Origin of the sequence: Skermanella mucosa, assembly GCF_016765655.2 — a bacterium.
Classification (GTDB): domain Bacteria; phylum Pseudomonadota; class Alphaproteobacteria; order Azospirillales; family Azospirillaceae; genus Skermanella; species Skermanella mucosa.
The window spans coordinates 3,437,461-3,551,531 of record NZ_CP086106.1; the positions used below are offsets into that span (position 1 = coordinate 3,437,461).

General features: G+C 65.4%; 105 protein-coding genes and 4 pseudogenes (2 of these 109 only partly in view). 59 read left to right on the forward strand and 50 right to left on the reverse strand.

Features of this window, described 5'->3' with window-relative positions:
• The 5 genes from JL100_RS15805 to JL100_RS15825 all read right to left on the reverse strand — a co-directional run.
• Positions 1-495 carry the 5' portion of a cytochrome c oxidase assembly protein gene (locus JL100_RS15805; protein WP_202681354.1) on the reverse strand. The gene continues 219 nt to the left of window position 1, outside the view, so the window shows 495 of its 714 coding nt (coding positions 1-495); the start codon lies at positions 493-495; the stop codon falls past the left edge of the window.
• On the reverse strand, positions 492-869 hold the full coding sequence (locus JL100_RS15810; RefSeq protein WP_202681353.1) for a hypothetical protein: 378 nt from the start codon (positions 867-869) through the stop codon (positions 492-494). Before JL100_RS15810 ends, JL100_RS15805 begins: the two co-directional genes overlap by 4 nt.
• Before the next feature lie 10 nt (positions 870-879).
• The gene (gene ctaD / locus JL100_RS15815; RefSeq protein WP_228420738.1) at positions 880-3,429 is read right to left on the reverse strand and encodes a cytochrome c oxidase subunit I; all 2,550 of its coding nucleotides are present in this window, start codon (positions 3,427-3,429) and stop codon (positions 880-882) included.
• A complete protein-coding gene (locus JL100_RS15820; RefSeq protein ID WP_202681352.1) occupies positions 3,426-4,394 on the reverse strand; it encodes a cytochrome c oxidase subunit II in 969 nt (322 codons plus the stop codon). The genes ctaD and JL100_RS15820 overlap by 4 nt, the downstream gene beginning before the upstream one ends.
• Positions 4,395-4,657: 263 nt before the next feature.
• Complete coding sequence (locus JL100_RS15825) at positions 4,658-4,993, reverse strand: hypothetical protein (protein WP_202681351.1); 336 nt, start codon at positions 4,991-4,993, stop codon at positions 4,658-4,660.
• A gap of 549 nt (positions 4,994-5,542) precedes the next feature.
• On the opposite strand from JL100_RS15825, the gene JL100_RS15830 reads away from it, so the two are divergent.
• The 3 genes from JL100_RS15830 to JL100_RS15840 all read left to right on the forward strand — a co-directional run bounded on the left by JL100_RS15830 (position 5,543) and on the right by JL100_RS15840 (position 10,357).
• Positions 5,543-6,580 carry a sigma-70 family RNA polymerase sigma factor gene (locus JL100_RS15830; protein WP_202681350.1) on the forward strand — a complete coding sequence of 346 codons (1,038 nt, stop codon included), beginning with the start codon at positions 5,543-5,545 and terminating at the stop codon, positions 6,578-6,580.
• Between the two features lie 272 nt (positions 6,581-6,852).
• Positions 6,853-7,467, forward strand: a complete 615-nt coding sequence (locus JL100_RS15835) for a hypothetical protein (RefSeq protein ID WP_202681348.1) — start codon at positions 6,853-6,855, stop codon at positions 7,465-7,467.
• An 85-nt stretch (positions 7,468-7,552) separates the two neighbouring features.
• Positions 7,553-10,357 (forward strand): AsmA family protein, encoded by a 2,805-nt coding sequence (locus tag JL100_RS15840; protein ID WP_202681346.1) that lies wholly within the window; start codon positions 7,553-7,555, stop codon positions 10,355-10,357.
• A gap of 63 nt (positions 10,358-10,420) precedes the next feature.
• Here the strand turns inward: JL100_RS15840 and JL100_RS15845 are convergent, their stop codons facing one another.
• Positions 10,421-10,849, reverse strand: a complete 429-nt coding sequence (locus tag JL100_RS15845; protein ID WP_202681344.1) for a hypothetical protein — start codon at positions 10,847-10,849, stop codon at positions 10,421-10,423.
• Between the two features lie 8 nt (positions 10,850-10,857).
• Positions 10,858-11,679: a TIGR02587 family membrane protein gene (locus JL100_RS15850; RefSeq protein WP_202681343.1), complete on the reverse strand. Its 822-nt coding sequence runs from the start codon at positions 11,677-11,679 to the stop codon at positions 10,858-10,860.
• A 424-nt stretch (positions 11,680-12,103) separates the two neighbouring features.
• Here JL100_RS15850 and JL100_RS15855 point away from each other — a divergent pair, with 424 nt between their 5' ends.
• Both JL100_RS15855 and JL100_RS15860 read left to right on the forward strand, forming a co-directional pair.
• Complete coding sequence (locus JL100_RS15855; RefSeq protein WP_202681342.1) at positions 12,104-14,089, forward strand: sensor histidine kinase; 1,986 nt, start codon at positions 12,104-12,106, stop codon at positions 14,087-14,089.
• Positions 14,086-14,733, forward strand: a complete 648-nt coding sequence (locus JL100_RS15860) for a response regulator (RefSeq protein ID WP_202681339.1) — start codon at positions 14,086-14,088, stop codon at positions 14,731-14,733. Before JL100_RS15855 ends, JL100_RS15860 begins: the two co-directional genes overlap by 4 nt.
• A 210-nt stretch (positions 14,734-14,943) precedes the next feature.
• Here the strand turns inward: JL100_RS15860 and JL100_RS15865 are convergent, their stop codons facing one another.
• On the reverse strand, positions 14,944-15,348 hold the full coding sequence (locus JL100_RS15865) for a four-helix bundle copper-binding protein (protein ID WP_202681338.1): 405 nt from the start codon (positions 15,346-15,348) through the stop codon (positions 14,944-14,946).
• Between the two features lie 229 nt (positions 15,349-15,577).
• Between JL100_RS15865 and JL100_RS15870 the strand changes: the two genes are divergently transcribed.
• The 9 genes from JL100_RS15870 (at position 15,578) to JL100_RS15910 (ending at position 25,272) form a co-directional block, all read left to right on the forward strand.
• A complete protein-coding gene (locus tag JL100_RS15870; RefSeq protein WP_202681336.1) occupies positions 15,578-16,207 on the forward strand; it encodes a FecR family protein in 630 nt (209 codons plus the stop codon).
• 3 nt (positions 16,208-16,210) lie between these two features.
• Entirely contained in the window at positions 16,211-18,277 is a 2,067-nt protein-coding gene (locus JL100_RS15875; protein WP_202681335.1) for a CHASE2 domain-containing protein, read from the forward strand.
• Positions 18,278-18,289: 12 nt separating this feature from the next.
• Positions 18,290-18,835 (forward strand): CinA family protein, encoded by a 546-nt coding sequence (locus JL100_RS15880; RefSeq protein ID WP_228420739.1) that lies wholly within the window; start codon positions 18,290-18,292, stop codon positions 18,833-18,835.
• Between the two features lie 183 nt (positions 18,836-19,018).
• Positions 19,019-20,329 carry an ABC transporter substrate-binding protein gene (locus tag JL100_RS15885; protein WP_202681334.1) on the forward strand — a complete coding sequence of 437 codons (1,311 nt, stop codon included), beginning with the start codon at positions 19,019-19,021 and terminating at the stop codon, positions 20,327-20,329.
• A gap of 26 nt (positions 20,330-20,355) precedes the next feature.
• The gene (locus JL100_RS15890) at positions 20,356-21,252 is read left to right on the forward strand and encodes a branched-chain amino acid ABC transporter permease (RefSeq protein ID WP_202681333.1); all 897 of its coding nucleotides are present in this window, start codon (positions 20,356-20,358) and stop codon (positions 21,250-21,252) included.
• Positions 21,253-21,285: 33 nt separating this feature from the next.
• Positions 21,286-22,284: a branched-chain amino acid ABC transporter permease gene (locus tag JL100_RS15895; RefSeq protein ID WP_202681332.1), complete on the forward strand. Its 999-nt coding sequence runs from the start codon at positions 21,286-21,288 to the stop codon at positions 22,282-22,284.
• Complete coding sequence (locus JL100_RS15900) at positions 22,281-23,033, forward strand: ABC transporter ATP-binding protein (protein ID WP_202681331.1); 753 nt, start codon at positions 22,281-22,283, stop codon at positions 23,031-23,033. The genes JL100_RS15895 and JL100_RS15900 overlap by 4 nt, the downstream gene beginning before the upstream one ends.
• On the forward strand, positions 23,030-23,701 hold the full coding sequence (locus tag JL100_RS15905) for an ABC transporter ATP-binding protein (protein ID WP_202681330.1): 672 nt from the start codon (positions 23,030-23,032) through the stop codon (positions 23,699-23,701). Before JL100_RS15900 ends, JL100_RS15905 begins: the two co-directional genes overlap by 4 nt.
• Positions 23,701-25,272: a class I adenylate-forming enzyme family protein gene (locus tag JL100_RS15910; RefSeq protein WP_202681323.1), complete on the forward strand. Its 1,572-nt coding sequence runs from the start codon at positions 23,701-23,703 to the stop codon at positions 25,270-25,272. The genes JL100_RS15905 and JL100_RS15910 overlap by 1 nt, the downstream gene beginning before the upstream one ends.
• A 181-nt stretch (positions 25,273-25,453) precedes the next feature.
• On the opposite strand, the gene JL100_RS15915 is transcribed toward JL100_RS15910, so the two are convergent.
• Positions 25,454-25,690, reverse strand: coding sequence for an antitoxin (locus JL100_RS15915; RefSeq protein ID WP_202681321.1), 237 nt, complete (start codon positions 25,688-25,690; stop codon positions 25,454-25,456).
• A 39-nt stretch (positions 25,691-25,729) separates the two neighbouring features.
• Entirely contained in the window at positions 25,730-26,497 is a 768-nt protein-coding gene (locus JL100_RS15920; RefSeq protein ID WP_202681320.1) for a 5'-methylthioadenosine/adenosylhomocysteine nucleosidase, read from the reverse strand.
• A gap of 73 nt (positions 26,498-26,570) precedes the next feature.
• Here JL100_RS15920 and JL100_RS15925 point away from each other — a divergent pair, with 73 nt between their 5' ends.
• From JL100_RS15925 to JL100_RS15940, 4 genes are all read left to right on the forward strand, one after another.
• Complete coding sequence (locus tag JL100_RS15925) at positions 26,571-29,042, forward strand: ligase-associated DNA damage response DEXH box helicase (RefSeq protein ID WP_407696859.1); 2,472 nt, start codon at positions 26,571-26,573, stop codon at positions 29,040-29,042.
• Positions 29,043-29,132: 90 nt separating this feature from the next.
• Positions 29,133-29,828, forward strand: coding sequence for a ligase-associated DNA damage response endonuclease PdeM (gene pdeM, locus JL100_RS15930; RefSeq protein ID WP_202681318.1), 696 nt, complete (start codon positions 29,133-29,135; stop codon positions 29,826-29,828).
• Between the two features lie 113 nt (positions 29,829-29,941).
• Positions 29,942-31,414: a cryptochrome/photolyase family protein gene (locus JL100_RS15935; protein WP_202681317.1), complete on the forward strand. Its 1,473-nt coding sequence runs from the start codon at positions 29,942-29,944 to the stop codon at positions 31,412-31,414.
• A gap of 228 nt (positions 31,415-31,642) precedes the next feature.
• Entirely contained in the window at positions 31,643-31,921 is a 279-nt protein-coding gene (locus JL100_RS15940; RefSeq protein WP_228420740.1) for a helix-turn-helix transcriptional regulator, read from the forward strand.
• 30 nt (positions 31,922-31,951) lie between these two features.
• On the opposite strand, the gene fghA is transcribed toward JL100_RS15940, so the two are convergent.
• The gene (fghA, locus tag JL100_RS15945; protein ID WP_323378206.1) at positions 31,952-32,794 is read right to left on the reverse strand and encodes an S-formylglutathione hydrolase; all 843 of its coding nucleotides are present in this window, start codon (positions 32,792-32,794) and stop codon (positions 31,952-31,954) included.
• A gap of 251 nt (positions 32,795-33,045) precedes the next feature.
• Between fghA and JL100_RS15950 the strand changes: the two genes are divergently transcribed.
• The 5 genes from JL100_RS15950 to JL100_RS15970 all read left to right on the forward strand — a co-directional run bounded on the left by JL100_RS15950 (position 33,046) and on the right by JL100_RS15970 (position 37,683).
• Positions 33,046-34,389 carry an ABC transporter substrate-binding protein gene (locus JL100_RS15950; protein WP_202681315.1) on the forward strand — a complete coding sequence of 448 codons (1,344 nt, stop codon included), beginning with the start codon at positions 33,046-33,048 and terminating at the stop codon, positions 34,387-34,389.
• A 3-nt stretch (positions 34,390-34,392) separates the two neighbouring features.
• Complete coding sequence (locus JL100_RS15955; protein ID WP_202681314.1) at positions 34,393-35,373, forward strand: carbohydrate ABC transporter permease; 981 nt, start codon at positions 34,393-34,395, stop codon at positions 35,371-35,373.
• 8 nt (positions 35,374-35,381) lie between these two features.
• Positions 35,382-36,248 (forward strand): carbohydrate ABC transporter permease, encoded by an 867-nt coding sequence (locus tag JL100_RS15960; RefSeq protein WP_201079813.1) that lies wholly within the window; start codon positions 35,382-35,384, stop codon positions 36,246-36,248.
• Between the two features lie 100 nt (positions 36,249-36,348).
• Positions 36,349-36,846 carry a YciE/YciF ferroxidase family protein gene (locus JL100_RS15965; RefSeq protein WP_202681313.1) on the forward strand — a complete coding sequence of 166 codons (498 nt, stop codon included), beginning with the start codon at positions 36,349-36,351 and terminating at the stop codon, positions 36,844-36,846.
• Between the two features lie 72 nt (positions 36,847-36,918).
• Positions 36,919-37,683, forward strand: a complete 765-nt coding sequence (locus tag JL100_RS15970) for an SDR family NAD(P)-dependent oxidoreductase (RefSeq protein ID WP_202681311.1) — start codon at positions 36,919-36,921, stop codon at positions 37,681-37,683.
• 30 nt (positions 37,684-37,713) lie between these two features.
• Here the strand turns inward: JL100_RS15970 and JL100_RS15975 are convergent, their stop codons facing one another.
• The 5 genes from JL100_RS15975 to JL100_RS15995 form a co-directional block, all read right to left on the reverse strand.
• Positions 37,714-38,334, reverse strand: a complete 621-nt coding sequence (locus JL100_RS15975; protein ID WP_202681310.1) for a glutathione S-transferase family protein — start codon at positions 38,332-38,334, stop codon at positions 37,714-37,716.
• A gap of 112 nt (positions 38,335-38,446) precedes the next feature.
• Complete coding sequence (hemN, locus tag JL100_RS15980) at positions 38,447-39,799, reverse strand: oxygen-independent coproporphyrinogen III oxidase (protein ID WP_202681307.1); 1,353 nt, start codon at positions 39,797-39,799, stop codon at positions 38,447-38,449.
• 92 nt (positions 39,800-39,891) lie between these two features.
• Entirely contained in the window at positions 39,892-40,761 is an 870-nt protein-coding gene (locus JL100_RS15985; RefSeq protein ID WP_202681305.1) for an RpnC/YadD family protein, read from the reverse strand.
• 112 nt (positions 40,762-40,873) lie between these two features.
• Complete coding sequence (locus JL100_RS15990; protein ID WP_202681303.1) at positions 40,874-41,272, reverse strand: DUF4112 domain-containing protein; 399 nt, start codon at positions 41,270-41,272, stop codon at positions 40,874-40,876.
• Between the two features lie 6 nt (positions 41,273-41,278).
• Positions 41,279-41,440 (reverse strand): YqaE/Pmp3 family membrane protein, encoded by a 162-nt coding sequence (locus tag JL100_RS15995; RefSeq protein WP_202681301.1) that lies wholly within the window; start codon positions 41,438-41,440, stop codon positions 41,279-41,281.
• Between the two features lie 176 nt (positions 41,441-41,616).
• Here JL100_RS15995 and JL100_RS16000 point away from each other — a divergent pair, with 176 nt between their 5' ends.
• The 3 genes from JL100_RS16000 to JL100_RS16010 all read left to right on the forward strand — a co-directional run bounded on the left by JL100_RS16000 (position 41,617) and on the right by JL100_RS16010 (position 43,781).
• On the forward strand, positions 41,617-42,360 hold the full coding sequence (locus JL100_RS16000; protein ID WP_202681299.1) for a DUF1194 domain-containing protein: 744 nt from the start codon (positions 41,617-41,619) through the stop codon (positions 42,358-42,360).
• 100 nt (positions 42,361-42,460) lie between these two features.
• A complete protein-coding gene (locus tag JL100_RS16005; RefSeq protein WP_202681297.1) occupies positions 42,461-42,868 on the forward strand; it encodes a hypothetical protein in 408 nt (135 codons plus the stop codon).
• A 94-nt stretch (positions 42,869-42,962) separates the two neighbouring features.
• Complete coding sequence (locus JL100_RS16010) at positions 42,963-43,781, forward strand: ImuA family protein (protein WP_202681296.1); 819 nt, start codon at positions 42,963-42,965, stop codon at positions 43,779-43,781.
• On the opposite strand, the gene JL100_RS16015 is transcribed toward JL100_RS16010, so the two are convergent.
• Positions 43,754-44,230, reverse strand: coding sequence for a CBS domain-containing protein (locus JL100_RS16015; RefSeq protein WP_202681294.1), 477 nt, complete (start codon positions 44,228-44,230; stop codon positions 43,754-43,756). The genes JL100_RS16010 and JL100_RS16015 overlap by 28 nt on opposite strands.
• Positions 44,231-44,602: 372 nt before the next feature.
• Between JL100_RS16015 and JL100_RS16020 the strand changes: the two genes are divergently transcribed.
• Positions 44,603-46,561, forward strand: coding sequence for a methyl-accepting chemotaxis protein (locus JL100_RS16020; RefSeq protein WP_202681293.1), 1,959 nt, complete (start codon positions 44,603-44,605; stop codon positions 46,559-46,561).
• Between the two features lie 21 nt (positions 46,562-46,582).
• On the opposite strand, the gene JL100_RS16025 is transcribed toward JL100_RS16020, so the two are convergent.
• The 3 genes from JL100_RS16025 to JL100_RS16035 form a co-directional block, all read right to left on the reverse strand.
• The gene (locus JL100_RS16025) at positions 46,583-47,560 is read right to left on the reverse strand and encodes a zinc metalloprotease HtpX (RefSeq protein WP_202681292.1); all 978 of its coding nucleotides are present in this window, start codon (positions 47,558-47,560) and stop codon (positions 46,583-46,585) included.
• A gap of 117 nt (positions 47,561-47,677) precedes the next feature.
• A complete protein-coding gene (locus JL100_RS16030; RefSeq protein WP_202681289.1) occupies positions 47,678-48,451 on the reverse strand; it encodes a M48 family metallopeptidase in 774 nt (257 codons plus the stop codon).
• Positions 48,452-49,331: 880 nt separating this feature from the next.
• The gene (locus JL100_RS16035; protein WP_202681288.1) at positions 49,332-51,011 is read right to left on the reverse strand and encodes a thiamine pyrophosphate-binding protein; all 1,680 of its coding nucleotides are present in this window, start codon (positions 51,009-51,011) and stop codon (positions 49,332-49,334) included.
• 165 nt (positions 51,012-51,176) lie between these two features.
• Between JL100_RS16035 and JL100_RS16040 the strand changes: the two genes are divergently transcribed.
• Complete coding sequence (locus tag JL100_RS16040) at positions 51,177-51,407, forward strand: SAM domain-containing protein (protein WP_202681287.1); 231 nt, start codon at positions 51,177-51,179, stop codon at positions 51,405-51,407.
• Between the two features lie 24 nt (positions 51,408-51,431).
• Here JL100_RS16040 and JL100_RS16045 read toward each other — a convergent pair whose 3' ends face one another.
• The gene (locus JL100_RS16045) at positions 51,432-51,950 is read right to left on the reverse strand and encodes an invasion associated locus B family protein (RefSeq protein WP_202681286.1); all 519 of its coding nucleotides are present in this window, start codon (positions 51,948-51,950) and stop codon (positions 51,432-51,434) included.
• A 135-nt stretch (positions 51,951-52,085) separates the two neighbouring features.
• Between JL100_RS16045 and JL100_RS16050 the strand changes: the two genes are divergently transcribed.
• The 4 genes from JL100_RS16050 (at position 52,086) to JL100_RS16065 (ending at position 57,747) form a co-directional block, all read left to right on the forward strand.
• Positions 52,086-53,780 carry a peptide ABC transporter substrate-binding protein gene (locus JL100_RS16050; protein ID WP_228420741.1) on the forward strand — a complete coding sequence of 565 codons (1,695 nt, stop codon included), beginning with the start codon at positions 52,086-52,088 and terminating at the stop codon, positions 53,778-53,780.
• Positions 53,781-53,805: 25 nt separating this feature from the next.
• A complete protein-coding gene (locus JL100_RS16055) occupies positions 53,806-54,774 on the forward strand; it encodes an ABC transporter permease (protein WP_202681285.1) in 969 nt (322 codons plus the stop codon).
• Positions 54,771-55,658 carry an ABC transporter permease gene (locus JL100_RS16060; RefSeq protein ID WP_202681284.1) on the forward strand — a complete coding sequence of 296 codons (888 nt, stop codon included), beginning with the start codon at positions 54,771-54,773 and terminating at the stop codon, positions 55,656-55,658. Before JL100_RS16055 ends, JL100_RS16060 begins: the two co-directional genes overlap by 4 nt.
• Before the next feature lie 166 nt (positions 55,659-55,824).
• On the forward strand, positions 55,825-57,747 hold the full coding sequence (locus tag JL100_RS16065; RefSeq protein ID WP_407696861.1) for a BCCT family transporter: 1,923 nt from the start codon (positions 55,825-55,827) through the stop codon (positions 57,745-57,747).
• Positions 57,748-57,886: 139 nt separating this feature from the next.
• Here the strand turns inward: JL100_RS16065 and queC are convergent, their stop codons facing one another.
• Complete coding sequence (gene queC, locus JL100_RS16070; RefSeq protein WP_202681282.1) at positions 57,887-58,594, reverse strand: 7-cyano-7-deazaguanine synthase QueC; 708 nt, start codon at positions 58,592-58,594, stop codon at positions 57,887-57,889.
• A 38-nt stretch (positions 58,595-58,632) separates the two neighbouring features.
• Positions 58,633-59,265 (reverse strand): 7-carboxy-7-deazaguanine synthase, encoded by a 633-nt coding sequence (gene queE, locus JL100_RS16075; RefSeq protein ID WP_202681279.1) that lies wholly within the window; start codon positions 59,263-59,265, stop codon positions 58,633-58,635.
• A 248-nt stretch (positions 59,266-59,513) separates the two neighbouring features.
• Here queE and iolG point away from each other — a divergent pair, with 248 nt between their 5' ends.
• From iolG to JL100_RS16100, 5 genes are read left to right on the forward strand one after another with little or no spacing between them, the layout of a single operon-like run.
• Positions 59,514-60,509, forward strand: a complete 996-nt coding sequence (gene iolG / locus JL100_RS16080) for an inositol 2-dehydrogenase (protein WP_202681278.1) — start codon at positions 59,514-59,516, stop codon at positions 60,507-60,509.
• Positions 60,510-60,541: 32 nt separating this feature from the next.
• Complete coding sequence (gene iolD, locus JL100_RS16085) at positions 60,542-62,389, forward strand: 3D-(3,5/4)-trihydroxycyclohexane-1,2-dione acylhydrolase (decyclizing) (protein WP_202681277.1); 1,848 nt, start codon at positions 60,542-60,544, stop codon at positions 62,387-62,389.
• 3 nt (positions 62,390-62,392) lie between these two features.
• Positions 62,393-63,313 (forward strand): myo-inosose-2 dehydratase, encoded by a 921-nt coding sequence (iolE, locus tag JL100_RS16090; RefSeq protein WP_228420742.1) that lies wholly within the window; start codon positions 62,393-62,395, stop codon positions 63,311-63,313.
• Between the two features lie 33 nt (positions 63,314-63,346).
• A complete protein-coding gene (locus JL100_RS16095; protein ID WP_202681276.1) occupies positions 63,347-64,219 on the forward strand; it encodes an SMP-30/gluconolactonase/LRE family protein in 873 nt (290 codons plus the stop codon).
• A gap of 10 nt (positions 64,220-64,229) precedes the next feature.
• The gene (locus tag JL100_RS16100; protein WP_202681274.1) at positions 64,230-65,216 is read left to right on the forward strand and encodes a Gfo/Idh/MocA family protein; all 987 of its coding nucleotides are present in this window, start codon (positions 64,230-64,232) and stop codon (positions 65,214-65,216) included.
• Between the two features lie 207 nt (positions 65,217-65,423).
• On the opposite strand, the gene JL100_RS16105 is transcribed toward JL100_RS16100, so the two are convergent.
• Together JL100_RS16105 and JL100_RS16110 are read right to left on the reverse strand one after the other, a co-directional pair.
• Positions 65,424-66,392: a hypothetical protein gene (locus tag JL100_RS16105; RefSeq protein ID WP_202681273.1), complete on the reverse strand. Its 969-nt coding sequence runs from the start codon at positions 66,390-66,392 to the stop codon at positions 65,424-65,426.
• Positions 66,393-66,445: 53 nt separating this feature from the next.
• Positions 66,446-66,907, reverse strand: a complete 462-nt coding sequence (locus JL100_RS16110) for a hypothetical protein (protein ID WP_202681271.1) — start codon at positions 66,905-66,907, stop codon at positions 66,446-66,448.
• A gap of 320 nt (positions 66,908-67,227) precedes the next feature.
• Here JL100_RS16110 and JL100_RS16115 point away from each other — a divergent pair, with 320 nt between their 5' ends.
• Positions 67,228-69,300, forward strand: coding sequence for a 3-hydroxybutyrate oligomer hydrolase family protein (locus JL100_RS16115; protein ID WP_202681269.1), 2,073 nt, complete (start codon positions 67,228-67,230; stop codon positions 69,298-69,300).
• An 83-nt stretch (positions 69,301-69,383) separates the two neighbouring features.
• Here the strand turns inward: JL100_RS16115 and JL100_RS16120 are convergent, their stop codons facing one another.
• A complete protein-coding gene (locus JL100_RS16120) occupies positions 69,384-70,007 on the reverse strand; it encodes an FMN-binding negative transcriptional regulator (RefSeq protein WP_202681267.1) in 624 nt (207 codons plus the stop codon).
• Positions 70,008-70,348: 341 nt separating this feature from the next.
• Here JL100_RS16120 and JL100_RS16125 point away from each other — a divergent pair, with 341 nt between their 5' ends.
• The 6 genes from JL100_RS16125 (at position 70,349) to JL100_RS16150 (ending at position 77,504) form a co-directional block, all read left to right on the forward strand.
• Complete coding sequence (locus JL100_RS16125) at positions 70,349-71,509, forward strand: tyrosine-type recombinase/integrase (RefSeq protein ID WP_202681265.1); 1,161 nt, start codon at positions 70,349-70,351, stop codon at positions 71,507-71,509.
• 58 nt (positions 71,510-71,567) lie between these two features.
• On the forward strand, positions 71,568-72,170 hold the full coding sequence (locus JL100_RS16130; RefSeq protein WP_202681262.1) for a hypothetical protein: 603 nt from the start codon (positions 71,568-71,570) through the stop codon (positions 72,168-72,170).
• A gap of 60 nt (positions 72,171-72,230) precedes the next feature.
• Positions 72,231-72,608 carry a helix-turn-helix domain-containing protein gene (locus JL100_RS16135; RefSeq protein WP_202681261.1) on the forward strand — a complete coding sequence of 126 codons (378 nt, stop codon included), beginning with the start codon at positions 72,231-72,233 and terminating at the stop codon, positions 72,606-72,608.
• Complete coding sequence (locus tag JL100_RS16140) at positions 72,608-75,250, forward strand: phage/plasmid primase, P4 family (protein ID WP_202681260.1); 2,643 nt, start codon at positions 72,608-72,610, stop codon at positions 75,248-75,250. The genes JL100_RS16135 and JL100_RS16140 overlap by 1 nt, the downstream gene beginning before the upstream one ends.
• Positions 75,251-75,764: 514 nt before the next feature.
• The gene (locus tag JL100_RS16145) at positions 75,765-76,232 is read left to right on the forward strand and encodes a DUF3102 domain-containing protein (RefSeq protein WP_202681259.1); all 468 of its coding nucleotides are present in this window, start codon (positions 75,765-75,767) and stop codon (positions 76,230-76,232) included.
• Positions 76,233-76,769: 537 nt separating this feature from the next.
• Positions 76,770-77,504, forward strand: a complete 735-nt coding sequence (locus tag JL100_RS16150; protein WP_202681258.1) for a hypothetical protein — start codon at positions 76,770-76,772, stop codon at positions 77,502-77,504.
• A gap of 263 nt (positions 77,505-77,767) precedes the next feature.
• Here JL100_RS16150 and JL100_RS16155 read toward each other — a convergent pair whose 3' ends face one another.
• From JL100_RS16155 to JL100_RS16175, 5 genes are all read right to left on the reverse strand, one after another.
• The gene (locus tag JL100_RS16155; protein WP_202681257.1) at positions 77,768-78,025 is read right to left on the reverse strand and encodes a hypothetical protein; all 258 of its coding nucleotides are present in this window, start codon (positions 78,023-78,025) and stop codon (positions 77,768-77,770) included.
• A 10-nt stretch (positions 78,026-78,035) separates the two neighbouring features.
• Positions 78,036-78,836, reverse strand: a complete 801-nt coding sequence (locus JL100_RS16160) for a DNA/RNA non-specific endonuclease (RefSeq protein ID WP_202681256.1) — start codon at positions 78,834-78,836, stop codon at positions 78,036-78,038.
• A gap of 209 nt (positions 78,837-79,045) precedes the next feature.
• Positions 79,046-81,973 (reverse strand): PAS domain-containing protein, encoded by a 2,928-nt coding sequence (locus tag JL100_RS16165; protein WP_202681255.1) that lies wholly within the window; start codon positions 81,971-81,973, stop codon positions 79,046-79,048.
• Between the two features lie 284 nt (positions 81,974-82,257).
• Complete coding sequence (locus tag JL100_RS16170; protein ID WP_202681249.1) at positions 82,258-82,854, reverse strand: recombinase family protein; 597 nt, start codon at positions 82,852-82,854, stop codon at positions 82,258-82,260.
• 62 nt (positions 82,855-82,916) lie between these two features.
• Positions 82,917-83,309, reverse strand: coding sequence for an antitoxin Xre/MbcA/ParS toxin-binding domain-containing protein (locus JL100_RS16175; RefSeq protein WP_202681248.1), 393 nt, complete (start codon positions 83,307-83,309; stop codon positions 82,917-82,919).
• A 424-nt stretch (positions 83,310-83,733) separates the two neighbouring features.
• Between JL100_RS16175 and JL100_RS16180 the strand changes: the two genes are divergently transcribed.
• Positions 83,734-84,360, forward strand: a complete 627-nt coding sequence (locus JL100_RS16180) for a PIN domain-containing protein (RefSeq protein WP_228420743.1) — start codon at positions 83,734-83,736, stop codon at positions 84,358-84,360.
• A 3-nt stretch (positions 84,361-84,363) separates the two neighbouring features.
• Here the strand turns inward: JL100_RS16180 and JL100_RS16185 are convergent, their stop codons facing one another.
• From JL100_RS16185 to JL100_RS16215, 7 genes are all read right to left on the reverse strand, one after another.
• Positions 84,364-84,891, reverse strand: coding sequence for a hypothetical protein (locus JL100_RS16185; RefSeq protein WP_202681246.1), 528 nt, complete (start codon positions 84,889-84,891; stop codon positions 84,364-84,366).
• Positions 84,888-85,886, reverse strand: a complete 999-nt coding sequence (locus JL100_RS16190; RefSeq protein WP_202681245.1) for a hypothetical protein — start codon at positions 85,884-85,886, stop codon at positions 84,888-84,890. Before JL100_RS16190 ends, JL100_RS16185 begins: the two co-directional genes overlap by 4 nt.
• Complete coding sequence (locus tag JL100_RS16195) at positions 85,868-87,157, reverse strand: phage portal family protein (RefSeq protein WP_202681244.1); 1,290 nt, start codon at positions 87,155-87,157, stop codon at positions 85,868-85,870. The genes JL100_RS16190 and JL100_RS16195 overlap by 19 nt, the downstream gene beginning before the upstream one ends.
• 31 nt (positions 87,158-87,188) lie before the next feature.
• Positions 87,189-88,073 (reverse strand): hypothetical protein, encoded by an 885-nt coding sequence (locus JL100_RS16200; RefSeq protein WP_202681242.1) that lies wholly within the window; start codon positions 88,071-88,073, stop codon positions 87,189-87,191.
• 12 nt (positions 88,074-88,085) lie between these two features.
• On the reverse strand, positions 88,086-88,757 hold the full coding sequence (locus tag JL100_RS16205; protein WP_202681240.1) for a helix-turn-helix domain-containing protein: 672 nt from the start codon (positions 88,755-88,757) through the stop codon (positions 88,086-88,088).
• Between the two features lie 2 nt (positions 88,758-88,759).
• Complete coding sequence (locus tag JL100_RS16210; RefSeq protein WP_202681238.1) at positions 88,760-89,554, reverse strand: TIGR04255 family protein; 795 nt, start codon at positions 89,552-89,554, stop codon at positions 88,760-88,762.
• Between the two features lie 338 nt (positions 89,555-89,892).
• Positions 89,893-90,989, reverse strand: a protein-coding gene (locus tag JL100_RS16215; RefSeq protein WP_202681599.1) for an IS3 family transposase whose coding sequence is annotated in 2 segments (ribosomal slippage) — positions 89,893-90,728 and positions 90,728-90,989 — 1,098 coding nt in all. Because the reading frame shifts where the segments join, the coding sequence is not laid out codon by codon here.
• Between the two features lie 259 nt (positions 90,990-91,248).
• Between JL100_RS16215 and JL100_RS16220 the strand changes: the two genes are divergently transcribed.
• A complete protein-coding gene (locus JL100_RS16220; protein WP_202681236.1) occupies positions 91,249-91,446 on the forward strand; it encodes a hypothetical protein in 198 nt (65 codons plus the stop codon).
• A 4-nt stretch (positions 91,447-91,450) separates the two neighbouring features.
• Positions 91,451-92,665, forward strand: coding sequence for an HAD-IIIA family hydrolase (locus JL100_RS16225; RefSeq protein WP_202681226.1), 1,215 nt, complete (start codon positions 91,451-91,453; stop codon positions 92,663-92,665).
• 56 nt (positions 92,666-92,721) lie between these two features.
• Here the strand turns inward: JL100_RS16225 and JL100_RS16230 are convergent, their stop codons facing one another.
• Positions 92,722-93,072 carry a transposase gene (locus JL100_RS16230; protein WP_202681223.1) on the reverse strand — a complete coding sequence of 117 codons (351 nt, stop codon included), beginning with the start codon at positions 93,070-93,072 and terminating at the stop codon, positions 92,722-92,724.
• A 17-nt stretch (positions 93,073-93,089) separates the two neighbouring features.
• Between JL100_RS16230 and JL100_RS16235 the strand changes: the two genes are divergently transcribed.
• The 5 genes from JL100_RS16235 to JL100_RS16255 all read left to right on the forward strand — a co-directional run bounded on the left by JL100_RS16235 (position 93,090) and on the right by JL100_RS16255 (position 97,341).
• A complete protein-coding gene (locus JL100_RS16235; protein ID WP_202681221.1) occupies positions 93,090-93,374 on the forward strand; it encodes a transposase in 285 nt (94 codons plus the stop codon).
• Entirely contained in the window at positions 93,371-93,766 is a 396-nt protein-coding gene (locus JL100_RS16240) for an IS3 family transposase (protein WP_202681219.1), read from the forward strand. Before JL100_RS16235 ends, JL100_RS16240 begins: the two co-directional genes overlap by 4 nt.
• Before the next feature lie 652 nt (positions 93,767-94,418).
• Positions 94,419-95,213: a reverse transcriptase domain-containing protein gene (locus JL100_RS16245; RefSeq protein WP_228420745.1), complete on the forward strand. Its 795-nt coding sequence runs from the start codon at positions 94,419-94,421 to the stop codon at positions 95,211-95,213.
• A 76-nt stretch (positions 95,214-95,289) separates the two neighbouring features.
• On the forward strand, positions 95,290-96,558 hold the full coding sequence (locus tag JL100_RS16250; protein ID WP_202685843.1) for an IS256 family transposase: 1,269 nt from the start codon (positions 95,290-95,292) through the stop codon (positions 96,556-96,558).
• A gap of 120 nt (positions 96,559-96,678) precedes the next feature.
• Positions 96,679-97,341 (forward strand): group II intron maturase-specific domain-containing protein, encoded by a 663-nt coding sequence (locus tag JL100_RS16255; protein WP_407697019.1) that lies wholly within the window; start codon positions 96,679-96,681, stop codon positions 97,339-97,341.
• An 88-nt stretch (positions 97,342-97,429) separates the two neighbouring features.
• Here JL100_RS16255 and JL100_RS16260 read toward each other — a convergent pair whose 3' ends face one another.
• The 4 genes and pseudogenes from JL100_RS16260 to JL100_RS16275 all read right to left on the reverse strand — a co-directional run bounded on the left by JL100_RS16260 (position 97,430) and on the right by JL100_RS16275 (position 100,990).
• Entirely contained in the window at positions 97,430-97,819 is a 390-nt protein-coding gene (locus JL100_RS16260; RefSeq protein ID WP_202685772.1) for a transposase, read from the reverse strand.
• A gap of 3 nt (positions 97,820-97,822) precedes the next feature.
• Positions 97,823-98,482: a hypothetical protein gene (locus JL100_RS16265; RefSeq protein WP_202685771.1), complete on the reverse strand. Its 660-nt coding sequence runs from the start codon at positions 98,480-98,482 to the stop codon at positions 97,823-97,825.
• Positions 98,483-98,915: 433 nt separating this feature from the next.
• Positions 98,916-99,602, reverse strand: a pseudogene (locus JL100_RS16270) (ISNCY family transposase); the annotation flags it as partial.
• 326 nt (positions 99,603-99,928) lie between these two features.
• The gene (locus JL100_RS16275) at positions 99,929-100,990 is read right to left on the reverse strand and encodes a transposase (protein WP_202685769.1); all 1,062 of its coding nucleotides are present in this window, start codon (positions 100,988-100,990) and stop codon (positions 99,929-99,931) included.
• Between JL100_RS16275 and JL100_RS16280 the strand changes: the two genes are divergently transcribed.
• On the forward strand, positions 100,983-102,587 hold the full coding sequence (locus tag JL100_RS16280; RefSeq protein WP_228420746.1) for an ISL3 family transposase: 1,605 nt from the start codon (positions 100,983-100,985) through the stop codon (positions 102,585-102,587). The genes JL100_RS16275 and JL100_RS16280 overlap by 8 nt on opposite strands.
• An 85-nt stretch (positions 102,588-102,672) precedes the next feature.
• Here the strand turns inward: JL100_RS16280 and JL100_RS16285 are convergent.
• Positions 102,673-103,362 (reverse strand): annotated as a pseudogene (locus JL100_RS16285) (ISL3 family transposase); the annotation flags it as partial.
• Between the two features lie 78 nt (positions 103,363-103,440).
• Between JL100_RS16285 and JL100_RS16290 the strand changes: the two are divergent.
• On the forward strand, positions 103,441-103,848 hold the full coding sequence (locus tag JL100_RS16290) for an IS66 family transposase (protein WP_202685808.1): 408 nt from the start codon (positions 103,441-103,443) through the stop codon (positions 103,846-103,848).
• Between the two features lie 92 nt (positions 103,849-103,940).
• Here the strand turns inward: JL100_RS16290 and tnpC (JL100_RS16295) are convergent, their stop codons facing one another.
• Positions 103,941-104,615, reverse strand: coding sequence for an IS66 family transposase (gene tnpC, locus JL100_RS16295; protein WP_228421364.1), 675 nt, complete (start codon positions 104,613-104,615; stop codon positions 103,941-103,943).
• An 84-nt stretch (positions 104,616-104,699) separates the two neighbouring features.
• On the opposite strand from tnpC (JL100_RS16295), the pseudogene JL100_RS16300 reads away from it, so the two are divergent.
• A pseudogene (locus JL100_RS16300) lies at positions 104,700-106,123 on the forward strand (IS3 family transposase); the annotation flags it as partial.
• 258 nt (positions 106,124-106,381) lie between these two features.
• Here the strand turns inward: JL100_RS16300 and tnpC (JL100_RS16305) are convergent.
• The 3 genes from tnpC (JL100_RS16305) to tnpA form a co-directional block, all read right to left on the reverse strand.
• Complete coding sequence (gene tnpC, locus JL100_RS16305; RefSeq protein WP_228420747.1) at positions 106,382-107,308, reverse strand: IS66 family transposase; 927 nt, start codon at positions 107,306-107,308, stop codon at positions 106,382-106,384.
• 77 nt (positions 107,309-107,385) lie between these two features.
• Positions 107,386-107,739 carry an IS66 family insertion sequence element accessory protein TnpB gene (gene tnpB, locus JL100_RS16310; RefSeq protein WP_202685524.1) on the reverse strand — a complete coding sequence of 118 codons (354 nt, stop codon included), beginning with the start codon at positions 107,737-107,739 and terminating at the stop codon, positions 107,386-107,388.
• Positions 107,736-108,101 carry an IS66 family insertion sequence element accessory protein TnpA gene (gene tnpA, locus JL100_RS16315; protein ID WP_202685525.1) on the reverse strand — a complete coding sequence of 122 codons (366 nt, stop codon included), beginning with the start codon at positions 108,099-108,101 and terminating at the stop codon, positions 107,736-107,738. The genes tnpB and tnpA overlap by 4 nt, the downstream gene beginning before the upstream one ends.
• Positions 108,102-108,191: 90 nt before the next feature.
• Between tnpA and JL100_RS16320 the strand changes: the two are divergent.
• Positions 108,192-108,500, forward strand: a pseudogene (locus JL100_RS16320) (transposase domain-containing protein); the annotation flags it as partial.
• A gap of 245 nt (positions 108,501-108,745) precedes the next feature.
• Here the strand turns inward: JL100_RS16320 and rfaE2 are convergent.
• Together rfaE2 and JL100_RS16330 are read right to left on the reverse strand one after the other, a co-directional pair.
• A complete protein-coding gene (gene rfaE2, locus JL100_RS16325) occupies positions 108,746-110,203 on the reverse strand; it encodes a D-glycero-beta-D-manno-heptose 1-phosphate adenylyltransferase (protein WP_202685527.1) in 1,458 nt (485 codons plus the stop codon).
• Between the two features lie 23 nt (positions 110,204-110,226).
• Positions 110,227-110,802 carry a D-sedoheptulose-7-phosphate isomerase gene (locus JL100_RS16330; RefSeq protein WP_202685528.1) on the reverse strand — a complete coding sequence of 192 codons (576 nt, stop codon included), beginning with the start codon at positions 110,800-110,802 and terminating at the stop codon, positions 110,227-110,229.
• Between the two features lie 227 nt (positions 110,803-111,029).
• Here JL100_RS16330 and JL100_RS16335 point away from each other — a divergent pair, with 227 nt between their 5' ends.
• The 3 genes from JL100_RS16335 to JL100_RS16345 form a co-directional block, all read left to right on the forward strand.
• Entirely contained in the window at positions 111,030-111,446 is a 417-nt protein-coding gene (locus JL100_RS16335) for a hypothetical protein (RefSeq protein WP_202685529.1), read from the forward strand.
• A 1,268-nt stretch (positions 111,447-112,714) separates the two neighbouring features.
• Positions 112,715-113,902, forward strand: coding sequence for a glycosyltransferase family 9 protein (locus JL100_RS16340; protein WP_202685530.1), 1,188 nt, complete (start codon positions 112,715-112,717; stop codon positions 113,900-113,902).
• Positions 113,899-114,071, forward strand: the 5' portion of a protein-coding gene (locus JL100_RS16345; RefSeq protein ID WP_202685531.1) for a glycoside hydrolase family 16 protein. 700 nt of this gene lie beyond the right edge of the window; only the first 173 of its 873 coding nucleotides appear in the window; its start codon is at positions 113,899-113,901; its stop codon lies off the right edge, out of view. The genes JL100_RS16340 and JL100_RS16345 overlap by 4 nt, the downstream gene beginning before the upstream one ends.

Sequence of the window (114,071 nt, forward strand, 5' to 3'; positions counted from 1 at the left end):
CATGGAGGTGATCAGCAGCGCGCAGACGCCGGCCGCCCGCGCGGCCACCCTGCCGTCGCCCGGCGCCCCGATGGCAGTCGCCCAGACCAGGACGCCGGCGGCAAGGAAGGACGCCTGTTCCAGGACGAGGAACGTGGGATCCATCCGCGCGGCGTCGTGCAACGCAGGAGCATGCCAAGTCCAGACCGCGACGAACTCCAGCGCCGAGGCCACGATCGCCAGCGCGGGCGGCAACGAGGAGACAAGGCGGGGAACCGCGCGCGCGATGCCGACGGCAAGGAGCGGCGCCGCCAAGGCGACGACGCCCATGTGCATCACCATGTGCGCCGCGAAGGAGCCCCGCGCCCGTTCGGGAAGCGGCCCGAACCACAGGAGCGCGAGCAGCAGAAGCCCGGCGGCCAGGGGCCAGAGCGCCGTCGGCCTGCACCGGACGGGTTCCGCGCGCACCGAAGCCGCGCGAACCGTTCCGGCGGGGGAGGATGCGGCATGGGTCATCGGCAATCCACGACGAGAAGCGCCGGAAGGCCGACGAACACGACGCCGATGAAGGAGAGCGCCGCGAGGAGGACGGTGGAAAACTCCAGGAAGCGCTCGCGGTCGATGTCGGTATCCTCGTTATGCCGGTAGCCGCCGCCGTGCCTGCGCCATTCGCCGAAGGACCGCCACAGCACCAGGCCGATCAGCACCAGGGCGATCGCCGTGATGACGCCGACCATGATCCGGGTCTCGACGATGGGCTGGAAGATGTCCTCGTTCGGCGCGCAGTGGATGGCCGCGACCACATAGCTTGCCAGGAAATGCAGGGCCCAGATCGTCGGCGCCGTGATCAGCGTCCACAGGTTGTCGTTGGTCTGCCTGGATCGGGCCATCAGAGCCTCCTCATGCCGCGAGCGGAGACAGCGCGATGGTCGCGACGGTGATCAGGGCGGTCCCGGCCATGAAATGCCAGTAGAGCGCCACGTTCGAGATGTCGATGTCGTAGACCGGGGTCAGCTTGCCGGCGAAGGACCGCGCCAGGCAGTAGGCCAGCATCAGCGCCCCCACGGCGACATGGGCGGCCGTCCAGATCACGATCACCCACACGGTGGCTTGGTAGACATGGACGACAGGGTCCAGGCCTGCACCGAAGGGAGCCCAGACCAGGGCAGCCCCGCCCGCGAGCGCCAGGGCCACGCCGGCCGCCATCAGCGCCCGCGCGATACCGACCGATCCCGCCCGGTTGACCCGCAGCGCGATCCCCGCCGCCGCCCAGGCCCCCAACATCAATGCCAGCGAAACCATCGGCCAGAACAGGCCCGGCCCGTCCACCCCGGCCGGCGGAAACTCCGGATGGATGGTGAAGTAGAAGAAGTACGCGAAGACGAGCGACAGGAACGCCGTCCCGTCGCCGATCATGGTGATGAACATCGCCCACCATCCGACCGATTTCGGGCCGGACATATAGAGGGGCAAGGTGAGGCCGAGGCCGACATCCTTCTCCGGCTTTTCCGGGATCATCGCCGTCCCGTGCCACAGCCAGACGATGATGGAGATCGTCGACGCGACCATGGCGACGATCGTGGCGTACCAGAAATGGAAGGTCGCCAGGATGAAGACCGCTCCCAGCAGGATCGCCGCGACCATGGTCATGAAGGTAGGGCCGGGGACACGCAGGCACTGCACCGGTTCGCCGTCGAGCACGCTGGTGACCATCGTCTCGCGCTTCATTTCCTGCGCGTCCGCAAGATAGAAGCGGCCCTCGTCGTAATCCCTCATGAAGTTCGGCTGCTCCCAGAGCGGGTAGCGCGTCTTGACGATCGGGATGGAACGCACGCCCCAGCTCTTTCCCGGCACTTCGGCAAGCCACTCCAGCGTGCCTGCCTGCCAGGTGTTGCGCTCCGCGTAGGGTTGCTTTCCCTTCGGCCGGAGTATGTCGAAGACGATGATGAGGATGCCGGTCGCGAAGATGAAAGCGCCGACGGTGGACAGCAGGTTGGGCAGGTCGAGCCCAAGCCCGGCGGGATAGGTCCAGACCCGCCTCGGCATCCCGATCAGGCCCGAGAGATGCATGGGAAAGAAGCCAAGATTGAAGCCGACGAACATCAGCCAGAAGGCGATCCGGCCGAGCCGGTCCGACAGGCGGCGGGAGCCGACCAGAGGCCAGTAGTAATAGACCCCGGCGACGAGCGGGAACAGCATGCCGCCGATCAGGACGTAATGAAGGTGGGCGACCACGAAATAGGTGTCGTGGGCCTGCCAGTCGAACGGCGCCAGCGCCACCATCACGCCTGTCAGCCCGCCGATGACGAAGACCGCCAGCGCGCCGCTCACGAACAGCATGGGCACGGAGTGGACGACCCGTCCGGTCCACAGGGTCGCGATGAACACGAAGATCTGCACGCCGGTCGGGATCGCCACCGCCTCGGAGGCGGCCGAGAAGAAGCCCAGCGAGATCGCCGGCAGGCCCGTAGCGTACATGTGGTGGGCCCACAGGCCGAACGACAGGAAACCGGTGCCGACCGCCGCCAGGACGATCCAGGAATAGCCCAGCAGGGGCCGCCGCGCGAAGGTCGGCACGATCATGGCGACAAGGGCGATCGCCGGCAGGAAGACGATGTAGACCTCGGGGTGACCGAAGATCCAGAACAGGTGCTGCCAGAGCACCGGGTCGCCGCCCCGCTCGGGATCGAAGAACGGCCAGTGGAACAGCCGTTCCAGTTCGAACAGGATGTCCCCCGCGATCAGCGGCGGGAAGGCGAACAGGATCATGCCGGCGACGACGAGGACGTACCAGGCATAGAGCGGCATCAGGTTGAGCCGCATGCCCGGCGGCCGGCATTTCAGCGTCCCCACGATCAGCTCGACCGCGGCGGCGATCGAGGCAACCTCGATGAAGGACAGCCCCAGCAGCCAGATGTCCGGTCCGTAGCCGGGCGTGAAGCGCTCCTGGGTCGTCAGCGGCGGGTACATGAACCAGCCGCCTTCCGGTGCCGCGCCGAAGAAGATCGATCCCGAGACGAAGACGCCGCCGATCAGGAAGCACCAGTAGCCGAACGCCGACAGCCTGGGGAAAGGCAGGTCGCGGGCACCCAGCATCTGCGGCAGCAGGACGATCGCCACCGCCTCGAAGATCGGCACGGCGAACAGGAACATCATCACCGTGCCGTGCAGGGTGAAGACCTGGTTATAGAAGGTCGCGGTCAGGAAATCGTTCTCGGGCACGGCGAGTTGGACGCGGACCATCAGGCCGAGGACGCCCGCGAACAGCATGAAGGCGAAGGAGGTCGCGGTGTACCAGATGCCGACTTCCGTGTTGTTGACCGCCGACCAGTAGCGCCAGCCCTTCGGCGTTTCCCAGACCTTTTCCAGACGTTCTTCCTGGCCGCGGCGCACCGCCTCGGCGTCGGGGGACCGCCCGGTATCCTCGGGCATCGGGGTTGCGTCGCTCATCGCAGTTCTCCCAGCCAACTCGCGATGGCGGCGATTTCTTCATCCGGAAGCACGCCGAACTCCGGCATCTCGACGCCGGGCTTGATGTGGTCGGTGGCGCGGATGAACGCGGCGAGGTTCTCCTCGCTGGTTTCGAGAAGGCCGGCGCCGATGGTGCGGCGGGAGGCGACATGGGTGAGGTCGGGACCGACCGAGCCGTTGGCCGGGGTTCCGCGGACGGTATGGCAGGCGCCGCAGCCGCTCGCGAGGAACGCCTCGTACCCCGGACCGGAAACGACGGAGGCGGGCTGAGCTTGGGCCTCGACATAGGCCGCGTAATCGGCTTCCGGAGCCGCGATCACCCGCAGGCCCATCTGCGCATGGGCCTCGCCGCAGAATTCGGCGCAGACCCCGTTGTAGACCCCTTCCACCGTGGGTTCGAGGATGATGCGGTTGACCCGGCCCGGGATCGCGTCCATCTTGCCGGCGAGCGCCGGAACCCAGAACGAATGGATCACGTCGGGGCTTCCAAGAAGGATCTCGGTGCGGCGGCCGACCGGGATCCAGATCTCGTTGGCGCTTTCGACACCGCCAGGGGGCAGGCTCTTCACGACCCCGGGCTCCCCCTGCAAACCATAGGCGACGCGCCACCAGAACCGTTCTCCGGACACCATGATCGTGGGGCCGTCCGCTGCCCGCCGGTAGTCCGGCATCCTCTCCAGGCCCCAGACCAGCAGGAGTGCCAGGACGACCGTCGGGAAGACGCAGCCGCCCCAGATGATGAGCTGGACTCCGCGTCGCGCGCCGTTCTTCGCGGGCGTCGCGCGCACCGCATAGAGGCTCAAGCCGATGACGCCCAGCCAGATCACGGCCGACCCGATCAGCATGACATAGAACAGGTTGGCGATGCTGTCGGCTTCGGTACCTGCCGCCCGGAACATCGATTGCGGCCCGGTGCAGGATGCCAGGACGGGAAGGATCAGCACTATGGTTGCCGTGGCTGCGCCGGAGGCACCGCCATGGCGCTGGCTGGTCGTCTTACGCCGGACCGCGTCCAACGGCGATCGTCGAATTGCCGGCCGTTGGCCCACGATGACTCTTCCTCGTTGTTGAGATAGTCCGACCGAAGGCGGATCGGCCCGCCCCCGGTCCGGACCTTCAAACACGGAGCGTTGCTGATGGTTGCCTTGCACCGAGCAAACACTTCCCTATCGAGGCATTTGACAGGACCGCCCGAGCGGGCCGGAGCCTACTTGTTCTTCTTCGCGTCTTCCGCGCCACCTTGAACGACCGGTTCGGGGGGCGTTCCGATCGCTTCCCTCCGCTTCTCGGCCAAGCTTCCATCCGGAAGATCGGCGGTGGTCGAAACCTCGCCGGTCGGTTGGTCTCCGCGCGCGCCCTTCTGCGTCACCGATTCCGGGTTCTCGCCCAAGGCGCCGCGACGCTCCTTGGCGAGGCTGTCTTTCGGAAGCTCACCCGACATGTTCGGACTCTGATCCGGCGCGTTTCCAGTGGACTGCGCGGCCACGGGAGTAAACGAGCCGAGGGCGATGGCTGCCGCGGCAAAACAGGTTGCTGCTTTCATGACTGATCTCCTTGGGCAAGGTGGGAGGCTAGGCAACTCGAAGGAACAGAGGCCTTCGGAGCGTCGCCCTATGCTGCAAACAATGCAGGCGCCCCCCGGTCCCATGGATTTACGGACATGAGCGCGGCCTTCGCCATGCGGACTCCCGACGGCTCCATGGGAATGGTCCCCGTGGGGTTTCGGGATTGGAAAACCTTGGGCGGATCGCGCGCCGGCATCGCGCTCCCCTCGGAACGGGAAAATCCCACGCCTTCGTCAGGGTTTTCCCGACAGACATGCCGAAATGCCCGACTGTCAATCAGACCCAAAGTATTCGATATAGCATGTTATCGGTGGAAGACCTTTAAGGCCGATGACTTAAAAAATCATTCCAACAGATTGAGAAGAGACGAAGGCGTATTTCATAAGAATTCTGAGATTATTGTGTGTTGTTTTCGGTTTTTTCCAACAAATTTCAATCAAGACACAAGATTATTCTAAAGGGCGAACTATTTGCCGGGCCACCCCTATTGGTCCAACCCAAAGCTGGCATAACCGAAAGTCCCAATCATGGATCAAGTTTTGACCGTAGATGTCGTTCCGCACATTCCCATGCTGAAACGCTACGCCATGAAACTGGCCCGCAATCCACCGGATGCCGACGATTTGGTGCAGGACTGCCTCCTCCGTGCCCTGGCCCGCGCACACCAGTTCGAACCCGGGACCAATCTTCCGGCCTGGCTGATGACGATCCTGCGCAATCTTTTCATAAACCGATACCAACGTGGCCGGCGTATCGTGGAAGTGGAACTGGAGCCGGAAATCGCCGAAGTTTCCATGGAAGCCCCCCAGGTCCGTTGCATCGAACTGCGTGATGCCGCGACGGCGATCCAGGATCTGAGGCCCGATCAGCGACGGCTGATCGAGAAATGCGGTGTCGAGGGCGTTTCCTACGAGGATGCCGCCGAGGAGATGGGCGTGTCCGTCGGCACGATCCGCTCGCGCCTGTCCCGGGCGCGCAGCCAGTTGCGCGCGCAGGTCACCGGCCGCATACGCCCCGCATACCTGAGGACGGCGACCGTGAAGGGCGGAGCCGGAGAGATGCGGCACAGAGCTTCCGTTAACAAGGCCCCGGAACGGCCCGACCGGGAAGAACAGAACGCTGAGGCATCAGTCTCCGTCAGCGCCGAGCCTGAACAGATCAGGGAAACGGGCTGCGACATGATGATCCCGCCGCCCGGCGGGTCCGGAACGCCCGAGAGGTTCCAGTATCGGCCTGCCGACGAAACCGGTCTCCTGCGAACAGGAGCCGACCTCGCGCAGTCGCCCGCGATGGCGACGGGCGGCGCCCCGTCGTCCGCCGGGCCTGCCTCACCGTCCGCTGTGAAACACCGGAAGTCATGGTCCGTGCTCCGCACGGCGATGCCCTGGTGTGGCATCCAAAAACGGCATTCGCACCGGAATACCGTGACCCCTGGTTCCTTGTCGGGCGCGCCGCCACCCCGGCAGCAATTCGTGCTCACCCAGATGCGGAATTCGGAGGTCGAGGTCGAAAGAGACGGCAGCCGAGGGGGTGGTCCCCCTTCCCTTATCGCGCCGCTTCGGTGAGAAGTCGGCCGGATCACGGGGCTGCACCGCTCCACCTCCGTCTTAATCCCCTTACGCCTGTCAGGAATTTTCTGACACCGGGATTTTCACTCAGCGTTGTTAGCCCGACAGACCTGTTAGCTGAGCCACCGTCGTCGCGGGAACCTGCACCGGTCCCGTTTGCAGAAACGCATCGTGGCGACGGCGTCGCGGCATCAGGCGGAAGAGCGGTCAGAACGAACGCTCGTCATCAAAATCAGATGGCATCAAAATCAGATGGAAGGAAAGAACCCATGCGTACACTCATGATTCCCGCCGTCGCAATGGCCCTTTCGGTCTCGCCGGTCGCCCTCGCCCAGAGCCAGCAGAACGGCAGCCAGCAGAGCGGCAAACCGCAGGGCAGCGCACAGCAGAGCGGCAGCCAGCAGGAGATGACCAGGAGCTACAAGGAAGTCGAGAACAGCCTGAAGCAGGCTGGTATCCAGGACGTCCAGGTGCTCAATGCCTCCTATCTCGTGAGCGCCGTCACCAAGCAGGGTGAGCAGGTCACCTTCGTGGTCGATCCGGCTGCGGCCATGGCAACGTCAGGTTCCGGCAGCGGCGGCCAGGGCGGTTCCTCCGGGCAGCAGCAGTCGGGCAATCAGCAGTCGGGCAACCAGCAGGGTGCGACCGCGCAGATGGGCGGGGGCCAGCAGGCTTCGCTGGCGAGCCAGCAACAGGTCCGCACGGCGCTGACAAAGGCCGGCTTCCAGAGCGTCCAGATACTGGATGCGACCTATCTCGCCCGCGGCAAGACGCAGAACGGCGATCAGATCACCATGATGATCGACCCGTCCGCGATCACCGGATCGTCGGAAGCGAGCAGCGGCGGCTCCTCGTCCCAGCAGTCCGGTGGACAGAAGCAGTAGCCTTGAAGTCGCGTGCCATTCGGGTCAGCCCCGGATGGCACTCTTATCTTGACGCCTCCTCCCAGGACGGGACGGGAGACTGAACATGGCCCGCATACTCGGGACGATAACCGCCGTCATCCTCGGCTTGGCCGCTCTATGCGCGGGTCTGGTCGTGATGGCCGGCAGCGCCATCACGCTTCTGGAAGGTGAGAGGCTTGGCGGCGTCACGGGATGGGCTGCAACCAAGGTTGCCGGCCGGCAAGTCGTCGTCGGCGGACCGGTCACCATCGACTGGGGCACCCCGACGGTCGTGACCGCATACGGGATCTCGGTGGACAACCCCGACTGGGCCAGCCATCCCGACCTGCTCGACATCGCGACGCTACGCGTCGGGCTGGATCCGGCAAGCCTGCTGGCGCTGGATCCAGCCATTCCGCTGTTGGACGTCGAGCAGCCGAAGGCGTTCCTGGAACGCGACGCGTCCGGCAGGACCACTTGGCAGGGCCTTCTCGGTTCGGGTGGAAAGACGTCCGAACCGGGTCTCGATCTCTATGGCCTTGAGCAGGTGCGCGTCGTCGACGGATCCGTTACCTACCGTGACGCCGGTTCGGGGACGATTCCTTCCGGACAGTTGTCTGAACTGAGGATCGAGGCGAAGGACGCCGCAAGCCCGATCTCCATCCAGACCACGGCGGAAGCAAGCGACCGGTCCAGACCCAATGCGCCGCCGCTCCAGGTCAGCGGCTCCGCGATGTCGCTGAACGACTTGCGCGCGGAGGGTGCCGTCGGCGGCGACGGGGCGCCCGTGCGGTTCGAACTCGCGGCGGCGGAGTCTAAGCTCACGGCCGAAGGGCAACTGGTCGACCCCTCGGGTGCCCGCAGGCTGGATCTGCGGTTGACCGGGTCCGGCCCGGATGCCGGAATCTTCCTGCAATACATGAACATGCGGATGGCGCCCCGGCCGGGTTGGCGCGTCGAAGCGGAGGTAAGCGGCAGCCACCCTCGCTGGCAGGTCGGAAAACTCACGATGGATCTGGGCGATACCACCATCCAGGGAACCGCCGATCTGGACCTGTCCGGCCAACGCCCCACCGTTTCGGCCGACCTGCGGGCCACGCCCTTGGCCCTCGATCAGTTGCGGGAGATCGCCAGCGGATTCAATACCGGGAATGCGTCGGGCGGGCAGGACTCGGACGGTGGCTCCGGGCTGCCCCTGGACATGCTGACCCGCTTCGACGGCGACATACGACTGGTCGCCGACCCGATCCGGCCGTCCGAACTGCCGGTTTCATCCCTGACCGCCGAGGCCCGCGTGACGGATGGCACCTTGACCGTGGATCCTCTCCAGATTTCAGGAGCAGGCGGAACGGTGGCCGGACGGCTTGTGGTCGACGCGGCCGCGCAGCCCGCATCGCACAGCGCCCACGCGGACCTCGATGATCTGGCGCTGGACGCGCTTCTCGATCTGGTCGGGACCCCGGTGTCGGCACGGGGAGCGGTCGGGGGCAGCCTGGATCTCCGCGCCAGCGGGAGCACGACCGACGATATCCTGTCGACCCTTGCGGTGGCGGCCGACCTGTCGATGGACGGCCGCGTTCGGAACGTCCCGCTCGACATCGGTGTCCGCATCGGCGAGGACGGTCAGCCCTCCGGCGGCACGGTGCCGATCCGAATCCAGGGAACCGTCGCCCAAACCGACCTGTCGGTGAACGGCACCGCCACCTTGGACAACCCGCCCGCGTCGGACCTGGAGGTGCGCGCGCATGGCCCCAGCTTGGCTCCGATCCTGGAGATCGTGGGCGTCCAGGCCGGTACGCCGGGTCTCGACCACCGGCTGGAGGCGAATGTCCATTACGAGGGGAGCACGGCGGAGATCGCCGATCTTCTGGTCGTGATCGGGGCGAGCCGGACCACGGGTTCGGGCAGCCTCGACCTGTCCGGCGACCGACCGATGGTTCGCGCGGACCTCTCCGTCGACCGTCTCGCCCTGGACGAACTTCGCGGACTGGCGCCCTCCTCGCCCGACGGCTCCGGCGGCGAGTCCGCGGGCGACGGCTCCGGTGATGGAGGCATCATTCCCGCCACATCCCTGCCCTTCGACCGCCTGAAGCAAGTGGACGCCCGTATCTCCGTCCAGGTGGCGGAGTTCAGCGGCATCGACCTGCCGCTCTCCGGCCTGGGCGCGGAGGCGACGCTGGACAAGGGGGTGCTGAAGGTCGAGCCGCTGGCCATCGACTTCGCCGAGGGGCGGACCCGCACGACTGCCACCCTGGACGCCAACGCACGGCCGCCGACGCTTCAGGGCCAAGTATCGGTGGAGCGGATCAGCAGCGATGCCCTGCTGACGTCGCTCGGCGTTACGGAGCAGGTCCAGGGACTCGTCTCGGGATCGATGAAGCTCGCCAGTGCCGGCAATACGCCGGATGCGCTCGCCGCCGGACTGGATGGGCAGCTGCGATTCTACATAACCGACGGGCGGATCAATACGAAGCTGGTCAATGCCCTGGCCTTGTCCTTCTCCCAGGTGCTCGACCTGTTGTTCTCGTCCGGCGATTCGACACCAGTGGATTGCATGATCGGATCGTTCGACGTGACGGACGGCATCGTGAAACCGGAAACCCTCATCTTCGCCACGCCGGAAGTCGCCATCAGGGGCAAGGGACGGATCGACCTGGCCGAGGAGACCCTCGACCTGCGCTTCACGCCCCATCCAAGGGAACGTCAGCTCTTCAGCATCGCCGTCCCGATCGAACTGGGCGGGACGCTGTCCGATCCGACCATAGACCTGGGCGCCTCGCTGGGGGCGGAACTCGCCCGGAACCGCGCGTGCCGCTCGGCTTTGGACCGCGTGTCGGAGAACCGGCAGACACCGTCTTCGCAAGAGGACACGGCGGCCGGCGCGCCCTGACGCCGGAACATCCCGCGCCGACGGCGCGGAATCCCCGTCGAGGCCGTTCGGATGGAGGGACGGTCAAGGTTCGGTGTACGACTTCGCCTCGAAAGCGAGGTCATGGGTGCCGGGGTCATGGTCGAACAGGACCCCGCCCCGCGCCTGGGAGTGCGCGGGAACATAGTCGAAGGTGGTCGAAGCGGTTTCCACCGCCGTCCCTCCCTTTCCGAGCGTGCCTTCCACCGTAACCTTGGCGGCAGTGGACCCGCCGTCGTTGACGACCACGAATTCGACCAGATGGCGGCCTTCGATCCTCAGATGACGCTCCACATGGGCCTTCAGCATCGGCGGCGTATCCTGATCGAAGGCATCGTAGAGGATGAGGCCGACCGAACCGACCGTCATGACGAGGCCCAGCAGCGCCGTCGCCCATTCCAGCGGCGGCACCGGTTGCCGGCCCCGTCCATGCCGGCGTTCGGCTTCCTCCCGGGATCCTGGCTCGTTCCGCATGGTTCCTCCTACAATATGAGCCGGGCGAGTGCCGCGCCGAGCGCGCCGGGGAATCCGATCACCACCATCATCTTGGCGGTCTCGAAAATGCCGACGGCGTCGGTCCGCCCGAATGTCCAGAGCACATAGAAGCTGACCAGCAGCGCGATCGCGTACCCCGTGATCGTAAACCGCACAAAGACGTCGAGAAACGCGCCCTCCCGGCGCTCCTGCCCGCCGAAGCCGACCGTATAGACGAAGACATGCAGAAGCAGGATGGAGGTAAGCGCCAGCGCCAGGGCGTGCCACTCCGTCATCTTGTAGGCGATCAGGACCATCTCCTCGGTGGGAGCGACGTTGAACGTCATGAAAAGTGCTCCCGCCATCATAAGGAACAGCTCGCCCCTGTAGGAGGCGTCTTCCTTGCGGTGCTCCGTCTCGTCCCCGTATCTTTCGTCACCTCCCAGTTGCTGGCGCGCCAGTATGGCCCCGATGCTGGCCGGGACTGCCTGGAGGGAAATCTTGCCGAGGATCTCCTGCCAATGCTGGTCGGGCATGATGATACCCATCAGGACCAGCATGACGGCCGAGGAAACGAATCCGACCATGTAGGCCGTGAGCGCGTCCACGACATCGTCGCGCCAGTCGAAGGTGTCCTTGATGCCGGAGTAGTAGGAAAGACCGATCAGCACGGGAAAATTGACTATCAGGAAGAGCGCCAGGCGCAGCCGGTCGAGATAGAAGCCCAGCGACCACATCTCCATCGTCATCAATAACGGAAAGGCGAACACGATCGCGCCACCGAATGCGCGCGCAAGTCCTCGGACATCGGTGCGATCCGCCTGTTCCATTTCTTCCCCGACGACATGGCATGCCATTGCTGTTTCTAGAACGTGGCATGCGCTGGATCGTGCCGGACAGAGCGACTGTCAGGAAAATCCTGACAGTCGCAAGGGTATCTCCTTTCAGCATAGGGTTGTCGTATATGCAATTATGGACGATTTGCAGGAGACCGTGCGGATTGAACATGCCAGAGTCGAGGAAGGTGGAACATATCCCCCGAGGCAGCGCCCGGCGACCGTCGTCCATGGGTGTGCCATGATCCGGCGGGACCCGGGAACCGCCGCGGGCGAAGTCCCTCTCGGGCGCCTCGCCACGGGGTGGCACTCGATGCTGAAGGGTGTTTCCCGCCGAATTCCGACCGGGTTCGGAATCGGCATCGACAATGCGCGGCAGCCGCTGCTGCTGCTGGTCCTGACCGCGGCGATCCCCATATTGCTGTTCGGCCTCTGGGCCTCCCACCTTTCCGCTGAAAAGAAGCGGTCCGACAGCCGCAGGGACATACTGGAAAGGGTCGAGGACGTCACCGAACGGGTGTCGTCCGAACTGCAGAACCATCTGGGGAAACTGCAGGGGCTGGCCGCCTCCGCCGCGCTCGACGGGAACGATCTGCAAAGCTTCTACACCGAGGCACGCCGCCTGAAGGCGGACAATCCGCTCTGGCACACCGTCGAACTCGCCGATCCTTCGGGCGCCCAGGTGCTCAACCTCCTGCGTCCCCTGGGGCGGGACCTGGGACCGTCCGCCGAGCGCTCCAGCTTCGCCAAGGTCGTGCAGACCCTGCAGCCGGCCGTCAGCGGGATCGGCCCGATCGGCCCGGTTTCGGGTCTGCAGCTGGTTGCCCTGCGCGTTCCCGTCGTCCGGGACGACCAACTCCGGTTCGTCCTTTCCGTGGCGTTCGAGCCCAAGTCGATCAGCGCGATCCTGCGCGACGCCGACGTGCCGGCGGGCTGGATCGGCGGCGTGGTCGACGCGCGCGGCAACCTCGTGGCCCGCACCCTCGATGAGGGCTTCACGATAGGCAGCCCCGCGAGCGAGACGTCGAGGGAGGCAGTCACCCGCGCGCCAGGAGGTTTCTACCGGGGCAAGACGCTGGAGGGTGTCGACGTGGAGGTAGCATATCAGCTGCTGCCCCATACCGACGGCTGGTCGGTGCATTTCGGCATCTCCAGCGAATTGCTCGACGCACCGGTGGAGAAGTCGCAATACCTCCTGGCCGGCGGCGGCATCCTCAGCTTGGTGCTTGCCGGGGTCCTCTCCATCGTGGTGGCACGCGACATCGCGCAGCGGCGGCATTACGAGCGGACCAGGGCCACCCTGATGCTGCAGGCGAGCGAGGAGCATCGCGCCATGGCGCTGGAGGCCGCGGCCCTGGGAACGTGGCGCTGGAACGCCGAGGACGACCGGCTGGAGGTCTGCGCCCGGGCGGCCGAGTTGCTCGGCCTTCCAAAGCTAGCCCCATCCGGTGAAATCAGTGCGTGGCAGCACCGGCATCTGCAGGGTGCCGTGCATCCGGACGACCGGCTCCGGGTGGACGAGGCGGTCCGGCAATGCCTGCAGGGAGACCGGCCGATCGAAATCGAGTTCAGGACGGTTCGCCGGGACGAAAGCGTGCATTGGGTTCGCCTCATCGGGAGATGCCAGCGTATCGAGGAGGACGGACCCGAGCTTCTTCAGGGAGTCATCGCCGACATAGACCATCGCAAGCAGGCCGATGCTCGCCACAACGCGCTGCTTCGGCGACTGGCGCAGGCCCAGGAAGACGAGCGAAGGCATATCGCGCGCGAATTGCACGACCAGGTCGGCCAGACAGTCACCGGCCTGGCGTTCGGGCTGAAAGGGCTTGAACAGGGACTAGAGCAGGCTCGGGGAGCGAAGCCACTGATCGAACGGGTCCATTGGCTGCGCAACCTGACCGCAGAAATCGGCCGCGACCTGCATCGTGTCGCGGCCAACCTTCGCCCGACGGCGCTGGACGACCTGGGATTGGAGAAGGCCCTGCGGACCTATGCGTCGGAGTGGAGCGAACGGTACGGAGTTTCCGTCGATATCCAGTCGATCGGAAGCGACGGCCGGCTTCCGGCGGAAACGGAAACCGTCATATACCGCATCGTGCAGGAGGCGTTGACCAACGTGCTGAAGCATGCGTCCGCTTCCTTTGTCAGCATTCTGCTTGAGCGCAAGACCGATCGTCTCCGCATCATCATTGAGGACAACGGCCGGGGCTTCGATACGGCAGGCATTCTCGGGGAAAATGCCGCTGGACACGCGAACGGCATCCCCCACCTGGGTCTGTCCGGCATTCGCGAGCGCCTGTCCCTGATCGGGGGTTCGGTGATGATCGAGTCCTCGCCCGGCGCGGGGACGTCGCTCTACGTACAGGTCCCGATTCCACAGAATCAGCAGAGGTCGGATTCATGACAGGCATCCGCGTCGCAGTGGCGGACGATCATCCCGTGGTCCTGGCCGGCATCAAGGCGCTGCTTCAGGCAGCGCCCGAGATCACGCTGGTCGGCGACGCCACCACGGGCAAAGCGGCCATCGAATTGATCCGGCAGGCCGCGCCGGACATCGCGGTCATCGACATTTCCCTCCCCGATCTCAGCGGGTTGGACATCGCCCGCCGCGTCGCGGAGACGTGTCCCAAGGTCAAGCTCCTGGCATTGACGGTCCACGAGGACCGGGCCTATGTCCAACTGCTGCTGCAAGCCGGCGCCCGGGGTTATATCCTGAAGCGGTCCGCCGCCGAGGATCTTGTCCGGGCAATCCGCGCGGTCGCGGCCGGAGGCGTCTTCCTCGATCCTGAGATAGCGGACAAGGCGCTTCCGGAGACCATCCACAACGGGTCGGCGTCGTCGGAAAAGGAACATCTCAGCCAGCGCGAGACGGAGGTCCTCAGGTTGACGGCGCAGGGCTTCAGCAACAAGGAGATCGCGGCCCGGCTCGACGTGAGCATCAAGACCGTCGAGACCTACAAGGCGCGGGCGTCCGAAAAACTCAACCTGCGTACCCGGGTTGACATAGTCCGCTACGGCGTCGCCCAAGGGTGGCTGGAAAGCATCTGACGTGGTCCGCTTCGCTCGACCTCCGAGTTCCCTTCCGTCGGGAGCAACCCTGAGTCCAGATCTTCCGGGCCGGAATTTCCCGAACCGTCCCGCTCCGGAGGCTTGCCCCCGCAATCCGGAAACTGCGGAACTGACCCCCATGTCCGATCGGGCATCTAGTCGTTCGTCATCATGTTCCTCCTCGTTCCGACCCTCCAGGATGCGGCCCGATCAGGCCTTAATGCTCTGGAGCGCGGCTTGGCACGCCTGCTCGCACCGGCGGCACGAGTCCGCGCAGACCCGGCAATGTTCGTGTTCCGACGCATGGCCGTCGCATTCCGCGCCGCACAGGCGGCAGGCGGTCGCGCAGGCCTGGAGCGCCAGGCGGATCAGTTCCTCGTTCGACCCGGTCCGGCGCGAGGCGATCGAACCGGTCGCCGCGCAGATATCCGCACAGTCGAGATTCAGTCGAATGCACTGGCGGAGTTCCTTCACCATGTCCTCGGCCAAGCAGGCATCCGCGCAGGCGGTGCAGGTCTGGGCACAGGAATAGCATTCCTCGATGCATCGGATCAGGGCATCGTTGATGTTTCCCTTTACGTCGGGATGCGTCCCTATCATTTCGCGAACCATCATCTTTCCGTCTCCTCATGTTTGACGAGGCTCTTGCTTCGGTACGGCGCCTCATTCCGCAAACAGCCCCCCTGGCGCCGGATCGCGCGCATATTGCGCCGGGGAGCGAAATAATCCGCCGGCGGCATCGCGCAGGTACCCGATTTGAACCCCGGACCGTCCATAATTTCAGCGTTGCCCCCTGCCGGTTTCCGGGAAGATGCCTGGGCAGAACCAAGGGGGAGGTTCAAAGATGGGACTTGCTGGAAGAATTCCGCCGCTGCTGCTGGCCGGCCTGCTGATCGCCGGGCCGGCGACTGCGGCGGATCGGGCGCCGGTCGGGCGGGTGGTCCGTCAGGAAGGCAGCACCGTGATCCTGCGCGACGACATCCGGTCCCCGTTGCTGATCGGCACATCGGTGTTCACGTCGGACGTGATCGAAACGGGCTTCGCGTCGCGGGTCACGGTCCAGTTCGGCGACGGCAGCAGCCTGAGCGCCGGGCCGGAAAGCCGCGTCCAGGTTTCGGACTACACGATCGATCCGCAGGGCGGACGGACGTCTGCGCTCTTCTCCATGCTGTCCGGCATCGTCCGCGCCGTGGTCCGCCAGGCGGGGCTGGGCAGTTTCGCGGTCCAGACCGATACCGCGGTCGCGTCGGCCCGCTCCACCGAATGGACGGCGGAGATCACGCCGGCCGGCACGGCGGTGCTCGGCCTGGAGGGAGTGGTCGAGGTGCGCAGCCGCTCGACAGGAGCGGCCGTCACCCTGGCGCCGTCCCAGGGGACCGACGTGGCGGCGGGACGGGACCCGACGCCCCCCGTCACCTGGGGAGCGGCCAGGGTGGACCGGACCCTCCGCCTCGTCGGCCCGGCCAACCGTTGAGCGATGGGCAGGCGGAGTTCCTGGCTGCTGGCGGCGCTCGCCGTCCCGCTGGTCCTGGCCGGGCTCCGGCTGGCCGATGCCGAACCCGGATGGCTGCGGGGTCTTGAAGGCAGGAGCCTGACGCTGCGCTACGGGTTGCGCGGGCCGCTGGAGCCCTCGGGCACCGTGGCGCTGCTGATGATCGACGACAGGACGCTGGCGGAGCATGGCCGCTGGCCGCTGTCCCGGCGGCTGATCGCCGACGCCGTCCGCCGGCTGGCGGCGGACGGCGCGCGCGTCGTCGCGATCGACCTGCTCTTCCCCGAACCCGAGGCACCGCTGCCGGCCGAGGTCGCCGACATCCTGGAAGACGCCCGCAACCGCTTCCAGCAGCCCGCCGACGGGCTTGCCGCCCGGATCGACGGGCTGCTGGAAGCGGCCGACCCGGACGATGCCCTGGCGGCCGCGCTGCGGTCCACCGGAATAGGCGTGCTGGGTTTCGCCTTCGGCTTCGAGCCGGACGGAACCGCAGCGGCCGGCGGCGCCATCCCCGACGCGCTCCGGAATGCCGCGTTCCGCGTGGTCCGGGAACCGGCGCTCCCCGACCACCGCGACGACCATCCGGCATCGGTGGTCGTTCCGGTGCCCGTCCTGGCCCGGTCGGCTGCGCTCGGCCACGTCACCGTGCGGATCGAGGCCGACGGCGTGCTGCGCCACGACCAGTCGGCGATCCGCTTCGGCGATTCCTGGTATCCGAGCCTGCCGGTCGAGGCCGTCCGGCGGTACCGCGGCCTGGATGCGGACGGGATGGCCCTCCATGTCGGGCACGGCATCCGATACGGACCGGACTTCGTCGCCACCGACCGCCGGATGAGGCTGCCGGTCAATCATTACGGCCCGCCCGGAACCATCGAGACCCGCTCGCTGACCGACCTGCTGGCGGGCCGTATCCCGCCGGGCAGCTATCGCGGGCGGATCGTGCTGATCGGCGCGTCGGCGCAGGGCGTCGGCGACAGCTTCCACACCCCGTTCGGCCAGGCGCTGCCGGGCGCCGAACATCTCGCCACGGTGATCGACAACCTGCTGACCGGACGGACGCCGGCGGACCGATCCTCCCTGCTGCCGGCCGATATCGCCGCGATCCTGGGCGGCGGGCTGCTGGGAGCGGCGCTCGGGTCCGCTCTGGCGCCGGTCGCCGCGACGATCGGCACGGCGATCCTGGTCGCCGGCTGGCTCGCCGCGACGGCGGTGCTGTTCGCCACGGCGGATCTGTGGCTGGCGGTGACCTCGCCGGTCCTGGCGGCGGGACTTGGCTTCGCCCTGTTCGCCGCACGCCGCTCCCAGGTCGGCGAGCAGGCGCGGCGCCTGGCCGAGCGGCAGCGGCGCAACCTGATGCGCTATTTTTCGCCGGCCGTCGCCGAACGGCTGATGAACAGCAACCGGCCCGGACTGGAGGACCGGATCCAGCCCGTGACCATCCTGTTCGTCGATCTGGTGGGGTTCACCGGGATCAACGAGCGCCTGTCGCCCCGTGAGGCGATGGACGTGCTGCGCGGATTCTACAGCCATGTCGAATCGGCGGTGCTGGACCGGGGCGGCGTGGTGGACAAGTTCCTGGGCGACGGCGCGATGGCCATATTCGGCATCCCCGAGCCGACGCCCCACGATGCCGGGGACGCCTTGGCGGCGGCACGGCAGATCGCCGATGGCATGGAGGACTGGAACCGGGAGCTTGCGTCCGCGGGCCTGCCGGCGCTGACCGTCGCGATGGGACTCCACCTGGGGCCGGTCCTGATCGGCGACACCGGCGGCACGAGACAGTTCACCTTCACGATCATCGGGGACGCGGTGAATGTGGCGAGCCGCCTGGAAGCCCTGACCCGCGAACTGGGCGTGACGATCGCGGCCTCCGACGCGGTGATCGAGGCGGCGCGCTCCACCGCTGGGAGCGCGGCGGTGGAGGGCTTCGTCGAGCTACCGCCCCGGCTGCTCCGCGGGCGGGAGCGCCCGGTCGGCGTCTGGAGCTGGCCGGCCCCGGTTGGAACGGCCGCGCGGTCCGGCCTGTTATCGCCACCGGACCAGACCCGGTGAAGGATAAGAGAGATGACGGAAACCCTGCCCGGCGACATGCCGGACGACATCGACCAGTGCGTCCAGCAGGTGCTGGAAGCCGCCTGCCGCCAGGAGATCATGATCGCCACGGCGGAAAGCTGCACCGGCGGCCTGCTCGCTTCCCTGTTGACCGACATCACCGGTTGCTCCCATGCCTTCGAACGCGGTTTCGTGACCTACACCAATCACGCCAAGAACGAGATGCTGGGCGTCTCGCAGCACCTTCTTGAAGACCCCGGCCCTGTTTCGGAGGAGGTCGCCCGCGCGATGGCCGAGGGAGCCATCGACCACTCCCGTGCCCATCTCAGCATCGCCATCACCGGATTCGCCGGCCCCGGCGGTCCGGGCGACGAACCCGGCCTCGTCCATTTCGCCATGGGCCGGAAGGGGAAGCCGACCCGGCACCGGATGGAGCGTTTCGGCGACCTGGGCCGCGGCGGCGTCCGGCTGGAATGCGTCCGCACCGCCCTGTCGATGCTTCGCGCCGAACTGGAAGGCATCGGCGAGCCCCGCCAGACCATGGCCGGGACATCCTGATATACAAATGGGCTAATCACCCCGGATCGGTTGACCCCCTTCCAGACCGTCTCCAGAGTGGAAGTCATCCCGAAGCCGATCGTTGAGGCAGTCCGCTGTTTCACCACGCGGTCGAGGGATGACCCGTGACCACAAAACCATAATCGGCACGGGACCATGGCTTTCCTTGAGGGAGGAAACGGAATGACAGTCTTTCGCAGGGCATCGTGCGCGGCGGTGCTGGCTCTCGCCTTCGGCATGTCCCAGCCCGCCTTGACCAAGCCGGCGCAGGCCCAGGAGTCGTTCAAGGTCGGCATCGTCACCTTCCTGTCCGGCCAGGCTGCGGAGAGCTTCGGCGTTCCGGCCTGGAACGGCGGTAAGGTCCTGATCGAGGCGCTCAACAAGGGCGAGGCGCCGGCCCCCTACGACAAGCCCGGTTTCGGCGGCATGACCATCGAGACCGTCGTGGTCGACGAGGCCGGCGGCGCCACCAAGCAGGTGCAGGAGCTTCGGAACCTGTACCAGCGCGAGAACGTGGACGTGGTGATCGGCTATGTCAGTTCCGGCGACTGCCTCGCCGTGGCGCCGGCGGCCGAGGAACTGAAGCGCCTGCTGATCCTGTACGACTGCGGCACTCCCCGGATCTTCGAGGACGCCAAGTACGAATACGTGTTCCGCACCGCCTCCCACGCCACCATGGATAACGTGGCGCTCGCCCGGTACATGAAGTCCCAGGGCGTCAAGGCGGGGACCGTCAGCGCGATCAACCAGGACTATGCCTGGGGCCATGACTCCCGGAACGACTTCCTGGCCGCCATGGAGCAGTTCTATCCCGGCTTCAAGGCCGAGGCCGACCTGCTGCCCAAGTTCGGCGCCGGCCAGTATGGCACCGAGATCTCCGCGCTGGTGCGCCAGGGGTCCGATGTCGTCCATTCCAGCCTGTGGGGCGGCGATCTCCAGGCCTTCATCCTCCAGGCGGGACCGCGCGGGCTGTTCAAGCGCAGCCAGGTGGTGCTGAGCGCCGCCGACCACGTGCTTCCTTCCCTGGGCGACAAGATGCCCGACGGCACCATCATCGGCGCCCGCGGCGCCTATGGCCTGCTGGCCCCGAAGAGCGACCTGAACGACTGGTTCTGGAAGATCTACCAGGAAGCCTACGACGTCTATCCGGTCCAGGCCCCCTACCGCATGGTCCAGGCGATCCTGGGCTTGAAGGTCGCGGTCGAGAAGGCGATGGCCGAGAACGGCGGCACCAAGCCGACCAAGGAGCAGATCGCGGCGGCGCTGAAGGGGTCGGAGTGGCAGTCCCCGGCCGGCACCATCCGCATGGCGCTGGGCGACGGGCACCAGGCGATCCAGCAGACCGCCATCGGCCGCACCCGCTTCGACGAGGGCCGCAAGATGGTCGTGCTGGACGACATCCAGAACTTCAAGGCCGAATGCGTCAACCCGCCCGCCGACCGGAAGAGCATCGAGTGGATCAAGGCAGGCTTCCCCGGCGCGCAGTGCGATTGACGCCGCGCAGTTGAAGGCGCCTTCCCATGGATCTCGCACTGACCATTCTCCTGGATGGGCTGATCTACGCCTCGTGGCTCTTCATCGTGGCGCTCGGCCTGACGCTGGTGTTCGGCGTCCTCAAGATCCTCAACATCGCCCATGGCAGTCTCTACGCCATCGGCGCCTACGCGGCGGCCAGCTTCGTGGCGTTCTTCGCGTCGCTCGGGCTGGCGCCGGAATGGTCGCTGGTCGCCATGCTTCTGGCTGCCGTCGCGGTCGCCGTGGTCGTCGGGCCGCTGCTGGAAAGGGGCCTGCTGCGGCTGTTCTACGGCCGGGACGAGGTGCTGCTGGTGCTGGTGACCTATGCCCTCTTCCTGATCCTGGAGGACGTCACCAAGCTGATCTGGGGGGTCAACCCGTACTACGTCTCCGAGCCCTATACCCTGTTCGGCGACGTGGAGTTCGGCTCGCTGTTCTATGTCGGCTACGACCTGATGATGATCGTGCTGGCCGTGGTCTGCGGCCTGGGCGTCTGGTTCGGCCTCAACCGCACGGTGACCGGCAAGATCGTGCTGGCCGTGATCCACAACGAGGAAGTCAGCGCCAGCATGGGGGTGAACGTCAACCGCGTCTATGTCGCGGCGTTCACCGTCGGCGTCTTCCTGGCGGCGCTGGGCGGCGCCTTCACGGCGCCGATGATCTCGGTCCAGCCCGGCCTCAGCGTGGGCGTGATCATCCTGAGCTTCGCGGTCGTGATCATCGGCGGCCTAGGCAGCATCGAGGGGGCGGCGATCGGGGCCGTGGTGGTCGGCCTCGCCCGCGCCGCCGCGGTCCACCTGATGCCCGACGCGGAGCTGTTCAGCATCTACATCGTCATGGCGGCTGTCCTGATCTTCCGACCGGAAGGCCTGTTCCAGCGCGTCTCCGCCCGCAAGATCTGACCGGCGGGAGCCTCGATCGGGAATATGAACCACATGACCAGCCGACCCTTTCTTCCCGCTGCCCTGGCAGCATCCGCGACCGTCGCGGCGCTGCTGGCGGCGGGACTTCTCATGCCGCGCTGGCTCCTGTTCCTGGGGACCATCGCGGCCTCTTATGGCATCGTGACGCTCGGCATCGTGCTGCTGATGCGGAGCGGCGTCGTGTCCTTCGGCCAGGGGCTGGTCTATGCGGCCGGCGGCTATGTCGCCGGGCTGGCCTATAACCGGCTCGGCGTCACCGACGCCGTCCTGCTGATCCTGGTCGGCGGAACGGCGGCGGCGCTGGCCGGCGCCGTGGTCGGCCCGCTGCTCGCCCGCTACCGCGGGATCTTCTTCTCCATGCTGACCCTGGCGCTCTCCATGGTGCTCTACGGCGCCCTGGTGAAGTCGCCCGCGATCGGAGGGTCCGACGGCTTCAATGTCGGGCGGCCGACGATGCTGGGCTGGACGCCGCCGGACGCCTATGCGGACTATGCCATCTACGCCCTGGCGATGGTCGTGACCGGCATCGTGGCCTTCCTCGCCACGGTCTATTTCCGCTCCGCCCGGGGGCTGGTGTCGCTGGCGATCCGGGACAACGACCTGCGGGTGGAATATCTGGGCGCCTCCGTCCAGGCGGCCATCGCGGTCAACTTCACCCTGGCCGCGGCGCTGGGCGGGATCGGCGGCGCGCTGACGGTGATGGCGCTCGGCCACATCGATCCGAATTTCGCCTATTGGACCACGTCGGGCGAGTTCGTCTTCGTGGCGATCCTGAGCGGTCACCATGGAGTGGTCGCGGTGTTCATCGCCTCCGTCCTGCTGGAACTGGTCCGTTCCTTTTCCAGCCTGTATTTCCCGCACATGTGGCAGTTCTCGCTGGGCCTTTTCCTGCTGCTGGTGATCCTGTTCCTGCCGCGCGGCATCGGCTCGCTGTGGTCCAAGCGGGCCGCGACGGCGGGACGGAGCCGCGCGCCGGCGGTCCGGTCCACCCGCGGGGAGGCCGTGCCATGACGTCGGTCCTGTCCGCCCATGACCTGGGCAAAAGCTTCGGCGCGGTGGTGGCCGCGTCGGGGCTGTCGATGGAGGTCCCGGCCGGCCAGCGGGTCAGCCTGATCGGCAGCAACGGTGCGGGAAAGACAACATTCGTCAACATGGTGACCGGGTACCTGAAGCCGGACACTGGCCGCATCCTGCTGGAGGGCCGCGACATCACCGCCCTGGCGCCCCGGCGGATCAGCCGCATGGGCGTCAGCCGGTCGTTCCAGATCCCGCAGCTCTGCATCGAGCTGACCGCGCTGGAGAACATGCTGGTGGCACTCGCCGCCTCTGATCCGGGCGGCCGCCTGTCGTTCTGGAAGCCGGCCCACGCCGACGACCAGCGGATCCGGGCGGAGGAACTGCTCGACCGATTCGGTCTGGCCGAGTACGCCGACCGGCCGGTGACCGAGCTGGCCGGAGGCGTGCGGAAGCTGCTGGACATCGCCATGGCCCTGACCGGCCGCCCGCGCCTGCTGCTGCTGGACGAACCGACCAGCGGCGTCAGCGCGGAGGAGAAATTCCCGATGATGGAGACGGTGATGGGGGCACTGGCCCGCGAATCCGTGACCGTCCTGTTCGTGGAGCACGACATGGATATCGTGACCCGGTACGCCGACCGCGTGGTCGCCTTCTTCAACGGCCGGATCATCGCCGACGACCCGCCGGACCGGGTGCTGGACGATCCCGAGGTGCAGCGGTACGTCACGGGGACCGCGCGATGAGCGGCGAGATCCTGGCGATCGACGGCATCCACGTCACCATCCAGTCGGTCACCGCGCTGCGCGGTTTCGGCATGGCGGTGGCGCCCGGCGAGATGATCGGGCTGGTCGGCCGCAACGGTGCCGGCAAGACCACCATGATGCGGACCATCATGGGCCACCTGGCCCCGATCCAGGGGCGGATCAGCATCGACGGGACCGACCTGCGCACGGTCGCCCGCCACCACCGCGCCGACCTGGGCATCGGCTACATGCCGGAGGACCGCGGACTGATCCCCGCCCTGACGGTGGAGGAGAACATCCTTCTGCCGACCTGGGTGACCAAGCGGCTGGATGGCCGGCATCGGCTCGACTTCGTCTACGGCATCATGCCGGAGCTGAAGGCCATGCGGGAGCGCAAGGCGCTGCTGCTGAGCGGCGGCCAGCAGAAGATGGTGGCGCTGGGCCGCGCCCTGGCGGTCGGCACCCGCCTGCTGCTCCTGGACGAGCCGTTCGAGGGCGTCGCCCCCGCGCTGTCGCAGCGGCTGTCGGAGGTGATCTCCGCCCTGAAGGGCAAGGACTTGGCGGTGGTGATCTCCCAGTCGGACCTGAACCATTCCCAATCCCTGTTCGACCGCGAATACATCATCGAGCGTGGCGCCAACGGGACCATGCGGGAGAAGGCGCACTGATGGCTTGGCCCGACGATCCATTGCCGGCAACCCGGATGGAGGCCCATTTCGGCGACCGCGTCGTCCGCTGCTTCACCGGGCGTCCCGGCAGCCTGATCGCCATGCTGGCGGATGCCGTTGATCGCAACCCGGACGGCGACGCGGTCGTCTGCGGCGACAGGCGCCTGAGCTACCGCCAGCTTGGCGAGGAGGTGGACAGCCTGGCCGCCGGCATGGCGGAGCGCGGCATACGGCCCGGCGACCGGGTGGCGCTTCTGCTGGGCAACCGGGTGGAGTTCGTCACCTCGCTCTACGCCGTCGCAAGGCTCGGCGCCATCGCGGTGCCGCTGAGCGTGCGGGAGCAGAAGCCCGGCCTGGAGTATGTGCTGGGCGACTGCGGCGCCGCGATGGTGATCCACGAGGCGGACCTGACGGACCGGCTGCCGGACATCGCGGGGCTGATGCGGGTCGCGGTCCCGACTGACAGCCTGCATTCCCCGGACCCGCCCCCGCCCATGCCGACGGTGCGGGAAGAGGATACCGCCGTCATCCTCTATACCTCGGGCACGACCGGCAAGCCCAAGGGGGCGATGCTGACTCATCTCGGCATCTGTCATTCAACTCTCCATTACGAAACCTGCATGGGCCTGACGGCCCGGGACCGCTCGGTCCTGGCGGTCCCGGGCAGCCACGTGACCGGGCTGATCGGGATGGTCGCGGCGATGCTCCGCGTCGCCGGTGCGCTGCTGATCCTGCCGGCCTTCAAGGCACGCGACTTCCTGGCCCTGGCGTCGGCGGAACGCATGACCCACACCATCCTGGTGCCGGCCATGTACAATCTTTGCCTGCTTCAGCCGGACTTCGCCGAATTCGACCTGTCCGCCTGGCGGATCGGCGCCTTCGGCGGCGCCCCGATGCCGGACGCGACCATCGCGGCGCTGGCCCGCACGGTGCCGGGCCTGACCCTGATGAACGCCTACGGCGCCACCGAGACCACCTCTCCCGCCACGATCATGCCGATCGGCCACACGCCCGGACGGCTGGACAGCGTCGGGCGGGCGGTGCCCTGCGCCGAGATCCGCGTGATGGATGCCGACGGGCGCGAGGTCCCGGCCGGCGAGGCGGGCGAGCTTTGGATTCGTGGTCCGATGGTGGTGAAAGGATACTGGAACAAGCCGGAGGCGACCGCCCAGGGCTTCACCGCCGGGTTCTGGCATTCCGGCGACATCGGCTCGGTCGATGCGGACGGTTATGTGCGGGTGTTCGACCGCATGAAGGACATGATCAACCGCGGCGGCTACAAGATCTTCAGCGCCGAGGTCGAGAACGTGCTGAGCCACTTCCCCGGCGTGCGGGAGGTCGCGGTCGTGGGATATCCCTGCCCGGTGCTGGGAGAGCGCGTCCACGCCTTCATCGCGGCGGAGGCCGCGATCGACACGGCGGCCTTGCGGGCGTTCTGCGCGGAGCGCCTGTCCGACTACAAGGTACCGGAGGGCTTCACGATCGACACCGGCACGCTTCCCCGCAATCCGAATGGAAAGGTGATCAAGCGGACATTGCGGGAAAGGCTTTTGCATAACGCGGGGTCATAGCCCCGCCTTCGTTCTCAATTTGTTCTAAATCCGTGTTTGTGTCAAGTTCTTCTTGTCCCTCTCGCACCATCGCGAGCAGCCGGGGCCGTAGGTCGGCTAAAGCGAAGCGGCAGCCGACACCAACGCGCCGGCTTTGTCGGCTGCCGCTTCGCTTTAGCCGACCTACGATCAAAGTCTACGATCAAGGTCTATCCCGGTCATTCCCGCCGTTGTCGCCCCGACCTTCGGCCATGAAATCTTCCGAGAAGGCGCTGAACTTCTCGATCACCCTGTTCAAATAGCGTGAGACCGGACGGATGCGAAGTTCATCACCGACGCGCTCGATCTCCACTTCCATGTCATTCCTGTCGAATGCCATGTCGGAGGGAATTCGAACCAACTGCGAATTGCCGTCCTTGAACAGTTTCGTGACTTGCATGGCTTCGTTCCTGAGGTTCTATCCGCGTTGTCGCCGATGCTACACGACCGCGACCAACCGGCGGATCAGCACCGCCGCTCCTTCCGCCGCGGCGCCGCAGAAGGCGGCGAAGTCCATGTGGCTTTCGGCGCCGGCGAGGTCGCTGAGGGAGCGGACGACGAGGCAGGGGATGCCGTAGCGCTCGGCGACCTGGGCGACGGCGGCGCCTTCCATCTCGATCGCCAGCGCCTGGCCGAAGTCGCGATGAAGGCGTTCGCGGGTGGCTTCGCAGTTGAGGAAAGTGTCGCCGGTCAGGATCGTGCCGAAATGGATCGTGGGCACGCGCGGTTCGGCACCGGTCGCCTTGGCGTCGAAGGCCGGGAGGGCGATGTTGTTCAGGGCGGTCCGGACCTTGTCCTCCAGGGCGGGGGCCAGGGCGTAGCCGTGGGTCTCGTCGAAGCCGGGGAGCGGCGGGACGCCGGGCTGGTAGGGGCGGATGCTTCCCTCGACCAGGGCACCGTAGTCGTGCTGGATCAGGCGGGTGGCCACCACCACGTCGCCGATGCCGAGCTTCGGGTCGAGGCCGCCGGCGACGCCGGAGAACAGCAGGGCATGGCAGCCGAAGATTTCCGCCAGCAGGGTCGCGACCACCGCGGCGTTGACCTTGCCGATGCCGCTTTCGACCATCACCGTGGGCCGGCCTTCCAGGGCGCCTTCGCGGAAGGTCAGGCCTGCCAGCGTGCGGGTCGCCGTCTCGGTGAAGCTGGAGCCGAAATGGGCGATCTCGTCGGGGATGGCGCAGATCAGGCCGAGGGGATTTGCGGTCATGTCGGTGTTCCCGGGGTCGAAGGCGGCTGGTTATCAGTCATACCGGCTTTTATAGTCCGCTGTCATGGATGACATGGTTCAGAACGATGCGCTGCTGCCGCCGAACTTCCTCGGCTGGTTCTCCAATCGCGGCTGGTCGCCGCATGCCCACCAGATCGAGATGCTGAGGGCCGCCCGCGAGGGCGCCGACGCGCTGCTCATCGCCCCCACCGGCGGCGGCAAGACGCTGTCGGGGTTCCTGCCCAGCCTGATCGACCTGTCGGAACGGCCCCGCGACGGACTGCACACGCTGTACATCTCGCCGCTGAAGGCCCTGGCGGTCGATATCCAGCGCAACCTGGAAAGCCCGGTCGCCGAGCTGCGCCTGCCGATCCGGACGGAGACTCGGACGGGCGACACCTCCGCCGCCAAGCGCCAGCGCCAGCGGTCCAAGCCGCCGCAGGTGCTGATGACGACGCCGGAGAGCCTGGCGCTGATGCTGTCCTATACGGACGCGGAGAAGATCTTCAAGGGGTTGCGCTGCGTCGTGATCGACGAGCTGCACGCCCTGGCCGGGACGAAACGCGGCGACCTGCTGGCACTGGGACTGGCGCGGCTGGCGAAGCTGGCGCCCGGCGGGCGGCGCGTCGGGCTGTCGGCGACGGTGGCTCACCCGGACCATCTGGTCGCGTACCTGTCGAAGACCGGCAAGGCCGGGGGCGGCGACGTGCGGACCGTCACCGGTCGGTCGGGAGCCCGCGCCCAGGTCGATATCCTGACGACCCGCGAGCGACTGCCCTGGTCCGGCCGCATGGCGGTCCACGCGCTGGGCGAAGTGTATGAGCAGATCCGCCGGGCCGGCACCACGCTGGTGTTCGTCAATACCCGCGCGCAGGCCGAACTGGTGTTCCAGGAGCTTTGGAAGATCAACGAGGACGGGCTGGCGATAGCGCTCCACCATGGCAGCCTGGCGGCGGAGCAGCGCCGCAAGGTCGAGGCCGCCATGGCGCGCGGGGCCTTGCGGGCGGTGGTCGCGACCTCGTCCCTGGACCTGGGAATCGACTGGGCCGCCGTCGATCTGGTCGTGCAGGTCGGGGCGCCCAAGGGAGTCAGCCGGCTGCTCCAGCGGATCGGCCGGGCCAACCACCGGCTGGACGAGGCGAGCCGCGCCGTGCTGGTGCCGGCCAACCGGTTCGAGGTGCTGGAATGCCGCGCCGCCGTCCAATCGATCGCGACATATACCCTGGACGGCGACCCGCCTCGCCCCGGCGGGCTGGACGTGCTGGCCCAGCATATCCTGGGCATGGGTTGTGCTGCCCCGTTCGACGCGGATGAACTTTATGCCGAGGTGACCTCGGCGGCGCCCTACTCCGCCCTGACCCGCGCGGATTTCGATGACGTGCTGAACTTCGTCGCGACCGGCGGCTACGCGCTCGGCGGCTACGACCGGTTCAAGCGGCTGGCGCGGAACGAGGAGGACGGGCTGTACCGGGTCGCCGGGCCGGTGGTCGCCCGCCAGTACCGCATGAATGTCGGGACGATCGTCGCGGCGGTGACGCTCAAGGTCCGGATGGGCCGGTCTCAGGTGCTGGGCGAGGTCGAGGAGTCCTTCGTGCAGTCGCTGATACCGGGCGACACCTTCCTGTTCGCCGGGCAGCTGCTGAAATTCCTCGGTATCCAGGAGACCTATGTCAATTGCGCCCGGGGCGGCCAGGGCGACCCCAAGGTGCCGGCCTATGCCGGCGGCAGGATGCCGCTGTCCACCCATCTGGCCGACGAGGTCCGGGCCATGCTGGCGGACCCCGGCGTCTGGGGCGAGTTGCCGGCGGCGGTGCAGGAATGGCTGCGCCTCCAGCGGCTGAGGTCGGTGATGCCGCCGCGGGAAGGGCTTCTGGTCGAGAGCTTTCCGCGCGGGAAGCAGCATTTCCTGGTGGCCTACTGCTTCGAGGGGCGCAACGCCCACCAGACGCTGGGCATGCTGCTGACCCGGAGGATGGAGCGCGCCGGACTGAAGCCGCTGGGCTTCGTCGCGACCGACTATGTGCTGTCGGTCTGGAGCCTGCGACCGGTCCGGGACGTGGACGCCCTGTTCGACCAGGACATGCTGGGCGACGACCTGGAAGCCTGGATGGACGAATCGAGCATGCTGCGCCGGACCTTCCGAAACGTGGCCGTGATCTCCTGCCTGATCGAGCGGCGCCATCCCGGTCAGGAGAAGACGGGGCGGCAGGTGACCTTCAGTTCCGACCTGATCTACGACGTGCTGCGCAAGCACGAGCCGAACCATGTGCTGCTGCGGGCGACCCGGGCGGATGCTGCGGGCGGGCTGACCGACGTGCGGCGGCTGGCCGACATGCTGGCCCGGGTCAAGGGCCGCATCATGCATCGGGCGCTGGCCCGGGTGTCGCCACTGGCCGTCCCCGTCCTGCTGGAGGTCGGCCGCGAGCAGGTTTCCGGCTCGGCGCTGGACGATCTGCTGGGCGAGGCGGAACAGGAGCTGATCGACGAGGCGATGCCGGAGTTGAAGGGCGGCCGGGCGCTGGACCAGGGGATGCTGCCGATATAGACGCGCCCATCCCTGTGGTTTGCAATTGACGCGCCCTCCCCGATCGGCGACACCTACGCCGGAACTTAAAGTGAACGTATCGGATTTTTCGTGAATTCGCCAGAGAATTTAATCCTGAACGGCGTGCCCCTGGTGGCCGACCTGTCCGGAGCGCTGCTGTGGCCGGAGAAGCGGCTGATGGTGGTGGCCGACCTGCACCTGGAGAAGGGTTCGGCCTTCGCCCAGCGCGGCCAGTTGCTGCCGCCCTACGACACGGGAGCCACGTTGGCGCGGCTGGAGGCGCTGATCGAGAGCCGACGGCCGGAGACCGTCATCTGCCTGGGCGACAGCTTCCACGACCGGCGCGCCGCCGAGCGGCTGTCGCGTCCGGACGCCGAGCGGATCGCCCGGCTGACGGCAGGCCGCGACTGGATCTGGATAACCGGCAACCACGACCCGGAGCCGCCGGCGCATCTGGGCGGCCGGATCGAGGATACGGTCGTCCTGGGGCCGCTGTGCTTCCGTCACGAGGCGACCGCCGGGGCGGGAGGCGAGGTTTCCGGCCACTATCACCCGGTCGCCGCCGTGCGGGTGCGGGGCCGGCGGGTGCGCGCGCGGTGTTTCGCCGGTGACGGGCGGCGGCTGATCATGCCGTCGTTCGGCGCCTATACGGGCGGGCTGAACGTGCTGGACCGCGCGCTGGCGCCGCTGCTGGGCCGGCGGTTCCAGGTCCATATGATGGGCAGGGAGCGGCTGTTCGAGTTTCCCAGCGCCCGGCTGGAGCCGGACCTGGAGCGGGTGTACTGAGCGGCGGGAGCGGTCCGGCGGATGCCGTGGATTGATCCGGCGGCGAAGGGGTATAGATCGCTGGAGCGGGCGCCCTGCCCCGCCGCCGTTCCCTCCCCGCCTGCAAAGTCCCCATGACATCGCGATCTCCCGTCATCGTCTGGTTTCGCCACGACCTGCGCCTTGCCGACAATCCCGCCCTTCACCATGCGGCGGAGAGCGGGGCGCCGGTGATCCCCTTGTATCTGCTGGACGATGGCGGTGCCGACGGCGTGAGGCCGCCGGGAGGCGCCGGGCGCTGGTGGCTTCACCATAGCCTGGAGAGGCTGGGTGCGGCGCTCGCCCGGCTGGGCTCGCCGCTGGTGCTGAGCCGGGGGCCGGCCGGGGAGATCCTCGATCGCCTGATCGCCGAGACCGGGGCCGGCCTTGTGGTATGGAACCGCGAGTGCGAGCCGGCGGCGGCCCGGCGGGATGCGGCCGTACGGGAGAAGCTGGCGAAGCGCGGCGTCGCGGTCGAGAGTTTCAACGGCGGCTTGCTGGTCGAGCCCGAGCAGGTACGGTCCAAGGCCGGAACGCCCTTCAAGGTTTTCACGCCGTTCTGGAAGACGCTTTCCACCGCGCACGATCCGGCGCGCCCGCTGCCCGCACCCGCGGCGCTGACGCCGCCGGGGAGTGCGGTGGCATCGGATTCCCTGGCCGCCTGGGAACTGCTGCCGACCTCGCCCGACTGGGCCGGAGGTCTGCGGGAGGACTGGACCCCCGGCGAGGGGGCCGCGGCGGAGCGGCTCGCGGATTTCCTCGACGCGATCCTGCGGGATTACAGGACCGGCCGCGATCGTCCCGGCCGGGACGGCACCTCACGGTTGTCACCGCACCTGCATTGGGGCGAGATCTCCCCCCGGCAGGTCTGGCACGCGACGCGGCACCGGGCCGAAGCGGCGACGGGGCTTGAGCCCGCGGTGGAGGCCTTTCTGCGGGAGATCGGCTGGCGGGAATTCACCCACGGGCTTCTGCTGACCAACCCCGACATGAGGACGGAGCCGATGGACAGCCGGTTCAAGGCCCTGCCCTGGCGGAACGACGATGCCGGCCTGAAGGCTTGGCAGCGGGGGCGGACAGGATATCCGATCGTCGATGCCGGGATGCGCCAGCTCTGGCGGACGGGATGGATGCACAATCGGGTTCGGATGATCGTCGGCTCCTTCCTGGTCAAGGACCTGCTGCTGCCCTGGCAGGCGGGGGAGGAATGGTTCTGGGACACGCTGGTCGATGCGGACGCCGCCAACAACAGCGCGAACTGGCAGTGGATCGCCGGCTGCGGCGCCGATCCCGCGCCGTTCTTCCGAGTGTTCAACCCCGTGCTCCAGGGCCGCAAGTTCGACCCCGACGGCAGCTATGTGCGGCGGTATGTGCCGGAGTTGGAACGGCTGCCCGACCGCTACGTCCACGAACCCTGGAGCGCCCCGGCCGAGGTGCTGGCGAAGGCCGGCGTGGCGCTGGGCCGGACCTATCCGAAGCCTATCGTGTACCATGGCGCGGCACGCGACCGGGCGCTGGAGGCCTTCCGGGCGGTCAAGGCGGCTGGGAAAGTCGCTCCCCCGGGCTGAGGCCGCAGATGTCAGCATTCGTGATGGTCGAGGGCGCGTCATGTCAACATGCCCCCCCGGGAGGAAGGCCGCAAATGTCATGATCCGCGTCGACGGACGAAGGTCGCGGAGGAGCATCCGCCGGACGCCGGCTGGCTCACCGGGAACTCCTGCCGTCGGGGAAGATGGTCGAATGGCGTTGATGGGGCGAAAGCATACAGGAAGTTAGGACAAAAATCCATCCATGCCGTGAGCCGGGAAGAGGCACTGGAGGCGCGGCGCCTGCTGGCGGAGCGGGCAAGCCGGGGAGAGCTGAGGTTGCCCGAAGCGGTCGCCGAGGTGCGAAGGACCATGGGCCTGACGCAGGAGCAGTTCGGCAATGTGTTCAGGCTAACGCGGCGGCAGGTTTCCGAGCTGGAGACCGGGGCGGGAAACCCGACTGTCGAGACGCTGAACCGGATCGCACGGGCGTTCGGGTTCACGGTCGGGTTCGTTCCCCGGAACATGGGGACCGGGAACAAGCGGTGAGGCGCCGCCGGTCCCCTGCCCTGTCGCGCCCTAGGCCTTCAGCAGCTTGGCGTGGTGGGCGATGTGGTCGCCCATGAAGGTGGCGATGAAATAATAGCTGTGATCGTAGCCGGGTTGGCGGCGGAGTGTCAGCGGCGTGCCGGACTTGGCGCAGGCTTCTTCCAGCAGCTCGGGCTTCAGCTCCTTCTCCAGGAACTGGTCGGACGTGCCCTGGTCGACCAGGATCGGGGACTTCCAGCCGCCCTTCTCGACCAGCAGGGAAGCGTCGTACTGCTTCCAGGCCTCGCGGTCGGGTCCCAGGTAGCCGCCCAGGGCCTTTTCGCCCCAGGGAACGCGGGACGCGGAGACGATCGGCGAGAAGGCGGAGACCGAGCGGTAGCGATCGGGATTGCGGAACGCCATCACGAGGGCGCCGTGCCCGCCCATGGAGTGGCCGAAAATGCCCTGGCGGGCGGAATCGATCTTGAATTCCGACGCGATCAGGCCGGGCAGCTCGTCGCGGATATAGCTGTACATGCGGTAGTTGGTCTTCCAGGGGTCCTGCGTGGCGTCCACGTAGAATCCGGCACCGGAGCCGAAGTCGTAGCTGGCGTGCTCACCGGGCAGGTCGAGGCCGCGCGGGCTGGTGTCGGGGGCGACGATGATGACGCCGTGCTCCGCCGCGTAGCGCTGGGCACCGGCCTTGACGGTGAAGTTCTCCCACGTGCAGGTCAGGCCGGACAGGTAGGTCAATACCGGCAAGGGGCCGTCGGCCGCCTGGGGCGGAACGAAGACCGCGACTTCCATGTCGGTGCCCGTGCTCGCCGAGCGATGCCGGTAGATGCCCTGCGTGCCGCCGAAGCAGGCATGGCTGGAGATGCGGTCCAAACTCATCGGGCGTTTCCCTCGTATTCCGTTTGTCTCAATAGCCTGGTCGTTACCGGCGCCCGCATGGTGGGACGCCAAGCCACGGGGGTCAAGGGCGTACCCATGTATGTATCGATACAAGAGGGGTGACAGGCGTTTGGACCGGGCGTAGGCTTTACTTGGAAGGGCGAACAAATCGCCCCCGAACTGCTGCACCTGCGAAATAATCCGGCTTGATTTAAAAGTATCAAAAGAAACGGATCGGGGAGGATGCGGAAATGAACAAGTTCACCAGACGCGACACATTGAAGATGGGCGTCGGCGCGGGAGCGCTGGCGGGTGCCGGACTGCTGGGCTACCGCCCCGCCTTCGGCGAGGTCATGGCGGCCGACGTGCCGGCTCCCAAATTCGCCGTCGAGAAGGGCGCCGAGCTGCGTGTGCTTCGCCCGGCCAAGTTCGTCCAGGGGGACGAGACCCAGTTCCTGGCGAATACCGAGAAGTTCACCAAGGAGACCGGCGTCAAGGTCCGGGTGGACAACGAGAGCTGGGAGGACCTGCGGCCCAAGACGGCGGTCGCCGCCAATATCGGCAGCGGTCCGGACGTGGTTCTGGCCTGGAACGACGACCCGCACCAGTACCCCGACAAGCTGATCGACCTGACCGAGGTCGCGGAGTATCTCGGCAAGAAGTATGGCGGCTGGTATCCGATCGCCGAGCGCTACGGCAAGGGTTCCGACGGGAAATGGATCGCCATGCCGATCGGCGCCTCGGGCGGCGCCATCGTGTACCGCAAATCGTGGGTGAACGAGGCCGGCTATGACGCCATTCCGACCGATATCGACAACTTCCTGACGCTGGCCAAGAACCTCAAGAAGAACAACCATCCCATGGGCTTTGCGCTGGGCAACGCCCAGGGCGACGGCAATACCTGGACCCACTGGCTGGTGTGGTCCCATGGCGGCGCCCTGGTGGACGAGGACAACAAGGTCATCATCGACAGTCCGGAGACGATCGCTGCGCTGGAATACGGCAAGCAGCTGGTCGACCAGTTCATTCCCGGCACGCTGTCCTGGCTGGATCCGTCCAACAACAAGGCGTTCCTGGCCGGGGAGATCAGCCTGACCTCCAACGGGATCTCGGTCTATTATTCCGCCAAGAACAGCTCCGATCCCGCGATCAAGGCCATGGCGGAGGACATCCACCACGCCCGCTTCCCGATCGGGCCGGTGGGACAGCCGACCGAGGCCGGGCTGCTGGTCAACACCATGGTGTTCAAGCACACCAAGTACCCCAACGCCGCCAAGGAGTACCTGCGCTTCATCTTCGAGAAGGAGCAGTACGCGCCGTGGCAGACGGCCAGCATCGGGTATTGGAGTCATCCGCTGGCGGCCTATGCCGGCAACCCGATCTGGACCGAGGACCCGAAGCACGCCGCCTATAGCGAGGTGATGAAGAACATGCTGTGGTACGGCTATCGCGGCAGCCTGGGCTATGCCTCGGCGGCGACGCTGGCCGACTTCATCATCAACAACATGGTGGCCCAGGTCTGCTCCGGGCGCGCAACGCCGAAGGAGGCCGCGGCCGAGGCGCAGCGGCGTGCGGAGCGGTACTACAGGACCTGATTGATGGCCCATCAGAACGTGGCTGATCCCCGGGCGGCAGGCGCCGTCCGGGAAAGGCGTATCGCGCGGCCCCGGGATTCCTGGATCGTGCGCACCTTCGACAACCCCGTTGTGCTGTCGTTCCTGTTCATGCTCCCGGCGGCGACGCTGCTGCTGGTGTTCCTGACATACCCGCTGGGGCTCGGCATCTGGCTTGGCTTCACCGACACCCGGATCGGGCGGGCGGGCGTCTTCATCGGGCTGGAGAACTACCAGTCGCTGTTCCGCGACAGCATGTTCTGGCTCGCGGTCAGCAACACCGTGCTCTACACGGTGATCGCGACCATCGGGAAATTCGCGCTGGGGCTCTGGCTGGCGCTGCTGCTGAACAACCACCTGCCGGCCAAGGCGCTGATCCGGTCGATCATACTGGTGCCCTGGATCGTGCCGACCGTGCTGTCGGCGCTGGCCTTCTGGTGGATCTACGACCCGCAATTCTCGATCATCAGCTGGGCGCTGACCGAGATGGGGCTGATCGATCAGTATATCGACTTCCTGGGCACGCCCAACAACGCGCGGGCCTCGCTGATCGCGGCGAATATCTGGCGCGGCATCCCGTTCGTGGCGATCTGCCTGCTGGCGGGGCTCCAGACCATCTCGCCCAGCCTGTACGAGGCGGCGGCGCTGGACGGGGCGTCGGCCTGGCAACGGTTCCGGCACGTCACCCTGCCGATGCTGATGCCGATCCTGGCGGTCGTGATGACCTTCTCGATCCTGTTCACCTTCACCGACTTCCAGTTGATCTACGCGATCACGCGGGGCGGGCCGGCGGGAACCACGCACCTGATGGCGACGCTGGCGTTCCAGCGGGCGATCCCGGGCGGGCAGCTGGGCGAAGGGGCGGCCATCGCGGTGGCGATGATCCCGTTCCTGGTCTTCGCGACGCTGTTCAGCTACTTCGCGCTGGCCCGGCGGAAATGGCAGCACGGGGGCAGCGATGACTGAGGTTCACCATGGCTGAAGAACGCGTCGGGATGGACTATCTGAACACGTGGCCGCGGAAGCTGGTCACGGTCTATGCCCCGCTGTCGGCGTTCCTGATCATCCTGCTGTTCCCGTTCTACTGGATGACGGTGACGACCTTCAAATCGAACGAGGAGCTTTACAACTTCAAGGACTATAACCCGCTGTGGATCCATTCGCCGACGCTGGACAACGTCAAGCGGCTGCTGTTCGAGACTGATTATCCGCAGTGGCTGATGATCACCATGACGGTGGCGGTGGTCGCGACCTTCATCAGCCTGTTCGCCAGCGTGCTGGCGGCCTATGCGATCCAGCGGCTGCGGTTCCGGGGCGGGCAGACGGTCGGGCTGATGATCTACCTGGCGTACCTGGTGCCGCCGTCGATCCTGTTCATCCCGCTGGCGACCATGGTGTTCCAATTCGGGTTGTACGACAGCCCGCTGGCGCTGATCCTGACCTACCCGACCTTCCTGATCCCGTTCTGCACCTGGCTGCTGATGGGGTATTTCAAGTCGATCCCGTACGAGCTGGAGGAATGCGCGCTGGTTGACGGGGCCTCGCGCATCCAGATCCTGTGGAAGATCACGCTGCCGCTGGCGGTGCCGGGTTTGATCTCCGCCGGGATCTTCGCCTTCACCCTGTCGTGGAACGAGTTCATCTACGCGCTGGCCTTCATCTCGTCGGTCGAGAAGAAGACGGTGCCGGTCGCGGTGCTGACCCAGCTGGTCGAGGGCGACGTCTACCACTGGGGCTCGCTGATGGCGGGCGCGCTGCTGGGCTCGCTGCCGGTGGCGGTGATCTACTCGTTCTTCGTCGAGCACTATGTGTCGAGCCTGACCGGGGCGGTGAAGGAATGAGGTGAGGCCGCGACGATCCCGGGCGGGCGCTGTTGATCCCCATGTCGTCCGGACCGTCCGGGCCTGGACGACACGGAAAACAGCGCGGGAAGACACCACCATGTCGGAACAGGCACTCAAGGCTCTTCTGATCGAAGAGCTTCAGGACACCTACAGCGCCGAGACGCAGATCACCCAGGCGCTGCCCAAGATGGCCGACGCCGCATCGTCGCAGGAGCTGAAGCAGGCGTTCCAGACGCACCTGCAGGAAACCCAGGGCCAGGTGAAGCGGTTGGAGCAGGTCTTCAAGATCCTCCAGGCGGATCCCGGCGGCAATACCTGCGAGGCGACCCAGGGCCTGATCGAGGAAGCCGAGGAGATCATGTCCCAGGGGCATCCGCCGGAGGTGCTGGACGTGGCGCTGGTCATGGCCGCCCAGAAGGTGGAGCATTATGAGATCGCCAGCTACGGGGCGCTCCGCACCCTGGCGGAGACCTGCGGGATGACCGACGTCGCCAACCTGCTGGAGCAGACGCTCAACGAGGAGAAGGCGACCGACCAGAAGCTGAACCAGCTGGCCGAAGGCGGGATCAACCAGCGGGCCTTCAAGGCGGCCTGACGGCACGCTGACTGTTACGATCGCTCCCTCCCCTGACTCCAGGGGAGGGAGTTTTCTTTTCTGGAGATCAACGTGGAACGCTTCAAGGGAAAGACCGTCATCGTCACCGGGGCGGGGTCGGGCATCGGTGCCGCGACCGCGCGCCGCTTCTCGGAAGAGGGTGCCTCGGTCGTGCTGTGCGGCCGGACCAGCGACAAGTTGGAGGCGGTCGCCGGGGACTTGCCGGCCGAGCGCACCCTGGTCCATGCCGCCGACGTCGCCGACCGGCAGGCGGTCGAGAGGCTGGTGGATGCTGCCGTCGAGCGGTTCGGCCGGCTGGACGTGATGGTCAACAACGCCGGCATCGCGCCGACCGGCCCGATCACCGAGGCGTCGGTGGAGGACTGGCACGCCGTGATGGCGACCGACGTGAACGGCGTCTTCCATGGCTGCCGCGCGGCGGTGCCGCACTTGGTCAAGACGGGCGGATCGATCGTCAACGTATCGTCGGTGTCCGGGCTGGGCGGCGACTGGAACATGAGCTTCTACAATGCCGCCAAGGGCGCGGTGACCAACTTCACCCGGTCGCTGGCGCTGGAGCTGGGCGCCAAGGGCGTGCGGGTCAATGCGGTCAACCCGTCGCTGACCTTCACCGACCTGACCGCCGACATGAAGGACGACGCGGAGTTGATGGCCAAGTTCAAGGAACGGATCGCGCTGGGACGCGCCGCCGATCCGGAGGACATTGCCCCGGTGATCGCGTTCCTGGCGAGCGACGACGCCCGCTTCGTCACCGGAGTCAACCTGCCGGTGGACGGCGGGCTGAGCGCGTCGAACGGCCAGCCGCCCCAGGCTTGAGACGGGGACCTGAGACGGGCGCGTGACGCGCTATTCGGGGACGGCCATGCCACGCTGCACGGCGGGCCGCGACCCGATCAGGTCGTGCCAGCGCTTCAGATTTGGATACCTTTCGAACAGCGCCGGGGTCGTCTGGCCGGCAACGGCGACGAACGGATAGACCGAGATGTCGGCGATCGTGTAGTCGCCGTCTACGAGGTATTCGGTCCGAGCCAGCTGGGTCTCCAGCGCCTGGTAGCAGCGGTGCAGCTCGGACTTGAACAGCTCGATCGCGTAGGGAAGCTTTTCCGGGGCGCGGACCGAAAAGCGGAACATGTCGACCGAAGTCGGGCCGACATCGCTGACGCCGAAGGACAGCCAGTTCCATACCTCCGTGCGGGCGCAGCCCTCGCAGGGGAGGAAGCGGCCGCTCTTCTCCGCCAGATACTCCAGGATGGCGCCGGACCCGAAGACCCGACGGGGGGCGCCGTCGGTGTCGGGATCGATCATGGCGGGGATCTTGCCGAGCGGGCTGATCTCCAGGAACTCGGGCTTCAGATTGTCGCCCTGCATGAGCTCCACCCGGATGATCTCGTAGGGCAACCCGACCTCCTCGAGCATGATCGAGGCCTTGTGCCCATTCGGGGTCGGGTAGCTGTAGAGCGTGATCATCGCGCGGTCTTCTCTCCAAGCGGACTTGAACGGGCGTCTCCCGGCGCCCGCCTACCCCTATGTTTGGCCCAATTCGCCTCGGAAGGCCAGAGGCGAGGAGAGCCCGGGGCGTTCAGATCGCTTTGGAGTGCCGCATCGCCGCGGTGTCGAGGTAGGGGTCGAAGGCCGCGGCGACCGCTCGGACCAGGGGCCTGACCTCGTCCGGAACGGTGATCCGGTGACCGTCGATGCGGGCCAGCCCGTCGGCGGCGAGCGGGGCCAGCTTCTCCAGGTCCGGCTCGAACAGGTCGGAGGCGACGCCGTGGCGGGCCGCGACGGCGTCCAGGTCGACCGACAGGTCGCACATCAGCCGCTCGATCAGGTCGCGGCGCAGCCGGTCGTCGGCGCTCAGCCGCTTGCCCTTGACGATCGGCGGGCGGCCGGCGCGGACCGCCTCGGCATACCGCTCCATCGCCGGATCGTTCTGCACATAGCCGTCGGGCAGCGCGCCGATGGAGGAGGCGCCGAAGCCGATCAGCACGTCGGCTCCGTCGGTCGTGTAGCCCTGGAAGTTCCGCCGCAGCGTGCCGTCGCGCTGGGCGATCGTGATCGGGTCGGACTCCAGCGCGAAATGGTCGAGGCCGATCTGATGGTAGCCGTTGTCGTCCAGCACGGCCGCGATGGCGTCGAACTGCCTCCACCGGCCGCGGGCGTCGGCCAGAACGGATTCGTCGATCAGCCGCTGGTGCTTCTTCATCCAGGGGACATGGGCATAGCCGAAGACCGCCAGTCGCTCCGGCGTCAGGTCCATCACCCGCTCGGCGCTCTCCTCGCAGCTTTCGGGGGTCTGGTGCGGCAGGCCGTACATGAGGTCGAGGTTGATGTTGTCGATGCCGTTGCGGCGCAGCGCCCGGACCGCGGCGTCCGTCACCTCGAAGGGCTGAACCCGGTTGATGGCGGACTGGACGGTGGGGTCCAGGTCCTGCACGCCCAGGCTGGCGCGGTTGACGCCGGCGCGGGCAAGCGCCTCGGGGGCCTCGCGCGTCAGGGTGCGCGGGTCGATCTCGACCGCGACCTCGCAGCCGGGAACGAGATCGAAGCGGGCGCGCACATGGGCCATCAGCCGCTCGAAATCGGCCGCCCCGATCATGGTCGGGGTGCCGCCGCCGAAATGGATGTGGCGCACCGGCATGGTCCCGGGCAGCGCGTCGGCAACCAAGTCGACCTCCCGCATCAGCAGGTCCAGGTACTCGGCGATCGGATCGTAGCGGGCGACGATCTTCGTGTGGCAGCCGCAGTACCAGCACATGGACTTGCAGAACGGGACGTGGAAATACAGCGACAGCTCCTGCCCCGCGGGAAGCCCGCCCAGCCATGCCAGGTAGTCGCCCGCCTGGACCTGCGGGCCGAAATGCGGCGCGGTCGGGAAGCTGGTATAGCGCGGGACCCGGAGGCCGTCGTATTTGGCGATGAGATCTGCGTTCATGACGGCGAGACTGCGCGCCGATCGCCTGCCCCGCCTTGATTTGGGTCAAAAGGATCGAAACAGGCGGGGTCCGGGCGGTGTACTCCGGAAGCTCAATGACGCGGCGGCGCGGCCAGGATGGCGTCGAGATCGGCGGCGGTGAGGACCGGCGCGTCGATGACGGCGTCGAGCCAGCGGTCGAGGTCGGCGACACTCCCCGCGCGGATGCGGCGTTCGATCTCCTCCGGCACGGCGACGTGGCGGCGCTCGATCAGCCGGAGAAGCGTTTCCGCCCGCCCCTCGGCCTTGCCCTCTTCGCGGCCCTCGGCCTTGCCCTCCTCCAGACCCTGGGCGAACACCTCGCTGAGGTAGGGGTGTTCCTTGATGTTGAACTGGATCGCCATGGTCTCCAACTCCTCCTTGACGACCGGAGTCGCCTTGCGCAACTGGGACAGGATCAGCAGCTTGGCCGCGGCGTCCGCGCGCTCGCGCCGGGGCAGCGGAGCCAGGCGGGCCAGGATGCGCCGGACGCGCTCCCTAATATCGTCGCATCGGCACAGGATTGCCAGCACCGCGTCCTCCGGCGCCGGGCTGTCGAGCAGCGGCCCGGCGTCCAGGTCGGCGATGTAGCGCACCTCGTAGCGGAAGGTCAGGTTGGGGTGGCGGATGCCGGGCGGGCCGCCCTCGCCGCGCTCGCCGAGATGAAGCACCAGCTGGGTCACCGGGGCGCCGCCGTGGTGGCGGGAGATCAGGGCGTAGTATTCCAGCATGCGCCAGACCATGTCCTCGCGGCCGACCTGGAACTCCATGTGGAACAGGCCGCCGCCGTCCAGCTCGGCGACCATGTCCGGGCGGCGCTGGCGCACTGTCGAGAATTCAGCCGACAGGAAGCTGGCAACCCGGTCGCCGGCCAGCATCCTCAGCAGGGCCGGAGCGCCGGCCCAGACCAGTTCCTTGATCGTCGCGTCGTAGGTGTTCGCCATGCCCCCGCCCCTTGCCGCATGCCGGGGCATGCCCCGGCGGGCAATCCATCGCGGTTCTGCACGCGCCGGTCCATGCGGTGCGGTGACGCGGGGCGGCGGGATTCCGAGGCTGTCAGACCCTGCGGAGCGTCGGACGCCCAGTGGGATCGCGGTCCCGTTCCAGGTGCTCGCGCAGCAGCTTGATGTTGCGGCTGTTGGCCTTGAATCCGATGTCGAACAGGGTGCCGACCACTGGAATCGAGCCGACGGCCCAGTCGACGCCGACATTGCCCAGCATGCGCAGCACCGTGCTCCGGGGAACCCCGAGGCGGGCGGCCTGGAACACCAGGTATGCGGCGACCACGCCGGTGGCGCTGTCGCCGACCACCGGGAAGATGCTGGCGATGCCGTCCAGCCCGATCGGGATGCTGGTGCCCGGAATGCGCCAGCGGCTGTCCAGCAGTTCGGCCAGACGCTCCAGATGGGCGATCTGGGCGTCGCGGTCGCCGGCACTGTAAGCGGTGGAGGTCATTTCGGGTTACTTGTACTTTATGATGACGTAGATGGCGTGAATGATGCCGGGGATATAACCCAGGATCGTGAGAAGGATATTGATCCAGAAATGCAGACCGATACCGACCTGAAGGAAGACGCCGACCGGCGGCAGCAGGATGGCAAGCAGAATTCTAAGAACGTCCATTGATCAGCCTTTCGGATCTCTATTTCGTCATTGCAGCGTCAAAACACTATTTGGTGCGCTTCGTTCCTTCCGTCAGGATCTTGAAATCGACCCGGAGCATCCCCCGGCACCCGAAGCTTGCATGAATTTGCGTTGCTTGGTTCAATGGACCGGTCGTTCTCCAGCAGGAGGTCCTGATGCGCGTCCGCTCCGTTCCGACCGCCGGCCTTCTGGCCTCCACCCTCCTGCTCGGTCTCCTGGCGGCCTGGCCTTCGGGCGCCGCCCTGGCCCAGCGGCCGGTCGACCTTGAGTTGGTCCTGGCAGTGGACATCTCCGGCAGCGTCGACGAGGAGGAGGCCGCCCTCCAGCGCGACGGCTATGTGACGGCGCTGACCGACGACCGGGTTGTTTCCGCCATGGGCGGCGGGCCGTTCGGCGCCGTCGCAGTGACCTATGTGGAATGGGCGGGCGAAGACTATCAGCGGATCGTGGTGCCCTGGACCCTGATCGGCAACCGGGAGGAGGCCCGGAAATTCTCCGACGCGATCGGCACCGCCCCCTTGTCGACGGCGCGCTGGACCTCGCTGAGCGGCGCCATCGACCATGCCGCGACGCTGTTCGAGGGCAACGGCTTCGAGGGGGTGCGTCAGGTGATCGACATCTCGGGCGACGGCGTGAACAACCGCGGACGCCCCCCTTCCCTGGCCCGGGACGAGGCGGTCGCGGCCGGCATCACGATCAACGGCCTGCCGATCCTGAACGACCGGCCCAATCCCTGGGGCGGTCCGGCCCCGATCGACCTGGACCGCTATTACGAGGAGAACGTCATCGGCGGTCCCGGCGCCTTCTACATCGCCGCGCGCGACTTCGACGATTTCGCCGCCGCCATCCTGAGCAAGCTGATCCGCGAGATCGCAGGGGTGGGTTCCGGCGCCGGCTGAGAATGGTTGATCATACTAATCAATTCTTAGCCTCTGCCTCCTAGGGTCGCGCGAGAGGCTGGCGTGGGCTCATCCACGAGCCGGGTTGCCGGGGTGCGCCATGAAGGAACTGCGTTGCATCGTCTTCACCGAGCGCGAAGTCGTCGGTGCCGTCATCGACCGCCGCCGCAAGCGCGGCGAGGCCCTGCCGGCGGGGACGGTCGAGTCGGTCACGTTCAAGACCGGCGAGGCCGTCGAGACGGCCATGGAAATCAAGGACGACTACGGCAAGGTCACGACCGTCAACCTGCCGGAGGCGGAAGTCGCCGCCGCGCTGATCGGCTTCTGCATGGGCCGCAAGATCCCCCTGCCGGTCGATGCGGAGAAGACGCTCTATGTGATCAAGGACGCCGCCACCCTGATCATCACCATGAATTTCAACAAGGCGCCGCGGCTGGTCAGCACGGCGGCCGGCAAGAAGCGCCGCCCCGGGGGACCCGGCAAGGATCTCGTCCGCTCGCTTCTGTAGCCCTGGACCTTGGCACCGGCACCTTGACACCGGTGCCGGCCTGGGATTAGAACAAAAAGTGAACATTTTAGAACCTGCCGGCGGATTCAAGCACATGCCCGATCCATCCAAGGCTGCCAAGGCGGCGGCTCTGGCCGAATTGCGCGGGCGCATCCGGCGGATGGAGGGGATCGGCGGGGCCGACGGCGAGCGCCTGCTGCCGCTCGGCGTTCCGGAAATCGACCGCATGCTGCCGGATGGCGGGCTGCCGTTGGGCTGCCTGCACGAGATCGTCGGGGGTGGCGGCCCGCCCGGTGCCGCGGCCAGCGGATTCGGCGCCGCCCTGCTGGCCCGGATCGCCGGGCACCAGGGTCGCGGGGGGGATTCCGGGGGGTGCGGCCAGGTGGTCTGGATCACCCGGGGCGACGATCTCCATGCGCCGGGGCTGACGCCCTACGGCCTGATGCCCGACCGGCTGATCACCGTCCGCGCCCGGCGCGACGGCGACATCCTATGGGCGATCGAGGAATCCCTGCGCTGCCGTTCCCTGCGAGCCGTGCTGGGAGAGGTCGGCGACATCGACATGGTCGCCAGCCGCCGCCTTCAGCTGGCGGCCGAGAGCGGCGGCGTGACCGCGTTCCTGCTGCGCGGCGCCGGCCCCCGGCTGGCGGCGACCGCGTCGGTGACGCGCTGGAGCCTGAGGCCGGAGCCCAGCGTTCCGCATGCCGGCGAGCCCGGCCTGGGAGCACCCCGTTGGCGGGTCGGCCTGATCCGCTGCCGGGGCGGCCGGCCGGGAGAGTGGCTGGTGGAATGGAACGGCGCCGGCCTCACGGCGATACCGGACGCCGCCTCCATCCCGGAGCCTTCCTCAAGGCCGGTGGCCGGACTTGGGGAAGGCCCGGCGCTTCAGCGCAGTTCCTCCAGCGTCTGGTAAAGGCGCGCCCGGTCCTGGAGCGCGCCCTTCTCCAGGTCCATTTCCGCGATGGCCAGCTTGACCACGTCATCGACGCTGACGATGCCGCAAAGCACGCCTCGGTCGACCACGGGCACATGGAGGATGTGCCAGCGAGTCATGTTCTCCAGTACTTGGCGCACGGTGTCGTCGGGCCCGCAGGTCTTGACCGCCTTGGTCATGATCGAGCTGACCGGCGCGTCGAGCAGGTCGGCTCCGCTGAGATGCCGGATCCTGCTTTCGCGTTCGGCCATGGTGTAGACGATGTCCCGCACCGCGACGATGCCGTCGACATGCTTGCCGTCCTCGCTGATCACCACGCAGCCGACCCGGTGCAGCTTGAGCAGGTGGGCGACCTTGGAAATGCTGTCGTTCGGGCGCACCGTCACGACGGTCCGGCCTTTCAGGTCCAGAAAGGTGCTGATCTTCATGGCTGGTCTCCTTCCCATGACAGTGCGGTCACCGCCTTGTAAAACCAGAAATCATCGACGAATTGTCCGGCGATCCGCAACGCTCCATTACTGTAGGCTCATTGTTTCACCTCTTAATGGAAGAGGGTTTGACCTGGATCAATCTTCCAAAGACTACTCCTAAAGATATGAAGAACAAAAACGGGGCCGCTGAATCCGGGAAAGAAGGAACCGCCAGGAGAACCCGGTGAAGCCTCCGGCGGGAGGCATATGGAAATTTAGTTACAGAAGATCCGACGCCACGCTCAGATTCAACCAAGCCCGGCCTTGCATGGTTTCCTCGAAATAATACATTTTATCTTCATTTGTTAAATCATGATCGAGGTTGGGGATATGGTCAGACATCTGCGCAGGCTGCCGCTCTCCGCCAAGGTGACCGGCATCGCGCTCTTCTGCATGGTAGCGCTGACCGTCGTCATCGAAGTGGTCCTGCTCTCGGCGCTCCATGCCAGCCTCGGCAGCGACGCCACACGGCGGCAGCGGATCACGCTGGAGGTCGCATTCAACGAGGTTCGCGCCATCGGCACCGAGTACCAGCTGAAGGACGGGATGCTGACGGCCGGCGGCGTCACGCTGAACGGCAATCTCGACTTGGTGGACCGCGTACAGCGGCTGGCCGGCGGAGTCGCCACCATCTTCGCCGGTGATACCCGCGTGGCAACCAACGTGCTGAAGGCCGACGGCACCCGGGCGATCGGCACGAAGCTGGCCCAGGGGCCGGTGTACGACAGCATCTTCCGCGACAAGAAGGATTATTTCGGCGAGGCCGACATCCTGGGACGGGCCTATTTCACCGGGTACCGCCCGCTGCTGGACCGGAACGGCGCGGTCGCCGGAATCGTTTTCGTGGGCATCGCCAAGGACGATGTCTTCCATGCCTTCGACGAGACCATCACGACCGCCGCGCTCTATGTGCCGGTCGGCATGACGCTGTTCGGACTGGCGCTTTGGTTCTTCCTGAAACGGGCGATCCACCCGATCGTCAGGCTGGAACGGGCTGCCATCGCCCTGGCCTCGGGTGACGACCAGGTGGAGATCGTCGCGACCGAACGGACCGACGAGATCGGCCGGCTCGCGCGTGCCCTGCTCAACCTTCGCGGCACGGTCGGGGACGCCTTCGCCCGCCGGCAGGTGATCGAACAGCTCGACCTGCCGGTGATGACCGCGTCGGGCACCGACTTCCTGATCGAGTACATGAACCCGGCCGCGGTCGGAGCGCTCAACAAGGTTGCGCACAATCTGGCCATCCCAGTCGAAGGATTGCAAGGTCGCAGCATCGACGTGTTCCACCAGCGCGACCCGCAGCGCATCCGGGCGATCGTCTCCGATCCCAACCGACTGCCGCACCATGCCCGCATCCGGCTGGGCGACGACTGGATGGACCTGAACATCAGCGCGATGCGCAACGTCCGGGGCGAGTACAAGGGGCCGCTGCTGACCTGGCGCCTGATCACCGACCAAGTCACCGCGGCCGCCGATTTCGAAAAGTCGGTCGGTGCCATCGCGACCGCCGTCCGGGACGCCACGGCGAACGTCGAGCAGTCGGCGCGCACCACGTCGGAGCAGGCCTATACGGCATCCTCCACCGCCGAGGCCGTGGCCGACGCGGCGGGTGCCGCCACGGCGTCGGTGACCTCCGTCTCGGCGGCCATCGAGGAGCTGACCTCCAGCATCGATACCGCCCGCGGCGAGGCCAGCGCCACCACCGCCGCGATGGAAGCGGCCTCCCACGAGGCGCGCCGGACCAACGACATTGTGGTCAGCCTGTCCCAGGCGGCCTCCGCGATCGGCACCGTCGTGGACCTGATCGCCAACATCGCGGCGCAGACCAACCTGCTGGCACTGAACGCGACCATCGAGGCGGCGCGGGCGGGAGACGCCGGCAAGGGCTTCGCCGTCGTCGCCCACGAGGTCAAGTCGCTGGCGACCCAGACCTCCAAGGCGACCGACGACATCCGGCGCGAGATCGACCAGATCCAGGGCACCACGCGGGAGGCGGTGAACGCCATCGGCGCCATCGTCCAAACCATCCACGAGATGGGCGCCCGCGCCGGCGCCACCGCCGCGGCCCTGGAGCAGCAGGCCGCCGTGGCCATGTCGATCAGCCGCGATACCCAGCAGGCCGCCACCCAGACCATCGCGGTGAACACAGACATCCGCAAGATCTCCGAAGTCGCCACCCAGTCCGGGCAGGAACTGGCCGGCATGCTGACGGTGGTCCAGAGCCTGACGCAGAAATCCGACGAGCTTGGCGGCGCGATCGTCACCTTCGTCGAGCGGCTGAAACGCTGATCGGCCGGAGCGCCGGAGAGGTCAGTACCAGAGACCGGTCAGGCGGTGGCGCGGCTGCGCCGGGACGATGCGGAAGCGCCCGGCGACGGGCGCGCCGCCCTGCGCCAGGGCGTCGATCCCCGGCAGCGACGGCCGGCCGGGGAGCTGCCCGCGCAGATCCATCAGCCGGCGGATGCGCTCCTCCGTCGGCGGGTGGGTCCGCAGCAGCGACGGGCTGGGATTGCGCCGGTTCGGCATCATCAGCGACCCCCACAGGCCCCTGCCGTAGTGCTCCAGCTTCCTCAAGGCGCCCGCCAGCGCGAGGGGATCGCCAGTCAGCAGGGCGCCTCCCAGGTCGGCGTCGTATTCACGCGTGCGCGACAGCGCCAGCTGGAGCAAGGCCCCGATCGTCGGCGCCAGCACCAGCAGCAGGATCAGGCCCCACGGGATCGTGACGGCCCCGGCGATCAGCAGCGGCAGGTTGAACAGCAGGAGGATCTGCCCGAACAGCGACATCATGCGGGTCAGCCGGCTGACCGTGTCGGCCAACCCCATCAGCCACAGGTCGCCGTTGGCGATGTGGGTGATCTCGTGCCCCAGCACGCCGGCCAGCTCGCGGGCGCTCAGCGAGCGCACCAGCCCGTCCGTCACGGCGATCACGGCATCGCCGCGGGTTCCCATGGCGAAGGCGTTCAGCGTCGGGCTCGGAATCCAGTAGAGCTGAGGCGGACGCGGCAACTCCGCCCGCTCGGCCAGCTCGTTCAGGATCGCGGTGACCTTCGGCATGTCCCAGGCATGGACCGGCACGGCGCCGTACATGCCCAGGACCATCTGGGGCGACAGGCGCGGCGCGAAGGCAAGGCTGACGCCGCCGAGCACCAGCGCCCACAGGCCGCCCTCCGGCCCCGCGACGATCCAGCCGCAGGCGACCAGCAGCCCGATCATGCCGGCGAGCAGCAGGACCGTGTGCAGGCGGTTGGCCGAGCGATGGCGGCGGGAATTCGGCAAGGGAAGCGGCATGCGGCGGATTTCCGTTCCGGAGCGGGACGACCGGTCCCGACGGAGACGTCCTTGGAACCCGGCTCTCCCAAGACGTTGGAACGCCGCCGGACCGGGTCAATAACCCGAACGACCCCCTCAACCCCGCCGAGGGTTATACAAGCTCATGGCCTCCGGCATCTTCGCTTCCAGGGCCGCGATCCGAGAATCCGGCGCCGGATGGGTGGACAGGAATTCGGGTGCGCGCTGCCCGGCCGCCTGCATATTCTGCCAGAGCTGGACGGATGCCCGCGGATCGTACCCAGCGCGCGCCATGTTGAGCAGGCCGATGCTGTCGGCCTCCAGCTCCTGGTTGCGCGAATAAGGCAGGATCAAGCCGTACTGGATGCCGGCGCCCAGCAGCCCGGCAAGCTCGCCGGCGTAGCCGACGTTGCCGATCTGGAGCGCGGCGCCCAGAAGCTGCTGCCCCATGCTCGTGGCCTGCGCGGAACTCAGCCGCTCGCGGGCGTGCTCGGCCTGGTTATGGCCGATCTCGTGCCCGACCACGGCGGCGAGCTGGTCGACATTCTCCGCGATGGCGAACATGCCTTCGTAGACGCCGATCTTGTTGCCCGGAAGGGCGAAGGCATTGGCCTCCTTGCCCTGGAACACGACCATTTCCCACTGACCCGGATTCTCGCCGACGGCGCTCAGGATGTTGGTGCCGACCTGCTGGAGCGCACGCTGATAGGTGGCGTTCTTCGACACCGGCGTCTCCGACCGGATCTGCTGCCAGCTCTTCAGCCCGAGCTGCTGCACCTCCTCCGCCGAGACCAAGCCGAGGCCAAGGCCCGTCTGACCGGCGCCGACGCAGCCGACCAGCGCCGTCCCGCTCACCCCCACCAGCGCCACCATGAAGCCCCGCCGTCCCATGGAGCTGGATGATTCATGGTGATTTCCGGAGCCGTGGCACACACACATAGACGCTTACCCCCTGCAGTTCCTTGACTTACCGGATGGCGCCGGGCCATCGGCCCCATTGGATTGCACAACGGCGCGCCCTGCGCCAGTGTTCCGGCAAGGCCGAACGCCTGATCGGCATCATCGATGTGCGGCGAACCAAGCAAGTCAGGAAACGACTCCAAGGACGGGTCGAGAGAAATTATTTCCCGTTTATTATTAAATTAATCAAACTTTCGCCTATAAGGCATCATTCGACACATAGATCGGTCCGGCAGCCGAAGCATGGATTTTACCGCACCTGATTTGATCGCCGCCCTCGCGGCTTGCCGTGATTCCAAGCTGATCTCGGACCGCGCCACTGCCCATAATTTCACTTGGGACCAGCGCATAAGCGCCGAGCGCGTGGCGGCCTTCGAAGCATCCGCCACCTTTCCGGTAGCCCCTACGCCACCAGGGTTGCGCGACGCCTATCGCAGCTATTTCAGCGGGCATGTGGAATGGGATCCTGACGAGCCTCCCGGCCATACTTTCCAGAGCGTGAACGACGACGCCGGGCTTCTTCACCTGCCGGAACAACGAATCAGGCTGGTCCGCATGGAAAAGATCAAACCGACCCTCGACACGGCGGGGTTTACCGCCGACCAGCTCGGGCGGGCGGCGGCTCCCGCAGCAGCCATGCGGCGACGGCGCGGTATGGACGGCCTAGACGGCGGCTCGCGGTACCCCCCGCGATGCCGACGCGATCGCGGACGATCTGCCCGCGATCGGCGACGCCATCACCAATGTCCTGCGCCAGACCCTCCGCATCGCGACCGCCCTGCCGGTCGCCGCCTGAACGGTCGGGCCGGCCCTACTTCTTGCCCAACGCCTGCTGCCGGAGGGCGGACAGGGTCGTGCGGGTGCTGATCACCTCCGGGTCCATGCGCAGCTCGATCACCGCCGCCTTGCCTGACGCCACCGCCGCCTCGAACGCCGGGGCGAAGTCCTCCGTCCGCTCGACGGCGGCGCCGAAGGCCCCGTAGCTTTGGGCCAATGCCGCGAAGTCGGGGTTGGTCAGGGCGGTGGCGCTGACGCGGCCGGGATAGTTCTTCTCCTGGTGCATGCGGATGGTGCCGAACATGCCGTTGTTGAATACCAGGATGATCGGGGCGGAGCCGGTGTGCATGGCGGTCGCCAGCTCCTGCCCGGTCATCATGAAGCCGCCGTCGCCGACATAGCTGACGACCATGCGCTCGGGATGGACCAGCTTGGCGGCGACCGCGGCAGGGACCGAGTAGCCCATGGCGCCGCTGGTCGGGCCGAGCTGCCGGCCGGGACGGCGGTAGGTCAGGAAACGCTGCGCCCAGCCGGAGAAGTTGCCGGCATCGATCGTGACGATGGCATCGGCCGGCAGCCGGTCGCGCAGCCAGACCGAGACCGCGCCAAGGTCCAGCGCGCCGTCGTAAGGCGCCGGCTTCAGCCACTCCAGGAAGTCGCGCCGGCCGGCTTCGGCCCAGGCCCGCCAGCGGTCGGACTTCACGGGTTCCAGGCGGGCCAGCGCCGCGGCGAAGGCCGCCGGACCGGACTGGATCGGCAGGTCGGGCCGGAACACCCGGCCCAGTTCCTCGGCGGAGGCGTGGACATGGACCAGGGTCTGGCGCGTTTCCGGCAGGTCGATCAGCTCGTAGCCCTGGGTCGTCATCTCGCCCAGCCGGGCGCCGATCACCAGCAGCAGGTCGGATTCCCGGACGCGGGCCAGCAGCTTCGGGTTCGGGCCTGTCCCTAGGTCGCCGATCCAGGACGGGCTGGTGTTGTCCAAAACGTCCTGGCGGCGGAACGAGGAACAGACCGGCAGGCGGGAGGCCTCGGCGAAGCGCTTCAGGTCGGCGCAGGCCTTGTCGGTCCAGCCGCTGCCGCCCACCAGGACCAGCGGCCGCTCGGATGCCGCCAGCAGGTCGGCGACCCGTGCCAGGTCGTCGGCGCCGGGATGGGCCTGAACCTCCGTGTACCGGCCGGTAGGCGGGACGGCGACGCGGTCGCGCAGCATGTCTTCCGGCAGGGCCAGGACCACGGGGCCGGGCCGTCCCGACGTGGCGACGTGGAAGGCGCGGCTGACGAATTCCGGGATGCGGGCGGCATCGTCGATCTGGGCCGCCCACTTGGCGACCGGCGAGAACATGCGGCGGTAGTCGATTTCCTGGAACGCCTCGCGCTCCGCCTGGTCGCGCGCCACCTGGCCGACGAACAGGATCATCGGCGTGGAGTCCTGCATGGCGGTATGGACGCCGATCGAGGCGTTGCAGGCGCCGGGTCCTCTGGTGACGAAGCAGATGCCCGGCCTTCCGGTCAGCTTGCCGGCCGCCTCGGCCATGTTGGCCGCCCCGCCCTCCTGCCGGCAGGTGACCAGATCGATGTCGGGAGCGTCGTGGAAGGCGTCGAGCACGTCCAGGTAGCTTTCGCCCGCGACGCAGAACGCCCGGTCGGTGCCATGGACGCGTAGCGAATCGACGAGGATCTGCCCACCTGAACGGGGCTTGGAAGTGCTCGACATGACCTATCCTGGAAGTGACGGAACCGTTTGCGAAGGGCTGGGAGTTTCGATCCCTCCGCCCGGCTTGTCAACGCCGCCCCCATAACCCTATTGCATTCCGGCGTGCCCGGCGCTTATCTCCCCGCTGACCCAGCCACAACTGAAGCCACCGGGGAGGGTTCCCGAATGGTCAAACTGACACGCGATCAGGTCATCCAGATCTGCGGCCGCCTGGACGACATGCGCATAGCCAGCATCATCGGCACCGGGGCGACGGCGGCCGAGCTCACCGAGGCCCGGACGTGGCTCGCATCGGACGACTATCTCGGCGGCGATCTCGGCAAGTCGGCGAACGGACGCGTCGCCCGGCTGGTCGAGCTGCTGCGCACGGACGAGGCCGAGTGGGACGACCGCTGAGGGCCGGGAGCCGAGGGCCGAGAGCTAGCCGGCCTTGCGTTGCTCCAGGGCCTTGAACGCGTTGGTGAAGCCTTTGAACGAGATCTGCGCCGCGATCCGCTGGTCGGGCGGGATCTTGAAGGCCACGACGCCGCGCGTGCCATTGCGGAACATGGTCAGCACCTGGTCCCGCAGGGTGGCCCGGACGAGGCAGAAGTTGGGATTGCACTCCTGGATCGGCATTTCCAAGGCCGGGCGGGCGTCGATCTGGAGCACCATGCCCGCTTCCTTGACCGCCTGGGGCGCCAGGTTGAAACCCAGCGACGGCGTGTCGACACCGGGCCGGAAATAGACGGCCACGCTCAGCAGCCCCAGGTTGGTCTCGCTCGACACCACGTTCTGGGTGATGATGCATTTCGGCAGGCCTTCCGGGGCACGGTCGGCGCATTGCAGCTTCCAGTCTTCGAACCGCTTCTCCTCCGCGGCATCGGCCGGGCCGGCGGCGGCGAAGGCCGCCAGGGCGAGCAGGGCGGCGCCGAAACGGGACCGGATCTTCGGAACCATGCAAATCCTCCTTGAAGCGCCCGCGGGTCAGGGGCGCCGGCGATGCCTGCCGGCACGATAGGCGCTGGACCCGCGGCTGGACAGAACCCATAGTTCGAGTGACATGGTGCACGCAACGTTTAAGGTGAGCGGCCGGTGGCGATTAATCGGACTTTGTCGGGATGCGCGGGCGCCGCGCTCGCTCTCTCCCTTGGTCTCGGGCTGGGTTTCGGTTCGGGATCGGCGGCGCTGGCCGCGAAGGACGAACTGGTGATCGGCGCGGTGCAGTTCCCCGGCACGTTCCATCCCAGCATCGACGCCATGGCGACCAAGAGCTACATCCTGGGCGCCGCACGCCGGCCCTTCACCACCTTCGACCAGGACTGGAAGCTGATCTGCCTGCTCTGCACCGAGCTGCCCAGCCTGGAGAAGGGCACGGCGGTCGAGGTGACCCGGCCGGACGGCACGCGGGCGATCGACGCCACTTTCACCATCCAGCCCGGCGCCACCTGGGGCGACGGCAAGCCGCTGACCACCCGCGACGTGCTGTTCACCTGGGAGGTCGGGCGCCACCCCCTGAGCGGCGTCACCAACGCCCAGCTCTTCTCCAAGGACATCGTCGGCATCACCGCCGTGGACGACAAGACCTTCACCGTCCACTGGGACAAGTACCGGTGCAGCTACGATTCGATCAACGACCTGCTGGTACTGCCGGAACACCTGGAACGCCCCGTATTCGAGGCCGATCCAGCCCAGTACCGCAACCGGACGCTCTACGACACCGATCGCACCAATCCGGGCCTCTATTTCGGCCCCTACAGGATCAGCCGTGTCGAATCCGGCGCCTACGTGGTGCTGGAGCCGAACCCGACCTGGTGGGGGGAGAAGCCCGGCTTCGGGCGGATCGTGGTCCGGACCATCGAGAACACCTCGGCGATGGAGGCCAACCTGCTGTCCGGGGAGGTCGATTACGTCGCCGGCGAGGTCGGGCTGTCGATCGAGCAGGCGCTCGCCTTCGAGAAGCGCCACGGCCAGCGGTTCAAGGTCGTCTACCAGCCGGGGCTGTTCTTCGAGCATATCGACCTGAACCTCGACAACCCGATCCTGGCGGACGTGCGGGTCCGCCGGGCGCTGCTGACGGCGATCGACCGGGACGCCATCTCCCGCCAGCTGTTCGGCGGCAAGCAGCCGGTGGCCCATACCGGGGTCAATCCGCTGGACCGCTATTACAGCGAGGACTTCACCCGCTACCCGTTCGACCCGGCCGCCGCCGTGAAGCTGCTGGAGGAGGCGGGCTGGACCGAGCTGCGCGGGGGCGTCCGGCACGACGCCGCCGGCCGGCGGCTGAGTTTGGAATTCCAGTCCACCGCCGGCAACCGGACGCGCGAGCTGGTCCAGCAGGTTCTCCAAGAACAGTGGCGCAAGGTCGGCGTCGAGGTCAGGATCAACAACCAGCCGGCCCGCGTGCTGTTCGGGGAGACCCTGCGCGAGCGCAGGTTCCCGGCCATGGCGATGTTCGCGTGGCTGAGCGCGCCCGAGAACATCCCGCGCACGATCCTGCATTCGACCATGATCCCGACGCCGGAGAACGGCTTTTCCGGCCAGAACTATGTCGGGTTCCGCGACGCCGAGACCGACAGGATCATCGACGACCTGGAGGTGACCTGCGGCGAGGCCGAGGCGCGGCCCCTATGGACCCGGCTCCAGCAGATCTACGCGGAGCAGCTGCCTGCCCTGCCCCTCTATTTCCGGTCGGACAGCTACATCATGCCCCCTTGGCTGGAAGGCGTGCGCCCGACCGGCCACCAGTACCCCTCCACCCTGTGGATCGAGCAGTGGCGCTCGAAGTAAGGCCGCCGGGAATGGGCCGCCGCTGATGCTGCGCTTCGTGGCTGTCCGGCTGCTGGAGGCGCTCGCCGTCCTGCTGATCATGTCGTTCCTGATCTATGGGCTGATCGGGCTGATGCCGGGCGACCCGATCGACCTGATGATCAACGCAGACCCGAACCTGACGGCGGCGGATGCCGCGCGCCTGCGCGAGCTGTACGGCCTGGACCAGCCGATCTGGCAGCGCTACCTGAACTGGCTGGCCGCGGCGCTCCAGGGGGACCTGGGATATTCGCGGCTGTTCTCCCGCCCGGTGCCCGAAGTGCTGGCGCCGCGCCTGATGAACACCTTGCTGCTGCTGGGCATCTCGTTCGTGCTGTCGCTGGCGATCGCCATTCCACTGGGTGTCTTCGCCGCCCGGCGGCCCCATGGCGTTGCGGATACCGCGATCAATTTGGCCTGTTTTGCCGGGATCTCCGTGCCGCCGTTCTGGCTGGCGCTGCTGTTCATCATCCTGTTCGCTGTCGTGCTGGGGGTGCTGCCGGCCGGCGGGATGGCTCCGGTCGGCGGGACCGGCGGGCTGTGGGAGCGCCTGCCCTATCTGGTGATGCCGGTCGCCACCCTGACGCTGGTCAGCGTCGGCGGCTATACCCGCTTCGTCCGCGCCGCCGTGATCGAGCAGCTTCGGCAGGACTATATCCGCACCGCCCGCGCCAAGGGCGTGCCGGAGCGGTCCGTGGTCTGGCGCCATGCCCTGCGGAACGCCCTGATCCCGGTCGTCACCATCGTGGCGCTCGGGTTCGGAACGCTGTTTTCCGGCGCGCTGGTGACGGAGACGATGTTCGCGTACCTGGGCATGGGCAAGCTGATCTATGACTCGATCCTGGGCAACGACTACAACATCGCCCTGGTCGGCCTGCTGCTCGCCACGGTGATGACGCTGGCCGGCAACCTCCTGGCGGACCTGGGCTATGCGGCACTCGACCCCCGCATCACCTTCACCGAGACGCGCACGTGACGGCGTGGCGGCGCTTCCTGCGGTTTCCGGCAGCGGTCCTGAGCCTGGTGATCCTGGTGCTGCTGGCGGGGGCCGCCCTGGCGGCGCCGCTGATCGAATCGGCGCTGGGCGTCGATGCCAACGCGGTCAGCCTGTTCGACCGCTTCGCCCCGCCCTCCCCGCGGAACTGGCTGGGCACCGACGAGCTGGGCCGCGACGTCCTGGTCAGGCTGCTGTATGGCGGCCGGGTGTCGCTGTTCGTCGGGCTTGCCGCCGCGGTGGCCTCCGCCGTGGTCGGGACGGTCGTCGGGCTGCTCGCCGGCTTCTTCGGCGGGCGGCTCGACGGGCTGCTGATGCGGGTGACCGACGGGGTGATCGCCTTGCCGCTGCTGCCCCTGCTGATCGTGCTGGCCGCCGTGGACCTGGGCAAGCTGGGAGTGCCGGCCGGGCTGGCGCAGTCCGATCAGGTCAGCCTCTACCGGATCATCGTGATCGTCTCCCTGGCCGGCTGGACGACGGTGGCACGGCTGGTCCGCGGCGCCGCGCTGAGCGTCCGGCAGCGCGAATATGTCCGGGCGGCCACCGCGTTGGGGGCCGGGAACCTGCGGCTGATGCTGGTCCATGTCCTGCCCAATGTCGCTTCGCCCATCGTGGTCGCCACGACGCTGTCGGTCGGCAACATCATCCTGCTGGAATCGGTGCTGAGCTTCCTCGGCCTGGGCATCCAGCCGCCGCTGCCGAGCTGGGGCAACATGCTGACCAACGCGCAGGAGCTGATCTGGTCCGCGCCGATGCTGGCGATTTATCCAGGGCTGCTGATCTTCGTGACCGTGATCGCCTTCAATTTCGTCGGCGACGGCTTGCAGGACGCGCTGGATCCGCGGGCCGACGCTTCGCGGCGGTAAGGGTTTCTCGCTCCCGAATGCCTTTGGATTGACACTTTTCCGGCCCGGCAAACGTTGAGAGGCTTGAAGCTTCGGCGACAGTCGAGCCAGAGGGAAAAGGAGCGCGTCTGATATGGGGCGGAAGACGATCAATCCCCCTGTCTTCTGGGGAGCGAGCCTCATCATTGTGGCCTTGCTCGCAGTCGGCATCATCTATCCGAACGAGTCGGAGGAAATGTTCGCCTCCGTCCAGTCCTCGATCATCGAGGGATTCGGATGGCTTTATATCTTGTCCGTCGCGGCCTTCGTCTTCATTTGCATCTACCTGGCCTTGAGCCGGTCCGGCAACCTGAAGCTTGGCCCCGACGACTCCGAGCCGGATTTCAGCTATCCGTCCTGGATCGCCATGCTGTTCGCGGCGGGAATGGGCATCGGGCTGATGTTCTTCGCCGTGGCGGAGCCTATCCAGCACTATGCCACGCCGCCGGAAAGCGAGCCGCTGACGATGGAGGCGGCGCGCGAGGCGATGGTGATCACCTTCGTCCATTGGGGCGTCCATGCCTGGGCGATCTACGCCATCGTCGGGCTGTCGCTGGCCTATTTCAGCTTCCGCTACAATCTGCCGCTGACGATCCGCTCCGGCCTCTATCCGCTGTTCAAGAACCGGATCAACGGGCCGATCGGCGACGCGGTGGACATCTTCGCGATCTGCGGGACTCTGTTCGGCATCGCGACGTCCCTGGGTTTCGGCGTGCTCCAGATAAATGCCGGTCTGAACTATCTGCTGGACTGGCCAGTCGGGCTGTCGGTGCAGATCCCGCTGATCGCCGTGATCACCGCCCTGGCGACGGTATCGGTCGTAACGGGGCTGGACGTCGGCATCCGCAGGCTGTCGGAGTTGAACCTGATCTGCGCCATACTGCTGATGGTGTTCGTGCTGGCGGCCGGTCCGACGACCTTCCTGCTGAAGGCCTTCGTCCAGAACATCGGCACGTATCTGGACCATTTCTTCATGAGGACCTTCACCCTCTATGCCTACGAGCCGCGCGGCTGGCTGAGTTCCTGGACGCTGTTCTACTGGGCCTGGTGGATCGCCTGGTCGCCCTTCGTCGGCATGTTCATCGCGCGGATCTCGCGCGGACGGACGGTGCGCCAGTTCATCGGCGGCGTGCTGTTCATCCCGACGGGCTTCTCGTTCCTGTGGATGACGGTGTTCGGCAATACCGCCATCTCGCTCGACATGGGCGTGGCGGCCGGGGCGATCACCCAGGCCGTCTCGGCGGACGTGTCGGTGGCGCTGTTCCAGTTCTTCACCTACCTGCCGCTGCCGTCCGTCACGTCCACCCTGGCGGTGCTGCTGGTGGCGATCTTCTTCGTCACCTCGTCGGACAGCGGATCCATGGTGATCGATACCATCGCGGCCGGCGGGGCCGAGAACACGCCGTTGTGGCAGCGGGTCTACTGGTGCTCCCTGGAGGGTATCGCGGCGGCACTGCTGCTGCTCGCCGGCGGGCTGACAGCGCTCCAGACCATGACGCTGATCAGCGCCCTGCCCTTCACCTTCATCATGATCATGCTGGCCGCCGGCCTGATCCGGGGAATGCAGGCGGACCTGGCCAGCGGCAGCACGGCTCCCGCCGCCGTGCCGGCCACGGGGCTGTCATGGCGCCAGCGGCTGGAACTGAGCCTGCATACTCCCCATCGCGACGACGTCGCCCGGTTCCTGACCGGCACCGTGTCGCCGGCGCTGGAGATGGTCGCCCAGGAGATGCGGGGACGCGGCCTGACCGTGACGGTGGGCGCCGACGGGGACGACGGCATCGCGCTGACCGTCCCGGCGACGGAGGTCAGGAGCTTCGTCTACGGCGTACGGCCGATACGGCAGCTCCTGCCGGCCTATACGGCGGCGGAGGCGGCCTCGACCGAGGAGCGGCGGCCGCACAGCTGGGCGGCGCGGACCTTCTTCTCGGACGGAAGCCGGGGATACGACGTGATGGGCTTCACCCGCGACCAGATCGTCAGCGACGTGGTGGCGCAGTACGAACGCTACCAGGCGCTGACCCAGTCGAAGGCGACCGCGCTCTACATCACGTCGCCCGATCCGGCATAGGGAGGCCGAAGACCGGATAGAGCGAAGCGGCACCCGACACCCACTCTCCGGTTTTGTCGGCTGCCGCTTCGCTTTGGCAGACCTGCGGAGCTTCACGGCAAGGCGGAGACCGTCACGGCGTGGAAGGCGGCTTCCGCCATCATCCCCGGAGGGAGGCCTGATAGCGGCCCCATCCCGCGGAGCGCAGTTCGCAGGCCGGGCAGGTGCCGCAGCCGTAGCCCCAATCGTGCCGGGTGGCGCGGTCGCCGAGGTAGCATGTATGGGTGTCCTCGACGATCAGGTCCACCAGCGCCCGGCCGCCGAGCCGGTCGGCCATTTCCCATGTCGCCGCCTTGTCGATCCACATCAGGGGCGTGTGGACGACGAAGCGCTGGTCCATGCTGAGGTTCAGGGTGACCTGGAGCGACTTCAGCGTGTCGTCCCGGCAGTCCGGGTAGCCGGAATAATCCGTCTCGCACATCCCGCCGACCAAGTGCCTGATGCCGCGGCGGTAGGCCACCGCCGACGCGAAGGTGAAGAACAGCAGGTTGCGGCCGGGCACGAAGGTGCTGGGCAACCCGTTCTCCTGGTAACGGATTTCCGCCTCGCCCGTCAGCGCGGTGTCGCTGACGGCGCCCAGGACGGACAGGTCCAGCATGTGGTCGTCGCCCAGGCGGGCGCTCCAGTCCGGCATCCGGGAAGCGAGTTCTTCGCGGAAGCGTGTCCTGCATTCCAGCTCGACCCGGTGGCGCTGGCCATAGTCGAACCCGATGGTTTCCACATGGGCGAAGCGGTCCAGGGCCCAGGCGAGGCAGGTCGCGGAATCCTGCCCGCCGGAGAACAGTACCAGCGCCTTTTCGTCCGTCATGCTTCCCCCGGAAATGTCTGAGATGGTGGCTGCGGCGCTCACGGGATGCCGATCAGCTTATGGGTCTGGAGGCTGAGGCGCCAGCGCGGATGGTCCCGGCAATAAGCCACCGCCCGGGCGGTGTTGGCGACGCGGTCGGCACCGTCCATGGGCTGGAGCCAGAAATGGCGGAACGGCAGGTCCTCCAACTCGGCGGGATCGAATTGGGGCTGGGGGAAGACCAGCTTGAGTTCGTGGCCGCGGCGGAGCACCCAGTCGGCGCCCGCCTTGGGGCTGACGCAGATCCAGTCCACGCCGGGCGGTGGCTCCAGGGTGCCGTTGGTCTCGATCGCGATCTCGAACCCCTCGGCATGAACAGCCTCGACCAGCGCGCCGTCGAGCTGGAGCAGCGGCTCGCCGCCGGTGAAGACGACGTAGCGGTGCGGCGTGCCCGGCCCCCAGGTGCCCGCGATGGCGCCGGCCAGCTCGGCGGCGTTGCCGAAGCGACCGCCGCCCTCGCCGTCGGTGCCGACGAAATCCGTGTCGCAGAAGCGGCAGGCGGCGGTCTCCCGGTCGCGCTCGCGCCCGGACCACAGATTGCAGCCGGCGAAGCGGCAGAACACGGCGGCCCGCCCGGCATGGGCGCCTTCGCCCTGCAACGTCTTGAACAGTTCCTTGACGGCGTAAGCCATCCCAACCTTCCCGCTGATCCTGAGACAGGGTTTTGCCCTGCGGAAAGCCGCGAGTCCAGGACGGCGGAGCCCGGAACGGTCACAGCCTTGCCATGTGCCTGAAGCGGGGCGAGGATGGGGCATTGTTCCGGTGCGTGATGATCAGGGGGCTCACCTTTCTCGGAGTGGACGCCGATGTCCGGGGCGGCGTAAAGGGCATGAACAACGGCGCCGCCGCGGAAGTAAGAACAATTGGACAGGGAGAAGACATGGTCAGTTTCGCAGTGCTCGGCTGCGGCCGCATCGGCCGGATGCATGCCCGCAACATCAAGTCCCATCCGCGCGCGGAGCTGGCCGGCGTCTATGACGTGGCGGCGAGGGCCAGCGAAGAGGTCGCTGCGGAACTGGGCGCCCGGGTGCTGGGATCGGTGGACGAGGCGCTGGACGATCCCGCGATCCGCGCCGTCTTCATCGCGTCAACGACCGATACCCACGTGGACCTGATCACCCGCGCCGCCAAGGCCGGCAAGGCGGTGCTGTGCGAGAAGCCGATCGACCTGGACATCTCGCGGGTCGAAGCCTGCTGGCGGGAGATCGGCATGCTGGACCCGCTGGTCATGATCGGCTTCAACCGGCGGTTCGACCCCTCCTTCAAGGCGCTGCGCGACAGGATCCAGGCGGGGGAGCTGGGCACGGTGGAACAGGTCGTCATCACCAGCCGCGACCCCGCCCCGCCGCCGGCCGCCTATGTCCGGGGCTCGGGCGGGCTGTTCCGGGACATGACGATCCACGATTTCGACATGGCGCGCTATCTGGTCGGCGACATCGTTGAGATCCAGGCGATGGGGGCCGCCCTGGTCGATCCGATGTTCGCCGAGGAGGGCGACATCGACAGCGCCATGATCGTCCTGCGGGCGGCGTCCGGCGCCCTGGTCCATATCAACAACAGCCGTCGCTGCGCCTATGGCTATGACCAGCGGATCGAAGCCTTCGGCGAGAAGGGCATGCTCCAGGCCCATAACCGCCGGCCGACCACGGTGGAGGCCTGGGGAGCCGAAGGGACGCAGGCCCGCGATCCCGTGCTGAACTTCTTCATCGAGCGCTATTTTGAGGCCTACATGGCGGAGATCGACCATTTCGTCGATTGCGTCGAGACGGGAGCGAAGCCGCTGGCCGGGTTCAACGAGGGCCGGGAGGCGCTCCGCCTGGCCGATGCCGGGCTGGAGTCGCTGCGCACCGGCCGGAGCGTGCGGCTGGACCGGTGAGGCGAAAACAAGAAAGCGGGGAAGGAAGAGCCATGGAAAAGACGATCCGGCTGACCGCCGCCCAGGCGGTCGTGCGGTATCTGGCGGCCCAGCGGTCGGTGGTGGACGGGGCGGAAGTGCCGCTGTTCGCCGGCTGCTGGGCGATCTTCGGGCACGGCAACGTGGCCGGGATGGGCGAGGCGCTGTACCACGCGCGGGAGACGCTGCCGACGTTCCGCGCCCACAACGAGCAGGGCATGGCCCTGGCGGCGGTCGCCTTCGCCAAGGCCAGCAACCGGCGCCGCATGATGGCCTGCACGACCTCGATCGGGCCGGGAGCGTCCAACATGGTGACCGCCGCCGGGGTGGCGCATGTCAACCGGCTGCCGGTGCTGCTCCTGCCCGGCGACGTCTTCGCCAGCCGCCGTCCCGACCCGGTCCTTCAGCAGATCGAGGACTTCAACGACGCCACCGTGAGCGTCAACGACTGTTTCCGCCCTGTTTCCCGCTGGTGGGACCGGATCACCCGGCCGGAACAGCTCCTGACCTCCCTGCCCCGCGCGATCCAGGTGCTGACCGATCCGGTCGATTGCGGCCCGGCGACGATCTGCATGGCGCAGGACGTCCAGACCGAGGCTTACGACTATCCCGAAAGTTTCTTCCGGCCGCAGGTCCACCGGATCCGGCGCCCGGCCCCGGACGCGGAGGAGTTCGCCCGGGCGCTCGACCTACTCGCCGGGGCGGAGCGGCCGCTGGTCATCGCCGGCGGCGGGGTGCTCTATTCGGAGGCGGGCGGGACCCTTCAGGACTTCGCGGCCAGGCACGGCATCCCGGTCGCCGAGACCCAGGCGGGCAAGAGCGCCATGCCGTGGGACCACCCCCAGGCGGTCGGCTCGATCGGAGTCACCGGCAGTTCGGCGTCCAACGCGCTGGCCCGGGAGGCCGACGTGATCCTGGCGATCGGCACCCGGCTGCAGGACTTCACGACCGGATCGCGGGCCTTGGTGCCGGGCGGCGCCGCCTTGATCCAGCTGAACATCCAGGCCTTCGACGCGGGCAAGCACCGGGCGGTGCCGCTGGTCGGCGACGCGAAGCGGACGCTGGAGGACCTGACGGCCGCGCTGGGTCCCTACAAGGTCGCCGACTCCTGGCGGGAGCGGACGGCGGCGCTGGTCAAGGGATGGAACGGCGCCGTGGATCAGGCGGTGTCGCCGACCAATGCCCCGCTGCCGACCGACGCCCAGGTGATCGGCGCCGTCAACCGCGCGGCCGAGGCCCGGGACATCGTGGTCTGCGCCGCCGGCGGGCTGCCTGGCGAGCTTCACAAGCTGTGGCGGGCGGGTTCGCCCAACGGCTACCACATGGAATACGGCTTCTCCTGCATGGGTTACGAGATCGCCGGCGGGCTGGGCGTGAAGATGGCCCGGCCGGACCGAGAGGTCTTCGTCATGGTCGGCGACGGCAGCTACATGATGATGAACTCGGAGCTTCAGACCTCGGTCATGCTGGGCCGCAAGCTGATCGTCACCGTGCTGGACAACCGCGGCTTCGGCTGCATCAACCGGCTTCAGCGGGCCTGCGGCGGCGAGGGCTTCAACAACCTGATCGAGACCGTCGACCACAGGGCCGACGACAGCTGGATCGACTTCGCCGGCCACGCCCGCAGCCTGGGCGCCACGTCCGAAAAGGTCGCAAGCATCGCGGAGCTGGAGCAGGCCCTTCGGCGGGCCCGGCAGTCCGACCGGACCTATGTGGTGGTGATCGACACCGACCCGAATCCTACCACCGAAGCCGGCGGCGCCTGGTGGGACGTGGCGGTGCCGGAGGTATCGGAGCGCGCCCAGGTGAAGGAAGCCTTCGACGCCTATGTCGATGCCCGCCGGGATCAGGCCCAGGGCTGAACCATGACCAGGAACGAAGAGGCTGCGATGACGGTCAAGCTGGGCACCAACCCGATCGCCTGGAGCAACGACGATCTGCCCGAACTGGGCGGCGACACCCCGCTGGATACCTGCCTGCGCGAGACCCGCGAGGCCGGCTTCACCGGGACCGAGTTGGGCAACAAGTTCCCCAGGCGGCCGGAGGCGCTGACGGCCAAGCTGGCGGAGTACGGGCTGGAACTCGTCTCCGGCTGGTACGGGGCGGAACTGCGCAAGCGCACCGTGGAGGAGGAGATCGGGGCGATGCAGCCCCATCTCGACCTGCTGGCGGCCTGCGGCTGCAAGGTCATGGTCTTCGCCGAGACGTCGGACACGGTGCAGGGGCGGCGCGACGTGCCGGTGTCCGAACGGCCGGTCATGACCGAGGCGGAATGGCCGGTGTTCCTCGACCGGATCGCGAAGCTGTCCGGGTACATGGCCGGAAGGGGCGTCCGGCTCGCCTTCCACCACCACATGGGGACGGTGATCGAGAAGGCCCACGAGGTGGACCGGCTGCTCTCCGGCACGCCCGATACCGTGGGGCTGCTGTTCGACACCGGCCACTTCACCTTCGCCGGCGACGATCCGGCGGCCGTTTCGAGGAAGTGGGCGAAGCGCATCAACCATGTCCATGCCAAGGACGTCCGCCCGGACGTGCTGAAGCGGGCACGGGACGGGCGCTGGAGCTTCCTCGACTCCGTGATCAACGGCGTCTATACGGTTCCCGGTGACGGAATGGTGGATTTCGAAGCGGCGCTCCGCCCGGTCGCCGAAGCGGGCTACGACGGCTGGATCATCTGCGAGGCCGAGCAGGACCCCGCCAAAGCCCATCCCCTTACCTATGCCCGCAAAGGCCATGCCCATCTGCGGGCGACCGCCGAAAAGCTCGGTCTCACCGTTCAGTAAAAATCCCCTACAGTTGAAGAAAAGGAGAACAGGGTGGAAGTCGAATGCGTTCTGGATGCCAAGGCCTTGCTTGGAGAGTGCCCGGTCTGGGCGGCGGAGGAGCAGGCCCTGTACTGGGTCGATATCCTCGCCCCCGCCCTGCATCGGCTCGACCCCGCGACGGGCGCCACGCGGACATGGGCGATGCCGCACTCGATCGGCTCCTTCGGGCTGCGGGAGAGCGGCGGCGCCATCGTGGCGCTGCGCGATGGCTTCCACCTGCTCGATTTCGGGACGGGTGACCTCACGCCGGTCGCCAACCCGGAGCCGGACATGCCTGGAAACCGGTTGAACGACGGCAAGGTGGCGCCGGACGGCAGCTTCTGGGCCGGCACCATGGACGAGGAAACCATGAGCCGGCGGACCGGCTCGCTCTACCGCGTGGCACCGGACGGCATGGTGCGCCGCATGCTGGACGGGCTGATCGTCTCCAACGGCCTGGCCTGGAGCGCAGACGGCCGGATCCTGTTCCATTCCGACAGCAGGGGGAAGCTGATCTGCGCCTTCGACCATGAGCCCGGCACCGGCGACCTGTCCAACCGCCGCGTGATCGCCGAACCTTCCGAAGAGGTCGGCCGCCCCGACGGAGCCGCGACCGACATGGAGGGCTTCTACTGGAGCGCCGGAATTTCCGCCGGGATGCTGAACCGGTGGTCGCCCGACGGCAGGCTGGACCGGCAGATCCCGATGCCGTGCGCGGCCCCGACGATGCCGTGCTTCGGCGGGCCGGACATGCGGACGATCTATGTGACCTCGCTGCGCCACAACGTATCCGACGATCGGTTGGCGGCGTCCCCCCTGTCGGGCGGGATCTTCGCGCTGAGGGTGGATGTGCCGGGCGTGCCGGTGGCGAAATTCAAAGGATAGGGAAACTTCCATGACGTTGAATGTCTGCATGGTCGGCTACGGCATGATGGGCGTCTGGCACACCGAGGCCCTGAAGCGGACCGACGCCGTGCTGCACACCATCGTCGGCCGCAATCCGGAAGGGGCCAGGGAGTTCGCCGAACGCCACGGCTACCGAAAATGGTCGGTCTCGCTCGACGAGGCGCTGGCGGACCCGGAGATCGACGCCGTGATCCTGGGCACGCCGAGCGACCTGCACGAGGAACAGGCGATCAAATGCCTGGAGGCCGGCAAGCACACGCTGATCGAGATCCCCATCGCCATGAGCCTGGGCGGTGCCAGGCGCGTGGTCGAGACGGGCGAGAGGAGCGGCAAGGTGTACGGCCTGTCGCACCCCATGCGCTTCCGCCGCGAGCGGGAAGCCCTGCTCGCCCGCACCCGCGCCGGAGAGGAGAAGATCCGCCATATCGCCGGGCGCTTCTTCATCAAACGGCTGATCAATATCGGCGCCACGGGATACCGGCGGAGCTGGACCGACAATATCCTGTGGCACCATTTCTGCCACTTCGTCGACCTTGGCATGTACCTGTTCGACGGCGCGCCGATCCGGCGGGTCCAGAGCTACCTGGGCGACCTGCACCCGACGACGGGCATCCCCATGGAATGCATGGTGATGGTGGAGACAGAGGCCGACCAGTCGCTGCTGGTCCACGGGTCGTACCACGCGGCCTATCGCTTCTACGACAAGCTGATCGTCACCGATCGGGACACCTATTTCTACGACATATTGGCCGGAACGCTGAAGACGTCGGACGGCACGGTGGAGATCGAGAGCGAGCAGGACAACTGCACCCGCGTCACCCTGGACTTCCTGGACGCGATCCGCGGGAACCGCCCGCCCCGGGCGTCCGGCCCGTCCGTGCTGCCGGCGATGCAGGTGCTCCAGAAGGTCCAGGACGACTGGGACGCCCGCCACGGCGCCCGGGCCATTCCGGGCCGGCCGTTGCCGCGGGGTTGAGGTTCAGAATGCCGGATGCCGGCCGGCGGGACCGCCTCACGTCTCCAGCCTAGCGACGGCCTCCATGTCCCGGCGGCGCTGGTCGACGCGGCGGTCGTGGCTCCCTCGGAGCCACCGCGTTGATGGTTCGAGGCTCCATACTGAACCGGTGGAGGCGACCGCGTCCAGACCTCCGGGAGGGCTTCCGTCGAGCCGCGGCCGCCGCTGCTACCGGCGCTCGACCGCGGCCGTGGCCGTGTAGGTCTTGCCGCCGACGGTGAACCGCGCCAGCACGCCTGCCGGGCACTGCTGGGCCACCTTCCGGATGTCGGCCCTGTACCGGTACTGCCCCTTGCCCGGGTCGGACACGTCGGGAGTGACGGCGGCGACGCCGTACTGGACCGTGCCCGCCGCGTTGAGGATGGTGACCGACCCGCTCGGCGGAACCGTGCTGCCGCGGACGTCCCACTCGATCTCGTCGGCGGCGCGCTGGCGGCACTCCGCCCGCAGGATGCTGACGCGCGGCGCTTGGCTCGCGTCGTCGCCCGAGGCCGTGGCGCCGTAGGCGTAGACGGTGCCTTTGCCATCCGCCTTCGGCACATAGTATCCCGCCACGACGATGTCCGTGCCGACCGCGACCGAACCGGGGGCGATCTCGAAGCCGGCCGAGTTCTTCAGGGGGGTTCCGGGAAGCCGCGGGTCGTAGGTGACGGCCGGCATGTCGGCGGCAGGCGCCGGGTCGGGGTAAGGTCTGGCGTCGGGCGAGGCCGGCAGCAGGACGACCGGCATTCCCTCCACCTCGAAGCCGGTTTCGTCGTTCAGCGTCACAGTGCCGATCAGGTGGTGCTCGGCGGGCTCGACATAGACCTGCTTTGCATAGATGCCGGAGACGTCGCGCGTTCCCGTGACGATGGCATGGCCGCCGATGAAGCCAGGCTCCGTCCTGCCGGGCAGTGCCGGCCCGTTCGCCAGATCGCCATGGGAGAGCGGCGCCGTGGGGGAGGTCAGCTTGGTGTCGGGAGTGACGACGACCGTCAGCCCCATGACCTTGATCACGCTGTTGCCGTTCTCGACGCCGGTGGCCTCGAGCGGTCCTTCGATCTCGATCACCCCTTGGCCGGTGCTTTGGGCCAGGACGGGCGCCGTACCGAAGAACGCGGCGGCCATCAGGACAGGGACGCAGTGGATGATGCGCATGATGGGTCCTCGATCGCTCCGTGAGCGGAAATGATGTTGCATCGATGCGCCCGTCAGGACGCGCATCCCCGGGCCCCGAGGCGGTGCCTGAGGCGGAAATGCTCGGCCTTCGTGCTGAAGGAGACGGCGCTGTCGTCGTGGAGATCGTGAAACTGGCCGATCTCGTCCGCGTAGACGGTCTCGGCCAGGGACAGGAGCACCGCTTCGCTTTCCAGGCGCGCCTTGTCGGCGGCCGACCGGTAGCTCTGGTAGGGCTTCGGTATCCGATCGGACGCCGTGTAGACGTGGCAGTCACGGAATCCGTCATCCAGGCCGAGCCTGTTCCGGCGATCCTCCCCCGGCTCGGCGGGCCGGCCGGCGGCATCGTCCCGTCTGTCTTTTTCGGCGGATCTCTTCGCATTCTTGGTCGGCTGGAGGGCGAGCTTTCTCGCGTCGCCCTCCCCGGCGCTCACCGTCGCAGGCACGGCCAGGCCGGCGATCAGCAGGGCCGCAACGAGCGTTACCGATCTCAGCATTCTCGGCTTTCCTTCCTTCGACCGAAGTGTTTCCTCGATACCCAAGTAGATGACGGGTTTGGGGACCCCGATATTTCCGATGCGGAAATAAATTCCATACCCCGACGCGCGGACGGTTCTCCGCGCGGCATGCGTCCGGCCGGATCGTCACCGGACCCGTGAAAAATCTTTCCGCAAGCTGATTGTGATCAGGACGGCATCCCTTTGGTGCTGCCTCTTCAGGCAAGTATATGTTCCTGAAGCTGCTCTCTATCCTGGCCGGCAGTGCCCCGGAGTGTGGGGCCGAAGAAAAGAATTCTCAATCGGGGGGACACAATTCCATGGGAAGAGTCGCAGCCACGGTCGCGTCGACGTTCTGCCTGCTCATCGGCATGACACCGACGGCGTTCGCGAGGGATGATCATCGGCACGATGATCGGAAGGATGGACGGGACGGCATTGAACGGCAGGTGATCGGCAAGATCCTGCGGGCCGATTACGACGGGTTCAGCGACGACCTGCTGACGGCGGGCCTGGGGGCGGCAGGCTTGGCGGGAGCGGCGCCCCAGCCGGCGAACCCCTCCTCCCCGACCGCCGAGGAGCTTCGCCGGATCGCGATCTACAACAATTACCGGGCTCTGGTGGACGTGTCGGCCGGAGGCGGCTACGGCACCTTCTATGGCCCGCTCGTGGAAGTGGACGATAAGTCGAAGGATCGCGACGGGAAGATACCCGGGACGGAGTACCTGGCGCTGCTGGACGGGGATGATCGCGGCAACTCGCGGGTGACGGTGGCCGTGCAGATCCCGGACAGTTTCCGTCCCGACAGGCCCTGCATGGTGACCGCGACCTCGTCCGGTTCGCGGGGCGTTTATGGGGCGATCGGCACCGCGGGCGAGTGGGGGCTGAAGAAGGGCTGCGCGGTCGTCTACAACGACAAGGGGACCGGCACCGGCTTCTTCGACCTGGAGAACGGCAAGGGCTACACGGTCCAGGGCGAGCATGTCGAGGCGTCCCGGTCGGGCAAGCCGCTGAATTTCGAGCCGCGGATTCCGCAGCGCGAACTGGACCGGTACCTGGAGGACAACCCGGACCGCTGGGCGATCAAGCACGCCCATTCCCGCGAGAACCCCGAGGCGGACTGGGGGACGGATACCCTGCGGTCCGTCCAGCTCGGATTCCATCTGCTGAACCGGCATTTCGCCGGCGAGAAGGATTTCCGGAGGATCACGCCGGACAACACCATCGTCATCGCGTCGAGCGTGTCCAACGGCGGGGCCGCGGCATTGCGGGCGGCCGAGGAGGACAGGCGGGGCTGGATCGACGGCGTCGCCGTATCGGAGCCGAACGTCAATCCGAAGCGGGACCGCTCCTTCAAGATCCAGCAGGGCGACGGTCCGGCCCTGGCGGAGCACGGGCGGCCGCTTTACGACTATATCTCGTACTACACCCTCTATCAGGGCTGCGCGGCGGCGGTGCCGGGCAACACCCGGGCGCTGCAGGTCTGCACCGACCTGAAGGCGCGCGGGTTGCTGAACGAGGGAACGCCGGCCGAGGCCCAGGGACTCATCCAGGAATACGGCATCGTGCCGGAACAGAATGCCCTCGCGGCATTATACTGGTCGGCCAATGTCTACCAGTCCGTGACTGTCGCCTACGCGAACGCCTATTCCAGGGCCAGCGTGACCGACGATCTCTGCGGCTTCTCCTACGCCCATGCCGATGGGACGGACCGGCCCGCTCCCCTGCCCCGCGCCAATGCCGAGCTTGCCTTCTCGCAGTCCAACGGTGTTCCTCCGATCATCGGCATCCAGCTGATCCGGAACGGCGTTTCGACCACGACGGTCGGCGGGGCGGCGGCTCCGATGGCGGACGTGGACGGCGCCGCCTGCCTGCGCACCCTGTGGACCGCCGGTGACCGTCACCATTCACGCAGGGGGGGTGACGGAAAAAGCCCGGCGCGGCGTCTGGCGGAAGGAGTCGAGGAGGTGCTGGCCACGGCCGACCTGCGCGGCAAGCCTGCCGTGATCGTCCACGGTCGGGCCGACGCGCTGATCGCGGTCAACCACAGCTCGCGCTCCTACTATGGTTCCGCCCTGAAGCAGAAGCAGAATGTCCGGTACTACGAGGTGACCAACGCCCATCACCTGGACGCCTTCAACGCGATCCCGGCCCTCGCAGCCGCATACATCCCTCTGCATGTCTACTTCAACGAGGGGTTGGACTATCTGTACGACCATCTGACCAAGGGCGACGCGCTGCCGCCTTCCCAGGTCGTCCACACCGTTCCGCGGGGAGTGGGAGCCTCCGGCGTTCCTGCGATCAGCCGGGACAACGTGCCGCCCATCGCGAAGAAGCCCCGGAAGGAGGACCGCATCACGTTCCGGGAGTCGGTTCTGCGGATACCGAATTGAGGTCCACCACCTGAACGGCGAAAGGCCCGGGTCTTACGGCCCGGGTCTTACGGCCCGGGCCTCCAGCTAGGTGTGATCCGGCGTCAATCCGGGACGAGATCGGCGGCTTCGCGCTCCCGCCCGTCCATGCTTCGGGAGAGCCCTTCCTTCACGTTGGCCCGATCCTCGGCGGTCCGGTTCTGGCTCATTTTACGCTTGGCCTCGATCCGGGCGATGGGCAGACGGAGACCGACGATGCCACGCAGTTGCGCCTGGATGAAATCGGGCGGAGCATCGACGACGGCCCAGGGCCGGGGACGCGGCGCCTCGTGGAGATCGGTCAGGCGCGTGACGACTTCCAGCAGGCGGTCGGCATCCTCAAAGAACTCGACCGGGCCGTAGGCGTGGACCGCCACGTAGTTCCACGTCGGAACGACCTTTCCGTCCAGGCTTTTGCGTTCGTACCAGGACGGGGTGACATAGGCATCCGGCCCCATGAAGATCGCCAGGGCATCGCCCGACGGGGCGTCCTTCCACTGGGGGTTGGCCTTGGCGACGTGCCCGTAGAGCGTGCCCATTTCCCCCTCGCGGCAGTCGAGGAACAAGGGAAGCGGCGTGCATGTCAGTCCGCCGGCCGTGGCCGTGACCAGGTTGGCAAGCTTGGCGGCTCGCATGGTGTCCTGGATGAATGGCAGGTCGGTCTCGCGGAACGCTGGCGGATTGTACATTCGGGCCTCCTTGACGGGATATAGTCTCCTCGAAAACCGCTCCGCGGTGAACAGACCGTTTCGGCTTTTTCCTGCCGACACGAAAAAGCCGCCGAAACCGGTCAGGTTTCGGCGGCTTTTCGCTGGGATTTGGTTGCGGGGGCAGGATTTGAACCTGCGACCTTCAGGTTATGAGCCTGCGGCAACGCCGAACGTAAGTGATTCATCCACAAGGCTTTTTCCAACTCCAACCACTTGCTGCTTGTAAATCAGCGTCTTACAGACTCATATCAGACCTAATAATGCCGCTGACGGACACTGGGTGCCGATTTGCGGACGGACACAATGCGGACATGGCTCACATGCCGATCAGGATCACCGACAAGCTGGTCAGGGACCTCCCGTCGCCGGCCAAGGGCAACATCATCACCTATGACACCGACGTCAAGGGCTTTGGCGTGCGCATCACCGCCGCCGGTGCGCGTGCCTTCATTCTCAACTACCGGACCGGGGGCGTCGAGCGTCGCATCACGATCGGCAGCTATCCGGACTGGTCGGTCGCCGCCGCTCGGGACCGCGCCCGCGAACTCAAGCGCGAAGTCGACCGCGGCAATGACCCGATGGGAGAACGGCACGACGACCGGGCGACCGCCACCGTCCACGATCTTTGGCTCAGATACGAGCGGGAGCACCTCCCCCACAAGGCGCCGCGGGCGCAAGCGGACGATCGGGCGATGTTCCGCGACTACATCCTGCCCAATCTCGGTCGGATGAAGGTCAAGGACGTGCGCCCAACCGACATCGATGCGCTTCATCGTGCGATCAGCGCGCGTCGGAAGATCCGCGCCAACCGTGTCATCGAGGTGCTGAGCAAGGCGTTTTCGCTCGCCATCCGGTGGGAATGGCGGCCCGACAATCCGTGCGACGGGGTGCGTCACAACCCCGAGGAGCCCCGAAGCCGGTACCTGCGTCCGGATGAACTGGCCAGGCTCTCTGCCGCCCTGGACGGGCATTCCGAGCAGACCTCCGCGGACGCGATCCGGCTGATGCTGCTGACGGGCGCGCGACGCGGGGAGGTGCTCGGGGCGACCTGGTCCATGTTCGACCTTGAGCATGGGATCTGGATCAAACCCTCGGCCCACACCAAGCAGCGTCGCGAGCACCGGGTTCCGATCTCGGGGGCGGCCATCGACCTGCTACGCCGGCTGCTCGCGACGACCACAGGCCCTTACCTATTCCCGGGTCGCAATGGCAGTCACCTCACCGACATCAAGAAGACTTGGCAAGCGGTGCGGAGCGCGGCCGGCCTGCCAGACGTGCGGCTGCACGATCTCCGCCATACCTATGCCAGTCTGCTGGTTTCGGCTGGACAGTCGCTGCCGATCATCGGTGCCCTGCTCGGCCACACTCAGCCCCAGACTACCGCCCGCTATGCACACCTGATGGATGATCCGCTACGCGCCGCAACTGAACACGTCGGCTCCCTGCTGATCGGCATCCGAACGTCGGCAACGTCGGAATGAAACTCCTTGGATGCTGAGCTATCATCACGCTTCGGCACCAATAAGCAGGTAGAAAGTAATGAAACCGAAATACTTGAAGGAGTGGCTGTCGCTGCCGGAGGCAATCGAACTCGTCGGCGGTGATGCCATGGGCCTTGAACTGGCAGTTCAAGACGGGAAAATAACACCTCAGATATCCGGTGCCGGTGGCGTGCCGGTCTACTTGGTGGACGCACGCACGCGTCCGACAGCACGCCTAGATCCGACACGAGATCTTATTCTCATCAAGGACACCTATGCGCCTTGGGCAAAGGACATCGAGTATCCCTCCCCGAAATTTTCCCGTTCGGAAATCGCCAGCGTCTTCGGTTTTCACCCAACAACTCCACCGGATTCCGCAGCACAACCCGCACCCAAAAAGCGCCTGCTGAACGCAGGTGGTCGCCCGCCGAAAACCAATTGGCATCCCATCGACATGTATATTGTCGCTATAGTATTCGACAACAGCTTCCCAGAGAGTCAAGAAGCAGTTTCAGAGATAACGGATCGGGTTGTGGAATACGTTGATGACACATTCAGGGGCGAGTTGCCCGGACGTGAAGAGATCCAGAGCCGAGTTATAAAGATCCTGGATGACTTTCATGACGCGGTGAGTCACGCCCGAGGCGAGACGTACTCCTGAAAACCTGGGTTTTCCGGTTTTTTTCGCGACGCATCGGCATCTGAGGTTCTCTGGGTTCCAGTGACGGCGATCGTCGTCGTCTGGAACCAGAAGGATACAGATATGCCGCAGAGTGTTTTCAGTGGAATAGATCAGCCGACAGTGATCCCCGCCACTGACGGTGAGCCGCAGGCTACCAGCCGAGGCAAGCTTGGGCGACATGCGCTCGATGAACATCTCACCCTCGGTGAATATGTCACTCCGGATCAACTCGCCCAACATCTTGAGGTGTCCGTACGCACGCTGAGCCGGTGGCATGCCCGGCGCATCGGCCCGCCGCGTTGCTCGGTCGGCAAGCTCATCCTGTATCGCGTTACCGCGGTGCGCGCTTGGATGGTCGAGCGCGAGTTCACACCGGTTACTCCCGCTATGCGCCGCTCTGCCGGGGGGCACCGTTGATGATGTCGGCCGAAAATGATCTTCACGGCGCCGACGATGAGCTAAACTCCAGCGGTTGCGCCGATATGCCGCTGGAAGCGGACCGCGATCAGGTTACACGCTTTGTGGACGCGTTGTTCCGGTATGCCGACGAAGGCACCTACGTCAGCCTGCGCTCATACCACGAGGGCAGCAATAAGGTGTTCAGCATCACGCCAGTCGCGCTGACCCATGATCACACAGGGCTGATCGATACAATCTGTCGCGAAATATGCGTGGCCGCGAGTGCCCCCATGCCGGTCGTGTTCTGCCCGCCGGTCGCAACCTTCTGGAACGATGATCCGGCGGAACGCTGGCGGGCGCGGCAGGAGGACCTGCGAAATGGCCTGGCTCTCTCCGTCGAATGTGACCGGCAACCGCAGGAGGCGCGGCGTATACTGGAGGCACTGTTGGGTCCCGCCACTGTCGTCGTGCGCTCTGGTGGGACCTGGGTCGATCCGCAGACCGGCGAAGTGCAGGACAAGCTTCACCTACACTGGAGGCTGACCGAACCGACCCGCGCAGCCGAAGACCATGCCAAACTCCGGCTGGCGCGCCAGATGGCGACGGCATTGGCTGGGGCTGATACGTCAAATGTTCCGATTGTTCACGCGATCCGCTGGGCGGGATCCTGGCATCGCAAGCATGAGCCACGACTGGCCAAGATCGTCAAATTGACTGAGTCGGCCGAAATCGAGCTGCCGGATGCACTTGAGCTTTTGGAAGAGGCCGTAAGAGTTGCCGGTATCGACACGGTTTCCAAGAAGCCGCATGGGAGTCCCGGCGACGGTCGTACCGACCGTCGCGGAACCGACGGGTTGGTGAAGGATTTGCTCACCGGTGAGATCCAGCACGCCAGCATAGTCAGTCTTGCCATGCGATTCCTGGTGGCCGGCATGCCGGATGGCCAAGCTGTACTGACGCTGCGGGGTTTCATGGAAGCCATTCCTGAAGACCGGCGGAGTACGGCCGCTGAGGCGAACCGCTGGCAGGCGCGCTACGACGACATCCCGCGAGCTGTCCGCACGGCACGGGCGAAGCTTGGCCGGCAATCGGCAGCTTCGGAATCGGCGTCTACTTCTCATGGCCCAACGGTCAATGGCAGGCCTGTAGCTGACTTCGAGGGGCCATCGGCTGGTACCGGGACGATGCCGGGACAGGACAATGCTCCGGCTGAGGACGATTCGGCATGCGACCGTGATGCCAAGGCGACGGCAAACGCGTCAACCGGCGAGTACAGCAGTCGGTCGACCGAGGCTCAGGAAAGGGTGTACGAGCATTTCGGCGCGGGTGCTGACGGTGAACCCATCGAGTTCAGCGACGAGGCTCTGGCCCTTGAGTTCACCGAACGCCATGCCGAACACCTGCGCTTCGTACCGGGATGGGGCACGTGGTTGGAATGGGACGGCACCCGCTGGGCGCGGGACGAGATCAATCGGGTCTTCATGCACGCCCGCACCCTCTGCCGCGCCGTCTCGGAACGAGCCAACGATGAGATCGAAGACGAGAAGTCTGCCGCCAAGATCGCGTCCAAGGTTGCCAGCCGCAGTGTCGTGACCAGCGTGGTCAAGCTGGCCGAAGCCGACCCGCGCCATGCCCGAACCGCAGCCATCTGGGATGCCGATCCGTGGGCGCTCAACACGCCGGGCGGCATCGTCGATCTGCGCACCGGCGCACTGAACCGGCATGATCCTCGTGCGCATTGCACCAAGCGAACCGCCGTCGCGCCGGCGGAAGGCTGTCCGCAGTGGCTGACCTTCCTGGATGAGGTAACTGGCGGCAACCCAGATATCCAAGCGTACCTAAGGCGGATCGCTGGCTACTGTCTAACCGGCTCGGTCAGCGAGCATGCCCTCTTCTTCCTCCATGGTCCCGGCGGCAACGGCAAGGGCGTGCTCAGCAACACGATGACCGACATTTCCGGCGACTATGCGACCGTCGCCAGTATGGACACTTTCACCGCCAGTCAGATCGACCGGCATCCTACCGACATGGCCATGCTGCGGGGCGCACGCCTGGTCACCGCGCAGGAAACGGAGGAAGGCCGGTGCTGGGCGGAGTCCAAGATCAAGTCTCTGACCGGCGGCGATCCGGTGACCGCCCGGTTCATGCGCCAGGATTTCTTCACCTACCAGCCTACCTTCAAGCTGGTCATCGTAGGCAATCACCGCCCTGGGATACGCAATGTCGACGACGCCATGCGGCGGCGCCTGCACCTGATCCCGTTCACCTACAAACCACGGAGGCCCGACAAGGATCTGCCGGACCGCCTCAAAGCCGAACGGCCGGGCATTCTCGCCTGGGCAGTTCAGGGTTGCCTGGAATGGCAGCGGGTGGGACTGGCTCCGCCCGCCAGCATCACAAACGCCACGGCGGAGTACCTGGCCGATGAGGACGCGGTTGGGCTCTGGTTGAGTGAACGATGCCTGATCGCGTCACACGTCACCAGTACGACCCACGACCTGTTCGCCAACTGGCGGGGGTGGGCCGAGGCGGCCGGCGAGCACGTGGGGTCGATGAAGCGGCTGGCGCAGATCCTGATCCAGCGCGGCTATGAGCGGTGGCAAGATCCGCGCACCCGGCAGAAGGGCTTTCGCGGTCTTTGCCCGCGGCTCCTTCCATAGCCGATCAACGCCGTTCGTAGAGCTCGAATGCCCCTGAAGCTAGCCATGAAACTCAAGACAGCTCGGCACGCCCGTGTGCGAAACGATCGAACGGATTCTCCAGTTAATGCGCCTCACGCGCGCATGCATGTAGAGAAGAGAATAGGAAAAATCGTTTCGATCGTTTCGCACGATCTGTCCGAACTTGGCTCAAGTGGTATCAATGACATCCAAACACTCACGAGCATATAGCTCGCTAAAAGAAATCCACTTGACCTCTCTTCAAGGAGGGTCCAGCCGAATGGTCGAGACAGGACACCCTCTACCCTTAAGGATCAATCAAGTACACCGGCACACACTGTTCCCCTTCTGGCTCAGTTGAAGCCGTTCGCCATCAAGGCGTCTCCTTGACATTATTGGTCGCCTAACCACAGGCAACCATGCCGACCTACACAGCTTACGGCACCGCCAGCACCCGCTCTGGTCACCCTTCGAGACCAAGCTTCAAATTTACAATCTAAATAGGAAATCAACGATGAACACCGCAACTACTTCGGATAAGATCTCGGCCCCCTGGCGGACAGCTTCACGTCAGATCCCCCACTGTTTCAATCATCGAATAGCTGATCGAATAAATTCGCGTCGCAAACAACAGTTATACGCGGTCATTGAGATCGGCCGTGATCTATTGTTGGTTGAGGAGGAAATCGGGGCTAGGCAGTTCGGTGAATGGCTGCAAGCTCATTGTCACATTGATGAGAAAGCCGCACGGAGATACATGCGTTTCGCCAAAAGGTTTGGCGATAAACTTGAGGTCATTTCGGAACTGCCGGATTCAATCCTTTACAAGCTTGGGGCAGGCGTGACTCCGGAGGAAGTGGCGCGTGTGGTCCTGGCTTATTTCGAGGCCGGTTGGCCTCTTCCACCTAACGAAATTGATCGTCTGATAAGAGAGCGCAGAGCTGAACTTCATGCTCGATACCTGGACGACATAATCGGATGATGCAAATGATCCTGCCTCAGCCGAAAGAACCTGCCCCCGGATCAGTTGGCCGCCCGTCGATCTGGACACACGCGCCAGCAGGCGTGAGCGTCACCGCCCCAAGGATCCTTCATGCACTCAGCGCCTGTCAGCCCGGTGAACGGCTGATGCATGGTTGGCGTGAGGTGGGACGGATCGGCAGGACCGGCATCCCACTGCCCACATTCCACTATCGTCTTGATGATGAGTGCTCTTCGGCGCTGATCGGGCAACATGGTGAGGTATTCCGGAAGCGGTTCACATGGGCCGGCATGGTGCAAGGCCTTCAGCCGGTGCGACTCATACCGCCCAAGCGCGAGCCCTGAGACTTCCGGTAATCCGGACATCGTAGTTCCGATACCGGAGCACGGTCGCCCGACCGAACTCCACAAGGATCTGGCCGGCAGCACCACCCAGCAGATGTCGCCCTAAACGATCGTCGAACCGACTGTCCCGTACCTGGGGCACCGCAGGCGGCGTCGAGAAGCACGGCCCTCCTCATCAAAAGGAAATAGGACAATGAACACCACGCAACTTTCCAGCAGCAACATGCTCGGGTCGGACAAGATCATCTCTCCAGCCCTGGCACTCGGCCATTCAACACTTGCCCAGATTGGCGACGTCGCACGCGACACTGCAGCCCGCATCCGACTCCGACACAGAAGACAAATCGGCGCGATTATCGAGAGTGGCATTGATCTGATCAGGATGAAAGAGCATCTCGGCGACGAGTTATTCCTCACTTGGTTGCAAGCTCAGCGCGGGATAAACGAGCACATGGCGCGTAAATACATGCGCCTCGCGCTGGAGTTCGGCGATAAGATCGAGATCGTTTCAGATCTGCCGCTGACAGTTCTTTATAAACTGATAGCGCGCGCAACACCCACTTCAGTCAGGACCGCAGTTTTGAGGTATCTCGCTCATGGACAGCGACTCGCTCCAGATGAAATAGATCGCCTCATCTTGGAGGGTCAGCGGGCCGAAGAACGAGTCAAAGCGGCGGAGAGGAGGGCCAAGAAGGCGGAGCAAGAGGCGAAAAAAGCTGAGCGGAAGGCTGAATGGGAGGCAAAACTCACTCCTCAGCAACGAGCAAGACGAGAGCGGCGAAACGCTAAAATAGCTCAAATGTCCCAATTAAATGGAACGGAGCCGTGCACGTCTTCAGCAGAAATGACAGCTCGCGGTTTGACTTATTGTCATTGCCCGGCCGGACAAACTTTACGTAAATCTCATGGACTCAGTATGGAGAACTAGGTTTTGCGACATAAAGAGGGGTATCGGCAAATTTCATGCGACATCCATTAGCTTCTGAAGTGTCGCGACTCACCATGGGTTATCGATCGACGTGATCGGCCCCGTTGTCCCGACACCGGTATCGCTATCGCCTTCGTTCCCATAACCATGGTCCGGCTTCGATCCAGAAGCCGGACCATCATCCATTTGGAAAGAGATTGCCGTCGGCATTGGCACAATCCTGCGGTGCATGTCAGTCGTTGATCTCGGGATCGAGCCCAGCTTCACTGAAACGGGTTTGCCACCTCGTCTGGCTCGTCTGGTGGCGCGATTTTGTCCGGCAGGTTCTTCTCGGTCTCAAGAGCTTGCACCACCTCGTCGATCACCGCCTTCAGGATCCGGGCATGTTCGAGCCCGGTCCTGTCGCGGGTCAGATCGATGTTGCCGTAGATCGACACGCGGTTCGTCCGGTTCTCGATCGTCAGGTCGCCGATGCCGAGCGACTCGCATTCGTTCGCGAAGGGCGAGATGGTCTTGTTCATGATGGCGTCCTCAGCGCATAAACTGCATCAGTCTGTCCAGGATCGTGTCCACGCTCCAGGGGCTCTCAGTCTGCTTCTGGCGCCTGCCCGGCAGCTTCGGGTCCGGCAGGGCCATTGCGTGATTCTTGACCGACGATGCAAGCCCCGGGAACGGATCGATCCCGGTGATCTGCTGAAGCTCGGCGATCGATACACCTCGCCACTGATCGCCATCGGCATTTTCCACGAGATAGGCGGCCGCCTGTTTGCGCTTGGGATCGTAGACGGCCTTGAAGATGTGGGTTGGCACCAGCACCCGTCCGCGCAGGCGCTGCAGGGTCGCGTCCTGGAAGACCGGGCCGCTGACGACGTACAGTTCCCCTGACTTGCGCGCGAGGCCACGCGCGGCGGACTCGATGCCCGACCAAAGGCCTCGGTTGCTCTGCGGATCCTGCGGGATGATATTGGCCAGGGAGAAGCTCTCGTGCTGCGCCTGATCGTCCGGCATATCGGCGGCCGGCGCGAGGTGGCCACGGTCGAAGCCGGAACGCGCGTAATCATTGAGGTCGGCGCGCTCATCGGTCGGCAGCTTGGCTTCCTCGTGGAAGGTATCCCTGCGCACGGTAGCCACAGCCGCGTCGAGCCCTTTTCGGGTCAGGTGCTCGGCCGCCCAGAGCGGGGAGCGCGTGATGCCGGAATGCAGCACGGCGAAGGCCGAGTAGCACAACGCCCGGGTCTTGGGGCGGAGCTTCGGGTTGATCAGGTCCGGCGCGCTGCCGTGTGGGAAGAACTGCGGGCACCCGGTCGGGGCCGCCAGGGAAATGGTGGTCATGCCGACGGTCGGGCATAACGCAAGAGCGGCTACGATGACGAGGCGCCTCAGCATGGGAGCACCAGAAGACACTCCGTGATCGATACAAACTTTTGACACCCCTGCCCCATCATTTTTCTTCCCAACCAGTGCAAAGCATTTCCCCTCAGCGTCTCCAGCGCCGCAGAGTCGGACGGGTTGCCTTGCCATCTTTCCTGGGCGTCTTGCATTCAAGCCGCGGCGTTGAGCTGTTGCTCAAGCGCACGACCGAGCTGCGACGGCATGACCGGCTTATGCGCGATACCCAGACCATGACAGGCGCACTCACGAAGGAACTGCAGGTCGGTTTCACCGGTCAGGATCAGGCCAGGGATGGGGCGGTTGGACAAGGTTCTGATGGCGAGAATGGCCTCGATGCCCGTACGGCCATCCCGTAGCCGATAATCGGCGATCACAATGTCGGGTCGACGACCCAGCCCTTGGACCTGGGCGATCGCCTCATCGGCGCTGGTGGTACCGATGGCCTCGTAGCCCCACTCCGTCAGGATCGCCTCCAGACTCTCCAGCACCATAATGTCGTCGTCGATCACCACAACCAATCGACCTTCACCACTCTGGTCCGCCCTCCCGTTCTCGAAAACCGGCTGCTGTGCCGACTCTGTCGCGGCAAGCGGCAGCTCAATGCTGAAGATGGAGCCCTCACCTAGTCGGGACCGTGTCTCGATGTGATGCCCCAGCAGGTCTGTGATGCGTCGGACGATCGCCAGACCGAGACCAAGACCCTGGTTGCGATCACGCGCCTGATTGCCAACCTGATGGAACTCGTCGAAAATGCGATCAATCTGTTCAGGGGGAATGCCGATACCGCTGTCCTCGACGTCGATGCGCAGGCGGTCGTCAATCCGTCGGCAGACGATCCGGATGTGTCCGGATTTGGTATAGCGGACAGCGTTCTCGACCAGGTTCCGGAGCACACGCCCGAGCAGCGTCATGTCGCTGCGCACGCCATCAGTGCAGGACTCGACCTGCAAGTCCAAACCCTTGGCCGATGCGATCGGAGCATAGCTGGCAGCAATGCCGTCGAGCACCGCCGATAGCGGAAAGTCGGTGATCTCCGGTTTGACAATGCCGGCGTCAAGTTGGGATACATCAAGCAGACTGTCCAGGAGCCCCTTCAGCGTTCCGAGGCCATGCTCCAGTTGCCGAAGCGCCTGCTGTCCGCGTGGGCCATCAACGTAGCCCCTGAGCACACCGGCGAAAAGGATCAGGGACTGAAGGGGCTGGCGCAGGTCGTGACTGGTCGCTGCCAGGAACTTGGACTTGGCGAGGTTGGCACGCTCCGCTTCTTCCTTGGCCTGGCGCAGCGCCTCCTCCCGGACCTTGCGCTCGGTGATGTCACGGGAGATGCCGAAGATGCCCGTGACAAAGCCTTCGGGATTTCTCAATGGCGTCCTGGTCGTGAGAAAGATCCGATCCTCGCCAAGATGAACATCCGGGATCTTATCCTCGGTAACCTCGGTCTCGCCGGCCAGCATGATGCGGACATCCCTGCTCTGAACCTTCTCCGCAGCCTCCGGGGGAAAAATATCCTCATCCGCAAGACCGGCGATGGTGTTTCGGTCCCGCCCGATGACTTGAGCAGCGGCTGAATTCATGGTCAGGTACCGCCCGTCCCTGTCCTTGGTGAAAACGGGATCGGGCGTGCTCTCGATGAGGGTCTCCAGCAGGGCACGCTGGCGCTCCAGGTCCTCCTGAAGCCGACGCTGCGCGGTAACATCCTGGCCATAGAAGGCCAGACCCTCGCGCGATGGGAACGCACGGAACCGGTACCATCTCCGGTGCGGCGGATAGTAGTCCTCCACCTCGGTCGGAACGCGCTCGACCATGGCTCGATGGTAGGCAGACCACATCCGCGTCTTCACGCCGCCCGGGTAAGCCTCCCACAGGTTCATGCCGACCTGATCCTGCCCTTGCGCGACATCGATCCGGGCGCGCTCGTTCATGAAGGTGATGCGCCAGTCGCGATCGACCTCGAACACGCTATCCGTGATGCAGTCAAACACCTCGGCGACCTTGCGCCTCGCAACATAGGCCTCATCGCGCGCCCGGTTGTAAGCCTCCAGGCTCTCTGCCATGGCGTCGAAGGCGCTCCCGAGCGCGACCAGTTCCGAACCGCCGTCCCTGATGCCGGCCCTGGAGGTATAGTCGCCGTCGCGCCAGCGTTCGGTTGCTGCCACCAGAGCCCGCACCGGACCGCGCAGGTAGCGGCGTGTACCCCACCAAGCCACGGCCAGGGCGAGAAGCGTCGTGGCGCAGAGCCCTCCCAGGGAACGCCACAGGGTGCCGCGGATCGGCGCCAGCGCCGCGGCCTTGTCCAGCCCGGCCATGACGAACAGGCCCTGCGCACCGGTGGCTGGCGGGACATAGCCCTGCACCCGCATGACGCCGTCGAGGCCGGCCAGATCCACGCTGCCGCTCTGTGCGGCCTCCAGCAGCGGCCGGTACAGCTCGGGCAGCGGCTTGCCAGCCGCGCCGGCCACCTCAGGCGTGCGGGCGAGCACGGTTCCGTGCCGGTCGGCGATGGTGAAGGCGGCTCCCACGGGTAGCAGCTTATCGGCGAGATAGTTCTCGAACCCACTTAGATCAACGAGGGCGATGATGAAGCCGGCCAGGGCACCGGTCCGGTTCCGGTAGGGCAGCGCGAAGGACAGGGCCGGCCTGTGTGTGTCCCGGCGGAAAACGAACTCTCCGACCGCAAAGCCGCCGGTCTCCCGGGCGAGGCGGATGTGGGGGCTCTCGCTTGTGGACAGGCCGAGTGCTACCTGCATGGTCGCGCACCGGATAACGCCGGCCTCATCGGTCGCGGTGACGCCGAGATAGGCCGGATAGCTCCTGCCAAGCCGCTCCGCCATCTCCTGACATCCCACCATGTCACCGTCACGCAGGAGCGGGGACTCGGCCCAGGTGCTGAGAAGGTGGCGGAGCCCCTCGATCATGTGGGTGTAGCCATCGTCAACCAGGACGGCGAGCCGCTCCGCCTCGGCGTTGATGGTGGCCACACGTTCGTTATGCAGTTGGATCTGATTGGTGATCTCGATTGCAATAATGGGAACAACAACTAGCATCACGAGCAGGATGAGGCGACGCAGAAGACTCATGGGGGCTTCCCTGACCCTGTGTTGTTCTTTCAAGAACGCTTAGCTTAAAAACAGAGCATCCACAATAAATGTTCTTTGTTCCAGGGTACTATGCCCTCGGGTTACTTATCCAGGCGATGAACTCTAATTACCGGGAAAGTTTCTTCAGGAACTATATTCGACTTCTACGTGGGAGTGTGGAGGGGTGACAGTCTTGCATTCTCGATCCGGAGGACCCCGGGAGGGAGCGCGGCTGAGCCGGCCCCCGACAACTTGGGCGCAAAGTCATCCAATGCCGCCCGGGATCATGCGGGATCGCCACTCACTCGAACCGGCGGCAAAACTGCTGATCCTGCTAAACCATACCGATATATGGTGCTGATCCCCACTTCCAGCGTCGCTGCGACGTCCTTGATCGGCATGCCGCCGGCGAGCAGATGGCGTGCCGCCTCGATCTTGGCTGCTCCCATCGCCTTAGGCCTTCCGCCCTTCCGCCCCCTCGCAGCAGCGGCCTCAAGACCAGCCACCGTCCGCTCACGGATAATGTCGCGCTCGAACTGCGCAAGAGCGCCGAAAATGTGGAAGGTCAGGCGCCCGCCTGCCGTGGTGGTGTCGATGCTCTCGGTCAGCGACCTGAAGCCGATACCGCGCCGGTCAAGACCGGCAACGATGTCGATCAGGTGCGGCAAGGACCGAGCCAAACGATCCAGCTTCCAGACCACCAATACGTCGCCCTGGGTCGCATACGCCAGCGCCTCGTTCAGCTTCGGCCGGTCGGCGCGCATGCCGCTCATCCGGTCCTCGAAGATCTGCCGCCGGTCGACGCCCACCTTCAGCAAGGCGTCGATCTGTAGGTCCGGGTTCTGGTCCGTGGTGGACACCCGCGCGTAGCCGATCAGCATATTCAGAACAACCGTTTTCGTTTGGAAGCGGGAGACAATGGGCCTTGGTTGTCTCAGGTCTGTTACCCTCCTTCCAAATGGTCATCGGCCTGCTCACCCGACAGCATACCCTTGAGCTTCTTCTCAAGTGACTCTCGCGTGCTGGCTCTATCAACGATTTCAACTAAAAGCCCTTGGACGCGGCGGTTTAGCTCCGCGCTCCGGCGTGCAGCTTCAAGGGGGGTGAGACCATCGAGTTCGGGGTGTGCCTTCTGAAGCCAAGCCAATGCCTGCTCGTGGGTGTCGAACGTGAGTTCAGCATATTGAACAACACTTCGCGCCCGGCTATCCGGAGTGCCGTCTCTCTCCGCGCAGAGCGTGGAAACCTCCTCGCGAAGTTGCTCGAGCTTGGCGGCCATTTCTCGCTGCTGGCTCCGCAGTTCCTCGATCGCCAGCCAAAGATCACTCTCAGCCACGTTTTCCTCCCTGACGTTCTCGACGTTTCCCCTATGCCGCTCCCGGACCCTCTCAATAACCTCACAAGCAGGTTTCGAGAAAATCTATTCTGGGAGACGTTTTTTGGAGGTTCAGAGTGGAGCAAATCTGCGGAGAATTCCAAACCGCTTTCGAGGTTCCCCAAAACGTAGGTTTTTAGGATGTCATCCGAGATCTACTTGATAAAAAGATACAAAAGTTTAAGTATTTAAATAAAAATTATATTAAATTTTGGTATCTGAACTCTAAGTGACCCCACAGCTTTCCATAATACCGAGCGCAAGAGCATTGAGACAATTTTGGCTTACCGCTAGCGAGCCGAGACTTACCAGCCCATAACATGTTTTGAGACGCCACTCTGCGGCGTCATCTGGATCCGATCGCAACATGAATATGGACAATGAAATGATCAAACGTGAAGCAGTTCACGGCATGCCCGAGTCATGGCTGAACTATCCCGACCTATCTTTGATTCCGATCAAGGCAGCCGTGGCTTCCTGTGATGTTACAGAAGGAATCGTCGAAAGAATATTAGCTTCAAGCGAGATTCCCGTCTTTACATTCAAGGAGGAAAGGCTCATCCCATGTACATCTCTAGCTATCATCAGTGATTTCTATGGGAAACAAGTAACTTCCGTCAGGAATGTGTTGGAATCCGCTGCGCGTCGGCGCGATATTGTAACCTATAGGAATCTTGCAGAAGCCGCTGGCCTTGATTATCACGTTACTCGCGACAAACGCATTCTGAGCAAGATAATAGAAACTGTCTGTCAGATAACATATAGCGAATACTCCTTATTACTGCCGGCGATTGCGCGTCGGACATACTCTATGACATCGATGCCGTCAGAAAACTTCTACATCGTCGCTGACCGCCTTGGTTGTAAAGTCGATGACGACCGGACATTCTTAGAAGATCAAACAAAAAAGATCTGGTATCTATATAGCCTTTGCCCCCGTTGCTACCTGAAATATGTGAATGGGTCTCGTCACTGCAGAGAACAAATGTTGAGCGCTACTGTAGCGTCGTGATATTCAGGCTCTCCAGATGCGCGACGTCCGAAAGGCGATCTTATCTATCCGGTAGGCTTCCAGGTAGCTCTGGATCTTGCCGTTGCGCCGGCTGAGGTCGACCTTGAGCCGCGCGGGCTCGGCCTTCTCCAGCACGTCGGCGCCGTCGATCGCGGCCCGGCCGCCCGCTTCCATGACGGGGAGCAGGCGGTCGATCGCCAGGCCGTACAGCCGGGCGAGGCCCGACCGCTTGAGGCCGGAGGCCGCGGCGTCCGGCGACAGCGCGGTGTGGGCGGCCTGGACGATGCCCTCGGCCGCGGCGACCGCCGCCCGGAGTGCGGTGTAGATCCGGTCGGCCACCTTGCGCTCGGCGGCGTCGGCCGCCGACAGGGTGGGCGATGCCGCCTTGGCAAGTTCCACCAGCTCGTCTTCGTCCGGCTCGTCCGGCAGCTCGTAGGTGGGGAGGTCGTCGTCCGCCAGCAGCTCGTGCATGCCGTCGGTCTCGCCCTCCCCGAGCTTGGTGCCGGGCAGGCCGTCGAAGATGATCGTCATTTTGATCGGCCGGTGTAGTGGTTGAAACGTGCCATGGCGTCGGCGTCGTCGAGCCGGATCTCGCCTTCCCAGTCCCGCTCCATCAGCAGCTCCTTGCCGATATTGCGGTTGCCGATCCGGGCGTCGGCGATCTTCCAGATGCCCTTGGGGTCGGGGTTGTCGAGGATCCTGGTCAGTGCCCTGCGCTGGCGCTGCGGGATGTTGAGCGGCTGATACTCGTTGCCGAGGCCGTCGGTGGTGACCTCGTCCGAGTTGATCCAGAACTTCATGCTGGCCCGCAGCTCGTCCCAGGACTGCTGGCTCGGCACGAAGCCGAACCGGGCCCAGGCGTAGCCGCTGACGTCGATGTTGGCGTGGACCTTGACCTTGGACACGCCCATCCGCTCGTACTCGTCGAACTGCGCCTTGAGCACCTGCTTGCCGATGCCGCCGCCCTTGCCTTCGCCGTTGATCACGAAGCCGTCGTGGCTCGCCACCAGGTCGCCGGCCTTGTCGCGGTAGAAGTTGCGGCTGATCTCGCCGGTCATGCCGCCCTTGACGAAGCGATGGGAGACATTCGCGGTCGGGATCTCGATGGCCTTCTCGCCCTGGAACTCGTACTTGGCGCTGCGAGCCACCTTGGTCATGAACTGCGTGCCTCCCGGGAACGCCGCCCTGGTCGCCTCCGCGAACTTGGTCGCCGTCCTGTAGTCCGGCAGCTTCAGCTCCGAGACCGGCTTGCCGTCGAGCGGCCGGTCGAAGTTCCGCGCCTCGCCCCGGATGTCCCGGCGCTTCTGCTTCGCCTCGTCGACCAGCCGCTGGCCGCGCGACTTGGGCGTGAAGCCGTACTTGGCCCCGACCTCCTCCATGCGCCGCTGGTAGGCGATGTCGTTGGCCGCCGTCGCACCGGCGAAGGTCGCCGTGGCGCCGGCCGTCAGACCGTCAGCACCGGCGGCGGCGAGCCCGGCGGCGCGAACCGTCGGGTTGGTCGAGCGGGTCAGGGCGCGGGCGACCATCGCGGCAGCACCGGCAACGCCGGCGCCGACCGTGGTGACCGCCGCACCCGTGAGGAGCTGGGACGGCCGCCCGGCCGGTTGGCCGGACGCGGGCGGGCCGGGCGGAGCGTTGCCGGCCGGGGCCGTTCGCGCTCGTTCACCAGCCCGTCGCCGTCGGCATCCCGTCCGGCTCTACCGTCTCTTTTGTAGAGCGGCCCGAATGTCGTCGGCGAACCCAAAACCACGAAAGGGCGGTCGAGCTTCTCAACCTCCTTTGTCGGGTCGTCGAGATTGTCCGACAGGTTGCCGTCAACCGCACCCCCGTCGCCGTCGAGATCGAGCACCACGTTGCGGCGCTCGTCGTCCTTGCTGGTCGGGTCGGCCGACCGGACGTTCATCGCGGCCATCGACTCGTCCGAGGTGTAAGAGCCGCCGGCGCCGCCCAGGATGCCCTGGAAGTCCGGCAGGCCGTCGGCGGTGCGCGAGGGCATCCCGAGGGCGCCGCGGATGTTCGGCTGCTCCCGGTCGCCCGGGCCCAGCGCACCCCGGATGTCCGGCTGGGCGTCGCCGCCCTGCTGCGGAGCGCCGGCGAGCAGCGCCTCCCGGATGCCCTGGAACCATTCCGGCGTCAGCGCCTGGCGGAAGTCTGGAACCCACTGCGGCTTGAGCGCCGCGCGGAAGTCCGGCATCCACGAGCCGTCGTCGCCCATCGGCATACCCGGCCCGCCCGGCTGACCAGGCATCATGCCCTGCTGGCCCGGCATTCCCGGCTGCTGGCCCGGCAGGATCGGCTTGCCGTCCGGCCCGGTCTGGATGCCCATCATGGCGTGGCGGAAGTCGTCGTCCGCCAGCTCCTTGATCAGCAGCGCGCCGTTGCCGGTGAAGATCGCGTGCTCCATGCCGAGCGGGTCGAGGCCCAGCTCGGCGCGCGCCTCGTCGATCGACTTGATGCCCATGCGGACGTAAGTGCTGTTGATCGAGGCCATCGAGGCCGGATCGACCTCCTTGTGGTCGCCCCAGCAGAACTCCAGGTCCGGGTAGTTCCAGAACCGCTCGATCAGCAGGTCGACGATGTCCTTGATCCAGTTCATCAGCGGCGCCAGGCCCTCGGAGAGCGCGGCTTCTTTCGCCGACTCCGCCGTTGCGCGGATCTGCTGCTGGATGAACGGGAGCGGAGGAACCGAGAACGCATAGCAAACGACGCGGGCGAGCCATTCGTCGAAGGTGTCGGTCAGCATCGGCTCGCGCGTCTGCTTGAAGGTCAGGCCTCCGGGAAACCCGGTGCGGTTCACTTACCGTTAAATTCTCCAGCCGGAAATCATATCAGCCATGTTTTCGCTCCGGGGAAACTGAAAGCTGATCAAGGTCGAGGCGATCGCTCTCGACGTAATCCCGCGCCGTCATGTCTTGCAGAAGACAGGCAACAGCAGTCTCAATCTGGAATCTGCCGGATTCTTCGAATAGGGCTGTCCACGCGTCTATCCAATCTGGCCAAGCGGCAGGAACACCCTTCGGATCTCCAGATTTGATAAACCACAGGGAGATCGCGACCTGATCGCTATCCCAGGAGGGTGCGGCGCGAATCCTGATTTCGCTGAAAGCCTTCAGATGCGCGCCTTCGGCGTGGTGTCTGTTATGTTTCTTTTTGAACCGCTCCTGAAGCTTTGCTGTGGCCACATTGAAATCGTTGGGAAAAGCAAAGCGCGCCCGTTTCCGGGCAAGTGCTTTTGCAAAAGCACGGATCTCGGAGTCTGTTGACCAGCCCGGGATACGGCGCCAGGACGCCACTACCGCCTTCTCGACTGTCATGATCCGGTCCAGGTCGGCGACCAAGCGCTCCTCTGCCAATGCCGGGACGTAGGCGAAAGCCGGCCGGCGAAGCATTCTTATATCCTCCAGCCAATCCGGCGATACCATGATCAGGGGTGCAACCTCTACATAGGGGCGCTCCGCACTCGGTCTGACGATGTCGCAGGTTTGGGTGAGCATAACGAAGCCGGGGACGTTATCCATCAACGGGACTGGACCTTCGGGCAGAGCCTCCCCCTGGCGCAGCATTGCCTCAGCTGCCTGATGCGCGGCGGGAGATGTTGGCCGGGACAGATCAGCAAAGTGGACAAAAGTCAAATCAGCATCGAGAGTAACATCGCCTTGGCGCCAGACCTGAAGAGTAGCGTCGGGATCAGGGAGCTGATCGGGAGACGTCATGCCCATCGGTTTTCAGCCGGCAGCCTTGGGTACCCGGACGGTACGCGCGACCCGTGCCCTTGACGGAACGTCCGGCCGATCCTGAAGCGCACCCAAAAGGGCCACGGGAGATTCGGACTGGCGGGCGAGCTGGACGCTCTTGGAAAGCTTCGTCAATTTTGACCGTGACTTTGCTGATGGGGGCGCTGTTCCGGTGCGCGCTGTCGCCTCGCTGAATGCTGCTGCTTTCAGCAGGTCGTAAATGGAGCGCCCATCGGCAGACGGGCTGAGCAGCAGATCACGGTTGCGCTTTGCCTCACCAACATCCAGCCGCCGGACGATGGACAGAATGCGTCTGATGCGCCGATCATGTTCGGCATTGACGGCCTTGCCGCTTGCCCAGTGATGCACGCTGCGTCGGCTGACATCGAACAGGTCAGCGATCTCGTCCCACGTCAGCCCAGAGCGCCGTCGGATTTCGAAGACTGCTTCGGCGGATGTTTCAGCCTGGACAGGCGTCTTGTGGACGACGTCGAGTTGTCCCGAGGGCCCCGCAGCAGTGCGTTCGACGGTGACAAATGTTGGATAGCTGCTCATAGTGGCTTGGTATAAGAATCCAGCGCCAACCAATGCTATGCCCAACGCATTGCTCCTCACCATCGAGCCGATGGCAGACGTCTGTTCTCCAGCCTTGGCGATGATCATGGTTATGGATTCCCTCCGTAGCAACGCAGGAATTCGTCAGTTACCATCCAACGGAAGACAGTGTAGATGCGCTCTGCGAAACCCGTTGCCGTCGTAAGGAGACCATCGACGGTGAAGTCCTGGGATTGTTGCGTCGCCATGTCAAGGTCGAGGATCCAGCTCGCTTCATCGATGGGTTCAATAGCCTCCGGGTCGAAAGTCGCCCCTGCAGGAAAGTGCCCCCAACGGGCCTGGATGTCTCCCTCCTCCGCTTCGAGATGAGTTTGCGTCATGATGTAGCGTGCCGTTCGACTGATATCAGCCAAAGCCACCCCAAGAACCTCGCTTTTCACAAGCTCGGCGATGCGGTTCACGTCAGGAGCGACAATCCGGTCAATGTAACGGATTCCGAGCCGCTGCGCTTCCACAGGGTTGAATGCTGACTCAACTTCGCCAACCACGATATGGAAGCGGTCAAGAAAATCCTCGCGGCTATGATAAGCCTTTGTTTCCAGCGCGATGAAGTCGATGCCCAATGACACGCGCCAGTCGTCATCCCGGCTGCGGAAACGCCAGATCACCCCCTCCTTGATCTCAGGTTCTCCAGCCGTAGGCAGCACCACGTGATGAACACGATCCTCCTGCAGGAGCGGGTAGTTAGGGCGTATCGCCTCCTGGAAGATGGCGACATTGTCAGGGTTCCGGATTGCCAAGATCGCAGGAAAACGAATCTGAGCGAGTACCCGGACGAGTGGCGCACGCGGCAGCGGCACTTCAGTGGGCGGTGGCCCGCTGAGCGGCGGCGGTGGCTTGGTCATCGGCGGGATCCCCTGCATATCCATATTCAACCCTATATGTGAAGTATAGTGTGAAGCGACAGATGTTAAAAGTTCTCAAAGGCCGCACCCCATGTGGCCTGAGCACCCCCATGGAGGGGCGACGCCTTGTGAGTATTTTCGGTGGCTTAGAAGAACTGGTGTTGACGAAACGGAAGTGATCAGATGGCATCGTCAAGTTGACGGCGGGTTAGGTTGCCAGAGCGTAAGCATCCGGCGAGTGAGGTGGCTCCGTTCATCTGAACAGCTTTTTCAGTGGATAAGTGAAGCGCCTGCGGGGTTCAGGCTGCCGCAATCTGCGGAAGCGGGGTGAAGTAGGCCTAATCGGGTGTTTGCCGGTCAAGGCTGGAATGAGGTCTGCGGGAGTTGTAAAAGCCGAAGTAACTGGCGAGAGATTTCCGCGCCTCGGCTACCGTATCGTAGGCCTTGAGGTATATTTCCTCGTACTTGACGGAGCGCCAGAGCCGCTCCACGAACACGTTGTCGCGCCATGCCCCCCTGCCGTCCATGCTGATGGCGATGGCGTTGTCGGTCAGCAGACCGGTGAACGCGGCGCTGGTAAACTGGCTGCCCTGATCGGTGTTGAAGATCTCCGGCTTGCCGTGGCGGGCCAAGGCTTCCTCGACCGCCTCGACGCAGAACCCGGCCTCCATCGTGATCGATAAACGCCAGGACAGGACGCGCCTGCTGAACCAGTCGATCACGGCGGCGAGATAGACGAAGCCACGCGCCATGGGAACGTAGGTCAGGTCCATGGCCCAGACCTGGTTGGGACGGGTGATCGGCAGATTGCGCAGGAGATGCGGATAGATCTTGTGTCCCGGCGCCGGCTTCGAGGTGTTGGGCTTGCGATAGAGGGCCTGGATGCCCATCCGCTTCATCAGCGTCGCGACATGCCGGCGGCCGGTCCGAAAGCCCTCGGCGATCAGCAGGTCGCGCAGCATGCGGCTGCCTGCGAACGGGAAATCGAGATGCAGTTCGTCCATCCGGCGCATCAGGGCGAGATCGGCGGCCGAGGCTGGCCTCGGTAGGTAGTAAACGCTGCCCCGGCTGACGTTGAGCACCTTGGCCTGCCGTGTGACTGGCAGATCATGGGAGCGGTCGATCATCGCTTTGCGCTCGGCAAACCCGCTTTGCCGAGCGCGCCGGCCAAAAGATCGTTCTCCAGCGTCAGCTCTCCGATCTTGGCATGCAGCACCGTCAGGTCCACTGCCGGACCCCGACTGTCGCTGCGACTCTCCGAGCCGAACAGCCCGGCTGCCCCGTCGAGAAGCTGCGCCTTCCACTGGGTGATCTGGTTGGGATGAATGTCGAACTGCTGAGCCAACTCGGCCAGCGTCTTCTCGCCCTTGACGGCGGCCAAAGCCACCTTTGCCTTGAAAGCCGGTGTGTGGTTCCGACGTGGTCGTCTCGTCATGGTCTCTCCTGTGCGGCACGCATACTGGCCGCTTTCAGACAGAAACTCCACTTATCCCGATGTTCAGATTTCCTGAGCCAGCTCTATGCTCTCTCCTGTGCGGCACACATACTGGCCGCTTTCAGGCAGAAACTCCACTTATCCCGCTGTCCAGATTTCCTGAGCCAGCTCTATATGTTAACGTTGATCGGGATCAACTGGTTGTATAAGAAGTGTTCAGCGATCGAAAATTTTGCTGTAGATTTTGGAATCCGCCATCATGATCTTACTCAACCACTGGCTTACTGAGGCTCGGGATCTGTTCGTTGCCAAAATCCATTTCAATCTGGACGCAGAGGTGAACTGGGCGGTTCAAGGTTCCACGCTGGCGGTCCAGCAGTTGCATTTTTGCCCATATCGCTATCTCTATGCAGCCGAGGAGCCGGAACTGATAGCTCCAGAGCCGGCTCGTAAATAGCAATATGCTACGCCAAGCCATCCTGCTGGTCGGGGGCCGCAGTACGCGCCCCGGTTCGCTGACAGAAACGATTCCGAAGCCCCTCAATTCTGTCGCCGGCCGTCCATTTCTTGATTGGCAAATTGAGGAGATAGCCCGCTTCGGCTTTGCACGCATCCTTCTGCTGGCTGGTTACAAGGGCGAGCAGATCGTAGCGCGTTATCATGATAGAATCGTGCGCGGCGCACATGTAGAGGTTGTGGTTGAGCCTGAGCCTCTCGGGACCGCCGGCGCGTTACGGGTGTTTCAGGATCAACTTGATGAACGTTTCCTGCTGCTGAATGGCGATACTCTTTTCAGCCTGAACCTGCTGGACCTGCCATTGCACGCGGAGGAAGCTATGGTAACGCTTGCCCTGCGCCACACTGCGCCTAGCGGACGCTACGGCACCATCGAATTATCGACGAACGGCAGGGTGCAAGGCTTGATGCCTTACTCACCAGATCGCATTGGACCGGTCAGTGGAGGCATTTACACCATCGACCGCCGAATTACGGAGTGGATCGGCAGCGGCCCGGTCTCGCTGGCGACAGACATTTTCCCTCGCCTCGCAAGCGAAGGCATGCTGCGCGGACACATCTATGACGGCGCATTCATCGACATCGGCGTCCCGGAAGATCTGACACGCGCACAGCACGAGATTCCTACCATGGCTTGCCGCCCGGCCGCCTTTTTGGATCGTGACGGCGTTCTGATCGAAGATACGGGTTATCCGCACGATCCAGCTGCGGCACGCTGGATACCAGGGGCTATGGCTGCGGTAAAGCGGTTAAACGATGCCGGATTTTACGTTTTCATCGTCAGCAACCAAGCCGGGGTGGCGCGTGGTTACTATCCTGAATCGCAAGTCGGCGTGATGCACGCCTGGATGGCGGCGCGTTTGGCTGAAGCCGGGGCTCATGTAGACGCTTACGAGTACTGCCCACACCATCCGGAGGGGACCTCAGTCGGTTTCAACCGTGCCTGCTATCGGCGCAAACCGGAACCTGGAATGATCAAGGATCTAATGGCAACGTGGATAGTCAACCGCAACAGCTCATTTCTGATTGGCGATAAGGAGAGCGATCTGGCGGCAGCTGCCGCCGCCGGGCTGCCCGGCTACCGTTTTTGCGGCGGTGACCTAGCTATCTTCGTGGATCATATACTGGCCCGCGCTATGCCCAATAGGACACCGCCATGAATGCCAACATCTGCGGGCGGTGGCCGCGCTCACCTGTGACCTTAGGGATGCATCCGCTAGAGATTCGAGCTTTTAATCTGACGCATATCTGGCGTGTCTGAGATAGTTCCAGCACTCGTCGGGGTGTATAGATCGCAGATCAATCCGACGGCCTTCCAGAGTTCGTCAATGGTGCGTGCGCCGATGCGTCGGAGATGGGCTCTGAGCTTGGCGAAGGCCATCTCTATCGGGTTGAGGTCGGGGCTGTAGGGCGGCGGGAAGAGAAACCAGGCGCCGCGTTGCTTGAGGATTGCTTTCGCCTTCTCGCTTTTGTGGCTGGACGGGTTGTCGAGAATGACCACGTCACCCGGCCGCGGGGTCGGCGCGAGCTGGGTTTCCACATAGGTCTCGAAGAGGGTGCGGTTCATCGCTCCGATGATCATCGATGACGAAGCGAACGAGACGGAAAATCGATGCGGCGCTGAAGGCGACGATCGCCTTGGAGGCGCTACGCGAGGAAGCGACGGTGGTCGACCTGGCCCAGCGCTACGAGGTTCACCCGAACCAGATTTACGCCTGGAAGAAGCAGCTTCAGGACAATGCGACGCGGGCGTTCGACTCAAATGTCGGCCGCGACGCCGACGCGGCCCGCGAGATCGAGAAGCTGCACGCCAAGATCGGCCAGCTTACCGTCGAGCGGGATTTTTTAGGACAGAGGTCCGGACGATGAGCGCCCCGGACCGCCGAGCCCTGCTCGATCGCGATCACGTTCGACTGTCGGTACGACGGCAATGCACGCTGCTCGGCGTCGCGCGCTCGAGCGTTTACCGCGCGCCGTGTCCGGCCAACAATAATGATCCGGCGCTGATGCAGCGCATCGACGAGTTGTTCACGGCTTGGCCGTTTCTCGGCTCGCGGCGGCTGACGGCGATGCTGCGGGCCGAGGGCACAGTGGTCAACCGCAAACGCGTGCAGCGCCTGATGCGGCTGATGGGCATCGCTGCCCTCGGGCCGAAGCCGAGGACGTCGAAACCGGCGCCGGGCCACAAGGTTTTTCCTTACCTGCTGCGTGGGCTGACGATCGACCGTCCCAATCAGGTGTGGGCGGCCGACATCACCTAGAGTGCGCCTCGTCCCGGATGGTCCGGGGTGCATATCGCTGGAATGCTGATGAGAAAGGAGGGAAATGAAGAAAGCCCTGCCCTCTGCTGTGAGGGGGCATGAGCCCAAGCGGCGGTGACCTGCCGTCAACTGGCAGGGTGACGTAGCCCGCAGGTAAAGGGAATTGAGGTGAAGCCGTTACGCCGAGATGGTTCCCGAGGCTGTAGCACTGGAAGGTTGAGGAACACGAACCGGTTAATCCGCATCCGAGGGCTGAAATGTCGCCTTCGCCTACACGGCTTAACAGGCGGAATGCTGATGAGGCCGCCGGAGACGTATGTCGGCGGCATCCGAACGCAGGTGCATATGTAGGGCATTTGCGGGGAGCCATGGAGAGAACGCAGCCAGGCCATGGCATCGGCATCGACTTGCGGGACGCAAGGACAAGGACTGCGACCGGCAACCGACCCAGTGCGTGAGACGTCCAGCATATGAACGAGGGAAGGCATGATGGAATGCCAAGGGATTGACCCCGATGTCCATCATGCTGGCGGAGTCCTCGTAGTAGTCCGCGACAGGGAAAGCCTGTCACATGGCGAAGGAGGACAGTTCAATCAGTTTGGAGTGCAGACTACCTGACCCAATGAGGTGAAGACCTTTGATAATCAGCGAAATGCAGCACAAGCTCGCGACATGGGCCGAGAGCGACCCGAACCGTCGGTTCGATCGACTTCTCCGGCTCATCGCCAATGGAGCGTGGCTTGCCGAAGCCGCCCGGATCGTACTGACGTCGAGTGGCGCCAATACGCCGGGTCTCGACGGAATGGATAAGCAAGGAATGCAGGCTGGACTGGCGGAACATCTGGCCAGCCTGCGGACCGACCTGCTCGACGGGACTTACCGTCCACAGCCGGTCAGGCGAATCTATATCCCGAAAGCCAACGGCAAGCGACGACCGCTGGGTATCCCAACCCTGACCGACCGTATCGTCCAGCGTGCGATGCTGATGGCCATGGAGCCGATCTGGGAAAGCGACTTCCATCGTCTCTCCTACGGCTTCAGGCCGGAGCGCAGCGTGCATCATGCTGTCCGGACCGTGAAGATACAGCTGCAGGATAGTGGGTCCGGGACGAAGGGACGCTGGATCATCGAAGGTGATCTGGCGAGCTACTTCGACACGGTCCACCACCGACTGCTGCTTCACTGCGTTCGGCGGCGGATACGCGATGAACGGTTCGTCGATCTGCTCTGGCGCATCCTCAAAGCAGGCCACGTTGATCGGGGCTTGTTCGTGGCAGCCAGTGAGGGTGTTCCGCAAGGCGGTGTGTTGTCGCCGCTCCTGTCCAATATCATGCTCCACGAGTTTGATGCGTGGCTGGAGGCGAAATACCTGAACGGCAAAGCCCGCAAGGATCGTTGGGCATGGAACTTCGGCATACAGCAGGGAGCTATGGCGGAAACTGGGTGATGACGAGGTGAGGAAGGTGGCGTAACGAGGTAGGTGCTTGACGCCTGCCAGAACCTCCACGAGGGAGCGCTACGCCATGAACGAAGATACCAGCATTGTCCGGTTTCGCCAGCCCAACGAGATTGACGATCCGCTGACGGCCCTTCTCCGATCGGGAGCCCGCCAGTTGCTGGAGCAGGCCATCGAAGCCGAGGTGGCGGCCTTTCTGGCCGCCAGGAGGGACTTGAAGCTGGCTGACGGCCGGGACCGGCTGGTCCGGCATGGTCATGGGCCAGAGCGCATGATCCAGACCGGGGTCGGACCGGTCGAGGTTCAGCGGGTTAAGGTCCGCGACCGGGCTGCCGGCCCGGCAGGCGAGCGGATCCGGTTCAGCTCGGCGTTGCTGCCGCGCTGGGCGCGGCGGACCACCAGCCTCGACGCTCTGCTGCCGATCCTGTACCTGCGCGGGGTTTCGGCCGGTGATTTCCAGGAGGCGCTGAGCGTGCTGCTGGGTAAGGACGCGCCCAACCTGTCGCCGGCGGTCGTCGCGCGGCTGAAGGAAAGCTGGGCGGACGATTACGGGCGCTGGCAACGGCGGGACCTGTCGGCTCGACGCTACGTCTACGTCTGGGCCGACGGCGTCTACCTCCAGGCCCGCATGGAGCCCACTGCCGAGTGCATGCTGGTGATGATCGGCGCCACGCCGGAAGGTAAAAAGGAACTGCTCGGCTTCCAGGTCGGCGTCCGCGAGAGCGCCCAGAGCTGGCGTGAACTGCTGATCGACCTGAAAGCGCGTGGGCTGGGGATCGCTCCTGAACTGGCGGTCGCCGATGGCGCCCTGGGCTTCTGGAAGGCGCTCGACGAGGTCTTTCCCGGCACACGTCATCAGCGCTGCTGGTTTCACAAAACCGGCAACGTTCTCAACAAGGTGGCGAAATCGCTCCAGCCCGCGGTCAAGCAGGATCTGCGGGAGATCTGGATGGCGCCCGACCTCAAGGCAGCGGAGCGAGCCGTCAATACCTTCGAGCAGAAGTACGGCGCCAAGTACTCCGGTGCCGTCGAGTGCCTGACCAAGGACCGCGAGGCTCTGCTGGCCTTCTACAACTTCCCCGCCGAGCACTGGGACCACGTGCGGACAACTAATCCGATCGAGAGCGTCTTCGCCACGGTCCGTCACCGGACGATCCGCACCAAGGGCGCGCTTTCCCACGACACCGCCAAGCTCATGGTCTTCAAGCTGATCTCAGCAGCATCCAGAACCTGGCGCCGGCTTCAGAGCGAAAACCAGTTGCCCAAGCTCATCCAAGGCGTCAAATTCCGCGACGGCATTGAGGTCAGCGTGCCGACATCACAGAGCGCCGCCTGAACACCTCGTCACCCAAATTCCGCTATAGCTCTACAGCAGGAGCGTCCTGTTGCAGTTCGCGAGAACCGGCAATGGAAACCTGCTGTCGCCTATTGCCGCTATGCCGATGACTTCGTCGTTATCGTCAAGGGCACCAAGGCGCATGCCGAGGTGATCCGCGAGGAATGCCGGGTCTTTCTGGAAGACCGCCTGAAGCTGACGTTGAATATGGACAAGACCCATATCACTCACGTTGACGATGGTATCGTCTTTCTGGGACACCGGATCATTCGCAAGCGGGGATCGAGCGGACGCATGTCCGTGGTCACCACGATACCCAAGGAGAAGGCCAAGACCTTCGTTCACCGCTTGGTCGAGGCACTCTCCGGCAATCATGATGTCGCCTCGGTGGACATGATCGACAGCCTGAACCGTCAACTGACGGGCTGGGCCGCGTTCTACAAGTTCGCCGACTTCACGGCGCGCACGTTCCGGCGCATCGACACCGTCGTGTTCTGGAAACTGGCGCACTGGCTCGCGAGCAAATATCGTTCAGGCATCAAACCCTTGATGCGGAAATGGTATCGCGCTCCGAACCCTGGCCAGACGAAAACCTGGTTGGTTTACGGCCGGAATGGACAGGGTGCTCCTGTCGGCAAGGGACTGCGCCGCCTGGTTACCAGCCCGAAGGCGCAGTTCCGGTGGCGCAACCCGGGGCGAAATCCCTACATTTTCAGGGACGAGCTTCGGAATACCGTCACCTCCCGATACCATGATGTCGCAATGGCCTTGGGCCAAGGTTGAATGGAGAGCCGTATGCGCTGAAAGGTGCACGTACGGTTCGGGGAGGGGAAGCGCTTCAGCGCTTCCTACTCCACTACTGTCGGCGAATTCAGGTCGCCGGCGCGAGAGCGGCGAAGCGCGTTACGCGTGTCTTGGCCCGCGGCAGGCCTTCCAGCCAGTGCACGATCCGCGACACGTTCATCGCGGCGGCGGTACAAACCTGCTGGAGCGCGGTTTTGGCCAGCCCGATGTAGCGGCTCCGGCGCATCCCGAAGGCGCGCACGCCCTGTGAAAGCGTACCTTCGACACCAGCGCGGATCCGATAGCGCTTCTTCCAGGCCGGGTCGGACATCCGCGCCCGCGCTGCGTTCAGCGCCTCGTACTCCGCGCGTGGATGGAAGTAGACGGAACGCCGCGGTTCTTTCGCCGGGGTACAGAGTTCCCGGGCGGCACACGCCCCGCAATCGGCGCGGCCGAACAAAAAAAACCAGAGCGGCAAAACTCACCTTGCGGCGGCATACTGGTCCTCGAGGCTACGCAGGTAGGCCTGGGGATCGCGCCTGAAGCGGCTGCCTCTGGTCCGCTGCAGGCGGCGAGCCCTGATGTCGGCCCGCAGGGCGAGCCAGCGGGTTCGATCGACCCCGGCCAGATCGGCGGCCTCGAGTGGCGCGAGACGGGAGACCACCCAGGCGACCAGACGGGCCGGACCGCTGACCACGGTGGCCGATGAGGCCGCGCGCCGACCGGTCGTGCGCCGCTGACAGTAGCGGTAGGAGCCGAACAGCCCTTCCAGCGCGTTGTTGGTGCCCGGCAGATCAGCGACGGTATGGCAGTGGAACAGGCCGGGGCGATAGCTGCGGGTTACCTTGAGGAAGTGACCGACCGCCTCGCACAGCCCGCCGGCCCGCGCGCGGTGCCGGGACATCGCGCCGCACAGGCCGTCCAGTCGCCGGGCCACTGCCGGCGCCGGCAGCGCCCCGGTGTTCTTGATGATGTGCGCCGCCCGGTGTACCCAGCCGAACGCCCGGGCGATGTCCGGCCACAGATGCTCGGTGTCGCCCAGGGCACCCGATGCGGCGGTCTGGCGGGAGGTCGAGGGCCTGCTCGGCGATCCCCGCCGTCTGGCCGCCGAGTACGAACGGCGGATCGTTGAGATCGGCAAGGGCGATCCCTGTCGTTCCGATGCCACCCTGCTCGACGGGCAGATCGCTAAACTGAACCGGGGGATCGGGCGGTTGATCGACAGCTACGCCGAAGGCCTCATCGACAAAGCCGAGTTCGAGCCGCGCCTGACCGGCCTGCGCCAGCGCCTGTCTGGTTTTGAGCACCAACGCCAAGCTCTGCTCGATCAGGAAGCGCTGCGGAGCACGTTGTCGCTCCTGGTCGGACGGCTTGAGGATTTTGCCGGCCAGGTGCACGGACAACTCGCCCAGGTCGATTGGCACCGGCAGCGGGAGTTGATCCGCCTTCTCGTCAAGCGCGTCGAGATCGGCCGGAATGCCATCAGCATCGTCTTCCGCGTCGCTCCATTATCCGCGCATCTCAGCCGGGATGGCCCTCAAATGCAGTTTTTGCCAGATTGTGGGAGGAGTGTTCAACTCCTTTTTGGCGTGCCGGTCGGCCTCGAAGATCGGACGCGCCGCCTCGCGCAGGTAGTGGAAGTGGCACAGCTGGTGCGGCACGCCGGGCAAAGCCCGGGCGACCGCGGTGCGGATCGAGAGCTGTCCGTCGCTGACCACCCCGGCCACCGGCACGCCGGCGAGCTCGGCGGCCCGGCGCAGCAGCGGCTCCAGGTCGGCGGATGTTGCCGACAGCAGGGCCCTGGCCAGCACGACGGTGCCGGACAGGCAGTCGCGGATCACCCACAGCACCTCGTGACCCATCTGCGGCTGCAGGCCGTCGATCGCCAGGATGACCCGGCCCTGGTCTTTGAACCGGGCCCGCAGCCGGTCGGGATCGCCGGCCGCGGTGGCGACCAGTTCGTCGTAGCGGTCGAGCAGGTTGGTGACGCTGCGCTGGGAGATCGCCACGCCGCGCCGGACCAGCTCGGCATGGATCTCCGGCACGCTGGCCCGAGCGCCGTAGCGCTGCCGGCCGACCAGGGCGATCACGTCGAGCCCGAACTCCTGCTGGGGCAGCGCCAGCGCGCCTTCGGCCTCCGGTCGGAACGCCCGGTGAAAGCGGGCGCAGTCCGGGTTGACGCAGCGCCGGACCCTGAGCTGCAGGCCGAGCAGCCCGTCCAGGGTCACCACGGCGCGTCGGCTGATGTATTGGCAGTGCAGCCGACCCCCGCAGTCCGGGCATTGTCGTGTCACCGTCTCCAGGATCCGCCACCGCGTCGGCAACGGCCGCATCGACTGCCGGCCCATTCTCCCGCCTCCCTGCTCGCAACCTCACTGCGTTCTTAACAGAAAGCTAGCTTTGCCGTTCTGGAAAAAAAACCGGGGGGCGAACCGGCGGGGGGCGCGCGCGCGGGCGTTGATGCGTGGGCTTCCGTCTGTGTCACGAGCGACCCGACAGGATACCTGTAAAGGGCGGATGAAGCTTGGCCCTTCCGCAAACTCGGTGCAACAGGTCAGCTGAACGGACGGATTTGATCGCGCCAGCATCACGCTGCCTCGAGAACGTGGTGGCGCAGCAGGTCAAATCCAGCACGCCCGCACATGGTGCGCTTGATTGTCTTCAGGTGGCAGATCTGCCCTTCCACCGGTCCGGTACTCCAGGACAGCGACAAGGCGGCCCGAACCGCGGCCAGGTCACGCCTCAGTCCGCCGACAAATCCGGCAAAGGCCGTCTTCTCAGCTGCGACAAGCCAGTCATCCAGTCGCTCCTCCTGCTGCTTGCGGATCATTGCGCGGAACTCCCGGGCCAGATCGATGAGGTGGGCGAGTTCAGCGGAACCGGCGATCAGGGCATCGACGAACCTCCGCTCCGTTTCATCGATCTCGTCAGGATCGGCGACAACCAACCAGGCTGCCCGCCGGCCGTTTGGGGTTTTCCATGCCGGCATCGATCCAGCAGACTGAGGTGTGACGGCTCGCAGCCGGCGGAGCCAGTCCCGCACGGTGCTCGCTCCGCCGGTAAAGCCACGCTCGCGGAGCTCTCGCCAGAGCCGAACCCCATTGTGGCAGCCTTCGTCCCAGCGCCGGCGCAGATGGTCGCCATGAACATCGACCGTGCTGTCTCCGGACGGCTGCTGCCAGCTCGGCAGCCGTCCGGCTTTCAACCAGTCGTGTACCGTGCCTCGGTCCAGACCGAGAGTGCGGTCGATCCGGCTCCTGGACCAGCCTTTCGCATCCAGGGCGACCACCTCGTCGAAACGAGCCTGCCGTGCTGCCTGCTTGTCCAGGCTGTGCTGCTGACGCGTTGCCAGGGGTTTGGGTAAGACGATGGAAATCGGCGGATTTGCTGGTTCCACGGGTACTGGATCCGGTAACGCCAGAGCTGTGGCAGCCTTTGCGGCAGCGCGGATATCCCGATGGTGACGGTTGAGAGCGTTGCCCACGGCGTCGCCCAGATTGCGCAGCAGGTGGAACTGGTCGGCATGTAAAGGGCGGATGAAGCTTGGTCCATCCGCATTCCCGGTGCAGGGCGAGTGCGCCGGAGGGTGAGGATAACCATATGAGGAGAAACGCTTTTCCCCCGAGAGTGCCGTCTTCTCCGTGTCCAATTCGCTGCTGTCCCTGCTGCCCGCCGGTCTCGCGGTCGAGCGGGTCGTCGTCCACCCTGGTCGTGTCGTCGTCGCCGTTCGCGCTCGCGCCGCCACAGCATCCTGTCCCTTGTGCCGGCGCCGCTCGCGTCGCGTCCACAGCCGCTACATCCGGCATCTTGGGGATCTCCCCTGGCAGGGGAGGATCGGTCAGCTCGATCTCCAGGTCCGCCGCTTTCGCTGCTCCGCCCCCAGGTGCCCGCGCCGGATCTTCGCCGAGCGCCTGCCGGAGGTGGCCCTGCCGAAGGTTCGGCGGACCGTCCGCCTCGCCGAGGCGCAACGCCGCATCGCCCTGCATGCCGGAGGCGAGTCGGGTGCCCGCCTAGCGGACCGGCTCGCCATGCCGGTCAGCGGCGACACCCTGCTGCGCCTGATCCGGGCGGCTCCCCTCCCGGTGGCACCAACCCCGCGCGTCGTCGGCATCGATGACTGGGCCTGGCGGCGTGGCCGGCGCTACGGCACCCTCATCGTCGATCTGGAGCGCAGCCGCCCCATTGACCTGCTGCCCGATCGCGACGGAGAAACAGTCGCCGCTTGGCTGAAGGCACACCCCGGCGTGGAGATCGTCGCCCGAGACCGGGCCGGTGCCTATGCCGACGGCGCCCAGACCGGCGCCCCGGACGCGATTCAGGTGGCTGACGGTTGGCATCTTCTGCGCAATCTCGGCGACGCCCTGGCCGGCGTTCTCGACCGGCATCACCGGGCCATCCGCACTGCGACCAAGGCAGCCACGGCGGTGACGACGGTTCCGGTTCCCAACGCTCCGCCGGAGTCCCGGCCTCTGACCCGCAGCCAGCAGCGCACGCTGGACAAGCGGGCGGCGCGGCAGGCCCGTTTCGAGGAAGTCGCAGCACTGAACGCCCGCGGCTGGTCGCAGAGTGCTATCTCCCGCAGCACCGGCCTGGACCGCGCCACGATTCGGACATGGCTGCGGGCGGGCCGGCCTCCGTCGTGGAGCAAACCGGCTTATGGGAGCACAATCGACCGCCATGCCGAGTACCTGCGGCAGCGCTGGGCCGAGGGCTGCACCAACACCGCCCGGCTGTGGCGGGAAATCCGTGACCGGGGCTATTCGGGCCGGCCCAAGACCGTGCAGGAATGGGTTCGGCGCCGGTTGCGGGGCACCGGTGCGGGGTCTGCCGACGCGGCGTCGTCCGCGACCGCCTGGAAAGCACCCTCCGGCCGGCGCGCGGCGTGGCTGGTGGTGGCCGATGCCGACGAGATCGACGACACCGCAGGGAAGCTCGTCGAGGCGCTGCTTGCCGGATCGCCGGACCTGACCGCGGTGATCGCGCTGGCGCGGGAGTTCCGTACGATGGTGCGGGAGAGGCGGGCCGACGGATTCGATCCGTGGCTCGCGGCAGCGCAGGGAACGGCGCTGGCCGGGTTTGCCGGCGGCCTGAAACGGGACTTGGCGGCGGTTCGTGCCGGGCTGTCGCTGTCATGGAGCAGCGGCCCGGTGGAAGGTCAGGTCAGTCGGCTCAAGACGATCAAGCGTACCATGTGCGGGCGGGCTGGCTTCGACCTGTTGCGCTATCGGGTTCTGGAGGCCGCATGACATCGGAGAAAACACAAGGTGGAAATGCACTTACCGCTTGTACATCGGGAATGCGGATGGACCAGTATTCACCCGGCACTTACACGGCAACCTGGATGGCCTGCGGAGCGCCGGTGCGAACGCCGTCGGCAAAGGCACCGGCCCGGTCACGGGCGACGATCTCGACGCCGGGATAATCCTTCAGGCAGGCGGCGACGGTCTCAGCCGTGCGGTCGGGCAGCAGGTCGATCGGCCGGTTGGCACGCTCGAGATCAATGATAATAGCGCCGTAACGCCTGCCACGGCGCCAGGCCCAGTCATCGATGCCGATGACGCGCGCCGGCGGCGCCGGTTCGACCGGAATGGCCCGGATCAGACGCAACAGGGTGTCGCCGGTAACCGGCATGGCGAGCCGGCTCACCAGGCGGGAGCCCAGTTCACCGCCCGCACCCAGGGCCAGGGAACGCTGGACGTCGGCGAGCCGGACGGTGCGCCGTTTGCGATCCGGCACCGCCGCGGACAGGCGCTCGGCGAAGATCCGGCGCGGGCAGTCCGATTGGAGGCAGCAGAAGCGGCGGATCTGGAGGGACAGTGAGACGATGCGACCCATCAGGGGAAGGTCGGCGACACGGCGAATGTAGCGGCCGTGAACCCGTCCCGACGGCATGGCGCACATCGAACAGCAGGCGGTCAGGTCAGCCGATCGAGCATGCACGGTGACGAGCCCGGAATTGACCTCGACACGGTCAACGACGATCCCGTCCGGCAACAGGGACAACAGGGGTTCGGTGATCAAGAGCGATACAGGTTGAGAGGGAGCTGATGCCCTTTATGTGAGCATCCCAGCAGCTCTCCGCATCAAGCTCCGCCGAGTTTGCGGAAGGGCCAAGCTTCATCCGCCCTTTACACCGACGCCTTCTTCGGCTTCGATCACCTGTACCGGGGCGGCGCCATGGTCGAGGCCGGCTGCCTCGGCCACGCCCGCCGCAAGTTGGTCGATCTGGTGCGCGCCAAGGGTTCACCGATCGCCTCCGAAGGCGTCCGGCAGATCGCCGCGCTGTACCGCATCGAGCGGCGGATCTACGGGCTGCCGCGCGCGGAACGCCTGGCGGTGCGCCAGAGCGAGGCGGTACCGCTGCTCGACGCCCTGCGAGCCTGGCTGACCGAGCGGCTCAGCCAGGTGGCGCCGCGCAGCGAGCTGGCCAAGGCGCTCGGCTACATGAATGCCCAGTGGGATGCCCTGGTCCGCTACGCTGCCGACAGCACGGTAAACCAGCGATGAAGGCACCTACGTGAGCGCCGTCACGCGGGTAAATTCCTGGTGATGGGCAGCGGGAGGATTCGCCGATGGGAGGGGACCTCGGCGCGGCCGGATCAGGCGGCAGCAGCGGCGTGAGGAGCGATGTTCATGCGCCCCGGATCGGCTGGGTTGCCAGTGTCGGGCGGTCGCCAGTTGAACGGCAGCAGGGTGTCGAGCGCCTGGATTTTGGTGCGGCCGATCCGGCCTATGGCGTCGGTCAGGTAGGCTTCCGGGTTGATCCCGTTCAACCGGCAGGTTTCCACCAGGCTGTAGATCACGGCGGCGACCTTGCCGGCGGCATCCGAGCCGATCACGTTCCAGTTTTTCCTGCCGACCGCTATGCCGCGCAGCGCGCGCTCGGCCGTCAGATTATCTATTTCCAGCGTGCCGTCGGCAGCGTAGCGGACCAGGGCATCCCATTGGGCGTTCATGTAGCCGAGCGCCTTGGCCAGCTCGCTGCGCGGCGCCACCTGGGCGAGCCGCTCGGTCAGCCAGGCTCGCAGGGCGTCGAGCAGCGGCACCGCCTCGCTCCGGCGCACCGCCAGGCGTTCCACGGGCGGCAGCCCGTAGATCCGCCGCTCGATGCGGTACAGCGCGGCGATCTGCCGGACGCCTTCAGCAGCAACCGGCGAACCTTTGGCGCGCACCAGATCGACCAGCTTGCGCCGGGCGTGGCCGAGGCAGCCGGCCTCGACCATGGTGCCGCCCCGGTACAGGTGATCGAAGCCGGAGAAGGCATCGGCCTGCAGCGTGCCGGTGAAGCCCTCTGTGCCAACGTCGGATGAGACAGTTGCCTGCTGAACTGATCAGTAGAGGGCGCTGTTGAGGACCTGATGAGCATGACTTCCCTACCCCAAACCGGAACCCCGCTTTCACCACCGGACCCGGAGGTGAGTGACCGGCCCCAGCGCCGGACGTTCAGCGTGGCCGACAAGCTGCGCATCCTGGACGAGATCGACCGCGCCCGTCCCGGTGATGTCGGCGCCATCCTGCGTCGTGAAGGTCTGTACTCGTCCAATGTCGGACGGTGGCGCCGACAGCGCGACGCCGGCACGCTGCACGGACCGGCGCCGGCCAGATCGGGGCCGAAGAGCGCGCCGGCCAATCCTCACAAGAACGACGTGGTGCGCCTGGAGCGGGAGAACGCTCGCCTGCGCGACCAGCTCACCCGCGCCGAGGCGATCATCGAGCTCCAAAAAAAAGTCGCTCAGCTGCTGGAGACCTCACTCGGCTCGACCGATCCGGGCGAGCGCAGGTGATGACCGCCATCGAGCAGGCGGTCCCGGCCGTGGACGTCGCCACCGCCTGCCGGGCGCTCGGCGTCCCCCGCGCCAGCTTCTACCGCCATCGCGACAGGCTGCGCCAGGTCGGGCCGCCCCTCCCGCCGGTGCGCCGGCCCTCTCCTCCGCGCGCGCTGAGCAGGACCGAGTGCCGTCAGGTTCTCGACCTGCTGCACAGCGAGCGCTTCGTCGATGCCGCCCCGGCCCAGGTCTACGCCACGCTGCTCGACGAGGGGCGATACCTGTGCTCGGTGCGCACCATGTACCGCCTGCTGGCCGCCAATGACGAGGTTCGGGAGCGCCGGCAGCAGCGCCGGCATCCGGTCTATACCAAGCCCGAACTGCTGGCCACCGGCCCCAACCAGGTGTGGAGCTGGGACATCACCAAGCTGAAGGGGCCGGTCAAGGGCACGTGGCTGTGCCTGTACGTCATTCTCGACATCTTCAGCCGCGCCGTGGTGGGGTGGACGGTAGCCTACCGGGAAAGCGCCGCGCTTGCCGAGCGGCTGATCCGGCAGACCGTGCGCAAACAGGGTGTCGCCCGTGACCGGCTGACGCTGCATGCCGACCGCGGCGGCGCCATGAAGGCCAGGGCGGTGGTCGAGTTGCTGGCCGACCTCGGCGTGACGCGCAGCCACAGCCGGCCGCAGCAGTCCAACGACAATCCGTTCTCCGAGGCGCAGTTCAAGACGCTGAAGTACCATCGCGACTTCCCCGAGCGCTTCGGCTCGATCCAGGACGCCCGGGTGTTCTGCCGCACCTTCTTCGCCTGGTACAACACCGTGCACCGGCACTCCGGGCTGGCGCTGATGACGCCGCACCAGGTCCACTATGGCGACACCGGCGCGATCCGGTCGGCACGGCAGGCAGTGCTCGATGACGTCCACCGCCGGCATCCCGAACGCTTCGTGAGCAAGCGGCCCGAAGCTCCCGCACCGCCCGCGGCGGTCTGGATCAACCCGCCGGCCGCGCCGGAGGAAGGCGGCGGCGCACATCCCTCATCCCGATGTTCGGCTGAACAGCGGCCATCCCGCCGTCCCGGCCTGCCGACCTCACCGCCGGCGCACGAGGGAACGGGCAAGGTCCTTCTCGAGGGACCCGCCCACGGGGCGGGACGGAAGGGCCTTGCGCGGCCCGAGAGCGCCGGCATCCTGGAAGCGGACGAACGGCCGTGGGAAAACCACCCCGCCGGCAGTCAGCCCCAACCCTGAGCTACGACAAAACGAGCAGCTGTCTCATACGCGTTGACATGTACCGAAGCCCGCCAAGTGCTGGGCCGGATGCTTGCCGGCCCGTCCGGCAGAGAAGCGGAACACCGCGATCGAGGGCTCGGCTCCGCCGCGCGGCCGGGTGTCGTCGGCATAGACCCAGAACCGGCCGTCATGGGTGCCGGAGCGACCGGGGTTGAGTACGGTCACGGGTGTATCGTCGGCATGGATCTTGGTCCGCCGGAGCAGCAGCTCGAGCAGGCGGTCGGCAACCGGCGCCAGATCGCGCGCGGCCGCCTCGACCCAGCCGTACAGCGTGGTAGTGGCAAGCAGAACGCCGAGTCGGGCGTAGTGCGCCGCCTGCCGGTGCAGAGGCATGTGGTTCAGGTACTTGGCGATGACGACCTGGGCGATGGTACCGGCAGTGGGCAGGCCGCGCTCGATCGGCCGGTCGTCGGGCGCCGGCGCCTGGGCCAGTTCACCGCAGGCCCGGCACGCGAACTTGGGCCGGACGGTGACGTGAACCTCGGCATGGGCCGGGACGAGATGAAGCTGCTTGCTCTCATCCTGGCCGATCCGGGTCATCTCACGCCTGCAGCACGGGCACTGCGTGCTGACGGGCAGGATCTCGCGGGTCACCCGCGGCAGATTGTCGGGCAAAGGACGCCGGCCTCCGCCACCACGCCGGCGCTGTCCGGTCGTGTCCTCGCCCGAGAGTTCTGCATCATCGGGATCGGCCGGGGCAGGTGTCGCCGTGTCGAGCAGGCTGAGCTGGTCCGGGTCCATCTTCTCCGAGGAACGGCCGAAGGTCATGTGGCGCAGAACCGCCAGGAACGTCTCCAGTCGTTCGTTCTCGCGCGTCAGCACCGCGACCCGGCGCTCCAGCGCGGCGATCCGCTGGAGCGGATCATCGTTCGGGTTGTCAGGATTGCTGTCGTGCCGGGCATCATCCATGTGATGAAAGTATCCGCGCCGATCCTCGTGGTAAACCGCAGCAGAAGCAGTAACATAGAAGTAAGGCAGACCTCTGTTCAGACGATAAGCAGCGGCTTCGGGATGGGCTTTGTCTTGGCGGATCGCCAATCCAGACCGTCTACGAGCAGCGACATCTGGGCACGGCTGATCGTCACGATGCCATCCGCCGGGCTCGGCCAGATGAACTTTCCCGCGGTCAGGCGCTTCTGCATCAGCAGAAAGCCTGTCGTGTCGTACATCAGAACCTTGATCGTGTGCGCCGAACGGCCCCGAAAGACGAAAAGATGGCCGCTGAAGGGATCCTGACGCAGCACCGTCTGGATCTGCGCGGCAAGGCCGTCGATGCCGCGGCGCAGGTCGGTCCGGCCCGCCGCCAGGTAAACACGCACGCCATCCGGCAGACCGATCACGAACGCCTCTCGACCACGTCGAGCAGCCGGTCCAGGGTCACGGTGTCGAAACCGCGGCCGATCCGAACGACATATCCTCCCGGCAGAACCAACTCGATCCTTTCGTTCCGCGGCTCCGGGACACTCACCGCCGGATCGGCAACTTGGACCGCCAGAAACGTCGCCCCGGCTTCCGGTCCGGCCGAGCAGGCCTGAGCGTCAGCGGCCCGGGCTTTGAGCCGGGAGTTCCAGTAGCCCAGCGTGCCCGCCTTCAGTCCATGACGCTCGCTGTACAGCCGCAGCGACAGGTCACTGCCCTTCCAACCTGCCACGTGATCCCGCCAGAATTGCTCCCGATCTCCCAAGTGCCCGCCGTCGGCCATTGCAGCCTCCATGGAGTTCCTGTCGCCAGGAAAACTCGGCCTCAACTGCCCGCCGGAAAAGGTGCCGTCGTCGCTGGTTTACACAGCACGCTGGAAATAGATAATCTGATGGCTGAGCGCGCGCTGCGCGGCATAGCGGTCGGCAGGAAAAACTGGAACGTGATCGGCTCGGATGCCACCGGCAAGGTCGCCGCCGTGATCTACAGCCTGGTGGAAACCTGCCGGTTGAACGGGATCAACCCGGAAGCCTACCTGACCGACGTCATAGGCCGGATCGGACGGACCAAGATCCAGGCGCTCGACACCCTGCTGCCGTTCAACTGGCGACCGCCCGACGCCGGCAACCCCGCCGATCCGGGCCGCATGACCATCGCCCCTCACGCCGCTGCCGCCGCCTGATCCGGCCGCGCCGAGGTCTCCACCTATTGGCGGATCCTCCCCCTGCCATCACCAGGAATCTACACGCGTGACGGCGCTCGCGTAGGTGCCTTCATCGCTGGTTTACGAAGAAACGATATTGACGCCACCGGCACCGGGCACAGCAGCCCTATTCGCTGCGGCGCCTCTGGAGCTGGACTGCGATAGCGGATGAGCGCAGCGCTCCGCAGTAGGATCGGCCACAAACTCGAGTCGACCGCACGCAGTCAGGCATCGAACTTTCGCATACGGCTGATGATGGAGGTGGTAGAAAAGCCAGCTAGGGTGGGAACAATCACCACATCGCCACCGCACGCGACGACGACGTCGTGACCGACTACTGCCTCAGCCTGGTAGTCTCCGCCCTTGACAAGGGTGTCAGGCACGCAAGCCTCAATCAGCTCCAGCGGGTCGTCCTTCTCGAAAATTGCCACTAAATCAACCATCTCCATAGCGGCAAGCACTTCTGCGCGCACCATCTCTGACTGAATCGGCCTGTCTGACCCCTTCAGTCGCCGGACCGATGCGTCCGAGTTCAGCCCCACGATCAGTCGGTCGCAGGTTTCACGCGCCGCACGTAATGTGCGAAGATGGCCTAGATGCAAGAGGTCAAAGCAGCCGTTCGTGAAGCCGATCCGCAGCCCCTCCCTCCGCCATACGTCGACCTGACGGCGCAGCTCCGCGAGATCGGCAGTGATGGCCTCGGGCCGGTCGGTAGCGTGCCGAGCGATCAGACGCAGCGCCTCCTCGGCGCGGACCACCGCCGTGCCGACTTTTCCCACTGCAATCCCAGCCACAGCGTTGGCGTAGTGCGCGGCCACGATCATATCCTGGCCGACCGCGAGGGCGCAGACCAACCCGGCGACGAACGAGTCCCCCGCGCCAGAAACGTCAAAAACATCAAGTGCGAAAGAGGGGATGGTTTCTGCCACTCCATCGCGGTCGACCAGCGTCACCCCATCCTTTCCTCGGGTCACGGCGACGTGGCCTAGATCATACTCGCGCGCCAGCCGTGCGGCCTCGCGCACCAAGTCAATCTCATCGGTCAAGTCGCGCCCAACCGCTCTGGCCAGTTCCTGCTCGTTGGGCGTAATCACTGCAGCTCCGGCGTAGCGGGAGAAGTCGCGCCCCTTGGGATCAGCGACCACCGGCACACCGCGCGCGTATGCTGCAGCGATCAACTTGCGGCACAACTTCTGTGATAGTGCTCCTTTGGCATAGTCCGACAAAACTAGCAGCGCCGCGCCCTCCAGTCGCGCCTCCACGGCTGCAGCCAGGGCATCGTGGGTTTCGTCCGGTAGAACGTTCAGATCCTCGTAATCTATGCGTAGGAGCTGCTGGCCATTTGCCGAATAGCGCGATTTGACAATGGTCCCACGTGGATCGCGCATCGCAGTTAACGTAATGCCTGGGTTGTGCTCGATCAGCAGGCGGAACTCGCGGCCCGCGTCGTCGTCACCCAGGGGCGCCACAATATCGACCCGTGCCCCAAGTGATCTGATGTTGGCGGCCGTGTTAGCGGCGCCGCCAAGCATCGTCTGCTTGCTTGACAGCTTGAGCACCGGGACCGGCGCTTCGGGCGATATGCGTGAGACCTCGCCATAGTAGAAATGGTCAATCATCACATCGCCCAGACAAATGACCCTAACGTTCGGGAAATTTCCCGAAAAATGCGCGACGCTCATTCCTTTCACTTTCTCCTGCGAACTTAGACCAGCCCCAAACGCCGCTCAATAAGGCCGCAGACCATATGGCCGAGTGTGATGTGCGCCTCCTGGATACGCGCGGTCACCTCGCTGGGAACCACAAGGGCTATGTCGACCATTTCCTTCAAAGCGCCGCCTTTTTTGCCACCGAAGAAAATTGTTTTGGTCTGCCGCCGGCCTGCCTCCTCCACCGCCTGGATCACATTTCGCGAGTTGCCAGAAGTAGAGAAGCACAACAGAGCATCGTTCGGCTGAGCAAGCGCCTCCACTTGGCGGGCGAACAGCCTATCGAAGCCGAAGTCGTTGCCGATGGCGGTTAGAGCCGAACCGTCGGTGGTCAAGGCGATGGCAGCCAACGCGCGGCGATCGCGTGTAAAGCGGACGGTCAATTCCGTCGCGAGGTGCTGGGAATCAGCGGCCGAACCACCATTGCCGCAGAACAGCAGCTTGCCCCCGCTCTGCAGACACTTGACGCATAACTCAGCGGCTGCCTCAATTTTGCCAATGAGCTCAGCGTCTTCTCGAATTCGTTGCATGACTTTAATATGGTCGTCGAGTTCCGCAGTTAGCTCATCCATCCCACTAATTCCCATTGCCGCTGGCTCCAGTCGTTGCCGGCGATCTTCCCGCGCAGCCCTGTGACGGTAGAAAAGCGATTATTGTTCTCTAATCTGACCAATCACTACTGTTGGCAACTTCATCATCATATCAGTTGAACCTGAGTGTTAACAAGTGCATTGGCGCAATATCTCAGTAGGTTGGCGATAGGCGTTCGGGTGAGGCATGATACCGGAATGACCAAAAAGTGTCATTGATTGACCACGTTGTCGCGCGGGTCATCATGCGCGACAATGACGGACTGTTTTTCCGGCTATATGTTGCATCCGCCACCGGGCATCGAAGTCGGCAGATTCAAGCGGTCGTCGATGGCCTGGGAGCCATGTGGCAACGCGGCCGCACTACCCTGCTGCGCTGGCTCCACCTCGTCCAGATCGCCCGCACCCTGCTGATCCTGCTGACCGCAAGGGCCGAGCCGCAGACCCTTGCCTTGATCCGCCTCGGCAGCTGGCGACCGGCAGCGACGCTGACACCCGGACTGGTCAAGGAGGCGCTCGCCGCACGCTTCCGGAATTTCGAGGCTTTCCGACTGCTGCTTGAAACCTACCGGAAATCAGGACCTGTACGGTCCACCGGCCCACCCGCAATCGCCGTGGCTGCCTGAGCACAGCGCAGATCCAGCGTCTTCAGCACCTTAACGACCGCTAACGGCGCGCTCAGACGCCCGCCGATAAAGACCCCATGCGCTCGGACTAGAAACTCCAGATAAGCTTACTATCTGGTCCGGTCTGGCACGGCAAGGTGACGTGAGCTCCGGATGGGATGCAGGAGCGCCGTGTCACTGACTATGGCCCACTCCCAGCCGATCCGGGTGCCGCCCCCGTATACCTTGGATCAGCCAACATCGTGAGCAATTACGTCCCATTCAAGAGTGAACTACGACAGGCCCTATCCCCGTCAACTCCTAGACTGAGCATCGTTTCAGAAAGCATTGATTCCTTATTTGTGCCTAATTTCTTCATATTCGGTGATGGGTTCATGTTTTGGTATCTGCACGTCGCCTTCGCCCCTAGTGCACCGACGTCACTAAAGAACAGGTCAACGCCAGCTAATCGATAGAGTGCAATTGCGGCCTTTATCACCCCTCTGGCAGGTTCCAAAAATTGATGTGGTTAATACGCTTTCAAGTTTGCATGCGTCGTTGGCAAAAATGTACTTTGAACGCGGCAAGAAAATATCTGCACTTTAGTTCACCATACTTTCATCTCAGAAGCTGACATAATGTAACAGCTCTTGGCATGAAAAAGAGTTGAACCATAGATTTGCGTTCAAGTGAGTGGTGTTGTATGAATGATATTAGGAATATGCATGATGACGATTTCGCGTTCTGGCTCACGGTTGTAAAAGTGAGTTCGACGGGTCAATACGTTTTGCTCACTCCTTCGGCATTGCTTGAGGGAGCAATGACGCAATCATCAGTCTCTCAGCAATACACCAAAGCGCGGATAGGCCCCGTTGCATGATTGCTTACTTGGTCGACAGACAGGGGAGACCATCAGCGTTCCGGGAGGATGCATGCCCATTATTTTGGTGACGGAGTTCCGTGCCGCGATCGCAGGCCGGAAGGAGGTCCGATTTGCGGAAATGGTACCGGAATAATCACGGCTTGGGATTTTCATTCATAAGTCCCGTTGCGGATATGGAGACGATTTCCCCATTGATAACTCTGCTGGCGGATACCGGATTTCTCCGGCCCCAAGTGCTGCCGATGCAAGAAACCGCTTTCCACTATATCGACCAATGCCAATTCGGCAGAAGCACATCGAGTTTCCATTTCAATGAATTCCGCTGTCACAAGATTTAAATATACGCATGTGGCATCAGCAGCCTGGGGCATTTCTAGAGACAAATCCGTCTTAAGAGGATTGAGGCATGAGTAATGACGCCCGCGGGCGGCGCGATCATAAGACCATCGATCGGATTTTCGGAATTCCCCTGGTTCAGATCGCCGGCATCTATCGTAGGACTTCATCGGTGCTGCGGCAAAAAAAGAACAAGGCGAATTCTCCCGACGACGCGCCGCGCGTAGGCGTTATCGGCGCAGGCGCCATCGGTGACATAATCCTGGCTACGGGCATGCTCGCAGAAGTCGCCAATCTAATCCAGCGGGCAAGTGTCGATCTGTGGCTGTCGCCGTCGAACCGAGCAATAGCCCCGCTGATCGACAAATCCATCACCATCCGCTGCTTGGATATTAGCGCTCCGTGGCAGGCGCTCGCCGACCTTAGAACGCAGGAATACGATATCCTTATCGATCTTCTACAATGGCCGCGTGTCACATCCCTGCTGGCGGCATTGTCCCGGTCGGATTGCAGGGTTGGGTTCGCTACGCCGTTGCAGCACCGTGAGGCCGGATACGATGTCACGGTGCCGCACTTGAACTCACGGCATGAGATCGACAATTTCCGGTCCCTGTTGACGCCGTTCGGGGAGGCGCAGGGAATGCCGGCGCGGCTGTTCGTGCCGCCGGAGAGCCGGCGCAAGATTGCCCACTGCGGCCTGTCTGGTGCCGTTGTGATCCACCCTTGGGCGGCCGGGACCAACCCAGTACTGCGGGAGTGGCGTCCGGAACGCTGGGCGATCGTGGCGGAAGCCGCGCTCGGCTACGGCCGGCGCGTCGTCCTCACCGGTAGCCGGGCCGATCAAGCGCGCACGGAAACGCTGCGCGCACGCTTGCCCGCAGCGGTCGAAAGTGCCGCTGGGATCCTGTCGCTCCAGGAAACCGCCGCGTTGTGCGAGCACTCGGGTGCCGTTGTTTCGGTCAATACTGGGATCATGCACCTGGCAGCCGTCCTGGGCGCGCCGACGGTTGGACTGCATGGACCGACGAACCCGAAGCGCTGGGGTCCCGTTGGCCCACGCGCGGTCGCCGTCGTCCCCTCCGGTGTCGATTACGGTTACCTGAACCTTGGATTCGAGTATCCGAAGTCGCCACCCGATTCCATGGGCGGCATAGCTGCGGACTCGGTCATCGACGCGATGGAGCGGTTAATGGCCGGAACGTTGGCGCGACCGCGCATTCCGGCACTAAGCCGACCGACCGAGGTTGTTGTCCAGTGATCGGGCGTCTGCGCCTAACAGCGGCGGTACTGACCGGCGCGGCGCTGTTGGCATGCGCCCCCGGCCGCTCGGCAACGCCGTCGGCTGATGCTAATAACGGCTACATGCTGACATTCGCCGAGGATTTCACCGATCCGGCAGCTACCTTCCCGAACGCCCGGTGGACCAC

Excerpts from the sequence above, each read along its gene's own strand:
- JL100_RS15810 (WP_202681353.1), bottom strand. The coding sequence starts at position 869 with ATGGCCCGATCCAGGCAGACCAACGACAACCTGTGGACGCTGATCACG.
- ctaD (WP_228420738.1), bottom strand. The coding sequence starts at position 3,429 with ATGAGCGACGCAACCCCGATGCCCGAGGATACCGGGCGGTCCCCCGAC.
- JL100_RS15825 (WP_202681351.1), bottom strand. The coding sequence starts at position 4,993 with ATGAAAGCAGCAACCTGTTTTGCCGCGGCAGCCATCGCCCTCGGCTCG.
- JL100_RS15830 (WP_202681350.1), top strand. The coding sequence starts at position 5,543 with ATGGATCAAGTTTTGACCGTAGATGTCGTTCCGCACATTCCCATGCTG.
- JL100_RS15835 (WP_202681348.1), top strand. The coding sequence starts at position 6,853 with ATGCGTACACTCATGATTCCCGCCGTCGCAATGGCCCTTTCGGTCTCG.
- JL100_RS15840 (WP_202681346.1), top strand. The coding sequence starts at position 7,553 with ATGGCCCGCATACTCGGGACGATAACCGCCGTCATCCTCGGCTTGGCC.
- JL100_RS15845 (WP_202681344.1), bottom strand. The coding sequence starts at position 10,849 with ATGCGGAACGAGCCAGGATCCCGGGAGGAAGCCGAACGCCGGCATGGA.
- JL100_RS15850 (WP_202681343.1), bottom strand. The coding sequence starts at position 11,679 with ATGGAACAGGCGGATCGCACCGATGTCCGAGGACTTGCGCGCGCATTC.
- JL100_RS15860 (WP_202681339.1), top strand. The coding sequence starts at position 14,086 with ATGACAGGCATCCGCGTCGCAGTGGCGGACGATCATCCCGTGGTCCTG.
- JL100_RS15865 (WP_202681338.1), bottom strand. The coding sequence starts at position 15,348 with ATGATGGTTCGCGAAATGATAGGGACGCATCCCGACGTAAAGGGAAAC.
- JL100_RS15870 (WP_202681336.1), top strand. The coding sequence starts at position 15,578 with ATGGGACTTGCTGGAAGAATTCCGCCGCTGCTGCTGGCCGGCCTGCTG.
- JL100_RS15875 (WP_202681335.1), top strand. The coding sequence starts at position 16,211 with ATGGGCAGGCGGAGTTCCTGGCTGCTGGCGGCGCTCGCCGTCCCGCTG.
- JL100_RS15880 (WP_228420739.1), top strand. The coding sequence starts at position 18,290 with ATGACGGAAACCCTGCCCGGCGACATGCCGGACGACATCGACCAGTGC.
- JL100_RS15885 (WP_202681334.1), top strand. The coding sequence starts at position 19,019 with ATGACAGTCTTTCGCAGGGCATCGTGCGCGGCGGTGCTGGCTCTCGCC.
- JL100_RS15890 (WP_202681333.1), top strand. The coding sequence starts at position 20,356 with ATGGATCTCGCACTGACCATTCTCCTGGATGGGCTGATCTACGCCTCG.
- JL100_RS15895 (WP_202681332.1), top strand. The coding sequence starts at position 21,286 with ATGACCAGCCGACCCTTTCTTCCCGCTGCCCTGGCAGCATCCGCGACC.
- JL100_RS15900 (WP_202681331.1), top strand. The coding sequence starts at position 22,281 with ATGACGTCGGTCCTGTCCGCCCATGACCTGGGCAAAAGCTTCGGCGCG.
- JL100_RS15905 (WP_202681330.1), top strand. The coding sequence starts at position 23,030 with ATGAGCGGCGAGATCCTGGCGATCGACGGCATCCACGTCACCATCCAG.
- JL100_RS15910 (WP_202681323.1), top strand. The coding sequence starts at position 23,701 with ATGGCTTGGCCCGACGATCCATTGCCGGCAACCCGGATGGAGGCCCAT.
- JL100_RS15915 (WP_202681321.1), bottom strand. The coding sequence starts at position 25,690 with ATGCAAGTCACGAAACTGTTCAAGGACGGCAATTCGCAGTTGGTTCGA.
- JL100_RS15920 (WP_202681320.1), bottom strand. The coding sequence starts at position 26,497 with ATGACCGCAAATCCCCTCGGCCTGATCTGCGCCATCCCCGACGAGATC.
- JL100_RS15925 (WP_407696859.1), top strand. The coding sequence starts at position 26,571 with ATGGTTCAGAACGATGCGCTGCTGCCGCCGAACTTCCTCGGCTGGTTC.
- JL100_RS15935 (WP_202681317.1), top strand. The coding sequence starts at position 29,942 with ATGACATCGCGATCTCCCGTCATCGTCTGGTTTCGCCACGACCTGCGC.
- fghA (WP_323378206.1), bottom strand. The coding sequence starts at position 32,794 with ATGAGTTTGGACCGCATCTCCAGCCATGCCTGCTTCGGCGGCACGCAG.
- JL100_RS15950 (WP_202681315.1), top strand. The coding sequence starts at position 33,046 with ATGAACAAGTTCACCAGACGCGACACATTGAAGATGGGCGTCGGCGCG.
- JL100_RS15955 (WP_202681314.1), top strand. The coding sequence starts at position 34,393 with ATGGCCCATCAGAACGTGGCTGATCCCCGGGCGGCAGGCGCCGTCCGG.
- JL100_RS15960 (WP_201079813.1), top strand. The coding sequence starts at position 35,382 with ATGGCTGAAGAACGCGTCGGGATGGACTATCTGAACACGTGGCCGCGG.
- JL100_RS15965 (WP_202681313.1), top strand. The coding sequence starts at position 36,349 with ATGTCGGAACAGGCACTCAAGGCTCTTCTGATCGAAGAGCTTCAGGAC.
- JL100_RS15975 (WP_202681310.1), bottom strand. The coding sequence starts at position 38,334 with ATGATCACGCTCTACAGCTACCCGACCCCGAATGGGCACAAGGCCTCG.
- hemN (WP_202681307.1), bottom strand. The coding sequence starts at position 39,799 with ATGAACGCAGATCTCATCGCCAAATACGACGGCCTCCGGGTCCCGCGC.
- JL100_RS15985 (WP_202681305.1), bottom strand. The coding sequence starts at position 40,761 with ATGGCGAACACCTACGACGCGACGATCAAGGAACTGGTCTGGGCCGGC.
- JL100_RS15990 (WP_202681303.1), bottom strand. The coding sequence starts at position 41,272 with ATGACCTCCACCGCTTACAGTGCCGGCGACCGCGACGCCCAGATCGCC.
- JL100_RS15995 (WP_202681301.1), bottom strand. The coding sequence starts at position 41,440 with ATGGACGTTCTTAGAATTCTGCTTGCCATCCTGCTGCCGCCGGTCGGC.
- JL100_RS16000 (WP_202681299.1), top strand. The coding sequence starts at position 41,617 with ATGCGCGTCCGCTCCGTTCCGACCGCCGGCCTTCTGGCCTCCACCCTC.
- JL100_RS16005 (WP_202681297.1), top strand. The coding sequence starts at position 42,461 with ATGAAGGAACTGCGTTGCATCGTCTTCACCGAGCGCGAAGTCGTCGGT.
- JL100_RS16010 (WP_202681296.1), top strand. The coding sequence starts at position 42,963 with ATGCCCGATCCATCCAAGGCTGCCAAGGCGGCGGCTCTGGCCGAATTG.
- JL100_RS16015 (WP_202681294.1), bottom strand. The coding sequence starts at position 44,230 with ATGAAGATCAGCACCTTTCTGGACCTGAAAGGCCGGACCGTCGTGACG.
- JL100_RS16020 (WP_202681293.1), top strand. The coding sequence starts at position 44,603 with ATGGTCAGACATCTGCGCAGGCTGCCGCTCTCCGCCAAGGTGACCGGC.
- JL100_RS16025 (WP_202681292.1), bottom strand. The coding sequence starts at position 47,560 with ATGCCGCTTCCCTTGCCGAATTCCCGCCGCCATCGCTCGGCCAACCGC.
- JL100_RS16030 (WP_202681289.1), bottom strand. The coding sequence starts at position 48,451 with ATGGGACGGCGGGGCTTCATGGTGGCGCTGGTGGGGGTGAGCGGGACG.
- JL100_RS16035 (WP_202681288.1), bottom strand. The coding sequence starts at position 51,011 with ATGTCGAGCACTTCCAAGCCCCGTTCAGGTGGGCAGATCCTCGTCGAT.
- JL100_RS16040 (WP_202681287.1), top strand. The coding sequence starts at position 51,177 with ATGGTCAAACTGACACGCGATCAGGTCATCCAGATCTGCGGCCGCCTG.
- JL100_RS16045 (WP_202681286.1), bottom strand. The coding sequence starts at position 51,950 with ATGGTTCCGAAGATCCGGTCCCGTTTCGGCGCCGCCCTGCTCGCCCTG.
- JL100_RS16055 (WP_202681285.1), top strand. The coding sequence starts at position 53,806 with ATGCTGCGCTTCGTGGCTGTCCGGCTGCTGGAGGCGCTCGCCGTCCTG.
- queC (WP_202681282.1), bottom strand. The coding sequence starts at position 58,594 with ATGACGGACGAAAAGGCGCTGGTACTGTTCTCCGGCGGGCAGGATTCC.
- queE (WP_202681279.1), bottom strand. The coding sequence starts at position 59,265 with ATGGCTTACGCCGTCAAGGAACTGTTCAAGACGTTGCAGGGCGAAGGC.
- iolG (WP_202681278.1), top strand. The coding sequence starts at position 59,514 with ATGGTCAGTTTCGCAGTGCTCGGCTGCGGCCGCATCGGCCGGATGCAT.
- iolD (WP_202681277.1), top strand. The coding sequence starts at position 60,542 with ATGGAAAAGACGATCCGGCTGACCGCCGCCCAGGCGGTCGTGCGGTAT.
- iolE (WP_228420742.1), top strand. The coding sequence starts at position 62,393 with ATGACCAGGAACGAAGAGGCTGCGATGACGGTCAAGCTGGGCACCAAC.
- JL100_RS16100 (WP_202681274.1), top strand. The coding sequence starts at position 64,230 with ATGACGTTGAATGTCTGCATGGTCGGCTACGGCATGATGGGCGTCTGG.
- JL100_RS16105 (WP_202681273.1), bottom strand. The coding sequence starts at position 66,392 with ATGCGCATCATCCACTGCGTCCCTGTCCTGATGGCCGCCGCGTTCTTC.
- JL100_RS16110 (WP_202681271.1), bottom strand. The coding sequence starts at position 66,907 with ATGCTGAGATCGGTAACGCTCGTTGCGGCCCTGCTGATCGCCGGCCTG.
- JL100_RS16115 (WP_202681269.1), top strand. The coding sequence starts at position 67,228 with ATGGGAAGAGTCGCAGCCACGGTCGCGTCGACGTTCTGCCTGCTCATC.
- JL100_RS16120 (WP_202681267.1), bottom strand. The coding sequence starts at position 70,007 with ATGTACAATCCGCCAGCGTTCCGCGAGACCGACCTGCCATTCATCCAG.
- JL100_RS16125 (WP_202681265.1), top strand. The coding sequence starts at position 70,349 with ATGCCGATCAGGATCACCGACAAGCTGGTCAGGGACCTCCCGTCGCCG.
- JL100_RS16130 (WP_202681262.1), top strand. The coding sequence starts at position 71,568 with ATGAAACCGAAATACTTGAAGGAGTGGCTGTCGCTGCCGGAGGCAATC.
- JL100_RS16140 (WP_202681260.1), top strand. The coding sequence starts at position 72,608 with ATGATGTCGGCCGAAAATGATCTTCACGGCGCCGACGATGAGCTAAAC.
- JL100_RS16145 (WP_202681259.1), top strand. The coding sequence starts at position 75,765 with ATGAACACCGCAACTACTTCGGATAAGATCTCGGCCCCCTGGCGGACA.
- JL100_RS16150 (WP_202681258.1), top strand. The coding sequence starts at position 76,770 with ATGAACACCACGCAACTTTCCAGCAGCAACATGCTCGGGTCGGACAAG.
- JL100_RS16155 (WP_202681257.1), bottom strand. The coding sequence starts at position 78,025 with ATGAACAAGACCATCTCGCCCTTCGCGAACGAATGCGAGTCGCTCGGC.
- JL100_RS16160 (WP_202681256.1), bottom strand. The coding sequence starts at position 78,836 with ATGACCACCATTTCCCTGGCGGCCCCGACCGGGTGCCCGCAGTTCTTC.
- JL100_RS16165 (WP_202681255.1), bottom strand. The coding sequence starts at position 81,973 with ATGAGTCTTCTGCGTCGCCTCATCCTGCTCGTGATGCTAGTTGTTGTT.
- JL100_RS16170 (WP_202681249.1), bottom strand. The coding sequence starts at position 82,854 with ATGCTGATCGGCTACGCGCGGGTGTCCACCACGGACCAGAACCCGGAC.
- JL100_RS16180 (WP_228420743.1), top strand. The coding sequence starts at position 83,734 with ATGATCAAACGTGAAGCAGTTCACGGCATGCCCGAGTCATGGCTGAAC.
- JL100_RS16185 (WP_202681246.1), bottom strand. The coding sequence starts at position 84,891 with ATGACGATCATCTTCGACGGCCTGCCCGGCACCAAGCTCGGGGAGGGC.
- JL100_RS16190 (WP_202681245.1), bottom strand. The coding sequence starts at position 85,886 with ATGGTCGCCCGCGCCCTGACCCGCTCGACCAACCCGACGGTTCGCGCC.
- JL100_RS16200 (WP_202681242.1), bottom strand. The coding sequence starts at position 88,073 with ATGACGTCTCCCGATCAGCTCCCTGATCCCGACGCTACTCTTCAGGTC.
- JL100_RS16205 (WP_202681240.1), bottom strand. The coding sequence starts at position 88,757 with ATGATCATCGCCAAGGCTGGAGAACAGACGTCTGCCATCGGCTCGATG.
- JL100_RS16210 (WP_202681238.1), bottom strand. The coding sequence starts at position 89,554 with ATGACCAAGCCACCGCCGCCGCTCAGCGGGCCACCGCCCACTGAAGTG.
- JL100_RS16220 (WP_202681236.1), top strand. The coding sequence starts at position 91,249 with ATGATCTTACTCAACCACTGGCTTACTGAGGCTCGGGATCTGTTCGTT.
- JL100_RS16225 (WP_202681226.1), top strand. The coding sequence starts at position 91,451 with ATGCTACGCCAAGCCATCCTGCTGGTCGGGGGCCGCAGTACGCGCCCC.
- JL100_RS16230 (WP_202681223.1), bottom strand. The coding sequence starts at position 93,072 with ATGAACCGCACCCTCTTCGAGACCTATGTGGAAACCCAGCTCGCGCCG.
- JL100_RS16235 (WP_202681221.1), top strand. The coding sequence starts at position 93,090 with ATGACGAAGCGAACGAGACGGAAAATCGATGCGGCGCTGAAGGCGACG.
- JL100_RS16240 (WP_202681219.1), top strand. The coding sequence starts at position 93,371 with ATGAGCGCCCCGGACCGCCGAGCCCTGCTCGATCGCGATCACGTTCGA.
- JL100_RS16245 (WP_228420745.1), top strand. The coding sequence starts at position 94,419 with ATGCAGCACAAGCTCGCGACATGGGCCGAGAGCGACCCGAACCGTCGG.
- JL100_RS16250 (WP_202685843.1), top strand. The coding sequence starts at position 95,290 with ATGAACGAAGATACCAGCATTGTCCGGTTTCGCCAGCCCAACGAGATT.
- tnpC (WP_228420747.1), bottom strand. The coding sequence starts at position 107,308 with ATGGATGATGCCCGGCACGACAGCAATCCTGACAACCCGAACGATGAT.
- tnpA (WP_202685525.1), bottom strand. The coding sequence starts at position 108,101 with ATGGCCGACGGCGGGCACTTGGGAGATCGGGAGCAATTCTGGCGGGAT.
- rfaE2 (WP_202685527.1), bottom strand. The coding sequence starts at position 110,203 with ATGAGCGTCGCGCATTTTTCGGGAAATTTCCCGAACGTTAGGGTCATT.
- JL100_RS16330 (WP_202685528.1), bottom strand. The coding sequence starts at position 110,802 with ATGGATGAGCTAACTGCGGAACTCGACGACCATATTAAAGTCATGCAA.
- JL100_RS16340 (WP_202685530.1), top strand. The coding sequence starts at position 112,715 with ATGAGTAATGACGCCCGCGGGCGGCGCGATCATAAGACCATCGATCGG.